Source organism: Blastococcus sp. TF02-09, assembly GCF_003319105.1.
Taxonomy (GTDB): Bacteria; Actinomycetota; Actinomycetes; order Mycobacteriales; family Geodermatophilaceae; genus Blastococcus.
Map to the genome: position 1 here is coordinate 1 of NZ_QOHH01000009.1, position 111,975 is coordinate 111,975.

At 74.0% G+C, this 111,975-nt stretch carries 111 protein-coding genes, 1 rRNA gene and 2 pseudogenes (1 of these 114 only partly in view); 68 read left to right on the forward strand and 46 right to left on the reverse strand.

What is annotated here, in order from left to right; translation table 11 throughout:
- The first annotated feature begins 3 nt into the window (after positions 1-3).
- Positions 4-120 (forward strand): 5S ribosomal RNA (rrf, locus tag DQ239_RS14085).
- Between the two features lie 260 nt (positions 121-380).
- Here the strand turns inward: rrf and DQ239_RS14090 are convergent.
- Both DQ239_RS14090 and DQ239_RS14095 read right to left on the reverse strand, forming a co-directional pair.
- Positions 381-1,040, reverse strand: coding sequence for a DUF2461 domain-containing protein (locus tag DQ239_RS14090; protein WP_113835063.1), 660 nt, complete (start codon positions 1,038-1,040; stop codon positions 381-383).
- Positions 1,037-1,624 (reverse strand): GNAT family N-acetyltransferase, encoded by a 588-nt coding sequence (locus tag DQ239_RS14095; protein ID WP_113835064.1) that lies wholly within the window; start codon positions 1,622-1,624, stop codon positions 1,037-1,039. The genes DQ239_RS14090 and DQ239_RS14095 overlap by 4 nt, the downstream gene beginning before the upstream one ends.
- Positions 1,625-1,695: 71 nt before the next feature.
- On the opposite strand from DQ239_RS14095, the gene DQ239_RS14100 reads away from it, so the two are divergent.
- Positions 1,696-2,898, forward strand: a complete 1,203-nt coding sequence (locus DQ239_RS14100) for a crosslink repair DNA glycosylase YcaQ family protein (protein ID WP_233489234.1) — start codon at positions 1,696-1,698, stop codon at positions 2,896-2,898.
- Here DQ239_RS14100 and DQ239_RS14105 read toward each other — a convergent pair.
- Positions 2,873-3,370, reverse strand: a complete 498-nt coding sequence (locus DQ239_RS14105; RefSeq protein ID WP_147252125.1) for a hypothetical protein — start codon at positions 3,368-3,370, stop codon at positions 2,873-2,875. The genes DQ239_RS14100 and DQ239_RS14105 overlap by 26 nt on opposite strands.
- A 182-nt stretch (positions 3,371-3,552) precedes the next feature.
- Positions 3,553-3,876: pseudogene (locus tag DQ239_RS21185) on the reverse strand (YkvA family protein); the annotation flags it as partial.
- 3 nt (positions 3,877-3,879) lie between these two features.
- Here DQ239_RS21185 and thyX point away from each other — a divergent pair.
- The 5 genes from thyX (at position 3,880) to DQ239_RS14135 (ending at position 8,647) form a co-directional block, all read left to right on the forward strand.
- Entirely contained in the window at positions 3,880-4,632 is a 753-nt protein-coding gene (thyX, locus tag DQ239_RS14115) for an FAD-dependent thymidylate synthase (RefSeq protein ID WP_113835068.1), read from the forward strand.
- Positions 4,633-4,696: 64 nt separating this feature from the next.
- Positions 4,697-5,503, forward strand: coding sequence for a thymidylate synthase (locus DQ239_RS14120; RefSeq protein ID WP_113835069.1), 807 nt, complete (start codon positions 4,697-4,699; stop codon positions 5,501-5,503).
- A 13-nt stretch (positions 5,504-5,516) separates the two neighbouring features.
- Entirely contained in the window at positions 5,517-6,044 is a 528-nt protein-coding gene (locus DQ239_RS14125) for a dihydrofolate reductase (RefSeq protein WP_113835070.1), read from the forward strand.
- 9 nt (positions 6,045-6,053) lie between these two features.
- Positions 6,054-6,950: a 4-hydroxy-tetrahydrodipicolinate synthase gene (dapA, locus tag DQ239_RS14130; protein ID WP_113835071.1), complete on the forward strand. Its 897-nt coding sequence runs from the start codon at positions 6,054-6,056 to the stop codon at positions 6,948-6,950.
- A complete protein-coding gene (locus tag DQ239_RS14135) occupies positions 6,947-8,647 on the forward strand; it encodes a ribonuclease J (RefSeq protein ID WP_113835072.1) in 1,701 nt (566 codons plus the stop codon). The genes dapA and DQ239_RS14135 overlap by 4 nt, the downstream gene beginning before the upstream one ends.
- 40 nt (positions 8,648-8,687) lie before the next feature.
- Here the strand turns inward: DQ239_RS14135 and DQ239_RS14140 are convergent, their stop codons facing one another.
- Positions 8,688-9,734: an aminotransferase class V-fold PLP-dependent enzyme gene (locus tag DQ239_RS14140; RefSeq protein ID WP_113835073.1), complete on the reverse strand. Its 1,047-nt coding sequence runs from the start codon at positions 9,732-9,734 to the stop codon at positions 8,688-8,690.
- Positions 9,731-11,683 (reverse strand): prolyl oligopeptidase family serine peptidase, encoded by a 1,953-nt coding sequence (locus DQ239_RS14145; protein ID WP_113835074.1) that lies wholly within the window; start codon positions 11,681-11,683, stop codon positions 9,731-9,733. Before DQ239_RS14145 ends, DQ239_RS14140 begins: the two co-directional genes overlap by 4 nt.
- 89 nt (positions 11,684-11,772) lie before the next feature.
- On the opposite strand from DQ239_RS14145, the gene DQ239_RS14150 reads away from it, so the two are divergent.
- The 6 genes from DQ239_RS14150 to DQ239_RS14175 all read left to right on the forward strand — a co-directional run bounded on the left by DQ239_RS14150 (position 11,773) and on the right by DQ239_RS14175 (position 18,007).
- Positions 11,773-14,271: a DNA translocase FtsK gene (locus tag DQ239_RS14150; RefSeq protein WP_113835075.1), complete on the forward strand. Its 2,499-nt coding sequence runs from the start codon at positions 11,773-11,775 to the stop codon at positions 14,269-14,271.
- 55 nt (positions 14,272-14,326) lie between these two features.
- Complete coding sequence (locus tag DQ239_RS14155; RefSeq protein ID WP_113835076.1) at positions 14,327-15,760, forward strand: MiaB/RimO family radical SAM methylthiotransferase; 1,434 nt, start codon at positions 14,327-14,329, stop codon at positions 15,758-15,760.
- Between the two features lie 4 nt (positions 15,761-15,764).
- Positions 15,765-16,439, forward strand: a complete 675-nt coding sequence (gene pgsA / locus DQ239_RS14160; RefSeq protein ID WP_113835077.1) for a CDP-diacylglycerol--glycerol-3-phosphate 3-phosphatidyltransferase — start codon at positions 15,765-15,767, stop codon at positions 16,437-16,439.
- Positions 16,439-16,909 (forward strand): nicotinamide-nucleotide amidohydrolase family protein, encoded by a 471-nt coding sequence (locus DQ239_RS14165; RefSeq protein WP_113835078.1) that lies wholly within the window; start codon positions 16,439-16,441, stop codon positions 16,907-16,909. The genes pgsA and DQ239_RS14165 overlap by 1 nt, the downstream gene beginning before the upstream one ends.
- A gap of 155 nt (positions 16,910-17,064) precedes the next feature.
- Entirely contained in the window at positions 17,065-17,481 is a 417-nt protein-coding gene (locus DQ239_RS14170) for a helix-turn-helix transcriptional regulator (protein WP_113835079.1), read from the forward strand.
- A 28-nt stretch (positions 17,482-17,509) separates the two neighbouring features.
- Positions 17,510-18,007 (forward strand): helix-turn-helix domain-containing protein, encoded by a 498-nt coding sequence (locus DQ239_RS14175; protein ID WP_233489235.1) that lies wholly within the window; start codon positions 17,510-17,512, stop codon positions 18,005-18,007.
- A gap of 12 nt (positions 18,008-18,019) precedes the next feature.
- Here DQ239_RS14175 and DQ239_RS14180 read toward each other — a convergent pair whose 3' ends face one another.
- Together DQ239_RS14180 and DQ239_RS14185 are read right to left on the reverse strand one after the other, a co-directional pair.
- Positions 18,020-18,487, reverse strand: coding sequence for a GNAT family N-acetyltransferase (locus tag DQ239_RS14180; protein WP_113835080.1), 468 nt, complete (start codon positions 18,485-18,487; stop codon positions 18,020-18,022).
- Positions 18,484-19,497: a PfkB family carbohydrate kinase gene (locus tag DQ239_RS14185; RefSeq protein ID WP_113835081.1), complete on the reverse strand. Its 1,014-nt coding sequence runs from the start codon at positions 19,495-19,497 to the stop codon at positions 18,484-18,486. The genes DQ239_RS14180 and DQ239_RS14185 overlap by 4 nt, the downstream gene beginning before the upstream one ends.
- 143 nt (positions 19,498-19,640) lie before the next feature.
- Here DQ239_RS14185 and DQ239_RS14190 point away from each other — a divergent pair, with 143 nt between their 5' ends.
- A complete protein-coding gene (locus DQ239_RS14190; RefSeq protein ID WP_113835082.1) occupies positions 19,641-20,483 on the forward strand; it encodes a PspA/IM30 family protein in 843 nt (280 codons plus the stop codon).
- A 73-nt stretch (positions 20,484-20,556) separates the two neighbouring features.
- On the opposite strand, the gene DQ239_RS14195 is transcribed toward DQ239_RS14190, so the two are convergent.
- The gene (locus DQ239_RS14195) at positions 20,557-21,414 is read right to left on the reverse strand and encodes a DNA-formamidopyrimidine glycosylase family protein (protein ID WP_113835083.1); all 858 of its coding nucleotides are present in this window, start codon (positions 21,412-21,414) and stop codon (positions 20,557-20,559) included.
- 160 nt (positions 21,415-21,574) lie between these two features.
- Here DQ239_RS14195 and DQ239_RS14200 point away from each other — a divergent pair, with 160 nt between their 5' ends.
- Positions 21,575-22,282, forward strand: a complete 708-nt coding sequence (locus tag DQ239_RS14200) for an aminoglycoside 3'-phosphotransferase (protein ID WP_199583026.1) — start codon at positions 21,575-21,577, stop codon at positions 22,280-22,282.
- A 15-nt stretch (positions 22,283-22,297) separates the two neighbouring features.
- Here DQ239_RS14200 and DQ239_RS14205 read toward each other — a convergent pair whose 3' ends face one another.
- Positions 22,298-26,899, reverse strand: coding sequence for an ATP-dependent helicase (locus DQ239_RS14205; protein ID WP_113835085.1), 4,602 nt, complete (start codon positions 26,897-26,899; stop codon positions 22,298-22,300).
- Between the two features lie 121 nt (positions 26,900-27,020).
- On the opposite strand from DQ239_RS14205, the gene DQ239_RS14210 reads away from it, so the two are divergent.
- The 5 genes from DQ239_RS14210 (at position 27,021) to DQ239_RS14230 (ending at position 31,764) form a co-directional block, all read left to right on the forward strand.
- Entirely contained in the window at positions 27,021-28,310 is a 1,290-nt protein-coding gene (locus tag DQ239_RS14210; RefSeq protein ID WP_113835086.1) for an MFS transporter, read from the forward strand.
- 44 nt (positions 28,311-28,354) lie between these two features.
- The gene (locus DQ239_RS14215; protein WP_113835087.1) at positions 28,355-28,549 is read left to right on the forward strand and encodes a DUF3046 domain-containing protein; all 195 of its coding nucleotides are present in this window, start codon (positions 28,355-28,357) and stop codon (positions 28,547-28,549) included.
- 162 nt (positions 28,550-28,711) lie between these two features.
- Positions 28,712-29,752, forward strand: coding sequence for a recombinase RecA (recA, locus tag DQ239_RS14220; RefSeq protein WP_113835088.1), 1,041 nt, complete (start codon positions 28,712-28,714; stop codon positions 29,750-29,752).
- A gap of 109 nt (positions 29,753-29,861) precedes the next feature.
- Complete coding sequence (locus DQ239_RS14225; protein ID WP_113835089.1) at positions 29,862-30,389, forward strand: regulatory protein RecX; 528 nt, start codon at positions 29,862-29,864, stop codon at positions 30,387-30,389.
- A 181-nt stretch (positions 30,390-30,570) separates the two neighbouring features.
- Positions 30,571-31,764, forward strand: a complete 1,194-nt coding sequence (locus DQ239_RS14230; RefSeq protein ID WP_113835090.1) for a hypothetical protein — start codon at positions 30,571-30,573, stop codon at positions 31,762-31,764.
- A gap of 40 nt (positions 31,765-31,804) precedes the next feature.
- Here the strand turns inward: DQ239_RS14230 and ctaD are convergent, their stop codons facing one another.
- The 9 genes from ctaD to DQ239_RS14275 all read right to left on the reverse strand — a co-directional run bounded on the left by ctaD (position 31,805) and on the right by DQ239_RS14275 (position 39,633).
- Entirely contained in the window at positions 31,805-33,565 is a 1,761-nt protein-coding gene (gene ctaD, locus DQ239_RS14235; protein WP_113835211.1) for a cytochrome c oxidase subunit I, read from the reverse strand.
- 170 nt (positions 33,566-33,735) lie between these two features.
- The gene (locus DQ239_RS14240; RefSeq protein WP_233489236.1) at positions 33,736-34,236 is read right to left on the reverse strand and encodes a hypothetical protein; all 501 of its coding nucleotides are present in this window, start codon (positions 34,234-34,236) and stop codon (positions 33,736-33,738) included.
- A gap of 68 nt (positions 34,237-34,304) precedes the next feature.
- Positions 34,305-35,147, reverse strand: coding sequence for a phosphatase PAP2 family protein (locus tag DQ239_RS14245; protein WP_113835091.1), 843 nt, complete (start codon positions 35,145-35,147; stop codon positions 34,305-34,307).
- A gap of 161 nt (positions 35,148-35,308) precedes the next feature.
- The gene (locus DQ239_RS14250; protein WP_113835092.1) at positions 35,309-36,226 is read right to left on the reverse strand and encodes an amino acid ABC transporter permease; all 918 of its coding nucleotides are present in this window, start codon (positions 36,224-36,226) and stop codon (positions 35,309-35,311) included.
- Positions 36,223-36,876 carry an amino acid ABC transporter permease gene (locus DQ239_RS14255; RefSeq protein WP_113835093.1) on the reverse strand — a complete coding sequence of 218 codons (654 nt, stop codon included), beginning with the start codon at positions 36,874-36,876 and terminating at the stop codon, positions 36,223-36,225. The genes DQ239_RS14250 and DQ239_RS14255 overlap by 4 nt, the downstream gene beginning before the upstream one ends.
- A 93-nt stretch (positions 36,877-36,969) precedes the next feature.
- Positions 36,970-37,857 carry a glutamate ABC transporter substrate-binding protein gene (locus DQ239_RS14260; protein ID WP_113835094.1) on the reverse strand — a complete coding sequence of 296 codons (888 nt, stop codon included), beginning with the start codon at positions 37,855-37,857 and terminating at the stop codon, positions 36,970-36,972.
- A 32-nt stretch (positions 37,858-37,889) separates the two neighbouring features.
- Positions 37,890-38,645, reverse strand: a complete 756-nt coding sequence (locus tag DQ239_RS14265; protein ID WP_147252126.1) for an amino acid ABC transporter ATP-binding protein — start codon at positions 38,643-38,645, stop codon at positions 37,890-37,892.
- A 110-nt stretch (positions 38,646-38,755) separates the two neighbouring features.
- Positions 38,756-39,010: a helix-turn-helix transcriptional regulator gene (locus DQ239_RS21190; protein ID WP_255411236.1), complete on the reverse strand. Its 255-nt coding sequence runs from the start codon at positions 39,008-39,010 to the stop codon at positions 38,756-38,758.
- A complete protein-coding gene (locus DQ239_RS14275) occupies positions 39,007-39,633 on the reverse strand; it encodes a DUF2975 domain-containing protein (protein ID WP_158544841.1) in 627 nt (208 codons plus the stop codon). Before DQ239_RS14275 ends, DQ239_RS21190 begins: the two co-directional genes overlap by 4 nt.
- Positions 39,634-39,705: 72 nt before the next feature.
- Here DQ239_RS14275 and miaB point away from each other — a divergent pair, with 72 nt between their 5' ends.
- Positions 39,706-41,181: a tRNA (N6-isopentenyl adenosine(37)-C2)-methylthiotransferase MiaB gene (gene miaB / locus DQ239_RS14280; RefSeq protein WP_113835097.1), complete on the forward strand. Its 1,476-nt coding sequence runs from the start codon at positions 39,706-39,708 to the stop codon at positions 41,179-41,181.
- Between the two features lie 53 nt (positions 41,182-41,234).
- Here the strand turns inward: miaB and DQ239_RS14285 are convergent, their stop codons facing one another.
- Positions 41,235-42,875 (reverse strand): DUF349 domain-containing protein, encoded by a 1,641-nt coding sequence (locus DQ239_RS14285; RefSeq protein ID WP_113835098.1) that lies wholly within the window; start codon positions 42,873-42,875, stop codon positions 41,235-41,237.
- A gap of 40 nt (positions 42,876-42,915) precedes the next feature.
- Here DQ239_RS14285 and DQ239_RS14290 point away from each other — a divergent pair, with 40 nt between their 5' ends.
- The 3 genes from DQ239_RS14290 to dapF are packed head-to-tail and all read left to right on the forward strand — an operon-like array spanning position 42,916 to position 45,427.
- The gene (locus DQ239_RS14290; RefSeq protein ID WP_113835099.1) at positions 42,916-43,641 is read left to right on the forward strand and encodes a hypothetical protein; all 726 of its coding nucleotides are present in this window, start codon (positions 42,916-42,918) and stop codon (positions 43,639-43,641) included.
- Positions 43,638-44,558: a tRNA (adenosine(37)-N6)-dimethylallyltransferase MiaA gene (gene miaA / locus DQ239_RS14295; protein ID WP_113835100.1), complete on the forward strand. Its 921-nt coding sequence runs from the start codon at positions 43,638-43,640 to the stop codon at positions 44,556-44,558. Before DQ239_RS14290 ends, miaA begins: the two co-directional genes overlap by 4 nt.
- Entirely contained in the window at positions 44,555-45,427 is an 873-nt protein-coding gene (gene dapF / locus DQ239_RS14300; protein ID WP_113835101.1) for a diaminopimelate epimerase, read from the forward strand. Before miaA ends, dapF begins: the two co-directional genes overlap by 4 nt.
- 3 nt (positions 45,428-45,430) lie before the next feature.
- Here dapF and DQ239_RS14305 read toward each other — a convergent pair whose 3' ends face one another.
- The gene (locus DQ239_RS14305) at positions 45,431-45,652 is read right to left on the reverse strand and encodes a hypothetical protein (RefSeq protein ID WP_113835102.1); all 222 of its coding nucleotides are present in this window, start codon (positions 45,650-45,652) and stop codon (positions 45,431-45,433) included.
- Between the two features lie 142 nt (positions 45,653-45,794).
- Between DQ239_RS14305 and hflX the strand changes: the two genes are divergently transcribed.
- From hflX to DQ239_RS14320, 3 genes are read left to right on the forward strand one after another with little or no spacing between them, the layout of a single operon-like run.
- Positions 45,795-47,249 carry a GTPase HflX gene (gene hflX / locus DQ239_RS14310; RefSeq protein WP_113835103.1) on the forward strand — a complete coding sequence of 485 codons (1,455 nt, stop codon included), beginning with the start codon at positions 45,795-45,797 and terminating at the stop codon, positions 47,247-47,249.
- Positions 47,250-47,305: 56 nt separating this feature from the next.
- Positions 47,306-48,028, forward strand: a complete 723-nt coding sequence (locus DQ239_RS14315) for a phosphatase PAP2 family protein (protein ID WP_233489237.1) — start codon at positions 47,306-47,308, stop codon at positions 48,026-48,028.
- On the forward strand, positions 48,000-49,067 hold the full coding sequence (locus DQ239_RS14320) for a hypothetical protein (protein ID WP_113835104.1): 1,068 nt from the start codon (positions 48,000-48,002) through the stop codon (positions 49,065-49,067). The genes DQ239_RS14315 and DQ239_RS14320 overlap by 29 nt, the downstream gene beginning before the upstream one ends.
- A 67-nt stretch (positions 49,068-49,134) precedes the next feature.
- On the opposite strand, the gene lexA is transcribed toward DQ239_RS14320, so the two are convergent.
- Positions 49,135-49,818, reverse strand: coding sequence for a transcriptional repressor LexA (gene lexA, locus DQ239_RS14325; RefSeq protein WP_199583037.1), 684 nt, complete (start codon positions 49,816-49,818; stop codon positions 49,135-49,137).
- Positions 49,819-50,104: 286 nt separating this feature from the next.
- Between lexA and DQ239_RS14330 the strand changes: the two genes are divergently transcribed.
- The 4 genes from DQ239_RS14330 to DQ239_RS14345 all read left to right on the forward strand — a co-directional run bounded on the left by DQ239_RS14330 (position 50,105) and on the right by DQ239_RS14345 (position 55,567).
- Complete coding sequence (locus DQ239_RS14330; protein WP_113835106.1) at positions 50,105-50,638, forward strand: LysM peptidoglycan-binding domain-containing protein; 534 nt, start codon at positions 50,105-50,107, stop codon at positions 50,636-50,638.
- 143 nt (positions 50,639-50,781) lie between these two features.
- Complete coding sequence (locus DQ239_RS14335) at positions 50,782-51,603, forward strand: hypothetical protein (RefSeq protein ID WP_113835107.1); 822 nt, start codon at positions 50,782-50,784, stop codon at positions 51,601-51,603.
- 464 nt (positions 51,604-52,067) lie between these two features.
- Positions 52,068-52,556, forward strand: a complete 489-nt coding sequence (nrdR, locus tag DQ239_RS14340) for a transcriptional regulator NrdR (RefSeq protein WP_113835108.1) — start codon at positions 52,068-52,070, stop codon at positions 52,554-52,556.
- Between the two features lie 143 nt (positions 52,557-52,699).
- The gene (locus DQ239_RS14345; protein WP_113835109.1) at positions 52,700-55,567 is read left to right on the forward strand and encodes a vitamin B12-dependent ribonucleotide reductase; all 2,868 of its coding nucleotides are present in this window, start codon (positions 52,700-52,702) and stop codon (positions 55,565-55,567) included.
- A gap of 159 nt (positions 55,568-55,726) precedes the next feature.
- On the opposite strand, the gene DQ239_RS14350 is transcribed toward DQ239_RS14345, so the two are convergent.
- Positions 55,727-56,230 carry a VOC family protein gene (locus DQ239_RS14350; RefSeq protein WP_113835110.1) on the reverse strand — a complete coding sequence of 168 codons (504 nt, stop codon included), beginning with the start codon at positions 56,228-56,230 and terminating at the stop codon, positions 55,727-55,729.
- Positions 56,231-56,482: 252 nt separating this feature from the next.
- Between DQ239_RS14350 and DQ239_RS20385 the strand changes: the two genes are divergently transcribed.
- The 4 genes from DQ239_RS20385 to DQ239_RS14370 are packed head-to-tail and all read left to right on the forward strand — an operon-like array spanning position 56,483 to position 59,065.
- Positions 56,483-56,854, forward strand: a complete 372-nt coding sequence (locus DQ239_RS20385; RefSeq protein ID WP_158544842.1) for an SseB family protein — start codon at positions 56,483-56,485, stop codon at positions 56,852-56,854.
- The gene (locus tag DQ239_RS14360) at positions 56,847-57,170 is read left to right on the forward strand and encodes a hypothetical protein (protein ID WP_147252128.1); all 324 of its coding nucleotides are present in this window, start codon (positions 56,847-56,849) and stop codon (positions 57,168-57,170) included. Before DQ239_RS20385 ends, DQ239_RS14360 begins: the two co-directional genes overlap by 8 nt.
- The gene (locus DQ239_RS14365) at positions 57,167-58,726 is read left to right on the forward strand and encodes a putative T7SS-secreted protein (protein WP_113835113.1); all 1,560 of its coding nucleotides are present in this window, start codon (positions 57,167-57,169) and stop codon (positions 58,724-58,726) included. Before DQ239_RS14360 ends, DQ239_RS14365 begins: the two co-directional genes overlap by 4 nt.
- A gap of 36 nt (positions 58,727-58,762) precedes the next feature.
- Positions 58,763-59,065 (forward strand): hypothetical protein, encoded by a 303-nt coding sequence (locus tag DQ239_RS14370; RefSeq protein ID WP_113835114.1) that lies wholly within the window; start codon positions 58,763-58,765, stop codon positions 59,063-59,065.
- Between the two features lie 43 nt (positions 59,066-59,108).
- Here DQ239_RS14370 and DQ239_RS14375 read toward each other — a convergent pair whose 3' ends face one another.
- The 3 genes from DQ239_RS14375 to DQ239_RS14385 are packed head-to-tail and all read right to left on the reverse strand — an operon-like array spanning position 59,109 to position 62,277.
- Positions 59,109-59,432, reverse strand: coding sequence for a hypothetical protein (locus DQ239_RS14375; protein WP_113835115.1), 324 nt, complete (start codon positions 59,430-59,432; stop codon positions 59,109-59,111).
- A 59-nt stretch (positions 59,433-59,491) separates the two neighbouring features.
- Complete coding sequence (locus tag DQ239_RS14380) at positions 59,492-60,457, reverse strand: zinc-binding dehydrogenase (RefSeq protein ID WP_113835116.1); 966 nt, start codon at positions 60,455-60,457, stop codon at positions 59,492-59,494.
- A gap of 29 nt (positions 60,458-60,486) precedes the next feature.
- A complete protein-coding gene (locus DQ239_RS14385) occupies positions 60,487-62,277 on the reverse strand; it encodes an acyclic terpene utilization AtuA family protein (RefSeq protein WP_113835117.1) in 1,791 nt (596 codons plus the stop codon).
- A gap of 100 nt (positions 62,278-62,377) precedes the next feature.
- On the opposite strand from DQ239_RS14385, the gene DQ239_RS14390 reads away from it, so the two are divergent.
- Complete coding sequence (locus DQ239_RS14390) at positions 62,378-63,631, forward strand: amidohydrolase (protein WP_233489239.1); 1,254 nt, start codon at positions 62,378-62,380, stop codon at positions 63,629-63,631.
- A gap of 88 nt (positions 63,632-63,719) precedes the next feature.
- Here the strand turns inward: DQ239_RS14390 and DQ239_RS14395 are convergent, their stop codons facing one another.
- The gene (locus DQ239_RS14395; protein ID WP_113835118.1) at positions 63,720-64,421 is read right to left on the reverse strand and encodes a hypothetical protein; all 702 of its coding nucleotides are present in this window, start codon (positions 64,419-64,421) and stop codon (positions 63,720-63,722) included.
- Between the two features lie 257 nt (positions 64,422-64,678).
- Here DQ239_RS14395 and DQ239_RS14400 point away from each other — a divergent pair, with 257 nt between their 5' ends.
- Positions 64,679-65,383, forward strand: a complete 705-nt coding sequence (locus tag DQ239_RS14400) for a class I SAM-dependent methyltransferase (RefSeq protein ID WP_113835119.1) — start codon at positions 64,679-64,681, stop codon at positions 65,381-65,383.
- Between the two features lie 2 nt (positions 65,384-65,385).
- Positions 65,386-66,441 carry an NAD-dependent epimerase/dehydratase family protein gene (locus tag DQ239_RS14405; RefSeq protein WP_113835120.1) on the forward strand — a complete coding sequence of 352 codons (1,056 nt, stop codon included), beginning with the start codon at positions 65,386-65,388 and terminating at the stop codon, positions 66,439-66,441.
- 59 nt (positions 66,442-66,500) lie between these two features.
- On the opposite strand, the gene DQ239_RS14410 is transcribed toward DQ239_RS14405, so the two are convergent.
- Entirely contained in the window at positions 66,501-67,868 is a 1,368-nt protein-coding gene (locus DQ239_RS14410) for a hypothetical protein (protein ID WP_147252129.1), read from the reverse strand.
- Positions 67,869-67,942: 74 nt separating this feature from the next.
- On the opposite strand from DQ239_RS14410, the gene DQ239_RS14415 reads away from it, so the two are divergent.
- The 4 genes from DQ239_RS14415 to DQ239_RS14430 are packed head-to-tail and all read left to right on the forward strand — an operon-like array spanning position 67,943 to position 70,987.
- A complete protein-coding gene (locus DQ239_RS14415) occupies positions 67,943-68,617 on the forward strand; it encodes a glycosyltransferase family 2 protein (RefSeq protein ID WP_113835122.1) in 675 nt (224 codons plus the stop codon).
- Positions 68,614-69,288 (forward strand): DUF2064 domain-containing protein, encoded by a 675-nt coding sequence (locus tag DQ239_RS14420; RefSeq protein WP_113835123.1) that lies wholly within the window; start codon positions 68,614-68,616, stop codon positions 69,286-69,288. The genes DQ239_RS14415 and DQ239_RS14420 overlap by 4 nt, the downstream gene beginning before the upstream one ends.
- Positions 69,285-70,517, forward strand: a complete 1,233-nt coding sequence (locus tag DQ239_RS14425; protein WP_113835124.1) for a molybdopterin-dependent oxidoreductase — start codon at positions 69,285-69,287, stop codon at positions 70,515-70,517. The genes DQ239_RS14420 and DQ239_RS14425 overlap by 4 nt, the downstream gene beginning before the upstream one ends.
- Positions 70,514-70,987 (forward strand): hypothetical protein, encoded by a 474-nt coding sequence (locus tag DQ239_RS14430; protein WP_147252130.1) that lies wholly within the window; start codon positions 70,514-70,516, stop codon positions 70,985-70,987. Before DQ239_RS14425 ends, DQ239_RS14430 begins: the two co-directional genes overlap by 4 nt.
- Position 70,988: 1 nt before the next feature.
- Here DQ239_RS14430 and DQ239_RS14435 read toward each other — a convergent pair whose 3' ends face one another.
- The 4 genes from DQ239_RS14435 to DQ239_RS14450 are packed head-to-tail and all read right to left on the reverse strand — an operon-like array spanning position 70,989 to position 75,148.
- Positions 70,989-72,119, reverse strand: a complete 1,131-nt coding sequence (locus DQ239_RS14435) for a phosphotransferase family protein (protein ID WP_233489241.1) — start codon at positions 72,117-72,119, stop codon at positions 70,989-70,991.
- Entirely contained in the window at positions 72,116-72,862 is a 747-nt protein-coding gene (locus DQ239_RS14440; protein ID WP_113835126.1) for an SDR family oxidoreductase, read from the reverse strand. The genes DQ239_RS14435 and DQ239_RS14440 overlap by 4 nt, the downstream gene beginning before the upstream one ends.
- A complete protein-coding gene (locus tag DQ239_RS14445; RefSeq protein WP_113835217.1) occupies positions 72,859-73,677 on the reverse strand; it encodes an SDR family NAD(P)-dependent oxidoreductase in 819 nt (272 codons plus the stop codon). The genes DQ239_RS14440 and DQ239_RS14445 overlap by 4 nt, the downstream gene beginning before the upstream one ends.
- A 10-nt stretch (positions 73,678-73,687) precedes the next feature.
- Positions 73,688-75,148 carry a serine hydrolase domain-containing protein gene (locus tag DQ239_RS14450; protein WP_113835127.1) on the reverse strand — a complete coding sequence of 487 codons (1,461 nt, stop codon included), beginning with the start codon at positions 75,146-75,148 and terminating at the stop codon, positions 73,688-73,690.
- A gap of 204 nt (positions 75,149-75,352) precedes the next feature.
- Here DQ239_RS14450 and DQ239_RS14455 point away from each other — a divergent pair.
- A pseudogene (locus tag DQ239_RS14455) lies at positions 75,353-76,647 on the forward strand (ammonium transporter).
- A gap of 66 nt (positions 76,648-76,713) precedes the next feature.
- Here DQ239_RS14455 and DQ239_RS14460 read toward each other — a convergent pair.
- On the reverse strand, positions 76,714-77,325 hold the full coding sequence (locus DQ239_RS14460; RefSeq protein ID WP_113835128.1) for an XRE family transcriptional regulator: 612 nt from the start codon (positions 77,323-77,325) through the stop codon (positions 76,714-76,716).
- Between the two features lie 139 nt (positions 77,326-77,464).
- Here DQ239_RS14460 and DQ239_RS14465 point away from each other — a divergent pair, with 139 nt between their 5' ends.
- From DQ239_RS14465 to DQ239_RS14480, 4 genes are read left to right on the forward strand one after another with little or no spacing between them, the layout of a single operon-like run.
- A complete protein-coding gene (locus tag DQ239_RS14465) occupies positions 77,465-77,824 on the forward strand; it encodes a DUF861 domain-containing protein (RefSeq protein WP_113835129.1) in 360 nt (119 codons plus the stop codon).
- Positions 77,825-77,829: 5 nt separating this feature from the next.
- Entirely contained in the window at positions 77,830-78,342 is a 513-nt protein-coding gene (locus tag DQ239_RS14470) for a dimethylamine monooxygenase subunit DmmA family protein (RefSeq protein WP_113835130.1), read from the forward strand.
- Positions 78,339-79,313, forward strand: a complete 975-nt coding sequence (locus tag DQ239_RS14475; RefSeq protein ID WP_233489243.1) for a PDR/VanB family oxidoreductase — start codon at positions 78,339-78,341, stop codon at positions 79,311-79,313. Before DQ239_RS14470 ends, DQ239_RS14475 begins: the two co-directional genes overlap by 4 nt.
- On the forward strand, positions 79,310-80,281 hold the full coding sequence (locus tag DQ239_RS14480) for a DUF3445 domain-containing protein (RefSeq protein WP_113835131.1): 972 nt from the start codon (positions 79,310-79,312) through the stop codon (positions 80,279-80,281). Before DQ239_RS14475 ends, DQ239_RS14480 begins: the two co-directional genes overlap by 4 nt.
- A gap of 419 nt (positions 80,282-80,700) precedes the next feature.
- On the opposite strand, the gene DQ239_RS14485 is transcribed toward DQ239_RS14480, so the two are convergent.
- Positions 80,701-80,928, reverse strand: a complete 228-nt coding sequence (locus DQ239_RS14485) for a hypothetical protein (RefSeq protein WP_113835132.1) — start codon at positions 80,926-80,928, stop codon at positions 80,701-80,703.
- A 384-nt stretch (positions 80,929-81,312) separates the two neighbouring features.
- Between DQ239_RS14485 and DQ239_RS14490 the strand changes: the two genes are divergently transcribed.
- Positions 81,313-81,981 (forward strand): HAD-IA family hydrolase, encoded by a 669-nt coding sequence (locus DQ239_RS14490; protein WP_113835133.1) that lies wholly within the window; start codon positions 81,313-81,315, stop codon positions 81,979-81,981.
- A 51-nt stretch (positions 81,982-82,032) separates the two neighbouring features.
- Here DQ239_RS14490 and DQ239_RS14495 read toward each other — a convergent pair whose 3' ends face one another.
- The 3 genes from DQ239_RS14495 to DQ239_RS14505 all read right to left on the reverse strand — a co-directional run bounded on the left by DQ239_RS14495 (position 82,033) and on the right by DQ239_RS14505 (position 84,444).
- A complete protein-coding gene (locus DQ239_RS14495; protein WP_147252131.1) occupies positions 82,033-82,221 on the reverse strand; it encodes a hypothetical protein in 189 nt (62 codons plus the stop codon).
- Between the two features lie 272 nt (positions 82,222-82,493).
- Positions 82,494-82,766, reverse strand: a complete 273-nt coding sequence (locus tag DQ239_RS14500) for a hypothetical protein (RefSeq protein ID WP_147252132.1) — start codon at positions 82,764-82,766, stop codon at positions 82,494-82,496.
- A gap of 91 nt (positions 82,767-82,857) precedes the next feature.
- Positions 82,858-84,444 (reverse strand): HNH endonuclease signature motif containing protein, encoded by a 1,587-nt coding sequence (locus DQ239_RS14505; RefSeq protein ID WP_113835136.1) that lies wholly within the window; start codon positions 84,442-84,444, stop codon positions 82,858-82,860.
- 221 nt (positions 84,445-84,665) lie between these two features.
- Here DQ239_RS14505 and glnT point away from each other — a divergent pair, with 221 nt between their 5' ends.
- From glnT to DQ239_RS14530, 5 genes are read left to right on the forward strand one after another with little or no spacing between them, the layout of a single operon-like run.
- Positions 84,666-86,051, forward strand: coding sequence for a type III glutamate--ammonia ligase (glnT, locus tag DQ239_RS14510; RefSeq protein WP_233489246.1), 1,386 nt, complete (start codon positions 84,666-84,668; stop codon positions 86,049-86,051).
- Between the two features lie 28 nt (positions 86,052-86,079).
- On the forward strand, positions 86,080-86,973 hold the full coding sequence (locus DQ239_RS14515) for a glutamine amidotransferase (RefSeq protein ID WP_113835137.1): 894 nt from the start codon (positions 86,080-86,082) through the stop codon (positions 86,971-86,973).
- The gene (locus DQ239_RS14520) at positions 86,961-87,695 is read left to right on the forward strand and encodes a glutamate synthase (protein WP_113835138.1); all 735 of its coding nucleotides are present in this window, start codon (positions 86,961-86,963) and stop codon (positions 87,693-87,695) included. Before DQ239_RS14515 ends, DQ239_RS14520 begins: the two co-directional genes overlap by 13 nt.
- A gap of 12 nt (positions 87,696-87,707) precedes the next feature.
- Positions 87,708-89,009, forward strand: a complete 1,302-nt coding sequence (locus tag DQ239_RS14525; protein ID WP_113835139.1) for an FMN-binding glutamate synthase family protein — start codon at positions 87,708-87,710, stop codon at positions 89,007-89,009.
- A complete protein-coding gene (locus DQ239_RS14530; RefSeq protein ID WP_113835140.1) occupies positions 89,006-90,190 on the forward strand; it encodes an FAD-binding oxidoreductase in 1,185 nt (394 codons plus the stop codon). Before DQ239_RS14525 ends, DQ239_RS14530 begins: the two co-directional genes overlap by 4 nt.
- A gap of 6 nt (positions 90,191-90,196) precedes the next feature.
- Here DQ239_RS14530 and DQ239_RS20665 read toward each other — a convergent pair whose 3' ends face one another.
- On the reverse strand, positions 90,197-90,367 hold the full coding sequence (locus tag DQ239_RS20665; RefSeq protein ID WP_199583030.1) for a hypothetical protein: 171 nt from the start codon (positions 90,365-90,367) through the stop codon (positions 90,197-90,199).
- Between the two features lie 129 nt (positions 90,368-90,496).
- Positions 90,497-90,661, reverse strand: coding sequence for a hypothetical protein (locus DQ239_RS20390; RefSeq protein WP_158544843.1), 165 nt, complete (start codon positions 90,659-90,661; stop codon positions 90,497-90,499).
- A 248-nt stretch (positions 90,662-90,909) separates the two neighbouring features.
- On the opposite strand from DQ239_RS20390, the gene DQ239_RS14535 reads away from it, so the two are divergent.
- The 3 genes from DQ239_RS14535 to DQ239_RS14545 are packed head-to-tail and all read left to right on the forward strand — an operon-like array spanning position 90,910 to position 92,583.
- Complete coding sequence (locus DQ239_RS14535; protein ID WP_113835141.1) at positions 90,910-91,779, forward strand: lysophospholipid acyltransferase family protein; 870 nt, start codon at positions 90,910-90,912, stop codon at positions 91,777-91,779.
- 58 nt (positions 91,780-91,837) lie between these two features.
- Positions 91,838-92,047, forward strand: coding sequence for a DUF4177 domain-containing protein (locus DQ239_RS14540; protein ID WP_113835142.1), 210 nt, complete (start codon positions 91,838-91,840; stop codon positions 92,045-92,047).
- Positions 92,044-92,583, forward strand: coding sequence for a DUF4334 domain-containing protein (locus DQ239_RS14545; RefSeq protein WP_113835143.1), 540 nt, complete (start codon positions 92,044-92,046; stop codon positions 92,581-92,583). Before DQ239_RS14540 ends, DQ239_RS14545 begins: the two co-directional genes overlap by 4 nt.
- Positions 92,584-92,588: 5 nt before the next feature.
- On the opposite strand, the gene DQ239_RS14550 is transcribed toward DQ239_RS14545, so the two are convergent.
- Complete coding sequence (locus DQ239_RS14550) at positions 92,589-92,936, reverse strand: metalloregulator ArsR/SmtB family transcription factor (protein WP_113835220.1); 348 nt, start codon at positions 92,934-92,936, stop codon at positions 92,589-92,591.
- 115 nt (positions 92,937-93,051) lie between these two features.
- On the opposite strand from DQ239_RS14550, the gene DQ239_RS14555 reads away from it, so the two are divergent.
- Both DQ239_RS14555 and DQ239_RS20395 read left to right on the forward strand, forming a co-directional pair.
- Entirely contained in the window at positions 93,052-93,471 is a 420-nt protein-coding gene (locus DQ239_RS14555) for an ArsI/CadI family heavy metal resistance metalloenzyme (RefSeq protein ID WP_113835144.1), read from the forward strand.
- Positions 93,472-93,547: 76 nt separating this feature from the next.
- Positions 93,548-94,501, forward strand: a complete 954-nt coding sequence (locus DQ239_RS20395) for a hypothetical protein (RefSeq protein ID WP_158544844.1) — start codon at positions 93,548-93,550, stop codon at positions 94,499-94,501.
- A gap of 15 nt (positions 94,502-94,516) precedes the next feature.
- Here the strand turns inward: DQ239_RS20395 and DQ239_RS14565 are convergent, their stop codons facing one another.
- A complete protein-coding gene (locus tag DQ239_RS14565; protein WP_113835145.1) occupies positions 94,517-95,470 on the reverse strand; it encodes a trypsin-like peptidase domain-containing protein in 954 nt (317 codons plus the stop codon).
- 85 nt (positions 95,471-95,555) lie between these two features.
- Positions 95,556-96,071, reverse strand: coding sequence for a DinB family protein (locus DQ239_RS14570; RefSeq protein ID WP_113835146.1), 516 nt, complete (start codon positions 96,069-96,071; stop codon positions 95,556-95,558).
- 107 nt (positions 96,072-96,178) lie between these two features.
- On the opposite strand from DQ239_RS14570, the gene DQ239_RS14575 reads away from it, so the two are divergent.
- Entirely contained in the window at positions 96,179-96,982 is an 804-nt protein-coding gene (locus DQ239_RS14575; RefSeq protein ID WP_113835147.1) for an SDR family oxidoreductase, read from the forward strand.
- Positions 96,983-96,985: 3 nt separating this feature from the next.
- Here the strand turns inward: DQ239_RS14575 and DQ239_RS14580 are convergent, their stop codons facing one another.
- Together DQ239_RS14580 and DQ239_RS14585 are read right to left on the reverse strand one after the other, a co-directional pair.
- The gene (locus DQ239_RS14580) at positions 96,986-97,921 is read right to left on the reverse strand and encodes a GGDEF domain-containing protein (RefSeq protein ID WP_113835148.1); all 936 of its coding nucleotides are present in this window, start codon (positions 97,919-97,921) and stop codon (positions 96,986-96,988) included.
- A gap of 241 nt (positions 97,922-98,162) precedes the next feature.
- Positions 98,163-99,590, reverse strand: a complete 1,428-nt coding sequence (locus DQ239_RS14585; protein ID WP_113835149.1) for an NAD(P)/FAD-dependent oxidoreductase — start codon at positions 99,588-99,590, stop codon at positions 98,163-98,165.
- Positions 99,591-99,704: 114 nt separating this feature from the next.
- On the opposite strand from DQ239_RS14585, the gene DQ239_RS21195 reads away from it, so the two are divergent.
- Positions 99,705-99,830, forward strand: a complete 126-nt coding sequence (locus tag DQ239_RS21195) for a hypothetical protein (RefSeq protein WP_255411237.1) — start codon at positions 99,705-99,707, stop codon at positions 99,828-99,830.
- A gap of 17 nt (positions 99,831-99,847) precedes the next feature.
- On the opposite strand, the gene DQ239_RS14590 is transcribed toward DQ239_RS21195, so the two are convergent.
- Positions 99,848-101,278 (reverse strand): FGGY-family carbohydrate kinase, encoded by a 1,431-nt coding sequence (locus DQ239_RS14590; protein ID WP_113835150.1) that lies wholly within the window; start codon positions 101,276-101,278, stop codon positions 99,848-99,850.
- Between the two features lie 127 nt (positions 101,279-101,405).
- Here DQ239_RS14590 and DQ239_RS14595 point away from each other — a divergent pair, with 127 nt between their 5' ends.
- The 8 genes from DQ239_RS14595 (at position 101,406) to DQ239_RS14630 (ending at position 111,535) form a co-directional block, all read left to right on the forward strand.
- Positions 101,406-102,683, forward strand: a complete 1,278-nt coding sequence (locus DQ239_RS14595) for an ROK family transcriptional regulator (protein ID WP_233489248.1) — start codon at positions 101,406-101,408, stop codon at positions 102,681-102,683.
- A 35-nt stretch (positions 102,684-102,718) separates the two neighbouring features.
- Positions 102,719-103,879 carry a xylose isomerase gene (gene xylA, locus DQ239_RS14600; RefSeq protein ID WP_113835151.1) on the forward strand — a complete coding sequence of 387 codons (1,161 nt, stop codon included), beginning with the start codon at positions 102,719-102,721 and terminating at the stop codon, positions 103,877-103,879.
- A 95-nt stretch (positions 103,880-103,974) separates the two neighbouring features.
- The gene (locus DQ239_RS14605; protein WP_113835152.1) at positions 103,975-105,144 is read left to right on the forward strand and encodes an ROK family protein; all 1,170 of its coding nucleotides are present in this window, start codon (positions 103,975-103,977) and stop codon (positions 105,142-105,144) included.
- Between the two features lie 169 nt (positions 105,145-105,313).
- Positions 105,314-106,897, forward strand: coding sequence for a sugar ABC transporter ATP-binding protein (locus tag DQ239_RS14610; RefSeq protein WP_233489251.1), 1,584 nt, complete (start codon positions 105,314-105,316; stop codon positions 106,895-106,897).
- Entirely contained in the window at positions 106,894-108,072 is a 1,179-nt protein-coding gene (locus DQ239_RS14615) for an ABC transporter permease (protein WP_113835153.1), read from the forward strand. Before DQ239_RS14610 ends, DQ239_RS14615 begins: the two co-directional genes overlap by 4 nt.
- 154 nt (positions 108,073-108,226) lie before the next feature.
- A complete protein-coding gene (locus DQ239_RS14620) occupies positions 108,227-109,282 on the forward strand; it encodes a substrate-binding domain-containing protein (protein ID WP_113835154.1) in 1,056 nt (351 codons plus the stop codon).
- Positions 109,283-109,352: 70 nt separating this feature from the next.
- Complete coding sequence (locus DQ239_RS14625) at positions 109,353-110,528, forward strand: Gfo/Idh/MocA family oxidoreductase (protein WP_113835155.1); 1,176 nt, start codon at positions 109,353-109,355, stop codon at positions 110,526-110,528.
- A complete protein-coding gene (locus DQ239_RS14630; RefSeq protein ID WP_113835156.1) occupies positions 110,528-111,535 on the forward strand; it encodes a sugar phosphate isomerase/epimerase family protein in 1,008 nt (335 codons plus the stop codon). Before DQ239_RS14625 ends, DQ239_RS14630 begins: the two co-directional genes overlap by 1 nt.
- 44 nt (positions 111,536-111,579) lie before the next feature.
- On the opposite strand, the gene DQ239_RS14635 is transcribed toward DQ239_RS14630, so the two are convergent.
- A protein-coding gene (locus tag DQ239_RS14635) for a hypothetical protein (protein WP_113835157.1) crosses the window boundary here: on the reverse strand, positions 111,580-111,975 show its 3' portion. Its footprint extends 51 nt past the window's final position; the window shows 396 of its 447 coding nt (coding positions 52-447); its start codon lies off the right edge, out of view; it ends in the stop codon at positions 111,580-111,582.

The following is a 111,975-nucleotide window of genomic DNA, read 5'->3' on the forward strand; positions in this document are numbered from 1 at the left end:
AGTTACGGCGGTCATGGCGAGAGGGAAACGCCCGGTCCCATTCCGAACCCGGAAGCTAAGCCTCTCAGCGCCGATGGTACTGCCCTGGAGACGGGGTGGGAGAGTAGGACGCCGCCGGACAACCATTCCCCGAAGGGCCCCAGCATCCGTGCTGGGGCCCTTCGGCATTCCCCGGGCCCAAGGTCTCTGCTTTTCCGCGGAAAAGCAGACCCCGACCGCGGCCGGCACCGGTTACCCCGGTGTTGGCCGTCGCTGTCGACCTTCTGCTTTTCCGCGGAAAAGCAGACGTCCCCACCCCGGCGGCCGGGGTGCTGTCTCCGGACTTTCGGTACCGAAAGTCCGGCCCCTCCCCGGGACTTTCGGTACCGAAAATCCGTCGGTCAGCGGCGGGGTTCTTTCGTGGTGGCGCCGACGTTGTCCGCGAGCCACGAGTTGAGCGGCGCTAGGTCGCGCCAGGCGGTGCGCACCCGGTCGAGCACCTCGCGGGTGTGCAGCCAGTCCTCCGGAATCCAGCGCCGGGTGGCGTGCAGCGCCTTGTGCTTGAGGAGCTCGATCCGCTCGTCGTCGGCGGAGTGGCCGGCGGGGACGCGCACCAGGCGCTCTCCCTCGATCTCCCAGCCCGCGGCCTGGAGCCGTTCCACCTCCCGTTCCAGCCGTACGCCCTGGACGGGATCGGCGACGGCGCGGCGGTACCGGGCGACCTGGTCGCTCTCGAGCCGCCAGCTGCCTCCCGACACCATGAGCCCATCGGCGGAGATCTGCACGTACCAGGCGCCGGCGCCGCGTCCCTCGGGCGTGACCACCGCGCCCTGGTGCGTCTTATACGGAGTCTTGTCGTGCGAGAAGCGGACGTCGCGGTACGGCCGGAACACCTTCGCCGTCCCGAACTCGCCGGCCAGCTCCTCGAGCAGCGCGAGCACGGGGGCGCGGACGAACGACTCGTACTCGTCGCGGTGCGCTGTCCAGAAGGTCTTGGTGTTGTCCGCCTCGAGGCCCTCGTAGAAGACCAGCCCCTCGTCCGGGAAGCCCGTGAACGTCATGCCGGCCCCTCCTCGACCAGTCCGGTGTGCCAGCGCAGCTCCCGAAGCGGCGTCGTCCCGGTGTCCAGCGTGCGGGCCCAGCCGTCGGGCTCCCAGCCGGCCGACTCTAAGAACGATGCGGAGACGGTGTCAGCCTGGGGCAGCCAGGTGCGCAGCCGCACGACCCCCTGCGCGCGGACGAGGTCGACCGCGGCCGCCAGCAGCCGGCTGCCGTGACCGCGGCGCCCCCAGCGCGGCTCGACCAGAAGCGTCGAGATCTCCGACGTGGGCCCTGCGGGATCCGGGGACTCCCCGTCGGCGAGCTCCGCCGGCCCGAGGGCGGTGAAGCCGACCACCGTCTCCCGCTCGAGGGCGACCAGCACGAGGTGCGCCGGCGTCGGGGGTGCCTCGACCGCGGTGCGCCACGTCCGGGCGGCGGCGGCCTCGTCCCAGGTGTCCAGCAGTTCGGGAGGCAGCACCGACCGGTACGCGGTGCGCCAGGCGACGGCCTGCACCCGTGCGATGTCTGTCGCCTCTCCGGGGCGGGCCGGCCGCACCGACACCTCGACGGAGCCGGTCAGGCGGGGGAACGGCGTGGGGTCCACGTCCGCGAGCCTAGGCAGGCCCTGGCGGCGCAGATGTCGGTGCCCGCGGGCAGGATCGCACCGTGACCCCCGTGGACCGACTGCCGGCCGGGCTGGCGCGGCGGATCGCGCTCGCCGCCCAGGGCTTCGCCGCTCCGCGGCCCTCGACGCCGGCGGGGTCCCGCCAGCTCCGGGCCGTCGCCCAGCGGCTGGCGGTCGTGCAGATCGACTCGGTCAACGTCCTCTCCCGCGCGCACTACCTGCCGTTCTTCAGCCGGTTGGGCCCCTATCCGCGAGCGGCGCTCGACGGGCTCACGAACGGGCGGGGCGCGCTGTTCGAGTACTGGGCGCACGAGGCGTCCTTCCTCCCGGTACGGCTGCACCCCTACCTCCGCTGGCGCATGTCCGCGGCGGAGAAGGAGGCGTGGGGCTCGATGACCCGGGTGGCCAGGGAGCGGCCCGAGTACGTGGCCGCACTCGTCGAGCGGGTGCGCACCGGTGGCCCGCTGCGCGCCGCCGAGCTGGGGGAGGCCCGTCCCGACCGCCCCGGCAGCATGTGGAACTGGCACGCCGGCAAGGCGGCGCTGGAGTACCTGTTCTTCACCGGCGTGCTGACCGCGCGGGGGCGCACGGCCGGCTTCGAGCGGGTCTACAACCTCACCGAGCGGGTGCTGCCGGCCGCGGTGCTCGCGCAGCCCGTGCCGGACCGTGCGGACGCCGTCCGGGAGCTGGTCCGCACCGCCGCCCGCGCCCTCGGCGTCGGCACGGAGAAGGACCTGCGGGACTACTTCCGGCTCTCGCCGGCGGACGCGCGCACGGCGATCGCGGAGCTGGCCGACGCCGGTGAGCTGCTGGCCGTCGAGGTGGACGGCTGGGGCCGGCCGGCCTGGCTGGACCCGCAGGCCCACCGCCCGCGCTGGATCCGGGCGCGGGCGCTGCTGAGCCCCTTCGACTCGCTGATCTGGGAGCGCCCCCGTGTCGAGCGGATCTTCGGCTTCCGGTACCGGCTGGAGATCTACACGCCGGCGCCCCAGCGGGTGCACGGCTACTACGTGCTGCCCTTCCTGCTGGGCGACCGCCTCGTGGGGCGGGTCGACCTCAAGGCCGACCGGCAGGCGTCGGTGCTGCGCGTGCAGTCCGCCTTCGCCGAGGACGGCGTCGCGCACGAGGAGGTGGCCGCCGAGCTCGCCGACGAGCTGCGGCTGATGGCCGACTGGATGGAGCTCGACGACGTCGTCGTGGGTGAGCGCGGCGACCTCGCCTGCGACCTCAGCCGGGCGGTGGCGTTGCGCTGAGCCCGCCCGACTCCACGCCCAGCCCGCCGAGCAGCACCACGGCGTGGATGCGCAGGTCGGCCGCGTGCTCGTCGTGGGTGCGCTGCACGCCGCCGTCGGCACCGATGCCGCCGACGCCCCGGAACCGCCACCAGACCCGCCAGTCGGCCGGGACGCGGACGGCGAGCCCGGCCATCCCCATCCGGACCGTCAGGTCGACACCGTGCGCGGGGAGCGGCAGGGCGGTCAGGTCGATCTCCGCGCCGGCCATCGCCAGGTCGACGCGCAGCCGCGTGAGGTCGGGGTTGATGGGACGCAGCTCCAGTCCGTTGTGGGTGACCACCCGGCGGATGCTCGTGCTCGTCGCGTCCCCCTCTTTGCGCCGCCACGCGCCGTAGAACCCGGCCGCAGCCACCACCGCCTGGAAGGTGAACCAGCCGACGAGCCAGGGCCGCAGCCGGCGGAGCACGGACGACCAGTTCGGGTTCCTCATGGCCGAAGCCTGCCGTCGCGGGGCCCGCAGGACCAGGGGCGGCGTCCTCAGCCCGGTGGCGGCCCGGCGGGCGGCAGGCCCGCGAGCCGGCTGACGAGCGCCAGCCCCTCGGGCTCGCCCGGCCAGTGCCGGGCGAGCGCGTCGCTGCCGGCGCGCCGGGCCACCGACCGCAGCGTCCAGGCCACCACGACGACGTCGTCGGCGTAGCCGATCACCGGGATGACGTCCGGGACCAGGTCGATCGGCAGCAGCAGGTAGCCCAGCAGCAGCCACAGCCGGACGCGCACCCCGCGGGGGAGCGAACCGTCGGCGGCCAGGCGGCGCACGAGGCGGACGACGTCGGGAAGCAGGCGGAGCGCCGTGCGGGCGGTCAGCTCGTCGGTGCGTGCCCGCCACAGCAGCGCGAGCAGGGCCAGCCAGAGCAGCAGCACCCCACCGGCGACGGCGGCCAGTGCCCGCACCCAGTCCACCGGCCCAGTCTGCCGCCGTCCCGGCCGTACGCTCACGGCGTGCCCGAGATCGTGCCGCTGAAGGTCCAGGTCGTCGCCCAGACGCAGTTCACCCCGCCGGCCGATGTCCCGTGGCAGACCGATGCGGAGGGCGGGCAGGCGCTGGCCGAGTTCGCCGGGCGCGCCTGCTACCAGTCGTGGGACAAGCCCAACCCGGCGACCGCGACGAACGCCGCCTACCTGCGGCACCTCCTCGAGGTGGGTCACCTGTCGGTTCTCGAGCACGGCAGCGTGAGCATGTACCTGACGGGTGTCTCGCGGTCGCTGAGCTCCGAGCTGGTCCGGCACCGGCACTTCTCCTACAGCCAGCTCTCCCCGCGCCACCTGCCCGAGCGGGACGCCGGGATGGTGGAGCCGGCCGCGATCGCCGAGGACCCGGAGCTGCACGCGCTCTTCGTGGCGGCCACCGGGGCGGCGATCGAGGCCCACGACCGGTTGCTGGCCGGGCTGGAGCAGCGGGTCGCGGACCTGCCCAACGCGAGCCTGCGGCGCAAGCAGGCCCGGCAGGCGGCCCGCGCGGTGCTGCCCGCGGCCGCCGAGACCCGGATCCTGGTCACCGGCAACTACCGGGCCTGGCGGCACTTCGTCGCGATGCGGGCCAGCGAGCACGCCGACGTGGAGCTCCGCGGCCTGGCCATCGCCTGCCTGCGCGAGCTGCAGCGGGTGGCCGGCAACGTGTTCGGCGACTTCCGGATCAGCACCCTGGCCGACGGCAGCGAGGTGGCCGCCAGCCCGCTGGTCGGGGAGGGCTGAGCCCCCTGGGGCGGATGCGGCCGGCGCGTGCCGGCTGTCGGTGCTCCGCCGTAGTGTCGGGTGCGTGGCAGCGCCGATCGACACCCAGTACGAGGACCTCCTGCGCCGGATCCTGGAGCAGGGCACGCCGAAGCAGGACCGCACCGGCACCGGCACGGTCAGCCTGTTCGGCGAGCGGCTGCGGTACGACCTGTCCGAGACCTTCCCGCTCGTGACGACGAAGAAGGTGCACTTCAAGTCGATCGCGGTCGAGCTGCTGTGGTTCCTGCGCGGGGACAGCAACGTCGGCTGGCTGCGCGAGCAGGGCGTCACGATCTGGGACGAGTGGGCCTCGCCCGAGGGGGAGCTCGGTCCCGTCTACGGCGTCCAGTGGCGGTCGTGGCCGGCGCCGGACGGGCAGCAGATCGACCAGATCTCCGCCGTCCTGGACACGCTGCGCTCCGACCCCGACTCCCGCCGGATGATCGTCTCCGCGTGGAACGTCGGTGCGCTGCCGGAGATGGCGCTCGCGCCGTGCCACGCGCTGTTCCAGTTCTACGTCGCCGACGGCAAGCTCTCCTGCCAGCTCTACCAGCGCAGCGCCGACATGTTCCTGGGCGTCCCGTTCAACATCGCCAGCTACGCCCTGCTCACCCGCATGGTCGCCGCCCAGGTGGGCCTGGAGCCGGGCGACTTCGTGTGGGTGGGCGGGGACTGCCACATCTACAGCAACCACGTGGCGCAGGTGACCGAGCAGCTCTCCCGCGCGCCGAAGCCGTTCCCCACCCTGGAGCTCGCGCCGGCGCCCTCATTGTTCGACTACACCTACGAGCACTTCGCGCTGCGCGACTACGACCACCACCCCGCCATCCGCGGCGCCGTGGCCGTCTGACCGGCCGCTCCCGATGACCGTCGGCATGGTGTGGGCGCAGGCCCGCGGGGGCGTGATCGGTGCCGACGGCGGCCTGCCCTGGCACCTGCCCGAGGACCTGGCGCTGTTCCGCCGGCTCACCACGGGCTCGACCGTCGTCATGGGCCGGCGCACGTGGGAGTCGCTGCCCGAGCGCTTCCGCCCCCTGCCGGGCCGGCGCAACGTCGTCCTCACCTCCGACCGGGGCTGGTCCGCCGACGGCGCTCATCCCGCCGGGTCGGTCGACGAGGTGCTCGCCGAGCACCCGGACGTCTGGGTCATCGGCGGGGGAGCGGTGTACGCCGCGTTCCTGCCGCACGCCGACCGGCTGGTGGTCACCGACGTCGACGTTGACGTTGACGGCGACACCTGGGCGCCGGTCCTGGACGGGGCCTGGACCCGCACCACCCGGACGCCAGAGCACGGCTGGTCGGAGTCCGCGACGGGGAGGCTGCGCTACGCCGTGTCGGAGTACGAGCGCGCCGCCGCGACCGGGACCGACCAGCGGCGCGCGGCTCGGTAGATTCAGCCCATGACCACCGACCCCGCCCGGCCCTTCGGGCGCGTGCTGACGGCGATGGTCACGCCGCTGGCCGAGGACGGGTCCATCGACCTGGCCGGCGCCCAGGAGCTGGCCGCCCACCTCGTCGACCGCCAGGCGCACGACGGCCTGGTCGTGCTCGGCACGACCGGTGAGGCCCCGACCCTGAGCGACGGCGAGTCGCACGCCGTCCTCGAGGCGGTGATCGACGCGGTCGGTGACCGCGCCGCCGTCGTCGCCGGGGTCGGCACCAACGACACCGCGCACTCGGTCGACCGCGCCCAGGCCGCGGAGCGTCTCGGCGCCCATGGCCTGCTCGTCGTCACCCCCTACTACAACAAGCCCCCGCAAGCCGGGCTGCTGCGGCACTTCACCGCGGTGGCCGACAGCACCGATCTGCCGGTGATGCTGTACGACATCCCACCGCGCTCGGTGGTGCCCATCGAGGTCGAGACCCTCGTGCGGCTGGCCGAGCACCCGCGGATCGTCGCCGTGAAGGACGCCAAGGGCGACTTCGGCGCCATGGCCTGGACCAGGGCACGCAGCGACCTCGCCTTCTACAGCGGCGAGGACATGCTCAACCTGCCCATCCTGGCGATGGGCGGCGTCGGGGTGGTCAGCGTGGTGGGTCATCTCGTCGGTCCCCGGCTCGCGGAGCTGATCGCGGCGGTCGAGGCCGGCGACCTGGCCCGGGCCCGCGCCGTAAACGACAGCCTGCTGCCGGTCTACACCGGCATCTTCCGCACCCAGGGCGCGATCCTGGTCAAGGCGGCGCTCAACGCTCTCGGCCTGCCGGCCGGCCCGCTGCGGCCGCCGCTCGTCGAGGCGACCGACGACCAGCTCGCGCAACTGCGCATCGACCTCGCCGACGGAGGCGTCAAACTGTGAGTGGCCAGGTCACCCAGCCCCATCTCGATCTCAAGGCGCCGCCACCGCTGCCCGAGGGCGGCCTGCGGGTCATGGCGCTGGGCGGGCTGGGCGAGATCGGCCGCAACATGGCGGTGCTCGAGTTCGACGGTCAGCTGCTCGTCATCGACTGCGGCGTCCTCTTCCCCGAGGCCGAGCAGCCCGGCATCGACCTGATCCTGCCCGACTTCGGGGTCATCGAGCACCGGCTCGACGACATCACCGCCGTCGTCCTCACCCACGGGCACGAGGACCACATCGGGGCCATCCCGTACCTGCTGCGGCTGCGCGAGGACATCCCGCTGGTCGGCTCCCGGTTCACCCTGGCGCTGGTCAAGGCCAAGCTCCGCGAGCACCGCATCGACCCGGTGCTGGTCGAGGTGGCCGCCGGCGACGACCACCTGGCCGGGCCGTTCCACTGCGAGTTCATCTCGGTGAACCACTCGATCCCCGACGCCCTCGCCGTCGCGGTGCACACCCCCGCCGGGCTGCTGGTGCACACCGGTGACTTCAAGATGGACCAGCTGCCTCTGGACGGCGTCCTCACCGACCTGGGTGCCTTCGCCCGCCTCGGGGTCTCCGGCATCGACCTGCTGCTGGCCGACTCCACGAACGCCGAGGTGCCCGGCTTCGTCACCCCCGAGCGCAGCATCGGCCCGGTCCTGGACGACGTGTTCGCCCGGGCCACCCAGCGGCTGATCGTCTCCAGCTTCGCCAGCCACGTGCATCGCATCCAGCAGGTGCTCGACTGCGCGCACAAGCACGGGCGCAAGGTGGCCCTGGTGGGCCGCTCGATGGTCCGCAACATGGGGGTGGCCCGCGACCTGGGGCTGCTGCACATGGCGCCGGGCCTCATGGTCTCCCTGGACGACGCCGCGAAGATGCCGGCCGAGCAGGTCGTGCTAGTGAGCACCGGGTCGCAGGGCGAACCGCTCTCCGCCCTGGGCCGCATGGCCCGCGGTGACCACCACCAGGTCACCATCGAGGCCGGCGACACCGTCGTGCTCGCCTCCTCGCTGGTGCCGGGCAACGAGACCGCCGTTTACAAGGTCATCAACGGGCTGTCCCGGCTCGGCGCCACGGTCGTGCACAAGGAGACCGCGCGGGTGCACGTCTCCGGGCACGCGCCCGCCGGCGAGCTGCGCACGCTGCTCAACGTGGCCAAGCCCCGCTACCTGATGCCGGTGCACGGGGAGTGGCGCCACCTGCGCGCCCACGCCAAGCTCGCCGAGGAGACCGGCATGGCGGCCGACCGCGTGCTGCTGGCCGAGGACGGCGTGGTGATCGACCTCGTCGACGGCAAGGCGACGATCGTGGGCAGCGTGCCCATCGGCAACGTCTACGTCGACGGGCTCAACGTCGGCGACGTCGGGGAGGAGTCGCTGCAGGCCCGCCGGATCCTCGGCGACGAGGGCTTCGTGGCGCTGACCGTGGTGGTGGAGCCGTCGACGCGGACGATCGTGCGTCCGGTGCACCTGTCGACCAAGGGCTTCTCCGACGACCCGTCCGCCTTCGACGAGGTCCTGCGCCTGGTCGAGGACAACCTGCGCCGGGCGCTGCAGGACGACGAGGTCGACGCCCACCGGCTGTCGCAGATCATCCGGCGCACCGTCGGCAAGTGGGTGTCGGACACCCACCGTCGCCGCCCGATGATCATCCCGACCGTCCTGGAGGTGTGACGGCCGACCGAGCGCTCGGTGCCGGCCGGACCGCAGGGGATCAGGCCAGCACCCGCCCGCTGAGCACCTCGGCCACCCGGTCGGCGTCCTCGTCGGTGTTGTAGAGGTGGAAGGCCAGCCGCAGCCGCCCGGCGCGCACGCTCGCGCGGACGCCGGCCGCCTCCAGCAGGCCCGCGGCCGCGTCGTCGACGGTGAGGCTGACGATGGCCGAATCGCCCGGTGACAGGCCGACGGCGGCGCGGAACCGGTCCGCCAGCCGGGTGGCGTGGGCGTGCAGCGCCTCGCGGCCGATCTCGCCCGGCAGCTCCAGCGACCGCGCCTGACCCACCCACGAGTGCCACGCGGGGGAGACGTCGAACCGGCGGGCGTCGGGAGCCAGCCGCAGCGGGCCGCCGTAGATGCTGGTCCACGGGTCGGCGCCCGCGTACCAGCCGGCGGCGTGCGGCGTCAGGGTGTCGAGCCGGTCGGGTCGCACGGTGAAGAAGCAGGTGCCGCGCGGTGCCAGCAGCCACTTGTAGCCGCCGCCGACGCTGTAGGCGAACCGGCCGACGTCCACCGGCAGCCAGCCCGCCGCCTGCGTGGTGTCCAGCAGCACGTCCGCCCCGGCGTCCGTCGTCGCCGTCGCCAGCGCGTCGAGGTCGAGCACCCGGCCGTCGGCGGACTGCACGGCGGACACCGCGACCAGGCTGGTCGCCGCGCTGACCTCCTCGATCAGCCGGTCCAGGGGCACCTCCCGGACGCGCACGCCGCGGGGTGCCTGTGCCAGGAACGGGAAGACGATGCTGGTGAACTCGTTCGCGGCCACCAGCACCTCGCTGCCGGCGGGGAGCGAGGACGCGACCAGGCCGGCGAAGACGCTCGCCTGGCTGCCCACCGCCACGCCGGCCGGCGGCACCGACACCAGCGCCGCGTAGGCCGTGCGGGCCGACTCGACGTCGCGGTCGAAGTCCGGCGCCCGGGACCGGCCGGCCGCCCAGCTGTCGAGGGCGGCGTGCAGCGCGGTCAGCGACCTGCGCGGGGGGAGGCCCAGCGACGCCGTGTCGAGGTAGCAGCCCTCGGCGTCGAACTCACCCGGCGCGAGGCTCACCGGTGCACCGCGATCGGCTCGATGTCCTCGTCGGCGGGGAGGTCGAAGCCCCACACCTGGGCGTAGAAGGACAGCTCGCCGTCCAGGGCGGCGCGGATGTTCGCGGCCCGGCGGAACCCGTGCTGCTCGCCGGCGAAGAGCAGGTAGGCGTGCGGCACACCCTTCTCCCGCAGGGCGGCGACGATCGCCTCGGCCTGGTCGGGGGGCACGATCGCGTCCTCGTCGCCCTGGAAGACGGCCAGCGGGGTGTCCAGCGCGTCGACGTGGTTGATCGGCGAGCGCTCGGCGTAGACCTCCGCGCCGGCCGGCCAGGGCGCGACCAGCCCGTCGAGGTAGCGGGACTCGAACTTGTGGGTCTCCGCGGCCAGCGCCCCCAGGTCGGCCACGCCGTAGTGGCTCGCGCCCGCGGTGAAGACGCCCGGCCGCAGCGAGAGCGCGGCCAGGGTCGTGTAGCCGCCGGCCGAGCCGCCACGGATGGCCATCCGCGCGGGGTCGACCCGGCCGGTGGCGGCGAGGTGGCGGGCGCACGCGACGACGTCGTCCAGGTCGACGACGCCCCACCGGCCCTGCAGCGCGTCGCGGTACCGGCGGCCGTAGCCGGTCGAGCCCCGGTAGTCGACGTCGGCGACGCAGAAACCGCGGGAGGTCCAGTACTGGACGGCGAGGTTGAGCACCGGTGAGGCCGCGGACGTCGGCCCGCCGTGGACGACGACGAGCAGCGGCGGGAGGTCGCCCTCGACGGGGGTGACGTCGGGGTTCGCCGGCGGGTAGACCAGGGCGTGGGCGACGTCGATGCCCGTGCCGGCGTCCTCGGTCGCGAACGTGACGTGCTCAGGGCGGGAGAACCACGCCGGGTCCAGGCCCAGGTCGCGCGCCGGGCGCAGCACTGACATCCCCGGCCCGCCCGCCCCCACGCCCCCGTCGACCGGCACGTGCAGCACCACCGGCTCGCTGTCCGGGCCCCCGGCGACGCAGACGACGCCGTCGCCGGCCGCCACCACGTTGCGGAACGACGCGTAGGGCAGGTCGAGCTCCCGCAGGCTCCCGTCGGCCTCGCGGACGGCGAGCCGGTCGGCGCCGTCGCGGCCGTAGGCGAACGCCACCCGGCCGTCGGGTAGCAGGGCGAAGCGGGACTGCCCGAACACCCATTGCGGCCCGGCGATGTCGGCCCCCACGTCCACGACGAGTTCCGGTGCCTCGTGCGGGCGCTTCCGGTACAGCGACCAGAAGTTCGTGCGGTCGCTGAACCACCACAGCGCGAGGTCCTCGCCCCACGTCGGCTGGACGACCGACTCGCCGGACCCGCCGGCGAGCAGGTGCTCGGTGCCGTCGGCGGCCCGGACCACGAGCTGGGCGGCGTCCCAGGGCATGTCGGGGTGGTTCCAGCGGAGGTAGGACAGCGTCACGCCGTCCGGCGCCAGGCGGGGGTCGGAGACGAAGTCCGGGCCGGAGACCAGGACCTCGATGCCCTCCGCGGTGATCCGGACGATCTCGTTGACGACGTCGGCCGCGCCGCCGGAGGCCGGGTGGGTCTCCCGCACCGCCAGCACGCCGTCGGCGGTGACGTGCAGGTCGGCGAACCGTACGCCCGAGGGCACCGCGGGCTCCGGGGTCACCGGCACGGGGGAGTCGCCGCCCGGGTCCAGCCGGTACAGCCGCTGGTCGGTGAACTCGGTGAACCACAGCGTGCCCTCGGCGACGGTCCACGCGCCGCCGCCGTACTCGTGCACGCGGGTGCGGGCGTTCCAGGGGGAGGGCAGGACGTCGGCCACGGTCCCGTCGGCGGAGCGGCGGACGACCACCGTCCGGCCGCCCTCGTCGGGCCGTGACTCCGCCCACCACACGTCGGTGCCGCCGACCACCACCTCACCGATCCGGGCGGCGGCCCGCACCACGAGCTCGGAGGTGATCGGGGTCGGCCAGCTGCCGGACGGGAGCGAGAGGCTCATGCCTGTGACGTTATGAGATCCCGCGCCGGGGCGGGACACGACGCTCTGCCTGCCCCGTCACGGCCGCGGTGCGGATTACCGTTCGACGCATGCCTGCCCGCACCACGTCGACGCGCCGGCCGGCGTCCACGCGCAGCCGCTCGGGATCGACCGCGGCCAGCAAGAAGCGGCCGGCCGCCAAGCGGTCCGGCAACCGTCGGCCGCCCGCGCGCCAGAAGGATGCCGGCTTCAGCCTGTGGCGCGCCGCCAGCGGGACCTGGGGGCTGCTCGCTCGCGGGGCCGGCGGCCTCGCGCGGTCGGTCGCCCGGCCCGAGGAGGCCGAGCCGCTCGCGCCCGAGCACCGCCGCGACGGCGTGGGCCTGGCGGTCCTCGGCCTGGCCGTCGTCCTGGGCGCCGCCGCCTGGAGCAACGGCATCGGCCCCGTCGGCGTCGCCCTGACCGACGGGGTCCGCTGGATCATCGGCGCGCTGGTCATGGTGCTGCCGATCGTGCTGTTCTTCGCCTCCCTCCGGTTGCTGCGCAGCGGGCCCCGGCCCGAGGCGCGGGGCCGGCTGGTGATCGGCTGGGTCTGCGTGACCGCCTCGGTGCTCGGCATCGCCCAGGTGGTGGGGAGCCCTGCCGACCCCGAGCGCGGCCTGCCGGGGTCCGGTGGGCTGATCGGCTGGGCCGTCGGCACGCCGCTGGTCGCCGGCATGGGGCCGGTGGTCCCCGTCGTCCTGCTCGCGCTGCTGGCGTTCTTCGGGCTGCTGGTCATCACCTCCACCCCGGTGCACCAGATCCCCGAGCGCCTGCGCGAGCTCACCGACCGGCTGCTCGGCCGGGATGACTACTACGACGACGACGAGTACGACGACCTCGACCAGTACGACGACGAGGCCGAGACGGCGCCGACCGGCCGGAAGTCGCGGCGCAAGCTCGCCGAGGACCTGCTCGCCACCGGCCCGATCGACCACGGCGCGATGGCAGCGGCCGCCGACGCCACGCTCACCACCGAGCCCGAGCACACCGAGCTGCGCCCGCCGCCCCCTCGGCCGCCGGTGGTGGACCGCACCCTCCCCGAGGAGGAGCTGCCGCCGATCACCGAGCCGGAGCAGCTGTCCATCCAGCCGGTGGAGGGCGACTACGTCCTGCCCTCGCTGTCCATGCTGCGCCCCGGTGACCCGCCGCGGGCCCGCTCGAAGGCCAACGACGTCGCCATCGAGGCGATCACCGGCGTGCTCGAGCAGTTCAACATCGACGCCGCGGTCACCGGCTTCACCCGTGGCCCGACGGTCACCCGGTACGAGGTCGAGCTGGGCCAGGGCGTCAAGGTCGAGAAGATCACCGCGCTGACCCGCAACATGGCCTACGCGGTGGCCAACGACAACATTCGCATCCTCGCCCCGATCCCGGGCAAGTCCGCCGTCGGCATCGAGGTGCCCAACACCGACCGCGAGAAGGTGTCGCTGGGCGACGTCATGCGCTCGGGGGCGGCCAAGCAGGACCCGCACCCGATGCTGGTCGGCCTGGGCAAGGACATCGAGGGCGGGTTCGTCTGCGCCAACCTGGCGAAGATGCCCCACCTGCTGGTCGCCGGTGCCACCGGTGCCGGTAAGTCCAGCTGCGTCAACTCGATCCTGACCTCGCTGCTGCTGCGGGCGACCCCGGACCAGCTCCGGATGATCCTGGTCGACCCGAAGATGGTCGAGCTGACGCCCTACGACGGCATCCCGCACCTGATCACGCCGATCATCACCGACCCGAAGAAGGCCGCCACCGCGCTGGCCTGGCTGGTCGAGGAGATGGAGCAGCGCTACCAGGACATGAAGTCCACGGGGGTGCGGCACATCGACGACTTCAACCGCAAGGTCGAGAAGGGCGAGATCACCGCGCCTCCCGGCAGCGAGCGGGTCTACCGCCCCTACCCGTACATCCTCGCGATCGTCGACGAGCTCGCCGACCTGATGATGGTCGCGCCGCGGGACGTCGAGGAGCACATCGTCCGCATCACGCAGAAGGCGCGTGCGGCCGGCATCCACCTCATCCTCGCCACGCAGCGCCCGTCGGTCGACGTCGTCACCGGCCTGATCAAGGCCAACGTGCCCTCGCGCCTGGCGTTCTCCACCTCGAGCCTCACCGACAGCCGCGTCATCCTCGACCAGCCCGGCGCGGAGAAGCTCATCGGCATGGGTGACGCGCTGTTCATGCCCATCGGCGCGGGCAAGCCCATGCGCGTCCAGGGAGCGTTCGTCACCGACGCCGAGATCGAGGCCGTCGTCGAGTTCGCCAAGCGGCAGGCCGAGCCGGAGTACCGCGAGGAGGTCTTCTCCGCCGGGAACGCCGGGGAGAAGAAGGAGATCGACGAGGACATCGGCGGCGACCTCGACCTGCTGCTGCAGGCGGTCGAGCTGATCGTCACCAGCCAGTTCGGGTCCACCTCGATGCTGCAGCGCAAGCTGCGGGTCGGCTTCGCCAAGGCCGGGCGGCTCATGGACCTCATGGAGAGCCGCGGGATCGTCGGCCCGTCCGAGGGGTCCAAGGCCCGCGACGTGCTCATCAAGCCCGACGAGCTGGAGTCCACGTTGTTCGTCCTCCGCGGCGGCGCCTGACGCGGATCACTCTCAGCATCGGGAGGGGCGCACGATCGACGATTAGGATGGACCGGTGACAGCTGCGCCCCACCCTGCCCGGACGGTGGCGCTGGTGACCCTCGGGTGCGCCCGCAACGAGGTCGACTCCGAGGAGCTGGCCGGCCGGCTGGCCGCCGGTGGCTACGAGCTCGTCGACGACGCGGACGCCGCCGACGCCGTGCTGGTGAACACCTGCGGGTTCATCGAGTCGGCCAAGAAGGACTCCGTCGACGCGATCCTGGCGGCCACCGACGGCGGCGCCCCCGTCGTCGCCGTCGGCTGCATGGCCGAGCGCTACGGCTCCGAGCTCGCCGGGGCGCTGCCCGAGGCCACCGTCCTCGGCTTCGACGACTACGCCGAGATCGGCGATCGCCTCGACGACGTCCTCGCCGGCCGCCCCCTGGTCCCGCACACGCCCCGCGACCGCCGCACCCTCCTGCCGATCAGCCCCGTCCAGCGCAGTGCTGCCCGGACCGCGGTCGACGCCCCGGCGATCCCCGGCCACGACTGGCTGCGCCGCAAACGGCTGGCCCCCGGTCCCACCGCGGCGCTGAAGCTGGCGTCGGGCTGCGACCGCCGCTGCGCCTTCTGCGCGATCCCGACCTTCCGCGGCGCCTTCGTCTCCCGCCCACCGGCCGAGGTGCTCGGCGAAGCGCAGTGGCTGGCCTCCGAAGGTGTCACCGAGCTGGTCCTGGTCAGCGAGAACTCCACCTCCTACGGCAAGGACCTCGGCGACCTCCGCTCCCTGGAGGGTCTGCTGCCCGCGCTGGCCGCCGTCGAGGGCATCGCCCGGGTCCGGGTCGCCTACCTCCAGCCGGCCGAGCTGCGGCCCGGCCTGCTCGAGCTCATCGCGGGCACGCCCGGGGTGGCCCCGTACTTCGACCTGTCCTTCCAGCACTCGTCGCCGTCCCTGCTGCGCCGCATGCGCCGGTTCGGCGGCACCGACGACTTCCTCGCGCTGATCGAGCGCGCCCGCGCGCTCGCCCCGGGTGCGGGGTTCCGCACCAACGTCATCCTCGGGTTCCCGGGGGAGACCGAGCAGGACGTCGCCGAGCTCGAGCGCTTCCTGACCGAGGGCCGCCTGGACGCCGTCGGCGTGTTCGGCTACTCCGACGAGGAGGGCACCGAGGCGATCGGGCTGCCCGGCAAGCTCGACCAGGCCGAGATCGACGCGCGGGTCCGGCGGATCACCGACCTGGTCGAGGAGCTGACCGCGCAGCGCGCCGAGGACCGCATCGGGGAGCACGTCGAGGTGCTGCTCACCGAGGACCTCTCCGCCGACGAGGGCCCGGGGGTGTGGCTGGGCCACGCCGCCCACCAGGACCCCGACGCCGACGGCACCACGACGGTGGTGGGCGTGCCCGCGGGGGCCGGAGCCGGTCAGCTCGTGCCGGCGCTGGTCGTCGGCACCGAGGGCATCGACCTGGTGGCCCGGGCCGTCGTCCCGGCCGTCGGACCCGGTCGGTGACGGCATGAGCGAGGTGCTGCCCGACCCGGCCGCGACGCCGCCGCAGACGGCCCGCCTCGTGAACCTGCCCAACGCGCTGACGGTGCTGCGCCTGGCCGTCGTCCCGGTGTTCGCCTACCTGCTCCTCCACGACGAGGGTTTGGACGACGCCGGGCGCTACTGGGCCACCCTGGTGTTCGCGCTGGCGATCATCACCGACCGGTACGACGGGATGATCGCCCGGCGCACCGGCCAGGTCACCGAGTTCGGCAAGCTGGCCGACCCGATCGCCGACAAGGCGCTGACGGGCACCGCGCTCATCGGGCTGTCCGCGCTGGGGATGCTGCCCTGGTGGGTGACCTGGGTGATCCTCGTCCGCGAGGTCGGGGTCACGGTGCTGCGCTTCTGGGTCATCCGGCACGGCGTCATCGCGGCCAGCCGCGGCGGCAAGGCGAAGACCGTCGCGCAGGCGCTGGCCATCGGGCTCTACATCCTGCCGCTCACCGGGCTGCTGGCCTCCGCGCGGTGGTGGGTGATGGCCCTGGCCCTGGCCCTCACGGTGCTCAGCGGTCTGGACTACGTCGTGCGCGCTCTGCGGCTGCGCCGGACCAGCGCGCGGGCGATGAAGGCCGCCGCCGCCCGTCGCTCGGCTGCCGGGACCGCCGACGCGGCGGGCGAGCGCACCGACACCGCGGCCTGATGCCGGGCCCGCGGACGGCCGCCCTGCACGAGGCCCTGCTCGCCCGGGGCGAGACGGTCGCCGCCGCGGAGTCGCTGACCGCGGGGCTCTTCTGCGCCCTGCTGGCCGAGGTGCCCGGCGCCAGCGCGACGCTGCGCGGAGGAGTCGTCGTCTACGCCACCGACCTCAAGTCCGAGCTCGCCGGTGTGCCCGCCGACCTGCTGGCCGAGCACGGCCCGGTGAGCCGGCCGACCGCGGCCGCCCTGGCCGAGGGCGTCCGGGAGCGGTGCGGGGCGACGTGGGGGGTCGGCCTCACCGGGGTCGCCGGACCCACCCCGGTCGACGGGCACGGGCCCGGCCGCGTCTACGTCGGCGTCTCCGACGGGCAGCGGACCGACGTCGTCGAGCTGGACCTGCCGGGGGATCGCGCGGCGGTGCGCGCGGCGGCCGTGGACGCCGCCGTGGACGCCCTGCTCGACCGGCTCGGCTGACCGAGCTGCGGGAACGCCCGTCGGGGTGAGGGCGTTACGCCCTGAGAGGACGCGAGCCCGGTGGGCCAGCCACCGGACCGAGCGCCGCGTACGGTGAGCGCACGGCGCTCGACGAGGGCGCCGGCCTTCCCCGCTCGCAGGACAGGAGAGTGGCCATGTTGCTGCTGCGTACCCAGCTGGGCAGCACCCTGCGGGGGCACCGGCTGCGTCAGCGCCGGACGCTGCGCGACGTCTCGGGTGCCGCCCGGGTCAGCCTCGGCTACCTGTCCGAGGTCGAGCGAGGGCAGAAGGAAGCGTCCTCCGAGCTGCTGGCGTCGATCTGCGACGCCCTGGACGTCGAGCTGGCCGACCTGCTGGCCGAGGTGAGTCTGGAGCTGCGTGTCGCCGGCGCCGGTGGCGTCCGCGCCCTGGGACAGCCGGTGCCGGCCGAGGCCGCCGACGCCGCCGTCCCGGCCGAGGAGACCGCTGCCGAGGAGACCACGGTGCCCGCGGCGGAGCCCGCCCTGGCCCTCGTCGGAGGTCCGGCCCGCTCGGCCCTGCGCCGCGGCGAAACGGTCTCGCTCGCCGCCTGATGCGCTCGCGCGTCCCCGGGCCGCCGTCGTGAACCCCACGCGGCGCAGCCTGCTCGACGGTGCGGCCCGGGCCTTCGCCGAGCACGGAGTGCGGCGCAGCACCATGCAGTCGATCGCGGCCGCGGCCGGCGTCGCCAAGGCCACGCTGTACAACCACTTCCGGACCAAGGACGACGTCGCCCGCGCGCTGCTGGCTGTCGAGCTGGACCGGCTCAGCGACCTGGCCGGCGCCCGGCCACCCGGCGAGGCGCTCGCGGCCCTCTCCGACGAGCTGGGCGGCCATCCGGTGCTGCGCCGGCTGGCGGAGGTCGAGCCCGACGTCCTGGTGAGGCTGCTGGCCGTCGAGGGCGATCGCTGGGCGGGACTGCGGGACCGGTTGGCCGCCGCGCTGCGCACCGACGCCGACGGCGCCGACCTGGCGGCCCGGTGGCTGGTCGGCGTGGTCGTGCAGCCGGGACGGTCGATCGACCGGCACCGCCAGGCGGCGCGGCTGGCCGCGGTGGTCGGCGTCCCCGTCGACCGCTGAACAGGGTCGGCGTCAGGCCGGAGCGAGCGGCCGGGTCAGCACCACCCGGTCGGCGCCGGGGCCGGCATGGTCCCGGGACAGGTGGGGAGCCGCGCCCAGCGACGTGTGGAACGCGAGAGCCACCTCGTCGTCCGGCCGGGTCACCGCCTGCACGAACCGTGCGCCCGCGCTCCGGGCCAGGTCGTCGAACCACCCGCACAGCCGCCTGCCCAGCGACGACCGCCGCCGGTCCGCCCGCACCGCGACGAGGTGGAGGTAGGCCAGCCGGTCCGCCGTGACGGTGCCGAGGACGTAGCCCACGTCGTCACCGTCGCCGGTCATCGCGACGGCCCCGAAGCCACCGAACTGGTGGAACCACACCGGGTGGTGCAACGCGCGGGTGTCGGTGTCCCAGAACCGGTCGTGCTCATCGAGCAGCCGGGCGCGCACCACGGTGGCCGACAGCTCGGAGAGCCCGACGATCCGCACCTGGCCGGTCACCGCCGGGTCCGTGCGGCCTCGACCTCCGCGCGCGTGGGCGGGTCGGCACCGACCCGGGTGCAGTTCAGGGCGGCGACGAGCGCCGCGTCGTCGACCAGGGCGAGCAGATCGTCGTCGTCGAGGGCCTCGAGGGCCGCCCGGTCGGTGACGCCGGCCGCCAGCAGCCCGCTGAGCAGTCCGGCGGCGAGGGAGTCACCGGCGCCCACGGTGTCGGCCACCTCGACCCGGGGGATGTCGCGGTGCAGGACGGGGCGTCCCGGGCGGGCGACCCGCAGCGGCGAGCCGCCGTCGGTGAGCAGCACCAGCGCCGGCCCCCGCGCCGCCCAGCGCCGGGCGGCGTCGTCCAGGTCGGCGGCGCCGGGCTCCAGCCACGCGAGGTCCTCCGCGCTGACCTTGACGACGTCGGCGTGCGCGAGGAGGCGGTCCAGGCGCGCGATGACCGAGGCCCGGTCGTTGCCGAGCGTGGCGCCCACCGGGCCTTCGGCCAGCGGAGGCCGGATGTTGGGGTCGACGCTCACCAGCACCCGGCCGGCGAGCCGGTCGACCAGCGCGGCGATGGCGTCGCCGCCCGGCCGGGTCCAGCTGGAGATGGAGCCCACGTGCAGGACGGCGGTGGCCTCGGGCACCGAGGTGGCCAGCTCCTCGTCGGTCCACTGCCAGTCCGCCGCCCCCAGGACGTGGAAGCCGTAGTCGGGCGAGCCGTCGGGGCGCAGCCCGACGACGGCCAGGCTCACCGGCTCGGTCGCCTCGACGAACCCGCCCACGTCGACCCCGGCGATCTCCGCGTGCCGGCGCAGGGCGGCGCCCAGCGGACCGGTGCCCAGCCGCGCCACCAGCGCCACCGGGGCGCCCAGCCGGCCGGCGGCCACCGCGACGTTCAGGGCGTTGCCGCCCGGCCGCGCGACGTACTGGGGCGCGGTCCCCTCGGGGCCGGAGCCGGCTTCCGGGACGGGCAGCAGGTCGACGACCAGCTCGCCCAGGACGCACAGGGTGGGGATGGGTGCGGGCACGAACCCACCGTAGGGGCCCGCCCGTGTCCACCGCTCGGATCGGCCCGTTGGCCAGCCCCGGCACTCACCTGGGACGATGGGAACGACGAACACCGCCGCGCCGGCCACCCACCCCCGGCGTCGGTGCCGGAGCAGGAGGAACCATGCCCAACCCGTTCGTGAAGCTGTGGAAGTACCTCACCGCGTCGGCCAATGCGCAGATCGACCAGCGGGCCGACCCGAAGATCCAGATCGCCCAGGCGATCGAGGCCGAGCAGCAGCGCCACCAGTCACTGGCCAACCAGGCCGCCGCGGTGCTCGGCAACCAGCGCCAACTGGAGATGCGGCTGAACCGGCAGCTGGGCGAGGTGGAGAAGCTGCAGTCCTCGGCGCGCCAGGCGCTGACCCTCGCCGACAAGTCCCGCGCCGCCGGTGACGCGGCCAAGGCCGCCGAGTACGAGAACGCCGCCCAGGCCTTCGCCACCCAGCTCGTGGCCGCCGAGCAGGCGATGGAGGACCTCAAGCGCAGCCACGACGAGGCGCTCCAGGCCGCCGAGCAGGCGCGCGGCGCGGTCGAGCAGAGCCGGATGCGGCTGCAGACGACGCTGGCCGAGCGCACCAAGCTGATGAGCCAGCTCGAGCAGGCCAAGATGCAGGAGCACGTGGCGAGCTCGCTCAAGCAGGTCAACGAGCTGTCCGCGCCGGGCAACACGCCGTCCCTGGCCGAGGTCCGCGACAAGATCGAGGCCCGCTACGCCAACGCGCTCGGCCAGGCGGAGCTGGCGCAGAGCTCGGTCGAGGGCCGGATGCTCGAGGTCGAGAAGGCCACCCTGGACGTGGCGGGGGCCTCGCGGCTGGACCAGATCCGCGCCGCCATGGGCGGGGGGACGCCGGCCGTCGAGAGCGGTTCCCCGGCCGCCGCCCTGGAGCAGGGCGCGCCCGCCGGTCAGCAGGAGTCGGCCGAGCAGCGGCAGGCGCAGCCGGTCGAGCGGCCCGAGCCCGCCTGATCCCTGGTTCGTGCACACCGCCGCGGGCGGTCCCCGGTTCTCCGGGGGCCGCCCGCGGCGCGTCCGGGGTGGGTCAGCCGGGGGTCGCCAAGGGCCGCGGCCGGCCGGGCTCGCCGGTGCGGGCCAGCGGGTCGATGGGGGCGTCGGTCGCCTGGCAGCGGGGGCACCAGTAGGTCACCCGCTCCTGCGTGTGCGGTCCCTGGTCGCCTACGAGGATCGGGGTGCCGCAGCGGCGGCACGGCTTGCCCTTGCGCCCGTAGACCCAGTGGTCCTGGCCGCGGCGCAGATCGCCGGTGGTGCTCTGCTCCGGGTGGTCGCGGTTGGCGAGCATCAGGGTGCGCGCGCGGGTGACGAGCGGTTCGAGCCGGTCGTCCACGTCGGCCACTCGGGCCCAGGGGTGCACCCCGCAGAGGAAGAGCGACTCGACCTTGTACAGGTTGCCGGGGCCGCACAGGTTGCGCTGGTCGAGGATGGCGACCCCGATCTGCTCGTCGGGGTGCGAGCGGAGCCGGCGCAGCGCCTCCGCCAGGTCCCAGTCGGGACCGAGGACGTCGGGCCCGAGGTGCCCCACCAGCCGGTGCTCGTCGCTGGTGGGGACGATCTCCACGTCGTGCAGCCGGTAGCCGACGCACTCCCACTCGTCGGTGGCGAGCACCACGCGGACGTCGTAGCCAGGTCCGCCGCGCCAGCGGGCGCCCGGCCGGTAGATGTGCCAGCTGCCGTCCATGCGGTAGTGGGTGCGGAGGGTGCGCTCGTCGGCCAGGCGGATCAGCATGTGCTTGCCGCGCGGGACCACCTCGCGGACGGTGACGCCGGCCAGGTCGAGGGCGGCCAGCTGCGGCAGGCGGAACTCCCCGCGTCGCAGGGTGGCGCCGGCCAGCGCCTGGTTCATGCGCTTGGCCGCCAGCCAGACGGTGTCTCCTTCGGGCACGGCACCATGATCCGCTGCGGAGCGGGTCGGCGCCGATCAGCGGCCCGCGACCTCCGTCTCCCGTGGCAGCATCCCGCAGGCGATCGCGGGGGCCCCGGGCGCGCCGGTGGCGGTGCCGGCAGCCGTCGCTGCCCTCGCCGGTGCGGCTCGGCTGACACCGGTGTGGCGCAACCAGCTCGGCGGCCTCACCTGGCGGCTCGGGGACGGTCCACAGCGGCGGTTCGTGAAGTGGGCGCCGGCCGCTATCGGGCTGGAGCTCGCGAGCGAGGTGGAGCGGCTGCGCTGGGCGGCCCGGTTCACGCCCGTCCCCGTCGTCCTGGAGCACGGCGGGGACGACGACGGCGAGTGGCTGCTCACCGCCGGGCTGCCCGGGCGCAGCGCCGTCGACCCGCGGTGGCTGGCCGAACCCGGGCCGGCCGTGGACGCGATCGGTCTCGGCCTGCGCGCCCTGCACGACGCACTGCCGGTGGTCGGGTGCCCCTTCGACTGGTCGGCGGGAGCCCGGGTCGCAGGGGTACGCCCGGAGGCGATGCGGCGGGAGCGCTTCTGGCCGGAGCACGCCGCGCTGTCGGTGCCCGAGGTGCTCGCCCGGCTGGCCGACGTCCCGGACGTCGACCGGCTGGTGGTCTGCCACGGCGATGCCTGCGCGCCGAACACGCTGGTGGAGGACGACGGCAGCTGGTCGGGGCACGTCGACCTCGGCGCGCTGGGCGTGGCCGATCGCTGGGCCGACCTCGCGGTGGCGGCGTGGAGCACCGGATGGAACTACGGGCCGGGCTGGGAGAGCCGGTTGCTGGCGGCCTACGGCGTGGAGCCCGACCCCGGCCGGATGGCCTACTACCGGCTGCTCTGGGACGCCGATCCGTGAGCGGGCCGGCCCGGGTCAGCCGCGCAGCCGGAGGCCCCGCGGGGTGGCGCTGAAGCCGGCGGCCTGGAGCGCCGCCGACAGGGGCGTGGACTCGTGCACCGACGTGCCGTCGGCCTTCTGCACCACCATGCGGCCCAGCGCCCCGGCGGCGACCGCGGAGGACAGCGCGGTCGCCGCCTCCTTGAGCGTCTGCTCGTCCTCGGTCCACGACAGCAGCGTCTTGCCGCCGCGCTCGACGTAAAGGACCAGCTCGCCGTCGACCAGCACCACCAGGGCCCCAGCCTTGCGCCCCGCGCGGTGCCCGGTGACCTTGCGGGTCGCGCCGGTGCCCTCGCCGAGGTCCACCGCGTCGGTGTCTGCGGCGGCCGCCCGGTCCGGCCACGGCAGCGCGGCGCCGTAGACGTTGGCCGGGTCGGTCGCGGCCAGCACCACGGCGCCACCGGGCAGCCGGTCGGGGGCGGCGAAGCTGCGCAGACGGTCCACCGAGCCCGGTGTCCCGAACTGCGCGGCGCCGAGCGTCTCGACGAAGTAGCCCCGGCGGGCGCGCCCGTTCTCCTCGAAGGCCCGCAGCACCGGGTAGACCGCCGGGAACCCGCCGGCCACCTGCTCGGCCATCACCGCGCCGCGGGTGAGCACGCCGTGCCGCTCGATCAGCGCCTCGGCGCGGGCGGTCGTCCGGCGCGTCGCATTGCCCTCCCGGTCCGGCAGCCGGGACCAGCGGCCGGCCATCGACGGGGGACCGGAGCGGGTCGGCATGGCCGGGCGGCCGAGCCGGGCGCGGCCGCCGCGCGCGCGGTCCAGCCGCACCCGGGGAGGGGCGGGCGTCCGCTTGTGCGTGCCGCCGCCGCCCAGCCGGGTGCGCAGCGGCGCGAGGGTGTCGTTGGTGAGCGCGCCGGCCCACACGAGGTCCCAGACCAGGTCGGCCAGCGCGGTGTCGTCGGTCGCGCCGAGGAGGTCGGACAGGCCGCGGAAGAACAGCGCCTGACCGCCGGACAGCAGGTCGAGCAGGGGGCCGCCGGCCTCCGGCAGCTCCAGCGGCTCGGGCAGCAGGAGGGGGGCGAGGTCGGCCGGCACGAGGCTGATCCAGCCGTCGCCACCGGGGAGCCCGCCGGCGCCGGCCCACAGCACCTCGCCGGCGCTGGTCAGCTCGTCGAGCATGGCAGGGGCGTAGTCGCGCACCCGGGTGGGGAGCACGAGCGACTCCAGCGCACTGGCCGGGACGATCGCGCCGGCCAGCTGCTCGACGACGGCCAGGACCCCGTCGGGACCCCGCAGCCGCCCGCCGACGCCTTGCCACGAGGGCGTGAAGCGGGCCAGGGTGCCGATCGGTACGGGCTCGACCTCCTGCCGGAGCTTGGCCAGGCTGCGTCGCCGGATGGACCGCAGCACCTCGGCGTCGCACCACTCCTGACCGGTGCCGCCGGGCCGGAACTCGCCGGACACGAGCCGGCCGGTGCTGGTGAGCCGCTGCAGCGTCGCGGTCACCACGGCGACGCCCAGGCCCAGCCGGGCCGCCACCTCCTGCGGCTGGAACGGGCCGTGGGTGCGGGCGTACCGGCCGACGAGGTCGCCCAGCGGATCGGCGACCGGCTCGGTGAAGATCTCCGGCACGCCCACCGGCAGGGCGGTGCCCAGCGCGTCGCGGAACCGGCCGGCGTCCTCGATGGCGACGTACCGCTCCTCGCCGGCGATCCGCACCTGCAGCGCCCGGCGGGTGTCCACCAGCTCGGCCAGCCACTCCGCCGGCACCCCGCGGGCGGCGGCCTCGGCGACGGTGAGATCGCCCAGGCCGCGTAGCAGGTCCGAGGCGCCGTCGACGTCGCGGGGGTGCCGCTGCTGGGGGAGCCGCTGCAGCTCGGACTCGACCTCGGCCATTGCGTCGCCGTCGAGCAGCTCGCGCAGCTCGGTACGGCCCAGGAGCTCGGCGAGCAGCCCGGTGTCGAGGGCCAGCGCCTGTGCGCGGCGCTCGGCGAGCGGGGCGTCGCCCTCGTAGAGGAACTGCCCGACGTAGCCGAACAGCAGCGACTGGGCGAACGGCGAGGCCGTCTCGGTCTGGACGTCGGCAACCCGCACCCGGCGGGAACGCACGTCGCGCATCAGCTCGACCAGCCCCGGCACGTCGTAGACGTCCTGCAGCACCTCGCGGGCGGCCTCGAGGGTGATCGGGAAGGAGGCGAACTCGCTGGCGACCGACAGCAGCTGGGCGGCGCGCTGGCGCTGCTGCCACAGCGGCGTGCGGCGGCGGGGGTCGCGGCGGGGGAGGAGCAGCGCGCGGGCGGCGCACTCCCGGAACCGGCTGGCGAACAGCGCGGAGGAGCCCACCTCGGCGGTCACCTCGCGCTCGACGTCGTCCGGGTCGAGCACGGCGAGGTCGGCCTCCGGCGGCTCCCCGGTGGTGTCGGGCAGCCGCAGCACGATGCCGTCGTCGGAGTGCATGGAGGCGACGTCGACCCCGTACCGCTCGCGCAGCCGGGCGGCCAGCACCAGCGCCCACGGCGCGTTGACCTGCGCACCGAAGGGGGAGTGGACGACCAGGCGCCAGTCGCCCAGTTCGTCGCGGAACCGTTCCACCAGCAGGGTGCGGTCGTCGGGGAGGTGACCGGTCGCCGCCTTCTGCTCGGTCAGGTAGGCGAGCAGGTTGGCCGCACCCCACTCGTCCAGACCGGCGGCACGGGCGCGCTCGAGGCCGGCCTCGGGCGTCGCCGTCCCGACCTCGCGCAGGAAGGCGCCGAGCGCCCGGCCCAGCTCCAGCGGCCGGCCGGGGGCGTCCCCGTGCCAGAACGGCATCTTCCCCGGCTGTCCGGGGGCGGGGGTGACGAGCACGCGGTCGTGGGTGATGTCCTCGATCCGCCAGGAGGACGAGCCGAGCAGGAAGACGTCGCCCACGCGGGACTCGTAGACCATCTCCTCGTCCAGCTCGCCGACCCGCCGTCCGCCGGTGCCCTCGCCGCCCACCAGGAAGACGCCGAACAGGCCGCGGTCGGGGATCGTGCCGCCGCTCGTGACGGCCAGCCGCTGGGCTCCGGCACGGGCGGTGAGCGTGTCGGTGACCCGGTCCCACGTCAGGCGGGGGCGGAGCTCGGCGAAGGCGTCGGAGGGGTAGCGCCCGGCCAGCATATCGAGCACGGCGTGCAGCGCGGACTCGGGCAGCGAGCTGAAGGCGGCGGACCGGCGCACCAGGGCGGCGACCTCGTCGACGGTGCGCGGGCGCTCGGACACGATGGCCACGATCTGCTGGGCCAGCACGTCGAGCGGGTTGCGCAGGTACCGGACGGACTCGATGGCCCCGGACTTCATGCGCTCGGCGACCAGCGCGCACTGCACGAGGTCACCGCGGTACTTGGGGAACAGCACGCCCCGGCTGACCGCGCCGACCTGGTGGCCCGCCCGGCCGACGCGCTGCAGCCCGGCGGCGACCGTGGGCGGCGACTCCACCTGCACGACGAGGTCGACCGCGCCCATGTCGATGCCGAGCTCCAGGCTGGAGGTGGCCACGACGGCGGGCAGTCGCCCGGACTTCAGCGCCTCCTCGACGATCGCGCGCTGCTCGCGGGACACCGACCCGTGGTGGGCCGCGGCCACCGGCTGGAAGTCGTCGGGCGTCCCGCCACCCGATCCGGCCTGCGCCATCAGCGCGGCCGCGTTGGTGCCCGGCGGGACCGGCTCCCCGGTCGCGCGCTCGTAGGCGAGCTCGTTGAGCCGGCTGGTCAGTCGCTCGGCCAGGCGCCGGGAGTTGGCGAAGACGATGGTGCTGCGGTGGGCCTCCACCAGGTCCAGCACGCGCTCCTCGACCGCCGGCCAGATGGAGCTGCGCGGCTGGTTGCCGGCGGCCGAGCCCTCCAGCTCGCCGGTGGGCTGGCCCAGCTCGCTCATGTCCTCGACCGGGACGACCACGGAGAGGTCCCACTCCTTGGCCGAGGCCGGCGCCACGACCCGCACCGGCCGGCCGCCGGTGAGGAAGGTCGAGACCTCCTCGATCGGCCGCACGGTGGCCGACAGGCCGATCCGCTGGGCGGGGCGCTCCAGCAGCTCGTCGAGCCGGTCGAGCGTCACGGCCAGGTGCGCGCCGCGCTTGGTGTGGGCAACGGCGTGCACCTCGTCGAGGATCACCGTCTCCACCCCGCGCAGCGCCTCGCGGGCGGCGCTGGTCATCAGCAGGAACAGCGACTCGGGCGTGGTGATCAGGATGTCGGTCGGGCGCTTGGCGAAAGCGCGCCGCTCGTCGGCCGGGGTGTCGCCCGAGCGGATGCCGACGCGGATCTCCGGCCGCGGGAGGCCGAGCCGGGCCGCGGCCTGCCCGATGCCCGTCAGCGGCGCGCGCAGGTTGCGCTCGACGTCGACCGCCAGCGCCTTGAGAGGGGACACGTAGAGGACACGGCACCGGGACTGCTCGTCGACCGGCTGCGTCGTGCTGAGCCGGTCCAGCGACCACAGGAAGGCCGCCAGCGTCTTGCCGGAGCCGGTAGGGGCCACGACGAGGGCGTGCTCGCCGCTGCTGATGGCGTCCCACGCGCCGTCCTGCGCCGCCGTCGGCTGCTGGAAGGCACCGGTGAACCACGCCCGGGTCGGTTCGGAGAACCGGTCGAGCGTCGAGGTGGAGGTCCGGCGTGAGGCCACGGACCCAGTGTCCCCGCGCGGTACGACACTTCGCCGGTCGAGCGGCCCCGACCACCCGACCGGGGATGCGCCGACGGCGAAACCGGTCGGCCCGCAGCCGCCGGTGCGGCAGACTCCGCGCATGCGACCGGCCGGCCCCGCTGCACCGGGCGCCGTCGACCTCCCCGACGCCGCCGCGGTCCAGCGGCGGACCGTGCGCGTGCTCGGTGGCGGGGTGGCGCTCGCCGGTCTCGGCGTGACCGTCGGCATCACCGCGGGCGGCCTGCTGGCGCGCGACGTGGCCGGCACCGACAGCGCAGCCGGTCTCGGTCAGACCGCCGGCGTCCTCGGTGCCGCGGTGCTCGCCGTCCCGCTGGCGCGGATCAGCAGCTCCGCCGGCCGGCGCGCGGGCCTGGCCGCCGGCTACGCGGTCAGCGTCCTGGGTGCGGCCGTCACGGTCGCGGCGGCCGCCGCCTCCTCGCTGCTGCTCCTGGTGGCCGGCCTCTTCCTGTTCGGTGCCGCCACGGCCTGCGGCCTCCAGGCGCGCTACGCGGCAGCCGACCTCGCGGTGCCCGAGCAGCGCGGCCGGGCCCTGTCGATGGTGGTGTGGGCGACCACGGTGGGGTCGGTCCTCGGACCCAACCTGGCCGCCCCGGGCGCGGACCTGGGCGACGCGCTCGGCCTGCCGCCCCTGGCCGGGGCGTTCGTCGTGTCGGCGGCGGTCTTCGCCGTCGTCGGGCTGCTCCTGCTGGCGCTGCTCCGGCCCGATCCCCTGGTGCTCGCCCGGCGGCTGGGCGGCGGTGCCGGTGCGCCCCCGCCGCGGACCGGCACCCGGCCGGCGATGCGCGCGGTGTGGGCGACGCCGGCCGGCCGGCTCGGCCTGACGTCGGTGGTGGTCGCCCACTCGGTGATGGTCGGGGTCATGGTGATGACTCCGGTGCACATGGGCCACGCCGGAGGCGGGGAGGACGCCGTCCTGCGCGTGGTCGGGCTGGTGATCAGCGTGCACGTGGCCGGCATGTACCTGTTCTCCCCGCTGGTCGGTGCGCTGGCCGACCGCGTCGGGGCGCCGTCGGTCGTGGCGCTGGGCGGCGTCCTCCTGCTGGTCGCCACGGCCGTGTCCGGGACCGCCGGGTCGTCGGACTCCGTGCAGCTGGGGATCGGGCTGCTCCTGCTCGGGCTGGGGTGGTCCTGCGGCCTGATCGCCGGCTCCACCCTCGTGACCGCGGCGGTGGACGCCGACCTGCGCCCCACGGCCCAGGGCGGCACCGACCTGCTGATGGGCCTGGGCGCAGCGCTGGCCGGCGCGATCGGCGGACCGCTGCTGGCGTGGGGCGGGTTCGGCCTCGTGTCGGCGGTGTCGGCGGCCCTCGTCCTGCCGCTCGCGGTGCTCTGGGCGTCGGTCGCGCTGTGCCCCGTCCGGCCCGGCTAGCGGTCACCCGCCGCCTCCCCGCCGGGGCGCGCTAGCGTCGGGGAGTGCGCCTGCAGGAGTTCTGGTCCCGGTTGGACGACCAGTTCGGGACGATGCGTGCCCAGAGCGTGGCCCGGGACCACTTCTTCTCCGAGCTCGGCGGCCGCAGCGCGGTCGACGCGATCGAGGCCGGCGTGCCCGTCCGGAAGGTGTGGCTGGCCATCTGCGAGGCCTACGACGTGCCACCGAAGGAGCGCTGAGCCGAGCGGCGTGTCGGCCTGGCAGTCGAACACGTGTTCGGCCTACAGTGGCGTCCACAGGCGACCGGGATCTCCACAACTCCGGTCACGACCCGAGAATTGTCGGTGGCTCGTCCTAGCGTCGGTCCCGACCCGCTTCCCGCGAGACCGAAGGTGACCACCATGGCGACACTCGACCGCGACAAGGCCCTCGACATGGCCCTCGCCCAGATCGACAAGCAGTTCGGCAAGGGCTCGGTCATGCGCCTGGGCGACAGCCCCGAGGTGGCCATGAAGGTCATCCCGACCGGCTCCATCTCCCTCGACATCGCGCTGGGCATCGGCGGTCTCCCGCGCGGCCGCGTCATCGAGGTCTACGGCCCGGAGTCCTCCGGTAAGACGACGGTCGCGCTGCACGCGGTGGCCAACGCCCAGGCCGCCGGCGGCATCGCCGCCTTCGTCGACGCCGAGCACGCGCTCGACCCGGAGTACGCCCGCGCCATCGGCGTGGACACCGACGCCCTGCTGGTCAGCCAGCCGGACACCGGTGAGCAGGCGCTCGAGATCGCCGACATGCTGATCCGCTCCGGCGCGCTCGACATCATCGTCATCGACTCGGTCGCCGCCCTGGTGCCCCGCGCCGAGATCGAGGGCGAGATGGGTGACAGCCACGTCGGTCTGCAGGCCCGCCTGATGAGCCAGGCGCTGCGGAAGATCACCGGCGCCCTGAGCAACTCGGGGACGACGGCGATCTTCATCAACCAGCTGCGCGAGAAGGTGGGTGTCGTCTACGGCTCGCCCGAGGTGACCACCGGTGGTCGCGCGCTGAAGTTCTACTCGTCGGTCCGCCTCGACGTGCGCCGCATCGAGACCCTGAAGCAGGGCACCGACGCGGTCGGCAGCCGGACCCGCATCAAGGTCGTCAAGAACAAGGTGGCCGCACCCTTCAAGCAGGCCGAGCTCGACATCCTCTGGGGTCAGGGCTTCAGCCGCGAGGGCGGGCTCATCGACGTCGGTGTCGAGCAGGGCTTCGTGAAGAAGTCCGGGGCTTGGTACACCTACGACGGCGACCAGCTGGGTCAGGGCAAGGAGAACTCGCGCAACTTCCTGAAGGACAACCCCGACCTCGCAGACGAGCTCGAGAAGAAGATCAAGGAGAAGCTCGGCATCGGGCCGCAGCTGGACTCCCCGGTCGCCGCGGCGGGCGCCCCGGTGGACTTCTGAGCCGCTGGTGACCGAGCGGGCGAGTGGGCGCCGCCGCGGTTCCGGGAGTTCCTGGGGCCCGCGGCGGCGCACCGCCTCGGCCGACGGCGCCGATGCGCCGCCGAAGGAGATGACCGATCCCGAGTCGGTCGCGAGGGACCTCTGCCTGCGGGCCCTGACCGGTGCGCCGAAGACCCGGCAGCAGCTGGCCGATCTCCTGGCCGACCGGAACGTGCCCGACAACGCCGCAGAGGCAGTGCTCGACCGGCTCGGCGAGGTCGGGCTGATCGACGACGAGGCCTTCGCCCGGGCGTGGGTCTCCTCGCGCCAGGCCGGCCGCGGGCTCGCGCGGCGGGCGCTGCGGGCCGAGCTGCGGGCGAAGGGCGTGGACGACGACGTCGCCGCCACGGCCGTGGAGGCGGTCGACGACGACGACGAGCGGGAGACCGCGCGTCGGCTCGTGGACCGGAAGATCCCCAGCATGCGGCGGCTCGACCGCGCGACGGCGACCCGGCGCCTGATGGGGATGCTCGCCCGCAAGGGCTACAGCGGTGGGCTGGCCGCCGGGGTGGTGCGCGAGGCACTGGACGCCGACAGCGCGGAGGACGTCGAGGTCGCCGAGTTCGACGAGCTCGACGAGGACGCCCTGCTGCCGTGAGCCACGGCGAGAGCTAGCCGCAGGGCCCTGCCAGCAGGCGTGACCGCGGGGTGCACGGGCAGGGGCCGACGACCCATTGACCGGAGGATCGACCGCGCGAGAAGGTGCAGGCCGCCCGTCGGGCGCAACCGCGCGTGTCCGATGCGTCGCGCGCGGGCCTCCTGGCTCCCTGGAGATCCTGTTGACACTCGCCACGGACGATCCCGGCACGCGCACCGGCGCCACGGTGACGAGGACCACGGGCCTCGTCGGGCTGGCCGGACTCACGTCGCTCGGCGCCGGGGCGATCCACGCCGCCGCGATCGGGGTTCACAGCGAGCACCGGCCGGCCGTCCTCGCGTTCACCGCCGTCGCCGCCGCCCAGCTGGCGTGGGGTGTTCTGGCGCTCGTCCGCGGCAACCGCCTGGTCGCCGTCGTCGGCCTGCTCGTCGGGGCCGGCGCCCTGGCCGGCTGGGCCCTCGCCAAGGTGAGCGGCATCCCGTTCGTCGCAGGCCTCGACGTCGCCGAGCCGGTCCAGACGGCGGACGGCCTCGCCGCCGGCCTCGCCCTCGCGTCCGTGCTCGCCGTCGGCGCCGCCCTGTGGCCGGAGCACGACGCCCGCCCCCGGCTGCGGGCGCCGCTGCCCCTCCTGGCCGTCGGCGTCGCTGCCCTCACCGTGTTCGGCATGATGACTGCCGGCTCGCACGCCCATGCCGGCGGGGACCACCACGGTTCGGACGGGACGGTCGCCACCGGCCACGAGCACGAGCACGAGGCCGCGGACCACGTCGAGGACGCCTCGGCGGCCACCGTCCCCTACGACCCGACCCAGCCGATCGACCTGAGCGGCGTCGACGGCGTCACCTCCGAGCAGCAGGCCGCGGCCGAGAACGTCATCGCCGTGACCCTCCACGGCCTCCCGCAGTGGGCCGACCCCGCCTACGCCGAGGCCAACGGGTTCCACTCCATCGGCGACGGCTTCACCGGCATCGAGCACCTGATCAACGAGGCCAACATGGACGACGACGTCATCCTCGACCCGGACGTCCCCGAGTCCCTCGTCTACGACACCAGCGGCGGCGGACGCCGGCTGGTGGCGGCGATGTACATGCTCAAGCGGGGCACGCCGCTCGAGGAGGCTCCGGACATCGGCGGCAACCTCATGCAGTGGCACACCCACGACAACCTCTGCTACAACGCCGAGGGCAAGGTCCGGGGGCTCACGGACGCGGACGGCGCGTGCCCGGCGGGTCTGGTCAAGCCGGTCGAGACGCCGATGATCCACGTGTGGCTGGAGTCGCACCCGTGCGGGCCGTTCGCGGCGCTCGAGGGCATCGCCGGCGGCCGCATCCCCGACGGCGAAGAGGTTCTCTGCGACCACGCCCACGGTTCCTGACCGGCGCGGAGACGAGCACCGGGGAGGACCGGGTCCAGTCTCAGGTGGGGTCGGGGTCGTTCGGCCCCTGGCGCGGGCCGGCGCTGACGCCGAGCTCGCTGACCCCGCCGTACGGCTCGTGCCGCTTGCCGGCGTGCGCCTCGGCCTGCAGGCGCTCGACCAGGTGCGGGTAGTGCGCCTCGAACGCGGGGCGCTCGGAGCGGATCCGCGGGATCTCCACGAAGTTGTGCCGTGGCGGCGGGGACGAGGTCGCCCACTCCAGCGAGTTGCCGTGACCCCACGGGTCGTCGCGCAGGGCGAGCTTCCCGTACCTCCACGACCGCACCACGTTGAACAGGAACGGCAGGACCGACGCCCCGAGCACGAAGCTGAAGATCGTCGAGATCATGTTCAGCGTGGTGAAGGTGTCGGTGGCCGCGTAGTCCACGTAGCGGCGCGGCATGCCCTCGTTGCCCAGCCAGTGCTGCACCAGGAACGTGCCGTGGAAGCCCACGAACGTCATCCAGAACTGCAGCTTCCCGAGCCGCTCGTCCATCATCCGGCCGCACATCTTGGGGAACCAGAAGTAGATGCCGGAGTAGGCAGCGAACACCACGGTGCCGAACACCACGTAGTGGAAGTGCGCCACGACGAAGTAGGAGTCGTGGACGTGCCAGTCCAGCGGCGGGGAGGCCAGCAGCACGCCGGTCAGCCCACCCAGCAGGAAGGTGACCATGAAGCCGATGGAGAACAGCATCGGCGTCTCGAAGGTCAGCTGGCCGCGCCACATGGTGCCGATCCAGTTGAAGAACTTCAGCCCAGTGGGCACCGCGATCAGGTAGGTCAGGAACGCGAAGAACGGCAGCAGCACCGCGCCGGTGGCGAACATGTGGTGAGCCCACACGGCCAGGGAGAGGAAGCCGATGGCGAGGGTCGCGCCCACCATGCCCTTGTAGCCAAACAGCGGCTTGCGGGCGAAGACCGGGATGACCTCGGTGACGATGCCGAAGAACGGCAGCGCGATGATGTAGACCTCGGGGTGCCCGAAGAACCAGAACAGGTGCTGCCACAGCATCGCTCCGCCGTTCTCGCGGGAGTAGACGAGGGCGCCGAGGTTCCGGTCGGCCAGCAGCGCCATCAGCGCCGCGGTCAGGACCGGGAAGACCAGCAGGATCAGCAGCGATGTGATCAGGGTGTTCCAGGTGAAGATCGGCATCCGGAACATCGTCATGCCGGGCGCGCGCAGGCAGACGATCGTGGTGATGAAGTTGACGCCACCGAGGATCGTGCCCAGCCCCGAGACGGCCAGACCGCCGATCCACAGGTTGGCGCCCACGCCCGGGGTGTGCACGACGTCGGAGAGCGGCGTGTAGGCCGTCCAGCCGAAGTCCGGCGCCCCGCCCGGGGTGAGGAACGAGGACACCACCATCGTGGAGCCGAACAGGAACAGCCAGAACGACAGCGCGTTCAGCCGCGGGAACGCGACGTCGGGCGCACCGATCTGCAGCGGCATGATCAGGTTGCCGAACGCGAAGAACAGCGGCGTCGCGAACATCAGCAGCATCAGCGTGCCGTGCATCGTGAACAGCTGGTTGTACTGCTCGGGCGACAGGAACTGCAGCTCGGGGCGTCCCAGCTCGGCCCGGATCAGCATGGCCATGAGGCCACCCAGGAGGAAGAAGGCGAACGAGGCCGTCAGGTACATCAGGCCGATGGTCTTGTGGTCGGTGGTCCGCAGCAGGTTGGACAACCGCGAGCCCCGGCTGGGGGTCGCCGCCGGGCTCGGACGGCTGACGATCGGCCGCGGCGCGATGGCGGTCACGAGGCGGACCCCGTCGACGCGCGACCGGACGACCGTCGGGACGCGATGCAGATGCCGGACATGTCGGCCCCCGGAGATCGGTGACGGCGCCGCGTGGTCGGCTGCTCCGAGCGGCACGACCATCGTCGCCCACCCGAGCCGGTTCGGAAACCCGGAGCGGCGCTCCCGCTTCAGCCCGCGGCGCGCCAGGCGCTGAGGTCGACCGCCGCCCCGTCGTGCGCATCGGCGTCCGGGACCAGCCATGCGTCCTCGCGGACCTGTCCACCGGCCAGCCAGCGGGCGGTGTCGAGCGCGAAGGCCGCCCGTGCGTCGGCCGACGGGCTGCCGACGTCGCCCACGAACGTCACGTCGGTCACCGCACCGTCGGCGTGCCGCAGCACCACCCGGCACCGGGCCCGGCGGTGGCGCGCCGGGGGCACGGCCTCGCGGACGACGGCGGACTCGGCTCCCGCGGCGGCGGCGAACTCCGGCGCGGCGCTCCGCAGCGCGGTGACGAAGCGCTGGGCGTCGTCGACGGGGGAGTCCCGGGCGATGAGGGAGAGCGCCAGTGCGCCGGCGCTGGCGACCGTCTCGAGGGGCAGCGCGGCGTCGATGGCGGTCCGCGGGACGGGGGGCAGGCTGCGGCGCGGACCGGCGTGGATCGTCTCCATGGTGATGATCAGTCTCGCCACGCCGCGGGGCGCTGTCCGGGGGCGCGCCGACGGTGGGGCGAGTGGGACGGGCGGGTCGCGAGCGACCCTCAGGCGCGGCTGACCAGGGCGGCGGCGTCGTCGGCAGCCGGGCCCGGCAGCCGAGCGCCGGCGGAACCGGCGACCTGCACCACGGCGGCGCCCAGGCACAGCACGCCGACGCCCGCGACCACGTCGAGGAGGTAGTGGTTGCCCGACCCCAGCACCACGAAGAAGGTGCTGAACGGGTAGCCCAGCGCCACCATGCGGACCCAGGTGCGGCGGACCAGCACGACGAGCACGACCCCGCACCACGCGGCCCAGGCGCAGTGCAGCGACGGCATGGCCGCGAACTGGTTGGAGATCGCGTCCGACCCCGGGGTGCCCGAGGCCGGCCACCACCCCCAGGCCGACGTCTGGCTCATGACGTCGACGAAGCCCTCGTCGGGAAGCAGTCGCGGTGGAGCGGTCGGCACCCAGTAGAAGCCGATGAGCGCCAGCGCCGTCGTCACCATGAGGATGCCGCTGGCGGCCCGGTACTGGCCGGGGCGTCGCACGAAGAGCCAGGTCAGCACCGCCGGGGTGACGAGGAAGTGGAGCGTCGCGTAGTGCAGGGCGACCGCTGCCGCGACCACGTCGGTGCGGTGCACCCAGTCGTTGAGGCCGCGCTCCTGGGCCAGGCCCCAGGTGTCCTCGACGGCCAGGATCTCCCGGCCGTTGGCGTACGCGCGGGCGACGACGTCCCCGACGCTGTTGCGCACCAGTGAGTAGACGCCGTACAGGACGGCGAGCAGGAGGACCTCCACCCACCACAGCGGGCGGGCGAACGACCGGAGCAGGAGCCCGCGACCGGCGGCGTCCGCGGTGGAGGACGCCCCGTCACCCGCACCGGTCGGCGCCACGGATGCGGTCACGTCCCACTCTTCTCGTCGGCGGAGGCTCCTTGCCTACTGCATCGGACGGGAGGGGCCCCTCCTTGAGCGCTCCGCGACGGGAAAATCGTCGCCCGACCGGCCGGGGGCGGGCAGCCCGCCACCGTCGAGCGACGGCGAGCCCCCCGGGTGGCCAAGAGGTGTCAGGCGCCTCCGCCGACGGGCGCACCGCCGACGGGTACCAGGCCCGTGTTCTCCGCGGTCTCCTCGGCCGCGCGGCCCGCGCGACCCTGGCGCCGCTCGATGTACTGCGCCAGCCGCCCGAGTGCGTAGTTGATGGCGATGTAGATGAGCGCGACGACGAAGAAGGTCTGGATCGGGTTGCCGAGGTTGCGCTGGATGCTCTCGCCCTGGCTCAGCAGCTCGTCGTAGTTGGCGATGAAGGTGACCAGCGAGGTGTCCTTGAGCACGACGATGAGCTGGCTGATGATTGCCGGCAGCATGGTGCGGAAGGCCTGGGGGAGCAGCACGATCCGCATCGTCTGCCAGGTGGTGAGCCCGGTGGCCAGCGCCGCCTCCCGCTGACCGCGGGGAAGGGACGCGACGCCGGCGCGCACGATCTCGGCGAAGATCACCATGTTGTAGACGGTGAGGCCGAGGACCAGGCCCCAGAAGACCTGCCCGCCGGGCAGGTTGCGCATGTCGAGCCCGATGTCGGGCAGCACCCGGACGCCGATGAAGACCAGGACGACCACGGGCAGCCCGCGGAAGATCTCGATCAGCCCGATGAGCGGGATCCGGCCGGCCCGGCCGAGCGAGAGCCGCGCGACGGCGATGAGCGTGCCGAGGACGATGGACAGCACCATGGCCACCGCCGCAGCCTTGAGCGTGTTGACGACGCCGGTGCCGATCAGCCGCCAGACGGAGTCGAAGACCTCGTTGCCGGGGTCGATGAGCGGACCCCACTTCTCCATCGTGAACTGGCCCTGCTCGTCCAGCCGCCGGTAGACGAGGTACGCCAGGCCGAGGAGGACCAGGGCCGCCACGACGGTGCCGATGAGCGTCCGGCGCCGGGCCCGCGGCCCCTGCGCGTCGTAGAGGACGGTCTGCTGCTGGCTCATCGGGCGATCGCCACCTTCCGCTCGAGGACCTGCAGCAGGGCGCCGGCGGTGAGCGTGATGATCAGGTAGCCGACGGCCACGCCGCCGACGAAGATCGGGAAGGTCGCGTAGCCGAGGGCACTGGTCAGCCGCTGCCCGGTGCTCCACAGGTCGCCGCCCACGCCGAAGGCGCCGGCGACCGCGGAGTTCTTCATCATGGCGATGAGGACGCTGCCCAGCGGCGGGACGACGGTGCGCAGCGCCTGCGGGATCACCACGAAGCGCAGCCCCTGGGTGAAGTTCAGCCCGAGGGAGCGGGCCGCCTCGGCCTGGCCGGCCGGGACGGAGTTGATGCCCGAGCGGACCGCCTCGCAGACGAAGGCCGAGGTGTAGAGCACCAGGCCCAGCACGCCGAAGAAGAAGAACGAGCGGTTGATGCCGAGCTCGGGGAGCCCGAAGGCGCAGAAGAACAGCACGACGGTCAGCGGGGTGTTGCGGAACGTCGTCACCCAGAACGTGCCGAACGCACGCAGCGGCGGGATGGGGGACACCCGGCAGGCGGCGATGAGCACGCCCAGGGGAACGGACCCGGCCAGCGCGTACAGGATGATCTCGAGCGAGGTCAGGAAACCGTCGACGAAGAGGTCGATGTTGTCGAAGACAGGACTCACTGGCTCTCCCTCGGCGCCGGCGGTGGTGGGTCAGGACGGGGCTCCGCGGCCGGCCGGCGAGGAGTGCCGGCCGGCCGCGGGGTGCTCAGGCGGTCAGGCGCACGGGGCGGGCTCGGGCAGCTCGGGGGTCTCGGTGCCCTCGACCTGGCCGGCGGTGGACTCCCACGCCTCGATGTAGGCGTCCTCGTTCTCCTGCAGCGTGTCGTTGATGAACTCGCAGAAGGCGACGTCGCCCTTGGTGATGCCGATGCCGTAGGGCTCCTCGGTGAACTGCTCGCCGACCAGCTTGAAGGCACCGTCGGACTCCGAGACGAAGCCCAGCAGGATCACGTTGTCGGTGGTCACGGCGTCGACCTGGCCGTTGCGCAGCGAGTCGGCGCACTGCGAGTACTCGTCGAACAGGGTCAGCTGGTCGGGGCTGGCCAGGTACTCGGCGATCTGCTCGGCCGGGGTGGAGCCGGTGACGGAGCAGACCTTCGCGTCGGGGTTCTCCCGCAGCGACTCGGGGCCGGTGATGTCGTCGTTGTCCTCGGCGACCATGATCTGCTGTCCGGCCAGGTAGTACGGGCCGGCGAAGGAGATCCGCTCCTTGCGGGTGTCGTTGATCGTGTAGGTCGCGACGACCATGTCGACCTCGTCGCCCTCGATGACGTCCTCGCGGACCGCCGATGGGGTCGGCACGAACTCGATGTCGTCCTCGGCGATGCCCAGGGCCCCGGCGATGATCTTGGCGACCTCGACGTCGAAGCCCTCGATCTCGCCCTCGAGGTTCTCCAGCCCGAAGCCGGGCTGGTCGAACTTCGTGCCGATGCGGATCGTGCCGGCCTCGGCGAGCTCGGCCATCGTGGTGCCGGCCTCGAACTCGGGGGCGTCGGCGACCTCGGGCGCGGACGAGGAGGAGTCGTCGTCGCTGCCGCAGGCCGCGGCGGTCAGGGCGACGACGGACAGGGTCGCCACCAGGGCGGTACGGCGGAACTTCATGGGTCGGTCCTCTCGCTGGGTGGGTCGGTCGGTCAGTGGGTGAGGATCTTGGAGAGGAAGTCCTTGGCCCGGTCGGACTCCGGGCGGGTGAAGAAGGTCTCCGGGTCGGCCGTCTCGACGACGCGGCCGCCGTCCATGAAGACGACGCGGTTGGCCGCCCGGCGGGCGAAGCCCATTTCGTGGGTGACGACGACCATGGTCATGCCGTCCTTCGCGAGGCCGACCATGACGTCGAGGACCTCGTTGATCATCTCGGGGTCCAGCGCGGAGGTGGGCTCGTCGAAGAGCATCACCTTGGGCTCCATGGCCAGGGCGCGGGCGATCGCGACGCGCTGCTGCTGACCGCCGGAGAGCTGCGCGGGGTACTTGTCGGCCTGGCTGGCCACGCCCACGCGCTCGAGCAGCTCGCGGGCCCGGGACTCCGCCTCGGCCTTGGACTTCTTGCGCACCTTGACCGGCCCCAACACGACGTTCTCCAGGACGGTCTTGTGGGCGAAGAGGTTGAAGCTCTGGAACACCATGCCGACGTCGGCGCGCAGCCGGGCGAGCTCCTTGCCCTCCTCGGGCAGGAGGGCGCCGTCGATGGTGATCTGGCCCTTGTCGATGGGCTCGAGCCGGTTGATGGCACGGCACAGCGTGGACTTGCCCGACCCCGAGGGGCCGATGACCACGACGACTTCGCCGCGGTCGATCTCCAGGTCGATGTCCTGCAGGACGTGCAGTTCGCCGAACCACTTGTTGACGCCGGACAGGCGGACGAGAGGCTCTCCGTTCGGGCGGCTGGTCACCCCGGCGACACTAAGGGGGGAAGGTGCCGGATCCCGCACCGTGGGATCACGAAGCCGTAACGAAGGCCGATCTTTCCCCCGCGCGGGTCACCCGCGGCCCGGTGGCCCGGTCAGCCCGGCGGCGGCACGGAGAACAGATCGCCGGGCTGGCAGTCGAGGGCGTCGCACAGCGCGGTCAGCGTGCTGAAGCGGACGGCGCGGGCGCGGTCGTTCTTCAGGACCGAGAGGTTGACGACCGACACGCCCACCCGTTCGGACAGCTCCACGAGCGTCATGCCGCGCGCCTCCAGGAGCCGGTCGAGGTGGCAGGCGACCCGCGACGGGCTGTCCTCCTCGGGGAGGGCGGCGGCCGGACGGCGGCTCACACCGTCCCCTCGAGCTCGTCCTCCAGTGCCCGGCCGCGGCGGAACGCCTCCGCGGCGCCCACCAAGGCGAGCGCCACCCCGACCGGGACGAACGACAGGGTCGCCTCGAACGCGAGGAACGGGCCGTCGGGGCCGACGAGGTCCAGGTGGTCGAGCACGGCGCTGGTGCCCACCGCCTCCACCACCGGTACCACCAGGCCGCCGACCAGGACCGCAGCGGCGAGACCGGCCAGCCGGCCCGGGTTGCGCCGGTCGAACGGGCGCCCGTCGTGGATGGCCGAGAGCACCCGTCCCAGCAACCAGGCGCCGACGGCCACCGAGAGGAGGGTGAGGACGTCCGGCAGCCCGGTGAGCACCCGGAGCCCCGCCGGCAGCTCGAGCGCGGTGAGCCGGAACTCGTTGCTCACGTCCGCGACGACGACGTCCTCCGGCAGGCCGGCCACGTCCGGGCTCCCGCTCCCGGCCGGCTCGGCCAGGGTGACCGGGACCGAGCCGCTCGACTCGCCGAGCTGCTCGAACGGCAGCGCGACGGCCAGGAGGAGCGCCACGACGGCGGCTACCAGCAGCACCGCCGAGACGAGGCTCGTGCCGGTACGGCCGGGGAAGCGGAGCTGGGGCTGCATGGCGGGGACCATATCGACAGTCGATAGCAATGACAATCGATATGCTCGTGGCGACGTACCCTTCCTGCTGTCATGGAGAGCGCAGCGCAGAGCCCCGAGCGCACCTACCGGGTGCGCACCTACGGGTGCCAGATGAACGTGCACGACTCCGAGCGGCTGTCCGGGCTGCTCGAGCAGGCGGGCTACCGGCCGGCACCCGAGGGTGACGACGCCGACGTCGTCGTCCTCAACACCTGCGCGGTGCGGGAGAACGCCGACAACCGGCTGTACGGCAACCTGGGCCACCTGCGCCCGGTGAAGGACGCCCGCCCCGGCATGCAGATCGCCGTCGGCGGGTGCCTGGCGCAGAAGGACCGCGGGGAGATCGTCCGTCGCGCTCCGTGGGTCGACGTCGTCTTCGGCACGCACAACGTCGGGTCGCTGCCGGCGCTGCTCGACCGCGCCCGGCACAACGCCGAGGCCCAGGTGGAGATCGTGGAGTCCCTCGAGGTCTTCCCCTCGACGCTCCCGGCGAAGCGCGACTCGGCCTACTCGGGCTGGGTCTCCATCAGCGTGGGCTGCAACAACACCTGCACGTTCTGCATCGTCCCGGCGCTGCGCGGCAAGGAGAAGGACCGCCGCCCCGGCGAGATCCTGGCCGAGGTGCAGGCGCTGGTCGACCAGGGCGTGCTCGAGGTGACGCTGCTCGGCCAGAACGTGAACGCCTACGGCGTGGAGTTCCGCGAGCGGGGCGCCTTCGCCGACCTGCTGCGGACGGCGGGGCGGATCGACGGCCTGGAGCGGATCCGCTTCACCAGCCCGCACCCGCGGGAGTTCACCGACGACGTCATCGAGGCGATGGCCGAGACGCCGGCGGTCTGCCACCAGCTGCACATGCCGTTGCAGAGCGGGTCCGACGACGTGCTGCGCCGGATGCGCCGCGGCTACCGGCAGGATCGCTACCTCGGCATCATCGACCGCGTCCGCGCCGCCATGCCCGATGCCGCGATCACCACCGACATCATCGTGGGCTTCCCCGGCGAGACCGAGGGCGACTTCGAGCAGACCCTCGAGGTGGTCCGGCAGGCCCGCTTCGCCAGCGCCTTCACCTTCCAGTACTCCAAGCGCCCCGGGACGCCGGCCGCCGAGATGGCCGACCAGCTGCCCAAGGAGGTCGTCCAGGAGCGCTACCTGCGGCTGACCGCGCTCCAGGAGGAGATCAGCTGGGCCGAGAACCGCGCGCAGCTCGGCCGTCGCGTCGAGCTGCTCGTCGCAGCGGGGGAGGGCAGCAAGGACGCCGCGACGGGCCGGCTCTCCGGTCGCGCCCGCGACGGCCGGCTGGTGCACTTCACGGCTGCCGACGGCGTCCGGCCCGGTGACGTCGTCGAGACGGTGGTGACCGACGCCAAGCCGCACTTCCTCGTCGCCGACGGCGCGCTGCTGTCCCACCGGCGCACCCGCGCGGGCGACGCGAGCGAGGCCGGCACCCGCCCGATGACGGCCGGCGTCTCGCTGGGCATGCCGCGGATCGGCGTCCCCGACCCGCTCCCGGCGGTCACCAGCTGCTGACCGACGCAGCAGGGCCCCCGTCCGGTCGGACGGGGGCTCTGCTGGCGTCCTGACTACCGGCGGGCGGACTTCTCCGCCTCGGCCAGCCACTCCCGGCGGGTGGCGAGGTTGGCCTGCGCCTCGTCGATCCGGCGCCGGTCACCGGCGGCCTCGGCCTTGGCCAGCTGCTCCTCGGCCTTGGTCACCGCGGCCCGCATGGAGGTGACCATGGGGTTCTCCGCAGCGGCGCGGGGACGGCCGGCGTCGGCGGCGCCCCGGACCTTCTGCTCGACGGCCTGCATGCGGTCCTCGAGCTGGCGCATGACCCCGCGCGGCACGTGCCCGATGGCGTCGTAGCGCTCCTGGATCTTGCGCAGCGCGTTCTGCGCCCCGCGGAGGTCCTTGGACGGATCGATCCGCTCGGCCTCGACCAGCAGCTCCTCCTTGCGCTGCTGGTTGGCGAGCTCCTCGTCGGTGCGCGCCTTGTCCGACTCGGTGCGCGCGGTGAAGAAGACGTCCTGCGCGGCGCGGAACTGCTTCCACAGGTCGTCGTCGCCGTCCCGGCCGGTGCGCGGCACCGCCTTCCAGCGGTCCATGAGGGAGCGCATCGCGGCGCTGGTCGGGCCCCACTCGGTGGAGGTCGACAGCCGCTGCGCCTCCCGGATCAGCTCCTGCTTGGCGGCGCGGGCCTCACCGCGCTGCGCGTCGAGCTGGGCGAAGTGCGCCCCACGACGGCGGCCGAAGGCATCCCGCGCCGCGGCGAACCGCGTCCACAGCACCTCGTCGGTCTTGCGGTCGATCCCGCGGATCGTCTTCCACTCCTCGACGATCGCCTTGAGCCGGTCGCCGGCGGCCTTCCACGCCGTGGACTCCTCGGCGATCGTCTCGGCCTCGGCGGCCAGCGCCTCCTTGCGCGCCACCTGGGCGGCACGCGCGGCGGCCTTCTCGGCGCGGGACTCCGCGGCGGCGGAGTCGGCCGTGCCCACCATGGCGCGCGCCCGGGCGGCGAGCCCGTCGAGGTCGCCGACGGCGGCGGCGCTCGGGATGGACTCGGCCAGCGCCTGCGCCTTGCCCTTGATCTCCGCGGGGTTGCCGGTGTGCGCCTTCAGCCGGGCCTCGAGCAGGGTGACCTCGGTGGCCAGGTCGTCGAATCGGCGGGCGTAGTGCGCCAGGCCCGCCACGGGGTCGCCGGCCTGCCAGGAGCCGACGGCCCGCTCGCCGTCGGAGGTGCGGACGTAGACGGTGCCGTCCTCGTCGACGCGGCCCCATCGCGAGGGGTCGGCGACCGCCTCGGCCGAGGGCGCCATCGACGCGGGGGAGGGCACCGCTGGAGCGGGGGTCGGCGTCGCGGGGTCGGCCGCACCGGCGGCGGGCGGTGTCTCGGCGTCGGCTAGCGCGGCGGCGGATGGCAGGTCGGCGGCGTTCTCGGGCGCCGGCGCCGGGACGGCGGCCTCCGGGGCGGCCGCCTCGAGGATCTCGGCCGCCGGGACGGCCACCTCGGGAGCCGTTCCCTCGGCAGCGGCCTCGCCGGGGGCCGGTTCCGCCGTCGGGTCGGGGAGGGCGGCCTCGGCCGGCGTCGGCGCGGCGGCCGTCCCGGCGTCGGGCGTCACCGCGTCCGGTCCCTGCTCCACCTTCGGGGTGGCCACGTCGGGGGTCTCCACAATCGGTGGAGCGTCCTGCTGCGCCCCGCTGCCGGGGTTGTCCGTGCTCGACACCCGGGCAGTGTCCCACGTCGCATCGGCGAGACTGCTGGATGTGAGTGCCGTTCCCGGGAGACCGCCGGTCCCGTTCACCCCCGTCGGGGTCACCGTCGCGTTCTGCCCGGCGCCGCCGCTGCTGGTGCCCACCGTCGAGGGTCGGCCGGAGAAGGCCACCGCGGCCCTGCGGCGCGCCTGCGCGGACGCCGTGGCCGCCATGTTGGCGTTCCGACCGGAGGTGGTGGTGGTGGCGGGGACGGGCGCCCCAGCCGGGGTCCGGTTCGGCGATGGCGACGCCGGTGATCTGCGGGGATACGGCGTCGATTTGGAACTCCCCTTCGCCGGCCGGGTGCGCCCCGGCGGACGCCGGCTGCCGCTGGCGCACCTGCTGGGCGCCTGGCTGCTGGACGAGGCGGGTTACGCCGGCACGCGGGTCGGCGTCGGTCCCGAGGACCTGCCCGGGTTCGTGCGGTCCCTGCCCGGGGCGGTGGGCGTCCTGGCGATGGGTGAGGGTTCCGCGCGGCGCAGCGTCAAGGCACCGGGTTACCTCGACCCGGCCGCGGAACCCTTCGACGACGCGGTCGCCGACGCGCTCGGTCGGGGCGACGCGGCGGCTCTCGCGACGCTGGACGACGCCGAGGGGCAGCGGCTGCTGGCCGAGGGGGTGCCGGTCTGGCGCGCGGTCGGTGCGGCGCTGAGCGATCGATCCGTCGTCGGGCGCCTGCATGCCGCGACCGCTCCGTTCGGCGTCGGCTACCTGGTGGCCGACTGGCGAGCGCGATGAGCGAACCGCCGGTGGTGGCCGTGGTCGGGCCGACGGCCACCGGCAAGACCGCGCTCGCCGTGGGGCTGGCGCACCGGCTCGGTGGCGAGGTGGTCAACGCCGACTCGATGCAGCTCTACCGCGGCATGGACATCGGCACGGCCAAGCCCGACGCCGCCGAGCGCGACGGGGTGCCGCACCACCTGCTGGACCTCTGGCACGTGCGCGAACCGGCGTCGGTGGCCGAGTACCGGCAGCGCGCGCGGGCGGAGATCGACCGGCTGCGGGCGGCCGGCGTCGTCCCGCTGCTCGTCGGAGGGTCGGGGCTCTACGTCCGGGCGGTCCTGGACGAGCTGGACTTCCCGGGCACCGACGCCGCCGTGCGGGCGCGCCTGGAGGCGGAGCTCGTGGAGCTCGGGCCCGCGGCGCTGCACGCTCGGCTGGCCGGAGTCGACCCCGCCGCGGCGGCCGCCGTCCTGCCCGGGAACGGACGGCGCATCGTGCGGGCGCTGGAGGTCGTCGAGATCACCGGGGGCCCGTTCCGCGCCACGCTGCCCGAGCCGGTGCCGCACTACCCGGCGGTGCTCCTCGGTCTGGACCGGGACCCCGCCGAGCTCGACGAGCGGATCGCCCGGCGGGTGGACCGGATGTGGGAGCGGGGACTCGTCGCGGAGGTGGAGGCGCTGGCCGCCGACGGTCTGCGCGAGGGCCCCACGGCCTCGCGCGCGCTGGGCTACGCGCAGGTCCTGGCCCAGCTCGACGGCACCCTGACCCCGGACGAGGCCCGGGAGCGGACCGTCGTCACCACCCGCCGCTTCGTCCGCCGCCAGCGGTCCTGGTTCCGTCGGAGCGCGGCCACCACGTGGCTCGACGCCGCCCGGCCCGACCTGCGCGACGCCGCTCTCGCCGTGATCGGCGACCGTACGATCGGCCGGTGACCGCCTCCTCGCGCGTGCTGATCGGGCACGGCACCGAGAACGACTTCGTCGTGCTGCCCGACCCCGACGGGTCGGTGTGGCCCGAGGCGCGCCTGGACCCCGCCCTGGTGCGCCGGCTGTGCGACCGCCGTGCCGGACTCGGTGGCGACGGCGTCCTGCGGCTGGTGCGCAGCGCGCACGTGCCCGACGCCGCGGCGGTCCTGGGCGCCGACCTCGACGCCTGCGAGTGGTTCATGGACCACCGCAACGCCGACGGCTCGTACGCCGAGATGTGCGGCAACGGCATCCGGCTGTTCCTGCACGCGCTGATCGCCGAGGGGCTGCTCGACCGGGCCGCGTGCACCGCCGGCGTCCTGGTGGGCACCCGCGGCGGACCGCGCCGCGTCGGGACGGCCGAGGGCGGCGGCTACTGGGTGGACATGGGTCCCGCACGCGAGTTCGGCCGGGGCTCGGCCGAGGTGGACGGTGTGGACTTCCCCGGGATCGCGGTGTCGATGGGCAACCCGCACCTGGCCGCCCTCACCGACGTCGACGTCGACACCCTGGACCTGACCCGCGAGCCGGTGTTCGACGCCGAGCTGTTCCCCGAGGGCGTCAACGTCGAGCTGGTCAACGTGCTCCAGCCGGGCGCCCACATCCGGCTCCGGGTGTTCGAGCGCGGGGTGGGCGAGACGCGCTCCTGCGGCACCGGCGCCTGCGCTGCGGCCTACGCGGCGCTGACCCACGAGGACCGCACGGAGGGAACCGTCGTCGTCGACGTGCCCGGGGGCCGCCTGTCGGTGCAGATCGACCCCCGGACGACGGTGCTCACCGGCCCCGCGGTGCTCGTGTCGGCCGGATCGCTGTGCCCGGAGTGGCTCGGCGACTGACCCTCAGGGGGAGTCGGGGGTGTCGGCCCGCGTCTCCGGGTCGTCGGTCGGCGCCTCGGGCTTGTCCCCGGGACCCACGTTGCCCGTGCCCCGCGGCTCTCCGGTGCCGGTGTCCTGGTCGGCGCCGCCGAACGGGTTGCGCGGCGGACCGCCGATGCCCTTCGGGTCCCGACCGGGGTCGTCGAGCTCGCTGTTCGAACCCACGCTGCTCGATCCGGTGGTCATCGGTTCCTCCTGGTGTGCGGGATCTCGTCGGGGGAGGCCCTACCCGCGCCCCCGTCCGGGATGCACCGGGGCCCGTCCGGTGTTGTGCCCGGTGATGACAACTCAGGTGCTACCTGCCGCAGACCGTGCCACGCTGGAGACGATGACCACCGCTCAGAACCGCGCCATCCTGGACGACGCCGAGGCCCGCGTCGACAAGGCCGCCGCCGCCCGCCCCGCCGACGACACCACCGTTTCCTACGACCTCGAGGCACGTGGCGCGCTGCGCCGCGTCGCCGGGCTCGGCACCGAGCTGGCCGACGTCACCGAGGTCGAGTACCGGCAGCTGCGCCTCGAGCGCGTCGTGCTGGTCGGGGTGTGGACCGAGGGGACGCAGGCCGACGCGGACCGCTCGCTGGCCGAGCTGGCCGCCCTGGCCGAGACCGCCGGCTCCCAGGTGCTCGAGGCCGTGAGCCAGCGCCGCGACAAGCCGGATGCGGCCACCTACGTCGGGTCGGGCAAGGCCGGCGAGATCCGCGACATCGTGGCCGCGACCGGCGCCGACACCGTGATCTGCGATGGCGAGCTCACCCCCGGCCAGCTCAACCAGCTGGAGAAGGTGCTCAAGGTCAAGGTCGTCGACCGGACGGCGCTGATCCTCGACATCTTCGCCCAGCACGCCACCAGCCGGGAGGGCAAGGCCCAGGTCGAGCTGGCGCAGATGCAGTACATGCTGCCGCGCCTGCGCGGCTGGGGTGAGTCGATGTCCCGGCAGGCCGGTGGCCGCGTGGCCGGCGGTGGGGGCATCGGTACCCGCGGCCCCGGTGAGACCAAGATCGAGACCGACCGCCGGCGGATCCGCGCGCGGGTGAGCAAGCTGCGCCGCGAGATCGCCGGCATGGCGACCGCGCGGGCGACCCAGCGCAACAGCCGCGACCGCAACGCCACGCCGTCCGTGGCGATCGCCGGGTACACCAACGCCGGGAAGTCGAGCCTGCTCAACCAGCTGACCGGCGCCGGGGTGCTCGTGGAGAACGCGCTGTTCGCCACCCTGGACCCGACCGTGCGCCGGGCCCAGGGCCCCGACGGCCGGGAGTACACGCTCACCGACACCGTCGGCTTCGTCCGGCACCTGCCGCACCAGCTTGTCGACGCCTTCCGGTCAACGCTGGAGGAGGTCGCCGCCGCGGACCTGCTGCTGCACGTGGTCGACGGGTCCGACCCCGACCCGCTCGGTCAGATCAACGCCGTCCACGTCGTCCTCCAGGACATCGACGCCTCCTCGGTGCCCGAGGTGATCGTCGTGAACAAGGTCGACGCCATGGACGAGGAGGCCATCCTCACCCTGCGCCAGGCCCTGCCCGGGGCCGTGTGGGTCTCCGCGCGGACCGGTGCCGGCATCGAGGAGCTGCGCGAGCTCGTCGCGGCCCGGCTGCCGCATCCCGACGTCGACGTCGACGTGCTGGTGCCCTACGACCGGGGTGACCTGGTGGCCCGCGTGCACCGGGACGGCGAGGTGCTCGCCGAGGTGCACGAGGCCGGTGGCACCCGGCTGACCGCACGGGTGGACGGCGCGCTGGCCGCCGCGCTCGAGGAGTTCGGCGCCCCGGTCGGCTGACCGGTCCGCCCGGCTCGCCGGATCACAGGCAGGTCACGGACCGGTACGGTGACCCGGTGACGAGCGGCGTGGTGCACGACGCCGGCCCCCGGGGCAGCACCTCGGGGACGCCGGTGGGCCGGCCCTCGTGGTGGGCGGTGCTCGCCGCCCTGGTGGTCGGCGGGCTCGTGACCCTGGACCTGCTCACGTACGGCGCGTCCGAGCGCCTCGACCTGCGGGTCTCCGACGTCGTCGACGGGTGGGGGCTGGCCGACTCGGCGGCGTATCCGCTGGTCTGGGTGGTGACCCAGCTCGGTGGCCGCGTGACCATCCTCGTGGTGCTCGCGGGCCTGGTCGGTTACCTCGCCTGGACCCGCCGGACCCTGCTGCCCCTGGCCCGCGTGCTGGTGGCCCTCGCGCTCCTGACCGGAGCGGTGTACGCGATCAAGTACGGGACGGGGCGGACCGCGCCGCGCTTTCCCGGGAGCTACTTCTTCCACGACGACGGGGCGTCGTTCCCCTCGGGGCACGTCGCCAACGCCGTCCTCATGTGGGGCGTGGCGCGGTGGCAGGCCGTCGAGTACGGGCTGCCCGTCCGGGTGCAGCAGATCGCGTGGTGGCTGGCCGTCGTCGGCCCGGTGCTCACCGGGCTGTCGATGATCGCGTTGAACTTCCACTGGGTCACCGACGCCGTGGTGGGCGCAGCGGTGGGCGTGGTGCTGCTGGGCGTGGTTCACGCACTCGATGCATTGGTTCTGTCACGCTGGGTTCGTGCCCGAGCAGGCCGGCAGACCGCGTAGCGGCGGCGGAGGACGCGCCACCCGGGTCGTTCCCCTCGGCCTGGCCGTCGTCCTCGGCGTCGTGCTGCCCGTCGGCGCCACCGGTGTCGCCGCCGCTGAGGAGCCGGGGGCGCCGGTGGTGCGGTGCTCGATCACCGATCCGGCGCTGGCCGAGATCTCCGGGCTCGTCGACCTCGGTGAGCGGATGCTCGTGATGAACGACGGCGGCGAGCAGGTCGCCGTCACCGTGCTCGACTCCGGGTGCCAGGTGCTCGAGACGCGCACCGCCGACGTCGACCCCTACGACCCCGAGGACCTGGCGCTGGCGGCCGACGGCACCCTCTGGTTGGCCGACGCCGGCGACAACAACGCCTCCCGGGCGACCGTCGCGCTCATCGCGCTGCGTCCGGACGGCTCCGCCGCGGTGCACCGGCTCAGCTACCCCGACGGCGCGCACGACTCCGAAGCGCTCTTGCTGGCCCCGGACGGCACGCCGTACCTCGTGACCAAGGAGGTGCTGGGCTCCAGCGGGGTCTACCGGCCCACCGCCCCGCTGTCGGCCGGGACGACGGTGCCGATGGAGCGCGTGGCGACGGTCAACCTGACGCTCACCGGCACGGCCGGTGGCCCCGTCGGACGGGCCGGCCAGCTGCTGGTGACCGGGGGAGCGGTGGCCGGCGACGGGCACGCACTGGCGCTGCGCACCTACACCGACGCCTACGTGTGGCCGCTGGTGGGCTCCGACGTGGTCGGCGCCCTGGCCGGGACGCCGGCGCGCACGGCGCTGCCCGAGTCACCGCAGGGGGAGGCGATCAGCTTCACCGGGGACAACCGGCAGCTCGTCGTCGCCAGTGAGGGGGTGCCCGGAGACGTGGTCGTGGTGCCCCTGCCGGCCGGGGCAGCTGCGGCGGCCACCGGGACGACGGACGGTCCGGTGCCCAGCCTGAGCGACCTCACCAGCTCCGAGCGGTCGCCGATCACCTCGGCGCTGATCGCCGCCGCCGTGGCGACCGTCGTGGTGTGGGTGGGTTCGCTGTTCCGCCGCCGCCCGAAGGCCTGAACGGAATCTGACCCGAACTGCCTGGGGTCCTGCCCGGCTGGGCGGGACCCCAGGCAGCGCTCAGGTCCTAGACCCGGCGCAGCACCGAGACGACCCGGCCGAGCACGGTCGCGTCGTCGCCGGGGATCGGCTCGTAGGCCGGGTTGTGCGGCAGCAGCCACACGTGGCCGTCCCGGCGCTTGTAGGTCTTGACCGTCGCCTCGCCGTCGATCATCGCGGCGACGATCTCGCCGTTCTCCGCGGTGGGCTGCTGGCGCACGACCACCCAGTCACCGTCGCAGATGGCGGCCTCCACCATCGAGTCACCGACGACCTTGAGCATGAACAGCGTGCCCTCGCCGACCAGCTCGCGGGGGAGGGGGAAGACCTCCTCGACCGCCTGCTCGGCGAGCACCGGCCCACCGGCGGCGATCCGGCCGACCAGGGGCACGTAGGTCGGCGCGGCAGCCGGCTCGTCGGTGCCGGCCACCTGCTCCGCGAGGGGCGCCGCGGGGCTCGAGGTGTCGCCCGGGAGCCGGACGTCGAGCGCGCGGGGGCGGTTCGGGTCGCGCCGCAGCCAGCCCTTCTTCTGCAGCACGGAGAGCTGGTGGGCCACCGACGAGGCGGAGGACAGGCCGACGGCCTCGCCGATCTCGCGCACCGACGGCGGATAGCCGCGCCGGTCGATGGAGTCGCGGATGACCTCCAGGACCCGGCGCTGGCGCTGGGTCAGCCCGTCGCCGTCGGTGCCGCGGTCGGGGAAGGAGCGCACGGAGGCCGTGCCGCCCTCCGGTTCCGTCGCCGTGCTGCGCGTCCGCCGGCCGCCCGACGTCCCGCTGGTCTCCGCCACGTCTCCTCCTCGCGGGCCGCCGGTGCAGCCCTGCTGGTCGCGTCCTCCGAACCGTAGCGCTGATCACCTCACCTTTCAAACACGTGTTCGAAGCCCGTCATCGTGTCGGCTCGCTTCTGTCGGCGGTCTCCGGTAGACATCGCACAGACGTTCGAATCGAACAGCCGTTCGAAGGCCCGGGCATCGGTGCAGGTCGGGAGGAGTGGTCATGGGTGGAGTGGCGCAAGCCGTGGTGGAGTTCGACGAAGCGGTACAGGCCCCGTGGCGGCCGCCGTTGGCAGGAGGGTCCGGGCAGCGGCGCGCCCTGCGTGCGGTGCCGGACCTGCCGGAGGTCGCAGCGGGCCGTCGGCGGACGACGGGCACCCCGGTGCGCCGGCCCGTCCCGGCGGGCACCACGACCCCGCGCCGCCCCGTGGCTCCGGGCAGGGGCGTCGACGTGCGGCCCGCGCCGGGTCTCCGGCTGACGCGGCGGGCGCGCCGGCTCGGGGCGGTCGTCGGCCTGACCGTCGGCGTCGCGCTCGGCTCGTGGGTGGGGTCGGCCGTCGCGGGGGGTGACGAGAGCGGGTTGCGGCTGGTGGGGGAGAGCAGCGTCGTGGTCCAGCCGGGCGACTCGCTCTGGTCCATCGCTGCCGCCGTCGCCGGCGACGGGGACGACGTCCGTGAGGTCGTCGCCGAGATCCGCGAGCTGAACGAACTGTCCGACGCCGTCGTCGTGCCGGGGCAGCTCCTCCTCCTGCCGTGACCAGGGAGGAGAGCCCGGGTGACGGGTCCGGCGACAGGGCAACACCTCTCCAACCTGGGGTGCCGACTTCGTCAATGATCCGCAGAGGCGTCTTCACCCGTAGTCGCTGGTCGAACGCATACGGTCGTCGTGTGTCAGGTGCCATGGACAGCCGCGCCGCTGTGTTCACCAGCTCTCCCCAGTCCGTCGAGGTCTACCAGGCCGGGACGTGGTGGCGGGGCGAGCTCCTGGGCTGGCGGCACGACGCCTCGGGTGCCTGCCAGATGTGGGTGCGGGTGGTCGCCGGTGGCGTCGAGGAGACGGCGTGGATCGACCTCGCCGCCCTGCGGCTGCCCGAGGCGCCGGTCGATCCGGCTACCGCGCCCAGCCGGATCGACTCCCGGGTCAAGCAGGAACTCCCGCCGGCCCAGGCGATCTCCGCGCTGCGCGGCCGCCCGCTCACCGCCGACGCGACCGCCACCGCTGCGCTGCCGATGATCCGCGACGAGATCGCGGCGCCCGCGGCTCCGGCGATGGGTGCCGCCGCCGTGGCGCCCACGGTCTCCGTGCCGCGGCCCGGCGGACGCCGGCGGGCGCCCGAGGACGTCGACATCCAGGTGGTGGCCGCGGCCGAGGTCGCGGTCCCGCCGGGCCGGCACCGCGCCCCCCGTGACGAGGGCCGGCACCGCGCCGACGACACCGAGGTCTTCGCTGTCATCACCGACGAGGCCGACCGGGGCGGTGCGGCGGTCGAAGAGTCGACCGGGGCCGTGGGCTCGCGTCGTGCGGTCCGGTCGCACGCCGGCACCGGACGGTCGATGCCCCTGGCGCGCACGGCCCGGCCCGAGGAGTCTCACGGGCGCGCGGAGGTCTGCGCCGGGCGGACCGAGGCCGAGTCTGACCTGCTCACCCGTCCCATGCGGCTGGGCGACCTCACGCCGGGCTCCCGTCGCCCGACGGTGGGCGGCTCGGTCGTCGGGGCCTGACGCCCCGGCTCGCTCTGTTGTTCGGTCACTCGGCCGGCCGCTGGCCGCCGGCCGCGACCGCTGACGCGGTGGGCTCACCACGGCCCCGGCCAGCCGGTCGTCGCCCCTCGGGGCCGTGCGGGGTCCGGGCTGCCGGGTCGCCCCGGGAGGGTCGACCGCGGTCGGCGCTCGGCACCACCGGCGTCCCCTCTACACCTCCGGAGGGCTCGTCCGGGCGTGTGGTGTGACGGCTGGGATGCCGTGTTCCTGCGGGTGACGGCCGGGTCAGGGTGGAACACGCCGGTCGGCGGATGTCTTGCACATCTAGTGGGCCCAGGCTTAGGGTTCCACTAGATCTAGTAGTTACAGAGATGTAAGCCTTGTCCACAGGCCAGTCCTCAGGTTCTCCCCGCGGCGTCCACCGGATGTCCCCAGGGGGTCCACAGGAGGCCCGGACGAGGTGCCGCTGAGGGAGGTGGACCGCGATGCGATGCCCGTTCTGCCACAACCCCGACAGCCGGGTGATTGACTCGCGGGAGGCCGACGAGGGGGCGACCACGCGTCGTCGCCGTTCGTGTCCGCAGTGCGGGCGGCGGTTCACCACCGTCGAGGAGGCCGTCCTCGCCGTCGTGAAGCGCAGCGGCGTCAGCGAGCCGTTCAACCGCTCCAAGGTCGTCGCCGGTGTCCGCCGCGCCTGTCAGGGCCGGCCGGTCGACGAGGACCAGCTGGCCCTGCTCGCCCAGCAGGTCGAGGACACGATCCGCGCCAGCGGCGCGGCGGAGGTACCCGCTCACGAGGTGGGTCTCGCCATCCTCGGCCCGCTCCGGGAGCTCGACGAGGTCGCCTACCTGCGCTTCGCCAGCGTCTACCGCTCCTTCACCTCGGTGGCCGACTTCGAGAAGGAGATCGCCGAGCTGAAGGCCCGCCCCGCGGGTGCGGCCACCTCCTCCGCCGGTCCCTCCGACGGCTCCTGAGAACTGTCACCACCTACCGCTAGACACACCTCGAGCACTTCGATCGCGGCTCTTCCCCAGCCCCCGATCCGTCACCGCGCGGCTCCACGGCGCGCACCCAGCACCACACCGAGCACCACACGACCACGGGAGAGCTCCACACCATGACCGAGACCGACGACCGCTTGGCCGGCACGCGCGCGCGGCGCACCCCGAAGGCGCCCAGCCGCAAGGGCCTGAAGATCAAGCGGGTCTTCACCACCGCCGGTGTGCACCCCTACGACGAGGTGACGTGGGAGCGCCGCGACGTCGTCATGACCAACTGGCGGGACGGCTCGATCAACTTCGAGCAGCGCGGTGTCGAGTTCCCGGCCGAGTGGAGCATCAACGCCACCAACATCGTCACCACGAAGTATTTCCGTGGCGCCGTCGGCAGCGCGCAGCGCGAGAGCAGCCTCCGCCAGCTGATCGACCGGGTGGTGCTCACCTACGGTGCGGCCGGTCGCGAGCACGGCTACTTCGCCTCCGAGGGCGACGCCGAGATCTTCGAGCACGAGCTGACCTGGATGCTCATGCACCAGTACTTCAGCTTCAACTCGCCCGTGTGGTTCAACGTCGGCACGAGCGCGCCGCAGCAGGTCAGCGCCTGCTTCATCCTCGCCGTCGACGACGAGATGGACTCGATCCTGAACTGGTACCGCGAGGAGGGCCTGATCTTCAAGGGCGGCTCCGGTGCCGGCCTCAACCTCTCCCGCATCCGCTCCTCCAAGGAGCTGCTCTCCTCCGGTGGCACCGCCTCCGGCCCGGTCTCCTTCATGCGGGGCGCCGACGCCTCCGCCGGGACCATCAAGTCCGGTGGCGCGACCCGTCGCGCCGCGAAGATGGTCGTCCTCGACATCGACCACCCCGACATCGAGGAGTTCATCGAGACCAAGGCGCGCGAGGAGGACAAGATCCGCGCGCTGCGGGACGCCGGCTACGACATGGACCTGGGCGGCAAGGACATCACCAGCGTCCAGTACCAGAACGCCAACAACTCCGTCCGCGTCTCCGACGAGTTCATGCGCGCGGTGGAGGAGGGCGACGAGTTCGGTCTGCGCGCCCGCCTCGACGGCTCGGTCATCGAGACCGTCGACGCCAAGACCCTCTTCCGCAAGGTCACCCAGGCGGCCTGGGAGTGCGCCGACCCGGGCATCCAGTACGACGACACGATCAACGACTGGCACACCAACCCCGAGACGGGCCGGATCAACGCGTCCAACCCCTGCTCGGAGTACATGAGCCTGGACAACAGCTCGTGCAACCTGGCGTCGCTGAACCTCATGAAGTTCCTCAAGGCCGACGGCACGTTCGACGCGAAGAACTTCGTGAAGGCCGTCGAGCTGGTCATCACCGCGATGGACATCTCCATCTGCTTCGCCGACTTCCCGACCGAGCCGATCGGTGAGACGACCCGCGCCTACCGCCAGCTGGGCATCGGCTACGCCAACCTGGGCGCGCTGCTCATGGCGACCGGCCACGCCTACGACTCGCGCGGTGGCCAGACCCTCGCCGCGGCCATCACCTCGCTGATGACCGGCACCGCCTACCGCCGCTCGGCCGAGCTGGCCGGGATCGTCGGCGCCTACGACGGGTTCGCCCGCAACGCCGACGCCCACGCCCGCGTCATGCGCAAGCACGCCGCGGCCAACGACGCCATCCGTCCGGTCGGCGCCGACGACGCCGACGTGCTGAAGGCCGCCACCCAGCAGTGGCAGGACTGCCTGGAGATCGGCGCCGACAACGGCTGGCGCAACGCGCAGGCCTCGGTGCTGGCCCCGACCGGCACCATCGGCTTCATGATGGACTGCGACACGACCGGCATCGAGCCGGACTTCTCGCTGGTCAAGTTCAAGAAGCTGGTCGGCGGCGGCTCGATGCAGATCGTCAACCAGACGGTGCCGCGGGCGCTGCGCAGCCTGGGCTACCAGGAGGAGCAGATCGAGGCGATCGTCGAGTACATCGCCGAGCACGGCCACGTGGTCGACGCCCCGAGCCTGCGCCCCGAGCACTACGAGGTCTTCGACTGCGCCATGGGCGAGCGGGCCATCTCCCCGATGGGCCACGTCCGCATGATGGCCGCGGTGCAGCCGTTCATCTCCGGCGCGATCAGCAAGACGGTCAACATGCCGGAGACGGCCACCGTCGAAGAGGTCGAGAAGATCTACTTCGAGGGCTGGAAGATGGGCCTCAAGGCGCTGGCCATCTACCGCGACAACTGCAAGGTCGGTCAGCCGCTGTCCGACGCCAAGGCCAAGAAGGCCGAGGTCGTGGTCGAGGAGGCGGCTGCTCCGTCGGCGCTCTCGCACCCGGTCCGGAAGCGGCTGCCGAAGAAGCGGACGAGCGTCACCACCTCGTTCAGCGTCGCGGGCGCCGAGGGCTACATGACCGCGGGCATGTACGAGGACGGCAGCCTCGGTGAGGTGTTCCTCAAGCTCGGCAAGCAGGGCTCGACCCTGGCCGGTGTCATGGACGCCTTCTCGATCGGCATCTCGCTCGCGCTGCAGCACGGTGTGCCGCTGGAGACCTACATCTCCAAGTTCACCAACATGCGCTTCGAGCCGGCCGGCATGACCGACGACCCGGACATCCGGATCGCCCAGTCGGTGATGGACTACATCTTCCGTCGCCTGGCCCTGGACCACCTGCCCGTCGACAAGCGCGCGGGCCTCGGCATCTTCACCGCCGAGGAGCGGGCCGCGCAGGTCTCCGGGTACGGCACGTCCGCGTCGACGGCCACGGTCGTCGAGGAGGAGGTCGACCTGGAGCAGCTGCGTGGCTCCGCGCCGATCGAGACCACCAAGGTCGAGGAGAAGGTCACCCCCGAGGGCCCGAAGTCGGTCAAGGAGGCGCACTCGTCGGCCGAGCTGCTCGAGCTGGTCACCGGCACCGCCACCGACGCGCCGCTGTGCATGACCTGCGGCACGAAGATGCGTCCCGCCGGCAGCTGCTACGTCTGCGAGGGCTGCGGCTCCACCAGCGGCTGCAGCTGATGTAGCCGGCCGGGAACGGCCTCTGTCCCAAGCGGTTCCCACAGTCCGACGGCCCGGTCCTCCCACGGAGGACCGGGCCGTTCGGCGTCCGGTGGTCGGACCGTGAACCGGGCGTCAGGCCGGGCGGCCGAGCAGTTCCCGCGGCGGGGCGCCCGGCGCTCAGAGCACGTGGTGGCCGTACATCTCGCCCAGCGGATCGGCGATCAGCTCGATGCGAGCTCCGTCCGGGTCGCGGAAGTAGACCGAGACGCCGCTGTGGACGACGTGCTCCACGCCCGCCTCGGTCAGCCGCTCGACCAGGGCCTCCCAGCGCTCCGGCTCCACGCTGATCGCCATGTGGTGCAGCCCGCCGAACACCTCCGCGTACGGGCCGACGTCCAGCCCCGGGAAGTCGAAGAAGGCGAGGAGGTTGCCGTTCCCGATGTCGAAGAAGAAGTGCGACGACCCGGGGTAGTCGCGGTTCTCGATGAGCTCGGTGAGCGGGAAGCCGAGCAGGTCCTGGTAGAAGCGCACGGTCCGCTCGACGTCGCCGCTGATCAGCGCGGTGTGGTGCAGCCCGCGGGCGGTGGAGGCGGGACGCTCGCCGGCGGGCTTGAGGTGCTCGGCGCGGATGCGGGCGCGCTCGGCCTCGAGGGCGGCGGGGTCGGGAGTGGTCGTGGTCATCGGGGTCGCCTCTCGGGTCGGACGGGGACCGGCCTCCCGACTATGCACCCGGCGCCGGGTTGCAGAGGAGCGGTGCACGTCGGGCTGGTCGGGTGCCGGGCCGGCTCACACGCGCCGCCGCGTCCGGTCGAACGAGGCGCTCCACCCACCGCCGGGCGGTGCCACGCCTCCGGCGCTCCAGAGGACGCCCGTGCGGGCGGACTTACCGGGCCGGTGTCGCGGCCGTCGTCCTCCATGGGTGACACTCCGCGGGTGACTGCTCTCGGGGACGCAGTGCGCTCTGTCGACGCCGCGGATCGGCCGCAGCGCATCCTCGAGTCGTTGCTCGAGGCGACGGTGTTCCTGGAGGCTCCGCAGCGGCCGGGCGTGATGACCGTGCAGACCCCAGCGGGCACGCTGACGCCCGTCTTCAGCGACCTGCAGCTGCTCGCGGAGCAGCGCGGCCCGGTGCCGTGGTTCTCCACGACCGGCGCCGATCTGCTCGCCCAGGCCCCGGACATCGACCTCCTGCTGGACCCGGGCAGCGCGCACTCCGTGGTGCTGCGCACGAGTCGGCTGAAGCGCGCCGTCCGCGTCGACCACGCGGGAGGCGACCGGATCGAGCTGGGGGGTGGACGTGGCTGATCTCGTCGTCGATCTCGACGGGCTCGCGCGCACCGGCCGGCGACTGGACGACGCGCTCGGTGTCGCGCGTCAGGTGCACGACCGTGGCGCTGGCGTGGCCGCGGAGGTCGGTGATTTCGGCAGCCCGGTCCTGCGGAACGCGGTACACGACTTTCTCGACGAGTGGTCCTACGGCTGTGGGCTGATCGCCGACGACGCGCAGGTCCTCGTGGAGATGCTGCAGCAGGCCGTGACGACCTACCGGGCCGCGGACGAGGCGGCGGCAGCAGCCGTGCCGCCGGCCCCCGTCGTCGTCCTCGGTGGGACGGCGCAGTGAGCGGACTGCACGCCGCTGCCCGGCCCGAGGAGCTGGTACCCGGCGACGAGGCGGGACTGGAGTCCCTCGCGAGCGTCCTGCGCCGCTACGGCGACGGCTGCACGCAGGCGGTGCAGACGCTGCGCGCCATCGACGACGGCGCCTGGGTGGGGGAGGCGGCCGACGCCTTCCGGGCGGCGGTGGACGAACTCCCGGGCAAGCTGGACCGGGCGGCGACCGCCTTCGGGGAGGCCGTCCGGGTCGTGCGGATGTACGTCGAGGACCTGCGGCGGGCGCGGACGCAGGCGCAGCGCGCCATCGACCTGTACGCCCATGCCGAGCAGCTGACCGGCCGCTGGGAGCAGCACCGGACCGACTACCGGGCGGCGGTCGCGCAGCACCGGACGCACCGGGCCGAGCCCGGCTTCGACCCCGCCGACGTGGGCATGGCGGCCCCGGCGGGCTCCGACCCCGGTGCGGCGGACCGGGCACAGGCCGAGCGCCTGCTCCGCGACGCCCGCGCCGACGTCGAGGACTCCGCCGAGCACGCCGCCCGCGCGCTGCGGGACGCCGCCGAGCTGGCGCCGGACGAGCCGGGGCTGCTGAGCAAGGCCGTGGGGCAGGTCGGGCAGTTCCTCGCCGGCGCCGGCGAGGCGCTCTACGGGCTGGCCGAGTTCGCGTTCAAGCTGTCCCCGGCCTACCTGCTCATCGACCCGGAGGGCTTCGTCGAGAACGCCACCGGGCTGGCCGAGGGCCTCTGGTACGGCATCCAGCACCCCAGGGAGTTCGGCAAGGCCCTGCTGGACTGGGACACCTGGGCCGAGAACCCCGCACGTGCCCTCGGGCACCTGGTCCCCGACCTGCTGCTGGCCCTCGCCACGGGCGGGGCCGGCACGGCTGCCGTACGCACCGCACGCGCCGGCCGGGTGCTCGACGACCTCGCCGGCAGCGGACAGGCGCTGCGCCGGATGGTCGACGCGCCGGCGGAGCTGCGTGCGAGCTGGGCGGAGCGGTTCGGCGACCCGGGACGCGACGTCCTCGCGGTGCAGGGCAAGACCCCCTACGGGGGCGTCGACGAGTGGGCGACCGGGTGGGCGGAGCCGGGCCTGCGGTTCAACAGCGGCTGGCCGGGGCCGAGCCAGTTCGTGGCGCCCCACCACCTGGCCGACGACGTCGGCCGGGACGCCGGCCGCTACTACGAGGGTCTGCAGGTGCAGTCGTTCAGCCCCGACGGCAGTCCGGCGACGTACCGGCCGCAGCTCAAGACCTACGAGGTCGTCGAGCCCATGCCCCTGGGCGTGTCCGTGGCCCGGCACAACCCGCAGTTCGGTCCCGGAGGTCTGCCGCAGTACTACGTCCCTGACAACCTGGGCCAGCTCCTGGACGACGGGTTCATCCGCCCGGCCGGGGAGGTCACCATGAACGGGACGGTCGCCACCATCCAGCCACCGGGCGTCCCGGGCGTCGACGCCATGGCGCCACGCACGCTCGGCGAGAACGTGCTCAACGGCGTCGGTGGAGCCGCAGCAGGAACGGGCGCCCAGACGCTGGACCGGCTGGAAGGCGCCTCCCGATGAGCGAGCGCGGCAGGATCGACCGGAAAGGGTCAACCGATGAGTGAGCAGGCCAGGATCGACCTCGGGGAACCGCAGGACCCCTACCGGCCCTACACCCACCTGGTCCCGCTCGTGGAGGACCTGGTGCGGCGGGGGAACCGCCTGACGATCACCGGGAAGCGGGGCGAGGCCTTCGTCAGCACCCAGGGCGGGTACAACGCCTACCTCGCCGAGCCGCTCGACATGGCGTACCTCCGCGCCACCTACGACCTCGGCGGCTATAGCTACGACGCCGCCACCGACCGCCTCACCGACGGGCGCAACTGGGTCAGCGTCTACGGCAGCGACAGCGGCCGGTAGCGACCACCGCCCGGCGGAGGCCGAGGTCGACGCCCACTCCTCGTCAGCGCAGCAGGCGGAGGCTGCCGGAGTCCCACGGCCGGGCGCGCTCGGCGAGGAGCGCGGCCGCGTCGTCGTCGATCGTGGTGGTGCCCAGCTGCACGACGACGTCCCGGTGGCCGAGGTCGTGCAGCCCCCTCGCGACCCGGCACAGGGCCTCAGCCGCGAAGCCGTCGAGGTGCCCGCGGGAGCGGATGACCCCGGTGACCCGGTCCGTCCGGGCGGTGAACAGCGGAGGTCGCGATCGTCCGCTCTCGGTCGCATCCGGTTCCGTCGCGGCGCGGTGCTCGCTCGTGCCGGAGTGGTCGTGGGCCCCGTCTTGACGCACCCCGTCACGGTGACCGACGGAGGCTGCTCCTCCCCAGGGCACTAGGTCCCGACGTCCCGTCAGGGGATCAGGACGACGCGGCCGACCGCTCTGCGGCTCTCGATGTACTCGTGCGCGGCCGCGGCGGCCGAGAGCGGGAAAGTGCGGTCGACCAGGACGGTGAGCCGGCCCGCGGCGACGTCGTCCACCAGCTCCTGCACCATCGCCCGGACGCGTGGCGTGGTGATCTCACCGCCCAGGTAGACGCCGGTCAGCGACTGGTTCTGCAGCCCCAGCACGCCGGCGTTGAACGGGGTCAGGTCCCGGCCGGCGTTGCCGACGGTGATGGCGCGGCCCCGGCGGCCGAGGCAGGCGACGGACTTCTGCAGCGTCGCCCCGCCGACGGAGTCCACGACGAGGTCGACCCCACGGCCGCCGTCGGAGAGGGCCCGGACCTCCTCCACCCACCCCTTCCGGGAGTAGTCGACGGCGTGGTCCAACCCGAGCTCGGCGAGCGGCTCGAGCCGGGCCAGCGACGACGCGGTCGCGATGACCCGCGCCCCGGCCCGCTCGGCGAGCTGGATGGCGGCGACGCCGACGCCACCCGCACCGGCCTGGATCAGCACGGTCTCGCGCTCGCGCAGCCGGCCGAACTCGAACAGGCAGTCGTGCGCGGTGCCGAAGGCGACGGGCACGCAGGCGGCCGCGACGATGTCGGCGCCCTCGGGGACCGTCCAGGTGGTGCGCGCGGGCACGGCGAACAGCTCGGCGTGCGAGCCGTGGCCGGTGGTCGCGACCACCCGGTCGCCGACGGCCCGGTCGGTCACGTCGTCGGCGACCGCGACGATCGTCCCGGCCGCCTGGTATCCGACGACGTGCGGCTGGGAGAGCAGCGGACCACCGAGCCGGTTGAGGGTGTCCCCGCCCTCGACGGAGACGGCCTCCACCCGGATCAGCACCATCCCCGGGCCGACGTCCGGATCCGGGACCTCCTCGTACTGCAGGACGCCGGGGGGACCGTTGCGGTAGTAGACGGCGGCCTGCATGGGGCGCTCCCGGGGTCGAGTGGTCTGGGTCACCGGAACGTCGGCGCGCCGTCCGGCCATTCCGGCGGGGCCGGCACGGACTTCGAGCGCAGGTACTCGCCGACGGACTTCCCGATCTGGTCCACCCGCAGGTTCGACGAGCCGCCGGTGCCCAGCAGGCCCTGCAGCACGACGTGCACCGCGCGCAGGTGCGGGAACTCGTGCCGCACCACGGGCAGGTCCGCGGCCTCCGGCAGGAGCGCCCGCAGCCCGTCGGTGGACAGCGTCGTCCGCAGCCACTCCCAGTGCGCGGGGTCGCTCACCCAGATGCCGACGTTGGAGTTGCCGCCCTTGTCGCCGGCCCGGGCGTGCGCCGGCTCGCCGAGGGGCACCCACCGCCCATCCGCGACCGGGGCGCCCGCAGGCTCCGGGTGGCGGGGCTGCGCGACCTCCTCGTCGGTCGCCGTCCGGGACGGCGTCGGCGCGTCGAGCACCGTGCCGTCGTCCAGCACCGCCCGGTGCACCAGCACCTCGGCGGGCAGCAGCGCCGGCCAGTAGTCGATCCGCGGCCACGGCTCGCGGGCCGCCTGCGCGTGCCCGTCGTGGTGGAACCCGGGGAAGCCCTGCAGGTACAGGCTGCCGACGGCCGCGGGGAAGCCGCGCAGCTGCTCCCGCTCGCGGGCGGTGGCGATGACCCGGATGGGCACCGTCGCCTCCCACTGGGTGGCCGGGTCCGGTGCCGCGGTGCCCAGCGCGGTCACGTCCAGCTCGTCGACGACGTCGTCCAGCAGCAGCCCCAGCTGCTCCCGCAGGAGAGCCACCTTCTCGGGCACGTGCGGCGAGGTGCAGAACAGCATCGCGGAGATCTCGTAGCCGATCGGGGCGAAGACGGCGACCTTCGCGGTGGCCGGTGGGGGAGACCCGGTCACCGGGCCGATCGCCACGCGGTCCGGGCCGACCTGGGTCAGCCGGACCGTCTCGAGGTGCACCGTGGCGTCCGGGTTCAGGTAGCGCGGGCCCTGGATCTCGTACACCAGCTGGGCGGTCACCGTGTCGACGGTGACCATCCCGCCGTCCCGGGCGTGCTTGGTGATGACGCTGCTGCCGTCGGAGGCGACCTCGGCGATCGGGAAACCCGGCCGGGCCATACCGGGCACGGTCAGGAACCCGGAGAAGTTGCCGCCGGTGGCGTGCGCGCCGCACTCGATGACGTGGCCGGCGGTGACCGCGCCGGCCAGGGCGTCCCAGTCGTCCGGCGTCCACCCGTGCCACCAGGCGGCCGGCCCGACGGTGAGCGAGGCGTCGGTGACCCGGCCGGTGACGACGACGTCGGCGCCGGCCCGCAGCGCCTCGGCGATCCCGAAGCCGCCGAGGTGGGCGTTGGCCGCGATCGGTTGCACGCCCCAGTCCTTGAGCGGGGCGGAGGTATCCAGGTTCTCCATCGCGAACCCCTCGGCGTGGAACTCGTCGAGCCGCCCGAGCAGGTTGTCGCCCTCCACGTGCGCCACCCGCAGCGCGACCCCGGCCTTGGCGACCAGGGCGCGCACCGCGGCGGCCATCCCGGCCGGGTCGAACCCACCGGCGTTGGTGACCACCTTGATTCCGCGCTCGGCGATCACCGCGAGGTGCGGTGCCAGCTGGCGGAGGAAGGAGGGCGCGTAGCCGCCGCGCTCGGGGTTCTGCCGGTGCGCGGTCGCCATCCCGGCGAGCGTTACCTCGGCCAGGTAGTCGCCCATGAGGACGTCGACCGGATCGCCCGCCAGCGCCTCCTCGATGGCACTGGCCCGGTCACCGAGGTAGCCGGAGAAGTTGCCGATGCGGATCGGGGCGCGATCGGACATGCCTCGGACCGTAGCGAACCAGCGTCCCGGCGCGGTGACGCACGCAACACCGCGGGATACGGTCGCCTCCCAGCCGACGCCCACCCGAGGAGCCTCCGACGTGAGCCCTGCCGACGACCTCGCCGACCTGGCGACCATCTACCGGGACCTGCACGCGCACCCGGAACTCGCCTTCGCCGAGCACCGCACCGCCGGCATCGTCGCGGAGCGGCTCGAGGCACTCGGCTACGAGACCACCACCGGGGTCGGGGGCACCGGCGTCGTCGGCGTCCTGCGGAACGGGCCCGGTCCCACGGCGCTGCTGCGCGCCGACATGGACGGGCTCCCGGTGCTCGAGGAGACCGGCCTGGACTACCGCAGCACCGCCACGGGCATCGGTGCCGACGGCGTCGAGACGCCGGTGATGCACGCCTGCGGGCACGACGTGCACGTCACCTGCCTGCTCGGCGCCGCCGCGACCCTCGCCGCCGAACGGGACACCTGGAGCGGCACGGTGCAGCTGGTGTTCCAGCCCGCCGAGGAGGTCGGCGGCGGCGCCCAGTCGATGATCGACGACGGCCTGTTCGACCGCTTCGGCCGTCCCGACGTGGTGCTCGGCCAGCACGTCGGACCGCTGCCCGCCGGCCTGCTCGGCCTGCGCCGGGGCCCGGCGTTCGCCGGCGCGGACATGCTGCACATCGTGCTGCACGGCCGCGGGGGACACGGTTCCCGGCCCGAGACGTGCGTGGACCCCGTCGTCATGGCCGCGGCCACCGTGCTGCGGTTGCAGACCGTGGTCTCCCGCGAGGTGGCCGGTGGCGAGTCCGCCGTGGTGACCGTCGGCTCCCTGCACTCCGGCAACGCCGGCAACGTGATCCCGGAGCGGGCGGAGATGCGGGTCAGCGTGCGCTCGTACGACCCCGACGTCCGCGAGCGGCTGATGACCTCGATCGAGCGGATCGTGCGCGCGGAGGCAGCCGCCTCCGGGGCGCCGCAGGAGCCGGAGGTGACGCTCAAGGAGTCGTTCCCGGTGCTGATCAACGACCACGACGCCGGTGCGCGCACCATCGCGGGCTGGGACCGCGACCTCGGCGCCGGGCTGACGATCGACCCGGGCGCGGTCACCGGCAGCGAGGACGTCGGCATGCTCGCCACCGCGGCCGGCGTGCCGCTGGTCTACTGGCTGCTGGGGGGCGCCGACCCTGCGGCGTTCGCCGGCGTCAGCGACCGCGAGGGGCTGCAGCGCGTGGTCCGCGACCTGCCGTCGAACCACTCGGCGCAGTTCGCCCCGGTCATCGAGCCGACCCTGGGCACCGGCGTCAAGGCGCTGGTCTCGGCCGCCCGGACGTGGCTCCCCGTGGAGGGGCGCGGCTAGGTCCCTCCCCGGGAACGCGAGGAGGGGTGGAGCCCCGTGGCTCCACCCCTCCCGTGCGTGCGGCCTCAAGGCCGCCGGTCCTGCTCGATCAGGCGGTCGGCACCTCGATGGTGGCGACGCCGATCAGGAAGTCGCCCGCGAACGCGTCGACCATGAAGGTCTGGTTCAGGAGCTCGGCGGCCTCGGCGCTGAGCAGCACCTCGGTGCCCTGCAGGGTGGCGACGCCGCCCTCGATGGCCGGCGGGTTCAGGGTGCTGCCGTCCAGGTCGAACAGCGGCGCGCTGGGCACGGCCAGCTGGCCGTTGACCGAGACGTTGCCGAACAGACGCGAGGGGGTGCCCGGGTCGATGGTGAAGTCGGTCAGCTGGACCGTGGTGCCACCGGCGGCCAGGCTCAGGCCGCTGCCCTCGTGCAACACGGTGCCCTGCACGTAGGGCTTGTAGCCGGTCTCCTTGTCGAACACCGTCACGGTGCCACCGGTGATCGGGAAGCTCACCGAGCCGTCGGCCAGGGTGGCGCCGCCGATGGTGCCCGGGGTCACGCCGAGGGTGCCGAGGGCGTCGACGAAGGCCTGGTCCAGGGCGACGGAGGTGCTGCCGCCCTCGGCCGGGATGGCGGGGAGCGAGGCGACCGGCTCCGGGCGGGCGTACTCGGCGCTCGAGGACGACGACGAGGACGCGCTCGACGAGCCGGCGTCGGAGTCGTCGCTGCCGCAGGCGCTGAGGCCGAGGGCCGCGCTGAGGGCGACGCCGGCGACCAGGAGCTTCGCGGGGCGGGAAGAGGCGTTCATGGGAACTCCTTGCGTGGATCGGTCGATGTCACGAGGTCTTCGAACCGGTGCGGGAAATCGGATTGCACCCGACCGAAACTTTTCCGCCGGCGGTTGTCGCCGGTCGGGGGCGGGCACCCGGACCGGGACCGACGACGTCAGGAGTGATGGGTGCCAGCGAGGGACGACATGAACCGGAGCGGCGAGCGCGCACGAACGCCGCTCGTGAGCCGAAACCGAAGCGTCGTCCTCAGGCCCCTGCACCCGGCTGCCGGCCGATGAGCCTCGCGATCGTCGAGTCGGCCCCGACCGACCTGTACGACACCGCGCTGCGGTCGGCCGCACGCCCGGAGGAGCGGTGGCACTGGTTCGCCCGGTACGAGGGCGGTGCGCGGCACTCCCTCGCGGATGCGCTGGGCCAGTGGGTGGGGCGCGCCGACGACGCCGACCGCGACCTGCTGGCCCGCGCCTGGGGCACCGTCCTCGACGCCGGCTGCGGTCCCGGCCGCCTGGTCGCCGAGCTCGCCGCCCAGGGCCGCCAGGCCGTCGGCATCGACACCTCCCGGGTGGCCGTCGCGCTGACCCGGGCCCTCGGGGCCACGGCCGTGCGCCGGTCGGTCTTCCAGCCGGTGCCGGGGGAGGGGAGCTGGGACACGGTGCTGCTGGCCGACGGCAACATCGGCATCGGCGGTGACCCGGCCGCCCTGCTGACCCGGTGCCGCGACCTCCTCGCGCCCGGTGGGCGGGTCCTCGCCGAGCTCGACCGTCCGGGCACCGGACTGCGCGCGGCCCGGGTCCGCCTCGAGCGCGGCGCCGAGCGGGGCACCTGGTTCCCGTGGGCGCACGTCGGGGTCGACGCCGTCGCCACTCCGGCCGCCGCGGCCGGGCTGGAGGTGACCGCGACCTGGGAGCGGGACGGTCGCTGGTTCGCCGCCCTGACCGCCCCGGCGCGGCCGGTGGCCCGCCTGGGCCGGGCGTCCTGACCGTGCGCGTCCTGGTCACCGGCGGCGCCGGGTTCATCGGCTCGCACGTGGTCGAGGCGTTCGTCGCCGCCGGCCACGAGGTGCGGGTGCTCGACGCGCTGCTGCCGGCGGTGCACCCCGCCGGCACCGTGCCCCGCCTGCCCGCGGGGGTCGAGTTCCTCCACGGCGACGTCCGCGACGCCGCCATGGTCGACCGCGCGCTCCGCGGGGTGGACGCCGTCTGCCACCAGGCCGCGATGGTCGGCCTCGGGGTCGACGTCCAGGACATGCCCGAGTACGCCGGCATCAACGGCCTGGGCACCGCGGTGCTGCTGGCCGGCATGGCGCGCGCCGACGTCGGCCGGCTGGTGCTGGCCAGCTCGATGGTCGTCTACGGCGAGGGCCGCTACGAGTGCCCGGTCGACGGCGTCGTCCCCGCCGCCGCGCGACGCCGCGCGGACCTCGACGCCGGCCGCTTCGAGCCCCCCTGCCCCCGGTGCGGCCGCCCGCTGGCGTGGCGCACGGTGCCGGAGGAGGCGCCGCTCGACCCGCGCAACACCTACGCGGCGACGAAGCTGGACCAGGAGCACCTCTCCGCGGCCTGGGCCTCCTCGACCGGCGGCGGAGCGATCGCCCTGCGGTACCACAACGTCTACGGCCCCCACATGCCGCGGGACACCCCGTACTCCGGCGTGGCGGCCATCTTCCGCAGCGCGCTGGAGGGCGGGCGGGCACCCCGGGTCTTCGAGGACGGCGGCCAGCAGCGGGACTTCGTGCACGTCACCGACGTCGCGCGGGCCAACCTCGCGGCGCTGTCCGCCGATCCTCCAGACGCCGCTCTGCGCGCCTACAACGTCGCCTCGGGCTCGCCGCACACCGTGGGCGACATGGCCCGCGCGCTGGCCGACGCGTTCGGTGGCCCGGATCCCGAGGTCACCGGCGAGTACCGGATCGGCGACGTGCGACACGTCGTCGCCAGCCCCGAGCGCGCCGCCGAGGAGCTGGGGTTCCGGGCGGAGGTCTCCTTCGCCGACGGGATGCGCGCCTTCGCGACCGACCCGCTGCGCCCCGCCCCCTGAGCGGACTTCCGGTACCGGAAGTCCCTCCGGACTTTCGGTACAGAAAGTCCGGGAGAGGGTCACCAGGGGGTGCGGACGGTCACCTCCACGGCGACGGCCAGCAGCGCCGAGAGCGTCAGCCAGAACCGGTGCGAGCGGGCCGGCAGCGAGGCCGTCGCCGGCAGCAGCCAGACCACGAAGGGCAGCCAGATCCGCTCCGTCTCGCCGAGGACGAAGCCGGACAGGTCGCTGACGAGGATCCCGGCCAGGGCCGCCAGCGGCAGCAGCGCCGTCCGGCCGCGGATGCCGGCCAGCCCGGCGACGACCGCCGGCCCGGCGGCCAGGGCGCCGGCGGCCAGGTCGCCGACCAGGAACCAGCTCGACTGCTCCTCCCGGTCGGCGTAGGCGGCGCCGTCGCGCACCCGCTGGGCGACCACCTCCAGGCCGTCGAACCACCAGTAGCCGCCCACGGTGACCACCGCGACGACCAGCGCCACCCCCACGCCGCCCACGGCGAGCACCCGCAGCACTCCGGACCAGCCCAGCCGCGACCACTGCACCAGCACCGCGGTGAGCGCCAGCAGCCCCGCGGCGGCCAGCCCGAAGGACAGGTAGAGGCTTCCGCCCAGCAGCAGCCCGCCGGCCAGCGCCCGCACGTTCCCGGCCCGCGACGGCGCCCGCGCGGCGGCGAGCGCGAGCAGGGCCACGCCCCACGCGGTGACCCCGGCGAAGAGCGCGTCGGCGCTGGTGGCGATCCAGACCGCGCCCGGGAGGAGGACGGCGAACGGCGCCACGGTGCGCGCGGCGGCCTCGTCGGCGACCGTGCGGACGGCGACCAGCACGGCCGGGACGGCCAGCGCGCCCCCGGCGATGCACAGCGCCGCCGCCCACCCGGGGCCGCCGAGGCCGATCCGGTCGAGGAGCACGAAGGCCAGTAGCGCGCCCGGCGGGTGCCCGGACACGTGGGTGACCCAGGGGTCGGCGGAACCGACGGGGACGGAGTCGACGTAGGTGGACAGAAACGTGCCCAGGTCGCCGACCCGGCCGACGTCGGCCACGTACTCGTGCTCGGTGGCCATGGGGGCCGCGAGCGCGTCCCACCCGCCGTTCACCGCCAGGGCGACCGCCCACCCGGCGGCCCCGGCGGTACCGGCGGCGAGCAGCGCCGGCCAGCGCAGCCGCCGGGCCAGCTCCGGGCCCCACAGGACGACGGCGGCGGCGAGCGCCAGCGGAAGCAGCACCCGGGCGGACAGCACGACGTCGACGGGGCCAACGACCACGTACCCCTCGCGCAGGTGCAGGTCGCCGCCCCTCCGGGTGATCTCCCGCCCCCACAGCCAGACGGCCAGCACCCCGGCGGCGACCGCTCCGACGGCCAGACCGCGCACGGCACGGCCCGGAGCAGAGGTCGCCGGCGCTCGATCGGCCTGGGGAGGGGCGGAGGTCACCCGCCGGAGAGTAGGTGGCCGGAGCCGGGGGTGCCCGGAACGAACCGATCCGCTATCAGGTACGAACGCTCCTCGTGGCCGACTTCCCGCACCCCCCGACGGTCGACGTCGTCCTGCCCTGCCTGGACGAGGCCGGCTCGCTGCCGTGGGTGCTCTCGCGGCTGCCAGCGGGCTACCGGGCGATCGTCGCGGACAACGGCTCGACCGACGGCTCGGCGGAGATCGCGGCGGAGCACGGTGCCACCGTGGTCGACGTGCCGCAGCGCGGATTCGGTGCCGCCGCGCACGCCGGCCTGCTCGCCGCCACCGCCGACGTCGTGTGCTTCTGCGACGCCGACGGCTCCATGGACCCCCTCCAGCTGCCGCGCGTCGCCGACCCGGTGCTGGTCGGGGACGCCGACCTCGTGCTCGGCCGACGGCGTCCCGCCCGCGGTGCGTGGCCGGTGCACGCCCGCGTCGCGAACATCGCGCTGGCGCGCATGCTGCGCCGGCGCACCGGGCTGCGGCTGCACGACCTCGGCCCGATGCGCGCCGCCCGCCGCGAGGCGCTGGTCGGGCTCGGGCTCACCGACCGGCGGTTCGGCTACCCGCTGGAGATGGTGACCGCCGCGGCCGACGCCGGCTGGCGCGTCCGCGAGGTCGACGTCGACTACTCCCTCCGCACGGAGGGCTCGAAGTCCAAGGTGACCGGCACCGTCCTGGGCACCGCCCGCACGATCCGCGACATGCGCGGGGTGCTGGCCCGGTGACCGGTTCCCTCCGCACGCAGGTCCTGGTCATCACGAAGGCGCCGGTGCCCGGCCGGAGCAAGACCCGGCTCAGCCCGCCGTGCAGCCCCGAGCAGGCAGCCGGCATCGCCGCCGCCGCGGTGGGCGACACCCTCGACGCGGTGCGCGCGGCCCCGGTCTCCCGGCGGGTCGTGGCGCTCGACGGCGCTCCGGGCGGCCTGGACCTCGACGGCTTCACCGTGGTGCCCCAGGTCGAGGGCGACCTGGGCACCCGGCTGGCCGCCGCGTTCGCCGACGCCACGGCCCGCACCGCCCCGCCGACCCTGCTCATCGGCATGGACACCCCCCAGGTGACCGCCGAGCTGCTGGCCCGGTGCGCGGAGCGGCTCGAGTTCGGGGGGCCCGGCACGGCCGTCCTCGGCACCGCCCCGGACGGCGGCTGGTGGGCCCTCGGCCTGCACGCCGCCGACGACGCCGCGGTGCTGGCCGACGTCCCCATGTCGCGCGACGACACCGCCGTCCGCACCCGGGAGGCGCTGGAGGCGCTCGGGCTGCTGGTGCTCGACCTGCCCGAGCTGACCGACATCGACCACTTCCCCGACGCCCTGGCCGTCGCCGCGCAGTGCCCGCCGGACAGCCGCACCGCCCGCGTCGTCGCCTCCGTCGCCGCGGCCATGGAGGCCCCGGCGTGAGCAGCGCGCTGGACCGGCTGCTCGGTGCCCGCGTGCCCGGGCCGCCCGAGGCGCTGCGCCGGGGGCCGTTCCGCGCCGGGGCGTTTCGCAGCCCGCTGCACTCCGAGCGCCGGTCGGCCCGCGTCGGCCTGTGGCTCGGCATCGCCTTCACCGTCTGCTTCGCCACCGGGCTGATCAGCCACCTGATCCAGAACCCGCCCGGCTGGTTCGTCTGGCCGGCGTCCCCGGCCTGGCTCTACCGGTTCACCCAGGGGCTGCACGTGGCGACCGGCCTCGCGGCGATCCCGCTGCTGCTGGTCAAGCTCTGGGCGGTCTACCCGAAGCTCTTCGAGTGGCCGCCCGCCGGCTCGGTCTCGCGGGTGGTCAGCCGGCTGTCGATCCTCGTGCTGGTCGGGGCGGCATCGATGCAGCTGGTCACCGGCGTCATCAACACCGCGCAGTGGTACCCCTTCGGCTTCTTCTTCACGACGGCGCACTACTGGACCGGCTGGATCGCGATCGGTGCCGTCGCGGTGCACGTCGGCGCGAAGGCCCCCGAGATCCGCCGCGGGCTGGCCCGCCGGGGCACCCCGGGCGCCGTCGCCGGCCTGACCGCCGCGCAGGCCGCCGAGCGGGCGGCCGTCGACGAGGCGGCAGAGACGAACGCGGTGCCGCGGCGGGCCTTCGTGCTGGCCACCGGCCTGGGCGTCGGCGCGGTCACCCTCACCACCGTGGGCCAGACCTTCTCCCCGCTCGGCCAGGTGTCGGTGCTCGCCCCCCGGCAGCCCGGCGTCGGCCCGCAGGCGCTGCCGGTCCGGCAGGCCGCCCGCGCCGCCGGGGTCACCGACGTCGGCGCGGGGTACCGGCTGGTCGTCGAGGGCCCGAACCGGCTGGAGCTCACGCTGGACGAGCTGGCCCGGTTCCCCCAGCGCACCGAGCGACTGCCGATCGCCTGCGTCGAGGGCTGGAGCGCCGAGGGGACCTGGACCGGCGTCCGGCTCGGCGACCTGCTCGAGGAGGCGGGGCTGGCCCGGGACACCGAGGTCGTCGTCGAGTCGCTGCAGGAGGGCGGGCTGTACCGGCGCTCGACCGTGGCGCCGCCGCACGCCCGCAGCCGGCGCACCCTGCTGGCCACCGGGCTGAACGGCTCGCCGCTGGACCCCGACCACGGCTACCCGGTCCGGCTGATCGCGCCGAACCGCCCGGGTGTGATGCAGACGAAGTGGGTCACCCGGGTGACGCCGGCATGAGCCCCTCCGACCCCTACGCCTCCGACCCGGCCCGACCGGCGACGTCGGCGCGCGGCCCGTGGTGGCGCTGGCTCTTCCTGCTGCCCGGCCTGGTGGCGGTCGGCTACGGCGGCTACGGCTTGTTGACCGCCGGCGAGCGGGTGCCGCTGCCCGCCTGGGCGACCTGGTTCGTGGGCAGCGCGCTGCTCCACGACCTGGTGATCGCACCGCTGTGGATCGCGCTGGGCTGGCTGGCGGCGAAGGTGCTCCCACGGCCGGCCCGCCCGGCCGCCGTCGTCGGTGTCGCGGTGGCCGGGGTGCTCAGCCTGATCGCGCTGCCCTACGTCCTGGGCCCGGGTGCCCGGCCGGGCAACGACTCGTTCCTGCCGCACGACATCGGCCGCAACGTGCTGCTCATCGACCTGGCGGTGCTGCTCGCCGCCGCGGTGTGGGGCACCGTGGCGACCGTCCGCGCCCGCCGGGCCGGCTGACTCAGGCGCCGCTGCCGACCGGTGCGGCGGCGCGCTCCGGGCTCATCCGCCGGGTCCGCGCGATGATCCGGCGGCAGCGCAGCTCCAGGACGACGACGGCGACGCCGAACAGCCGGAACTGCCGGTTCGTCGTCTGCTTCGCCAGGTAGCGGGCGTAGACCTGCTGGGCGATGACGGCCACCCGGAACAGCCCGAACACCTCGTACCAGGCCCACTCTCGAGCGGTCACCGACGTGCCGGTCCGCGCGCAGTAGTAGGCGACCACCTGCTCGCGGGTGAGCATCCCGGGCAGGTGCGTCGGCTGCCTGCGGAACGCCTGCATGAGCCGGCCGTCGTCGGCCTGCACCCAGTAACCGAGCGCGCCGGCGAGGTCCATCAGCGGATCACCGACGGTGGCCAGCTCCCAGTCCAGCAGACCGACCGGGCGGGTGGGGTCGGCCGGGTCGAGGACGACGTTGTCGAAGCGGAAGTCGTTGTGCACCAGGGTGTGCGGCCGGTCGGCGGGCTGGTTCTCCTCCAGCCACGCCATCACCGACCCGAACGTGCCGACGTTCCAGGTGCGGGCGCGCCGGTAGCGCTGCGACCAGCCCTCGACCTGGCGGCGGACGTAGCCCGGCCCCTTGCCGAGGTCGGCCAGGCCGGTGCCCGCGAGGTCCACCTGGTGCAGCCCGACGAGCAGGTCCAGCACGTTGCGGCACAGCGCGGCGACCTGGTCGCGGTCCAGCTCCACCCCGGGCGGCAGCTCCGTGCGCGGGATGGGGCCGACCAGCCGCTGCATCACGTAGAACGGCGTGCCGATGACGCCGGCGTCCGTGCACAGCGCGACGGTGCGGGGCACGTAGGGGAGGACCCGGCCGAGCTCGGTCTGGATGCGGTGCTCGCGCGCCATGTCGTGCGCGCTCCCGGCGTGGGTGCCCTTCGGCGGCCGCCGCAGGATCAGGTCGCCGTCGGGGTAGCGCAGCAGGTAGGTCAGGTTGGAGACGCCGCCGGAGAACTGCCGCACCTCGGGCACGGCGGTCAGGTCCACTCCGGCGTCCCGCGCGTGCGCGGCCAGCCAGCCGGCCATCGCCGCGACGTCGAAGGCGTCCTCGGACCGGACGTCCCGGGCGCCCCCGGAGTCCGGCGCCGTCACGTCAGCTTCCGGACGACCGACAGCGGCAGCACGCGCATGAGGGCGCCGATCGGCACCCACGGCCAGGCCGGGACGTAGGCCTTGGGACGGCGCTTCTCGATGGCCGCGACCATGCTGCGCACGCCGGTCGGGGTGTCGACCATGAAGCGCACCTTCTGCTCGACGTGCGCGTTCATCTCCGACCGGATGTAGCCGGGGTAGACCACCGACACGTCCAGGCCGGGGATGCGCTCGGAGCGCAGCCCCTCGGCGAGCGCCGCGACGCCGGCCTTGGTCGCGGCGTAGGTGGTCATCGCCTTGCGCATGCCGCGCAGGGCCGACATCGAGGAGATCAGCACCAGGTGGCCGCGCTGCTGGCGCCGGAAGATCTCCAGCGCCGCCTCGGTCTGGGCCAGGGCGCCGACGAAGTTGGTCATGGCCGTGGCCCGGTTCGCGTCCGCGCGCCCGGTGCCCAGGGCGGCACCCTTGCCGATGCCGGCGTTGACGACGACCCGGTCGATGGTGCCGAAGGAGTCGGCGAACCGGCCGAACACCGCAGGGACGGCGTCGGGGTCGGTGACGTCGAGCGCCGCGGTCTCGACCCGGCGGCCGGTGCGCGCGGTGATCTCGGCGGCCAGGGCGTCCAGCCGGTCGGTGCGCCGGGCGCACAGGGCGAGGTCGTACCCCAGGTCGGCGAACTGGCGGGCCATCTCCTCGCCGAGGCCGGCGCTGGCGCCGGTGATCAGGACGACGCCGCGGCTCACGCGGACACCCCGTCCTGCTGCTCGGCGCCGTGGATGCGGGCGCCCATGCGCAGCATCTGCCGGTCGTAGAGCGGCCGGGCGAGCCGCTTGGTCCAGTAGGCGATCCGCGCGTTGCGGTCGGGGAGGACGAGGAAGCGCCCGGCGTCGACGGCGCGCACCACCCGCTCGGCGATCTGCTCCGCGCCGAGCTTCGAGCCCTCGATGAGCCGGGTGGCGACCGTCTCCATCATCGGGTCGTCGCCGCCGAGGGAGGCGGCGAGGTTGGTGCGGAAGAACGACGGGCAGACGACCGAGACGCCGATGCCCCACGGGGCCAGTTCCCAGCGCAGGCTCTCGGACAGCGCGACGACGGCGGCCTTGCCGGCGTCGTAGGAGGTCATCGCCGGCGGGTGCACCAGCCCGGCCGCCGACGCGACGTTGACGATCCGGCCCGCGCCCTGCTCCTTGAACAGCGGGACGAAGGTCCGGCAGCCGGTCACCGCGCCGAGGACGTTGACGTCCAGCACCCGGCGCCAGTGGTCGGCGCCCAGCCTGTCGATCCGCCCGCCGGCGGCGATGCCGGCGTTGTTCACCAGCACGTCCAGCCCGCCGAGGTCCGTGCGCACCCGGTCGAGGGCGGCGGCCCAGTCCTCCGGGGAGGTGATGTCGAGGCGCTGGTACACCGCGCCGGCGGGCACCGTGGCGTCGGGCGCCAGGTCGGTCACCAGTACGCGGTCCCCGCGGGCGGCGAACCGCTCCGCGAGCGCGGCCCCCAGCCCGGAGGCGCCACCGGTCACCAGCACCCGGCGCGGGCCGGGTCGTGCGTCGTCGTCCATGGCGGACACGCTAGGGAGCGTTCCCGCTGGTCCCCGCACCGGGGAGGTCGGCCTCCGGTCCGCGGGCCGTGGCTCCGCGCCGGCGCAGGAAGTCGGCCATCGGCCGCAGCGTCACCCCGGCCAGCCGGACGGAGGCCACGGCGCCGTCGGCGTCCCGCTCCAGGTGCACGTCCTCGCCGGCGGCACCGAAGCCGGGCTGGGCGGCGACGCGCAGCGTGCGGTCGTCGACGACCTGCAGCTCCTCGATGCCCAGCAGCGGGTCCGGCGCCGTGGGGCGGACCAGCACCAGCCGCCCGCCGAGCTCGACGACGTCGACCATGCCCCACAGGCCGGCGAACCGGCCGGTGAACGTGTGCAGCGGCGGGGCGTCCGCCGGCGGGGGCGGCACGACGGCGCGGGGCGAGAGCGCGACGTCGACCAGCTTCACGAGGCCGTGCGCGAGCTCCTGGGCGGGGCCGTCGATCGCGTTGGTCAGCACGCTGACGACCAGTCCGGCCGCCGGGTCGGCGACGGTCAGGGTGAGGTGGCCGGGCCAGCCGCCGCTGTGCCCGACCAGCTGGCGCTCGCCCACGGTGCTGAGCTCCACGCCCAGCCCGTAGCGCCCGATCTCGGTGCCGTAGGCGGTGACCACCGACTCGAGCCGCTGCATCAGCCGCCGGGCGTCGTCGGAGAGCAGCCGTCCGTCGCCCAGGACCAGCGCCGCCTCGGCGAACGCGCTGAGCTCCTCGGCCGTGGACCAGAACCCGGTGGCCGGTGCGTACGCGCCCGTGCCGCGGTGCCCGAGGACCAGGCGGGTCTGCTCGCCGGGCAGCAGCCCGGTGTGGCCGGCGGCGTACTCGTCCGCTCGCGCAGGGTCGTGGTCGGCGCCGGTGCGGGTCAGGCCGAGCGGATCGAGGACGGCGGTGCGGACGTGCTCGGCGAACGGGGTGCCGGTGACCGACTCGACGGCCAGCCCGAGCAGCGCGAAGCCGACGTTCGAGTACTTGAAGTGCTCGTTGCGGGCGTGCACGACCCCGCCGTCGCGCACCTCGGCGAGCAGCGCCGCGCGGTCGGGGAACGCGGTCTCCAGCTGCCAGAAGTCGGCGTGCGCGCCGTCGCGGGTGACGCCGGACTGGTGGCCCAGCAGCTCGCGCACCGGCACCCGCGCGACCGGCGAGCCGGCGTCCGCGAGCTCCGGCACGTAGCTGCCGATCGGGTCGTCGAGCCGCATCCGGCCGGCGTCCACCAGCTGCAGGACGGCGGTGGCGGTGAACGTCTTGGAGTGCGACGCGACGTGGAAGAGGTGCGCGGGGGTGAGCGGGGCACCGGTGCCGGCGTCGGCGACCCCGACCGCGGCGGAGAGCACCAGCTCGCCGGCCGAGCGGACGGCCACCTGCACGCCGGGCACCCGCCGGTGCGCCGCCTGCGTCTCCAGCCACGTGCGCAGGTAGGGAGTGGCGTTCCGGATGGTCGCGGTGGGGTCGGTCGTCACGGAGCGAGCGTGGCACGCGGGCCGGATGCCACCGACGCGCCGGGGGCGGGCCGATGTCACCTGAACGTCACGCGGATGGACAGCCGGGGCAACAGAGGATGCGTCTACTGCCGCAGGACAGCGACCACTCTCAGTAGACGAAGGGCTCCCGTGGACGTCGGCAGCACTGCATTCATCCTCGCCGCGACGATGGCCGTCGCGCTCATGATCCCCGGCCTCGCGCTGTTCTACGGCGGCATGGTCTCCTCCCGCGGCATCCTCAACATGATCATGATGGTGTTCGGCGCCGTCGCGGTCGTGGGCGTGCTGTGGACCCTGTTCGGCTTCTCCGCCGTCTTCGGCGACTCCTACGGCGGCGTCGGGCTGCTCGGGGACGTCACCGAGTACGCCGGCCTCGGCTCGCTGGTCGCCGGCGACGAGGAGGCGGCGCTGCCACCGGCGCTGGTCGCGGTGTTCCAGGCGCTGTTCGCGGTGATCACCACCGCGCTCATCGCCGGGGCCGTCTCCGACCGGGTGCGCTTCGGCCCGTGGCTGCTGTTCGCCGGGCTCTGGGCGGCGCTGGTCTACTTCCCGATCGCGCACTGGGTGTTCGCGTTCGACTCCGCCGACGGCAGCGTCACCGGGGGCTGGATCGCCAACCGGCTCGCGGCGGTCGACTTCGCCGGTGGCACCGCGGTGCACATCAACGCGGGCATCGGCGCGCTCGCCCTGGTCCTCGTCGTCGGCAAGCGGACCGGCTGGCCGCGCCAGGCCCGGCCCACCAACCTGCCGCTGGTGGCGCTGGGCGCGGGCATCCTGTGGTTCGGCTGGTTCGGCTTCAACGGCGGCTCCGCGCTGGCCGCGGGCAACAGCGCCTCGGTGGTCATGCTCAACACCTTCAACGCCACCTGCGCGGCGATCCTCGCCTGGCTGGTCGTCGAGAAGCTGCGCGACGGACACGCCACGACGCTGGGCGGGATGTCCGGCGCCATCGCGGGCCTGGTCGCCATCACCCCCGCCTGTGGCGCGGTGAGCCCGCTCGGCGCCCTCGCCGTGGGGCCATCGCCGGCGCGATCTGCCCGCTGGCGATCTCGCTGAAGTACCGCTTCGGCTACGACGACTCCCTCGACGTCGTCGGCGTCCACCTGGTCGGCGGCATCGTCGGCACCCTGCTCGTCGGGCTCTTCGGAACCGCTGCGGCGCCCAGCGGCCGTGACGGCCTGTTCTACGGCGGCGGTCTCGAGCTGCTCGGCGTGCAGGCGGTGGCTGCCGCCGCGGTGATCGGCTACGGCTTCGTCGTCACGCTGGTCATCGCGCTGGCGGTGCACAAGACGCTGGGGCTGCGCCTGTCGCCGGAGGCGGAGGCGAAGGGCATCGACCTGGACCAGCACGCGGAGGCCGCCTACGACCTCGAGGGGACGGTGCACACGCCGGGCACCGCCCCGACGCCGCAGGCGGTCATCGCCTCGGCCGAGCGGCTGGTGGCCTCGTCGGCCGGGGAGAACCGACCGACTCCCTGAGCGACGTGGGACGACGAGGGGCCGGCACCGCAGGGTGCCGGCCCCTCCTGTCGTGCGCGGCCTGCGTCAGGCCAGGTGGGCGTAGGCGGTGACGGCGAGGAAGCGGATCGGCAGCTCGACCAGCTCGGCCGGGCCGTGCGAACCCTCCCCGTCGAAGACCAGCGAGTCGCCCGGGCGCATCTCGTAGCGCGCCTGCCCGTGCCCGTAGACCATCACGCCGTCGAGCATGTACAGGAACTCGGTGCCCGGGTGCTGGAACAGCGGGAAGACCTCGCTGGCCTCGGTGAGGGTGACCAGCAGCGGCTCGAGCCGCTTGTGCTCGCCGCGCAGCGCCCCGAGCAGCTGGTAGAGGTGGCCGACGTTGCTGCCCCGCCGCGCGATCTGCGCGCCGTGGCCGGCGGGGGTGTGCACGGCCTCGCGCTCGGCGTCCAGGCCGCGGAAGAGCGCGGTGACGGGGACGGCGAGCGCCTCGGCCAGGCGGGCGAGGCTGGACAGGCTGCACGAGGTCTGCGCGTTCTCGATCTTCGACAGCATCGCCTTGCTCATGCCGGTCAGCCGCGCCAGCTCGGCCAGCGAGATGCCTTTGGCAAGCCGCAGCTCGCGGACGCGCATCGCGATGACGTCCTCGAGATGACCGCTCGGGGTCTCCTCCCGGGGGGTGCTGTCGGGCTCCGGCATGGCCTCCACGGGGCGAGCATAGGTGCGGTGAGGCGCTGCGAACGGCGATGCCGCGAGAACGTAACGGCCGGGTAACCCGTCCGGGGGTCCACCGTCCTTACCGTCTGTCCACCACCAGTGGACGACCTGGAGAGCGGACATGACCACCAGCGCGACCCGTATCGGACACGTCAGCGGAGCCTTCCGCGACCTCCCGCGGATGGAGGACCCGGGCACCCGCGCCTTCATCGGCGACGCCCTCGCCAACCCCGGCGGGGCCGGGATCTGCGGCGGCTTCTTCGAGCTGTTCGCCGGCGCGCCGCTGGACTACGAGTACACCTACGACGAGATGAAGGTCGTCGTCGAGGGCGAGTTCCACCTGACCGACCTCGACAGCGGCCAGCAGGTCGTGGCCGGGCCGAAAGACGTGCTGTTCTTCCCGAAGGGCTCGCGGATCCGCTTCGAGACACCGGACCGGGCGCTGGGTTTCTACACCGGCCACCGCTCGTTCGCCCCCTGACCGCGGTGGGCGCAGAGCACACCAGCGTGCCGCGCTGGGGCAGCGAGTGGCCGGCACCCGACCCGTCGGCCCGCACCGTGCTGCTGGTCGGCTTCGGTGCCCGGGGGTGCGCGATCACCGCCGCGTGGGCCGCCGACGTCCCGGCCGGCCGTCCGGTCGAGGTGCTGGCTGCCGACGACGCGGACGAGTCGGTGCTCGCCGTCCTCACCGCCCGGATCGCCGGGGCGCGGGTGGGGTGGCGGCTGATGCTGGCCGGACCGGAGGACGACGTGCTGGCCGCCCGCGCCGTGGCGCTGCGGGCCGGGGTGCTGGACGCGGAGATCCGCTGCGCGGTGACGAGCACCGACCGCAAGCGGGTGTACTGCCCGCACTGCCGCGCCACGACGACCACGACGGCGCCCGTGGCGGGGGAGACCCCGTGCGAGGGCTGCGCTCGCCGGCTGCACGTCTACGCGCACGTCTCGCGCCGCGCCGGTGCGTACCTGGGTTTCATGGCCGACGCCGAGGAGGTGGCGTGACCGCGACGCTGACGGCGCCGGGCGCGCTGCGCGCCGACGACGGCCGGCTCGTGCTCGAGGTCGCGGGGGTCGTCGACGAGGTGCCGGGCACTCGCACCCTCGTGCTGCGCCGTCCCGGGGGTGGGCTGCTGCCTGCCCACCCGCCCGGGAGCCACGTCGTCCTCGACTGCGGCGACCGGCGCAACGCCTACTCGCTGACCGGTGACGGCTCGCCGTGCGAGGAGTACCGGGTGTCGGTGCTGCTCTGCCCGGACGGGGAGGGCGGCTCGGCGTTCGTGCACCGCCTCGCGGTGGGCGACATCGTCAGCGCCTCGCGGCCGCGGAGCGCGTTCGCGCCGGTGTCGACGGCGCGGCACCACCTGCTCGTCGCCGGCGGCATCGGGATCACGCCGATGCTGTCGCACGCCCGCGCTGCGGTGCGGTGGCGGCGCTCGTTCGAGCTGCTCTACAGGCACCGGCCGGGTGCGGGCGCGCACCTGGACGAGCTGCGCGGGCTGTGCGGCGACCGGCTGACCGCGTACACGTCGACGCCGGAGATGCTGGCGGCGGTGCGGGCGGCGCTGGCCGACCGGCCGCTGGGCACCCACGTGTACGTGTGCGGGCCGACGCCGCTGATCGGCTTCGTCGAGGAGACCGCCGCGGAGCTCGGCTGGCCGGGGGAGCGGGTGCACGCCGAGCGGTTCTCCGCCGACCTGGATGCGGGGGAGCCGTTCACCGCTGTGCTGGCCCGGTCGGGCAGTCGGGTGCCGGTGCCGTCGGGCACCAGCCTGCTGACGGCGCTCGAGCAGGCTGGCGTCGCGGTGCCCAACCTGTGCCGGCAGGGCGTCTGCGGCGAGTGCCGCGTGCCGGTGCGCAGCGGCCGGCCGCTGCACCGCGACCTGTACCTGTCCGAGACCGAGCGCGCCGCCGGCGACGCGGTCATGTGCTGCGTCTCCCGCAGCGTCGACGACGAGCTGGAGCTGGACCTGTGACCACTGCACTCTCCGCCCGGGTGGCCCGCTTCCCGTTCCCCTTCGCCACCGACAGCTACCGGTACTTGACCAACGTCGAGCCCGCGCGGACGCCGGTGACGACGGCGGCCGGCGGTTGGGGCGCCGGGGTGCTGGACGTGGACGACGACTACGCCGTGGAACTGGCGGAGCGTGCCGCGGTGCTGGCCGCCGACCCGACCCGCTGCCAGGAGCTGCCGCACATGCGGGTGGCGTCGTGGGACGCGCTGACCACGCTGCTGCCCGAGCTGGCCGCTGCGTGCCCCGGCGAGACGTCTCTGGAGCGGGACGGCGACCGGTGGACGTGGCGCAACGACCTGCTGGGCACCGCGCGGACCTTCACGGTGGGCGACGACGACTCGCTGCCGGAGGGCCCGCTGGCGTTCCTCGGCAGCCAGATCCAGGACGACGTGGTGCTGCTCGACCAGCGCGAGGGCGCGCTGTGGGCCGACGCCGGGCTGGTGACGTTCGCGGCCGACTGGTCGATGGGCTTCGACGTCGGCATGCGGTTCCTGGAGGTGCACGGGCCGGTGCCGCGGGTGCACGAGGCCGGGGTGGTGCAGCGGGCGGAGCGGTTCCTCATGCGGCTGCAGCCGGGGGAGGAGTACCGGCGGACCAACTGGACGATGACGGTCGACCGGCGGCTGGACACCTCGACGGAGACCTACGCGGAGTGGGGCCGCGACCGGCGGCTGGTGGTAGGCGACCCGGCGCTGCCCGACCGGCTGCACCTGCGGGTGGAGGTGCAGCACCTGATCCGGCTCGGCGTCTCGAACGCCATCTGCTTCCTGGTGCGGACCCATCTGCTGTCGCTGCGCGAGCTGGCGACCGTGCCGGAGTGGCGGCAGCGATTCGGTGCCGTCCTCGCCGAGCTGCCCGACGACATGGCCGACTACAAGGGCCTGACCCGCTTCCGCGCCGCCGCGGTCGACTGGCTCACCGCGGGCTGATCGGGCGCACGAGGCTGATGGATCGGGGCTGCTCTACTGCGCGTCTCGCCCTGACGGGGGCTTCAGGGAATCGCCCCGGGCTGGGCGCGAGACGGTCCCGCTCGCAGCTGCCGAGACATCCGTCTGATCCGGTAGCCGACCACGGCGGTATTGACGACGAGCATCGTCAGCCAGAGGAGCCGCCAGTAGCTCGAGTCCTTCAGTGCCGCGATGAGCAGCGCAGTTGTCGAGACGAGCAACCACGCGATCTCCCCTGCCAGCGACAGTTGATCTCTCCGTCGGGTCATGCACAGAAGATGGCGGAGCCTGGGCGGCGTTGCACGGAGGTGTCACTCGGCGGGGCTCCCGCGCCGCGGAGTAGCTGTCGCTGAGTGGGCCGCTCAGGGGGCAGCTGGGCCGGCCCGCCCCGAAGGAGGCTTTCAATGACGCCCGCTGGCGGCATCCCCGGAAGGCAGGAGCTCCTCAATGGCCCAGTCGATCTGCGCGGCCGGCACTCCCCACTCCAGTGTGGCCGTGGGGGTGATGAGCCGGACGACCTGGATGCCTGGCATGACAGACCAAGCCTCACGCAGTCCCGTCGTCCGGGGTGCGTCGCGGTTGATGGTCAGGACGTCGATGGTGATGGGTGCACGTCGGAGGAAGCGCACCCCGCCGATCGTCCCTCGGAACTCCAACCGTCCCGGTGCGAGCGTTCCGACGCCGTGACGCCAGCGCGGCCCCAGCCCCGCTTGGTGGCCGTCCACTACCCGAAGCCCAACCTCTGCTCGATGTGTCGCAGCGAGCTTGCGAGAACGGCCCATAAGGGTGAAACCCTTCGTGATCATGACGCCGGTTCGGCCGGGAGGCCCTGCATGCGGCTGACCTTCGCACGCGGGCTCCTTGGCTCTGAGTTGCCTCGCGGAGACCACAGTTCCGCCCTCAGTGAGCCGCTCAGAGACAGGCGTTGGCTCGCCCCAAGGGCGCCACCTGCGCCTGGTACTTCGGCTCGATACGGGAGTGTTTCCGGCTCGGGGGGGCGCTAGCCTGCCGCCGTGTACCGAGCGGTCCTGCTGGACGTCTACGGGACCCTGGTACACGAAGACAATGCGGTGCTCGGGCCCATCTGCGAGCGAATCGGCAAATGGGCTCGGGTCTCGACGCCCGTGGTGGCTGAGCTGTGGTGGCGACTCTTCAGGCAGGCCACGGAGGAGTCACACGGTGAGGCTTTCCGTCTGCAAGCCGACTTGAGCAGAGACACACTCGCCGCGACCTTGCGGCACTTCGAGGTGGCCGCTGACGCTGATCGGCTGTGTGCAGCCCAGTTCGAGTTCTGGCGGCGACCTCCGATCTTCTCGGACGGCCTCGCTTTCCTGCACCGGGTCGGCGTACCTATCTGCCTGGTGTCCAACATCGATCGCGACGACCTCCACGCTGCCATGGGACACCTCGATGTCGAGGTCGCCGCCGTCGTCACGAGCGAGGACGCACGGGCCTACAAGCCCCGGCCGGAGCCCTTCGAACTCGCCTTGAAGGCACTCGGCGTGACGACAAGTGATGTGCTCCATGTGGGCGACTCGCTCACAGCCGACGTAGCCGGCGCCGAGGCGCTGGGCATCAGATCAGCGTGGATCAACCGGTCCGGACGCCCGCTCCCTGCGGGACCTGCGCCAACCCACACCGCCCACGACCTCACCGAACTCCTGTCGATCCTGCAGGGCTGATGCCCAGACCGGGAGTGCTCCGTTCGAAAGCGGACCGCTCTGGGACATCCGCTAGCGGCGACCAGGCCCGCGCCACCAGCCCCAGACCATGACAGAAACGCCGACGAGCGCGAGACATCCGAAGAACAAGGAGACCGCCCGATCGCGTCCTTCGGAAGCGAGGCCCTGGTACAGGATGAACAAGCCGGCGGTCACGCCGATGACCACAAGCGCAGCGAGGCGAGCAGGCATCGGCTTCATGATCGCCAACGTACGGGTGGACTCGGAGCCGCACCGTGGCATGTCGCATGTTCACGCGCTCCGGTGTTCCGACACGGGCCGTGAGCGACCCGGGTGCCACGGACGCCCTGCTTCTTCCTCCCGCCCTGGTGTGGACGCTGCTAGCCATGACCCCCAATGCACCCGCACCGGAAGGGCAGGGCTCGTGAGCAACAACCTCGTCCGGTCAGCCGGAGTGACCGTACAGAACCTGACACCGCACGGCCCTAGCGGCGCCCGCCGTGGAAGCAGGTCTACGGCACGGGCAGCGACTGCGGCGGATCGTCGTACTCGCCGAGCGCGTACCGCATGCGTTGGTTCAGGTCGGCGAGTGCCTGCCGAAACTCCCGTTCCGTCCCGCCCTCGGCCATCAGCCCCAGCGAGGCGAAACGTCGGGACAGTCGATCCACGAGATCGGCGTCCAATTGGGACACCATCGCCAGAGCTTCCAGGGTCGCGAGCACGCCGATGAGAGCCTGCGCGTCGCGGCGAAGAACCGGTCGGGCGCAGACCGAAACAGGGTCCATGCGCACGAGCATGCGGATCGGTCGACAACCTGACCAGTGACGCTTCCACCACCGCTCACGACGCTCCGACCCGGTGACACGACCCGCTCCGTCAAAACGGGGGCGGGTCCTCGAGCGTTGCGCGATGGGGTGGTTCGTCCGCGTGCACCCGCCAGCCGGGTGGGCGGGTGGTGCGGGTGACGCCGCCGGGGGTGGTCACCGTGAGCACGCCGTCGGTGGTCATCGAGTAGCGCCAGCCGCGGGCGTGGGTCTTGAGCCGGTGGTGTCGGCGGCACAGGCAGCAGAGGTTCCCGCAGTCGGTCGGGCCGCCATCGTCGTGCGCGGTGACGTGGTCGAGGTCGGCCCAGGCAGCCCGGCCGCTGCAGCCGGGATGCCGGCACGTGCGGTCGCGGGTCCGGACGAAGCGTTCCTGCGCCGGGCTGTGGCGGTAGCGGTCGACCCGCGCCGGTCGACCGAGCACCGGGCACCCGCAGTCGCCGTCGGGATGTGCCCGGCACCCGCGGCGGACCAGCCGCTCCAGCTCGGGTCGGGTGACCGTGGCGCGCAGGGCCCCGGTCGCCGGGTCCACGAGCGCGATGCCGAGGGTTCCACCGGTCGGCGCCTGCAGCCCACCGGGGCAGAGGGAGTCGAGCTGGGTGAGCAGGTCACGGAGCTGGCCGGCGGTGATCGGGTGGCCGTCCACCTCGCCGGGCTCGACGGGAGTGGGCAGCGCGCCCGCCGGCAGCACCTCCGCCGCGTGGTCGCAGCCGGGCCCGGCCAGCGTCGGCAGCGGCGCGATGACCGTGACGTGCGCACTGACCGTGGACTCCCCACGACCCCCGGGCCGCAGCACGGCGTCGGCCACGAAGGCGGCGCGCAGCATGCCGAGCGGGCGCAGGTCACCAGCGAGCTTGGCAGCACGCGCTCGCGCGTCGGCGGCAGCCTTGATGGCCGCCGCCTCGGGCGCCGGCAGGAAGATGCGCACCTCGGCCATGCCATCCTCGCACCCGTGCACCGTGACGTCCGCGGAGCGCGCGGCCCCCTTGCGGCGGCGCTCGCTGGCGGACGGGTCGCGGCGGATCAGTTCGCGGCGGAGGAACTTCCGCAACCGCCTCACCGACATCTCGGCGGCCACGAGCAAGCCTGCGGCTTCCACCTCGGCGACCAGGCGGGGGTCGGTGTTCCGCGCCGGCCAGCCGAGCTCCGCGGCGAAGGCACGCGCGCGCGGCCGGTCGATCAGCCCGTCCGCCAGTGCGGCCCAGGCGGCCGGCAGCTTCTCGACGAGCGTGTGGGAGTGCTCGGCCAGCACCGTCGCGCCGGTGCGCGCGCAGTTGAGCACCAGCGCCAGCTCGTCGGGGAAGAACTCGCTCACCCCGGGCAGCGGGTCGTCCGCCCCGTCGCGCGCCCACTCCGGTGCGGCGGCCCCCGGCAGACCGTGGCGCCGGTCGGCAGCGTCGGAGCGGTCGTCGGCCAGGGCGACCACCAGCTGCGCCTTGTAGGCGGCCAGCGCGCTCTCGGCCCGGACGACGCGCTGCAGCTCCCGCGTCTTCTCCGCCGCGGTCAGCCGGCCGACGTCCACCAGGTCACCGAGCCGGACCGGCCGGAAGCGGAACCCGTCGTCGACCTCCTCGGCGATCGCGCGGGTCAGGCGGGTGGGCACCACCGTGACCGCGACCCCGACGCCACCGCTTCCCGACACACCACGAAGCTAGCGCCGGGGTACGACAGTTTTGGCTGGTCAACGGCTCGTGGAGCCAGGAACAAGGGGCAGTGCCGGACGTCGGAGCCAACCCGGCGAACGCCGCGCGGGACGAGAGGCAACACGAACTCCGCGCCGCGGTAACGCCGGCGAAACGGGAGCCGCGTCTACTCGCAGGCGACAGAGGTTCACGTCAGTGAACAGCTACTCCGGAGGTCCCCGTGTCGCTCACCGCCGCCCGTCCCGACGCCCCGCCGGTCCCCGAGCAGCTGCCCCGCGTGCCGCTCGACGCCGCGGACCGGCCCACGCCCGACCTGGCGACCAGAGCCCGCGCCGACGGCATCGAGTTCGTCCTCGCCCTCTTCGTCGACCTCACCGGCAAGCCGTGCGCCAAGCTCGTCCCGATCGAGGCGGTCGAGGAGCTGCAGACCGACGGCGTCGGCTTCGCGGGCTACGCAGTCGGCGCGATGGGCCAGGAGCCGCGCGACCCCGACCTCATGGCCATCCCCGACCCGTCGTCCTACATGCCGGTGCCGTTCCTGCGACCAGGCCTCGCGATCGTGCACTGCGATCCGCACGTCCAGGGCGCGCCGTGGCCCTACGCCCCGCGGGTCATCCTCCGCGAGCAGCTCGCCCGGGCCGCCGAGCTGGGCCTGGAGCTCAAGGTCGGCGCCGAGGTCGAGTACTTCCTCGTCGAGCGCGGCCCCGACGGCGCCCTCCGCCCGGCGGACGCGAAGGACACCGCCGAGCGCCCCTGCTACGACGCCCGCGGCCTCACCCGCATGTACGAGCACCTCACCGCCGTCTCCAAGGCGATCAACTCCCTCGGTTGGGGCAACTACGCCAACGACCACGAGGACGGCAACGGGCAGTTCGAGCAGAACTTCGCCTACGCCGACGCCCTGACCACCGCCGACCGCGTCGTCACCCTCCGGTACCTGCTCTCGGTCATGGCCGAGGAGCGCGGCATGACCGCGACCTTCATGCCCAAGCCGTTCACCGACCGCACCGGCAGCGGCCTGCACATGCACCTGTCCCTGTGGCGCGACGGCGCCCCGGCCTTCCCGGACGCCGACGACGCCCGCGGTCTGGGCCTGAGCCCCCTGGCCTACTCCTTCGTCGCCGGCCTGCTCGACCACGCCTGCGGGCTTCAGGCGGTGCTCGCGCCGACGGTCAACTCGTACAAGCGCACCGGCGCCACCTCCACCCGCTCGGGCGCCACCTGGTCCCCGCGCCAGGCGACCTACGGCGGCAACGACCGCACCCACCTGCTGCGCATCCCCGACGGCAACCGGGTCGAGCTGCGCGGCGGTGACGGCTCGGCCAACCCCTACCTCGCCGCGGCCGCCGCGCTCGCCGCGGGCCTCGACGGCATCCGCCGCAACCTCGACCCCGGCGACCCGGGCGCGACCCGCAGCGAGCCGCTGCCGCCGACCCTCCTGCACGCCGTCGAGCAGCTCGAGGCCGACCCGGTCGTCACCGGTGCGCTCGACGCCGCCGGTCCCGGTGTGTGCCAGTACTTCGCCGGCCTCAAGCGCGACGAGTTCTTCGAATGGCACGGCCAGGTCTCCTCCTGGGAGGTCGACCGCTACGTGACCGCGTTCTGACCCCTAGTCGAAAGGAATCCACCCACCCATGTGCGGGATCGTCGGGCTCCACCTTCGGGAGCCCTCCCTGTACCCCCGGCTCGGCGAGCTGCTGACCGGGATGCTGTGCCAGGTCACCGAGCGCGGCCCCGACTCCGCCGGCGTCGCCGTCTACGGCGACCCCCGCTGGTCACCGCCCGGGCACGCCTCGGTCTCCCTCCTCCCCGGGACGGCGACGCCCGACCAGGTGGCGACGGCGCTGCGCGAGCGCGTCCCCGACGTCGCGGTCGTCGACGCCGGCCAGACGCTGGTCGTCCACGCACCGGTCGACGTCGACACGCTCGTGGATGCGGTCCGCACCGCGCTGCCGGAGCTCCTGGTCATCGGCTCGGGCGAGGAGGTCGCCGTCCTCAAGGGCGTCGGCCACCCGCAGCTGCTGGCCGCCGAGTTCGGGCTGGCGCAGGCGCAGGGCTGGCAGGGGGTGGCGCACACCCGGATGGCCACCGAGTCCGCCGTCACCCCGGCGCACTGCCACCCGTTCTCCGTCGGCACCGACCAGTGCCTCGTGCACAACGGCTCGTTCGCCAACCACGCGACGATCCGACGCGAGCTCGCAGCCGGCGGCGCCGTCTTCGACTCCGACAACGACTCCGAGGTCGGCGCCCGCTTCGTCGCCGCCCAGCTCGCCGCCGGCTACGACCTGGAGAAGTCGCTGAAGCTGCTCTGCGAGCGGTTCGACGGCTTCTACACGCTGCTGGTCTCCACCAAGGACAGCTTCGCGATCGTCCGCGACGCCATCGCCTGCAAGCCCGCCGTCGTCGCCGAGACCCCGGAGTGGGTCGCGATGGCGTCCGAGTACCGCGCCCTCGCCGGCCTGCCCGGCGTCGAGCGCGCCCGCATCTTCGAACCCGAGCCGGAGGAGGTCTACGCATGGCAGCGCTGAGCACGCCGTTGGACGTGCAGGAGCCCAGCAGCACGACGGAGGCGGTGGTCGATCTCTCGATCGCCGACGTCCGGCAGCTGAACGGCGCGCTGCACGCGCCCGACGTCGCGGAGAAGGCGCCGTCCTGGCGGGTGACGAACCCGGACGGGCGGCACGGCATCGCCGTCGGCCTCGACGCCGAGGTGACCGTGGAGATCGACGGGCACGTCGGCTACTACTGCGCCGGCATGAACAAGAGCGCCACCGTCACCGTCCACGGCAACGCCGGGGTCGGGGTGGCCGAGAACATGATGAGCGGCACGGTGCGGGTGCGCGGCAACGCCAGCCAGTCCGCCGGTGCCACCGCCCACGGCGGGCTGCTCGTGGTGGAGGGCTCGGCCGCCGCGCGGTGCGGCATCTCCATGAAGGGCGTGGACATCGTCGTCGGCGGCGACGTCGGGCACATGAGCGCGTTCATGGGCCAGGCCGGCCGGCTGGTCGTCTGCGGCGACGCCGGGGACGCGCTCGGCGACTCGCTCTACGAGGCCCGCATCTACGTGCAAGGCTCGGTGAAGTCCCTCGGTGCCGACTGCGTCGAGAAGGAGATGCGCGGCGAGCACCTCGCCGAGCTCGCCGAGCTCCTCGCCGCCGCCGGCATGGCGTGCGACCCGGCCGGCTTCCGCCGCTACGGCTCGGCCCGGCAGCTCTACAACTTCCACGTCGACAACGCCTCGGCGTACTGAGGAGCGACCTCCATGCTGCGCGAATCCGCCACCTTCGACCGCGCCACCATCGCCGACATCCAGCGCGCGGCCGAGACCGGCATCTACGACATCCGCGGCGGCGGGGCCAAGCGCCGCGTCCCGCACTTCGACGACCTGCTGTTCCTCGGCGCGAGCATGTCCCGCTACCCGCTCGAGGGCTACCGCGAGCGGTGCGACACCGACGTCGTCCTCGGCGACCGCAACGCCACCTACCCGCTGCACCTCTCCACCCCGGTCACCATCGCCGGGATGAGCTTCGGCGCGCTCTCCGGCCGGGCCAAGGAGGCGCTCGGCCGCGGCGCCAGCGAGGTGGGCACGAGCACCACCACCGGCGACGGCGGGATGACGCCGGAGGAGCGCGGCCAGTCCAAGCACCTCGTCTACCAGTACCTGCCGTCGCGCTACGGGATGAACCCCGACCACCTGCGCATGGCCGACGCCATCGAGATCGTGCTCGGCCAGGGCGCCAAGCCCGGTGGCGGCGGGATGCTGCTGGGCCAGAAGATCACCGAGCGGGTCGCCGGCATGCGCACCCTGCCGATGGGTGTCGACCAGCGCAGCGCCTGCCGGCACCCCGACTGGACCGGCCCGGACGACCTGGAGATCAAGATCCGGGAGCTGCGGGAGATCACCGACTGGGAGAAGCCGGTCTACGTCAAGATCGGCGCCAGCCGCACCTACTTCGACGTCAAGCTCGCGGCCAAGGCCGGCGCCGACGTCATCGTCCTCGACGGCATGCAGGGCGGCACCGCCGCGACCCAGGACGTGTTCATCGAGCACGTCGGCATCCCGACACTGGCCGCGCTGCCCCAGGCGGTGCAGGCGCTGCAGGAGGAGGGGCTGCACCGGAAGGTCCAGCTGGTCGTCTCCGGCGGCGTCCGCAACGGCGCCGACCTCGCCAAGTGCATGGCCCTGGGTGCCGACGCCGTGGCCATCGGCACCGCGGCGCTGGTCGCGCTCGGCGACAACGCCCCGCACCTGGACGAGGAGTACCGGAAGCTCGGCTCGGCGGCCGGGTTCTACGACGACTGGCAGGCCGGCCGGGACCCCGCGGGCATCACCACCCAGGACCCCGAGCTCGCCGACCGGCTCGACCCGGTCGTCGGCGGCCGGCGGCTGGCCAACTTCATCCGGGTCATGACCATGGAGGCGCAGGTCATCGCCCGCGCCTGCGGCAAGGCCCACCTGCACTCGCTGGAGCCCGAGGACCTCGTCGCCCTCACCATCGAGGCGGCCGCCATGGCGCGGGTGCCGCTGGCCGGCACGTCGTGGATCCCTGGGCAGGCGCTGTGAGCAGCGCCGACGTCGTCGTCGTCGGCGGCGGGCTGGAGGGGGTGGCCACCGCCTGGGCGCTCGCGCAGCGCGGCGTCACCGACGTACTGGTCTGCGAGCGCGACACCGTCGGCTCCGGCGGCACCGGCAAGTCCAGCGGAGTGGTGCGCTGCCACTACGGCGTCTCGTCCCTGGCGGCCATGGCCAACGCCGGGCTCGCGGTCTTCGAGCAGGCCGAGGAGCTGCTGGGGGAGGACGTCGGCTTCGTGCCGACCGGCTACGTCGTCGGCGTCGGCCCGGAGAACGTCGACGCCCTGCGCGCGAGCCTGGCCAACCAGCGCGCGCTGGGCGTGCAGACCGGCGAGATCGACCGGGACGAGGTCGCGCGGCTGTGGCCGGCGGCCGACCTCGACGACTTCGCCGCCTTCGGCTGGGAACCCCGCGGCGGCTACGGCGACGCCTACCGGACCGCCCAGGCCTTCGCCGCCGCCGCCCGCCGTGCCGGGGTGCGCATCCGGCAGGGGACGGCGGTCACCGAGGTGCTGGTCGAGGGCGGCCGGGCGGCGGGGGTCCGGCTGGCCGACGGCTCGACCGTCGCGGCCGGCACCGTCGTCGTGGCGGCCGGCCCCTGGTCGGTGGGACTGCTCGCGCCGCTGGGCATCGACCTGCCGGTCCGGGTGCACCGCGAGGCGATCGTGCTCCTCGACCCGGGCACCGACCTCGGCCCGGTGCCGGTCTTCTCCGACCTCGTCTCGCTGCAGTACATCCGGGCCGAGGGGGGCGGGCAGCTGCTGTTCGGCAACAGCGACCTCTCGGTGCCCGAGCCCGCCGACCCGGACGGCTACCTCAACCGGGCCACCGACGACTTCCTGGAGATGGCCGTCGGCAAGATCTCGCACCGCTTCCCGGGGCTGGAGCACGCCTCGGTCAGCGGCACCTACGCCGGCTGCTACGACGTGACGCCGGACTTCAATCCGGTCATCTCCGAGACGCCGGTCGAGGGGCTGGTGGTCGCGGCCGGGTTCAGCGGGCACGGCTTCAAGATCTCGCCCGCGGTCGGCCGGCTGGTCGCCGATCTCGTGGTCGACGGGAAGAGCTCGGACCCCGACGTCCCGGAGTCGGACTTCCGGCTCGCCCGGTTCGCCGAGGGGCACCTGCTCACCAGCCCGTTCCCCTACGTCGGAGCGGGGGAGATGCGCTGACCGCGCTCACCAGCGGCGGGGCAGTTCCTCCCGGCCGCGCCGGGACCAGCCGAGCGCGAGGGTGGCGCCGGCCAGCAGCAGCGCGAGGACGGTCAGCCAGAACAGCCCCTTGACGACCGCGCCCAGGATGCTGAGCGCGAGCCAGATCACCAGCAGCCAGCCGAGCAGACGCAGCACGGGGTCTCCAGGGGTCGCGGGGAGTTCCAGCCTATGCCCGGGTGGCACCGTGCGGGGGTCGTGTGCGTGCGGGGTGGTTCCCACCGGGGAAGCCGGCTGCCGGACCGACCGGGGGAGCACCCCGGGCACTCACCGCGTGCCCGGGCTGCCTCCGGTCCGGAGGGTCGGCCGCGCCGTGACGACGACCGGCCCGCCGCAGTTCCAGCAGTTCGGTTCGACCCCGTTGCGTTGCATGTCGCGCCCGCCCACTTCGCACGGCGGGCAGTTCCAGCAGACCTCGATCCGGTGGTCCACGGATCGCTCCTCGAGTGCATCTGGTGCTGGGGTCCCGGGTGCTCGGGCCCGCGGCCTCCACTACCCACGGCGCGCCGTCGACTCACCCGCGAACGGGGATGACGACCGGTCACCTCCCACGGACGCCGCGCCCGAGGTGCCGACGGAGCCCTGAGCAGGCACTGTGTCCCACGCCACGTCACCATCCGGGCGCGTGGCCGTTGTCCCGCACGGAACAGCCGTCGTCCTTCAGCAGCGAGGGAACAAGCATGGCCGAGAACCAGCAGAACCTGCTCCAGCGACTCATCAGCTGGCGCGTGAGCGCCGCGATGGAGCCGCACCCGCCCAACGAGACGGTGATGCGGCTCCAGCAGCCGCTCGTCGACCTGCTGGAGAAGTACTACTTCCGGCTCGAGGTCGAGGGGTGGGAGCGGGTGCCCGACCGCACCTGCCTGGTGGTCGGCGTCCACTCCGGTGCCGCGCTGACCATGGACGCCTGGAGCCTGGTCAGCGCCTGGCACAAGCACTTCGAGGGCAAGCGGTTCCTGCACGGGACCGCGCACGACGTCCTCATGGCCGCACCGGGGCTGGGCGACTACTTCCGGTCCGTCGGCGTCATCGCGGCGAACCGGACGAGCGTCTCCGCGGCGCTCGACCAGGGTGAGGACGTCGTCGTCTGGCCCGGGGGCGAGGTCGACTCCATGCGCAGCTGGTTCAAGCGCGACGTCGCGACCCTGGCCGGCCGCCGCGGGTTCGTGAAGCAGGCCATCCGCTCCGGCGTCCCGATCCTGCCGGTGGCCACGGTCGGCGGGCACGACACGGTGTTCGTGCTGTCCGAGGGCAAGTGGCTGGCCAACGGGCTGGACCGGCTCCTCGGCCTGAAGAAGACGCTGCGCGGCGCCAACCTGCCGATCATCGCCGGGTTCCCGTTCCCGATCGCGGTCGAGATCCTGCCGGCGCACGTCCCGCTGCCGGCCAAGATCCGCACCGAGCTGCTCGAGCCGATCGAGGTCGACGACGACCCCGAGCGCGCCGACGACGAGGCCTACGTGCAGAAGATCTACGACCAGGTCGAGGCGGAGATCCAGGCCGGCATGGACCGGCTGGCCGCCCGGCGGAGCCTGCCGGTGCTGGGCTGATCCCTCGACGCGGGACGCCGGCCCGGGCAGTCTGGGCGCTTCTCCGAGGAGGTAGGCCATGGCGGCACGGTTCGAGTACAAGGTCGACGAGATCCGCGAGGGGATGCTCGGCGGGAAGATGAGCGGCGACAAGCTGGAGAAGGTGCTCAACGACCGCGCCGCCGACGGCTGGCAGCTCAAGGCCATCACCGCGGTCGAGGTCAAGGGGCGCATCGGCCCGGGTGGGGTCGAGGGCGTGCTGGTGACCTTCGAGCGTCCGCTGGTGTGAGCCCGGAGTCCCTGGATCCGGGGCGGCTCGCGGGCGGGCTCCCGCGCGGCGAGGCGCTGGCCCTGTTCGACGCCGCCCCGCCGGTGGCGGTCGGGGAGATGCTCGGCCGGTGGCGGGGGAGCGGCCTGCCCAGCGGGTCGCCGCTGGACGGGCTGCTCGAGGCCTACGGCTGGTACGGCAAGGAGTTCCGCGACGCCGAGACGGTGCACCCGCTGCTGTTCGGCACCCGCTCCGGCCCGCGTCCGGTCGACCCGGCCCTGGTGCCGATGGCGCTGCTCCGCGACCGCCCCGGCCTGGCGCACTCCCGGCCGGCCCGGACCGCCTTCCGGCTGCTCCGACCGCTGGTGACGACGTCGAAGCCGCGGGCCCGGCTGCGCGCGATCGAGCACCGGGGCGTGCCGACCGCGGCGATGGTCTACGACGCGCTGCCGATCGTCGACGTGTTCCGCCGGCTGTCCGACGACGTCCGGCTCGGGCTCATGGACCTGCGCGGCCTGCCCGAGCCGTTCTTCTTCCTGCTCACCCGGGAGCGCTGACCCGCTCAGAGGGCGAGGGTGCTCCGGAGCATCTCGAGTGCTGCCGGGACGACCGCGTACCAGACGTTGCGCCCCCGCTTCTCGCTCGTGGCGAGCCCCGCATCGACGAGGACCTTGAGGTGGTGGGAGACGGTCGGTTGGCTCTTGCCGACCGGCTCGACCAGGTCGCACGCGCACACCGACCCGCCCTCGGCCGTGGCGAGGAGGGACACGAGCCGCAGGCGCACCGGATCCGCCAACGCGGCGAACTGCCGGGAGAGCGTGACCGCGTCGGCCTCGCCCAGGACCTCGGCGGCCAGCGGTGCGCAGCACGCCTCGGCCGCGGGCTGCTCCAGCACGGGCAGGGCGCGCATCGTCGTCACCGGACCCTCCGACCTCTCCGACATGACGTATTGACAGCCGTCGATGCTACCTGCAACGTCTGAATATCGACAACCGTCGATACGTTTTGACCAGGAGGAATCCCCGATGTCCCGTGTGCAGCTCGCTCTGCGCGTCGCCGACCTGGAGGCCGCCGTCGGCTTCTACTCGCGCCTCTTCGACACCGCCCCGACCAAGCGCCGGCCCGGGTACGCCAACTTCGCCATCGCCGAGCCGCCGCTGAAGCTGGTGCTGCTCGAGGGCGAGGCCGGGGAGCCCACCCGCATGGACCACCTCGGCGTCGAGGTGGCGTCCACCGACCTGGTCGCCGCGGCCGCGGACCGGCTCGCCGAGGCGGGGCTGGCCACGCGCGTGGAGGACGGGACCACCTGCTGCTACGCCGTCCAGGACAAGGTGTGGGTGACCGGCCCGGGCGGCGAGCCGTGGGAGGTCTACACCGTGACCGCCGACGCCCACCCCGACCTCGAGGGAATGACGACGGTCGAGCGGGCCCCCGCCTGCTGCTGACGCCGGCGAGTGCTACGAACTCGTGGTGATCACGCGCTGATCGCCACGGGTTCGTCGCAGTCGGGGAGGTGCCGTCGTGGACCTGGAGCAGGTGGCCGACGAGCTGTACGAGGTGCCGCCCGAGGAGTTCGTCGCGCTGCGGACGACCCGCCAGGACGAGGCCAAGGCCGAGGGCGACAAGGCGCTGGCCAAGGAGATCGGCGCGCTGCCCAAGCCCTCGGCCGCCGCCTGGGCCTGCAACCTGCTGGTCCGCGAGCACCGCACGGAGATCGAGGACCTCGTCGAGCTCGGTGACCTGCTGCGCGCGGCCCAGGAAAACCTGGCCGGGGACCAGCTGCGCGCCCTCGACGTCCAGCGGCGCCAGCTGGTCACCGCCCTGACCCGGCAGGCCCGGGGCCTGGCCGCCGGGCGCGGGCACCCGGTGAGCACGGCGGTCGCCACCCAGGTCGAGGAGACCCTGCGCGCGGCCATGGCCGATCCCGACGCCGGGCAGGCGCTGCTCACCGGCCGGCTCACCTCGCCGATGTCCTACAGCGGCCTGGGGACGACGGTGTCCAAGCCCGACCTCCGGTTGGTGCACCCCGCGCCCCGCCACACCCGCACGACCGAGCGCAGCGAGAAGCCGGCACGGACGCGCGCTCCGGCGAAGCAGGCGGGGGAGTCCGCCGCCGACCGCCGGGCTCGCGAGCAGGAGGAGCGCCGGCGCGCGGCGGAGGAGAAGCGCCGGCGCGAGCTGGCCGAGGCCCGCGCCGTGGAGCAGGAGGCCACCGCCGCCGCGGACGAGGCCGCCGCCCTCCTCGAGGAGCAGCGGCAGCGGACCGAGGAGCTCGCCGCCCGCCGGTCGGAGCTGCAGGCGCGGGTGGACGAGCTCGCCGACCAGCTCGCCGAGGCGGAACGGGAGGTGGCCGACGCCGCCGCCGCGCTCAAGCGCGAGGAACGCCGGCGCGCGGCCGCCGAGCGGGAGGCGGCCGACGCGGCGGAGGCGCGGGACCGCGCCGCCGCGCACGTCGCGTCCCTCGGCGGGGACTGACGCCGAGGAGCGCGCTCAGCCGGAGAGCTCGCCCGGGACCGCGATCACGTCCACCATGGCGCCGTTGCGGAACACCGTCATCGGCAGCGGCTGCCCGATCGCCTCGGTGAACAGCAGCCGCTGGAGGCTCTGCGCGTCCGCGACCGGCCGACGCCCGGCCTCCAGAACCAGGTCACCGCGCCGGAGCCCGGACCGGTCGGCCGGCGCGCCGGGGACGACGTCGACGATCCGCAGCCCGCGCCGCCGGCCGGTCCGGGCGGCGAGCTCGGCGGGCAGGGGTGCGGGCGTGCTGACCACGCCGAGGTAGGCACGGCGGACGCGGCCGTCGGCGACGAGCGCCGCCAGGATCCGGCGGCTCGTGGTGTTGATCGGCACCGCGAGGCCCAGGCCCCACCCGGCGACGGCGGTGTTGATGCCGACCACGCGCGAGGAGGAGTCGGCCAGTGCGCCCCCGGAGTTGCCCGGGTTGAGCGCGGCGTCGGTCTGGATGACGTCCTCCACGACGCGCGCCGTCCGCCCGTCGCGCGTCGGCAGCGACCGGCCCAGTCCGCTGACCACGCCGGCGGTGACCGAGCCGGCCAGCCCCAGCGGGTTGCCCACCGCCACGACCAGCTGCCCCACCCGCAGCGACGCGGCGTCCCCGAGCTCGGCCGGCGGCGGCGTGGCGCCCCGGGCCCGCACCACCGCCAGGTCGGACAGCGGGTCGGCCCCGACGACGTCGACGCCGATCTCGGTGCCGTCGGCGAAGACCGCGCGGCCGCTCCGGGCCCGCGCCACGACGTGCGCGTTGGTCAGTAGCAGGCCGGCGTCGTCGACGACGACGGCGGATCCGGCTCCCGAGCGCCCGTCGGCGCCTTCCACCTCGAGGGCGGCCACGTGCGGGGTGAGGTCGGCGGCGACCGTGGTGACGATGCGGGAGTAGGCGTCCAGCGCGGTCTCCGGCGCGAGCGCCTCGGGTTCGGAGGTCATGGCACGCTCCTGATTACGGGATTACGCGCACCAGTGAACGCCTCGTCCCGGCCCTGGGACAGCGATCACGCCGAGGGCGAACAGGTCAGCCCATGGTCTTCTGGCCGTCGAGGGACTCGCGGAGGATGTCGGCGTGACCGGAGTGCTGCGCGGTCTCGACCGCGATGTGCAGGAAGGTCCGCCGTACCGACCGGCGCGCCCCGGGCTCGAACCACGGCGCCTCGGGGAGCGGCCAGGACGCGTCCAGGTCGAGGGTGCCCACGAGCTCGTCGGTGCGGGCGGCCACCTCGTCGTAGCGGGCCAGCACGCCCGCCAGCGTCTCGTCCGGCAGGAGCCGGAAGGCGTCCGCCCAGGCCGCGTACCCGGCCTCGTCCTGCGGCGGCGCGACGGCAAAGGGCCCCTCGACGGCGAACCGCGCCCAGTTCCCCTCGGTGTGCGCCACGTGCTTGATCAGGCCGCGCAGCGTCAGCTCGCTCACCGTCGTGCGCTGCCGCGCCTGCTCGTCGGTGAGCCCCTGGACGGTGACGCGCAGGAAGTGCCGATGCGTCCGCAGCAGCTCCAGCAGGTCGGCCCGTTCGCCGGTGAGGGTGGTCGTGGTCATGGCTGCCTCCCGTCGTCGATGGCCCGACGCTAGGCCGGGGGTACGACGATTCCGAGGGGTTCCGGCGCCGGCCTGCGGCGCGGGCGGGGCCGCCCTAGCGTCGCACCATGGCCGACTCGCAGCGCGTCGCGATCGTCACCGGTTCGGAGTCGGGCATCGGGCGGTCGGTCGCCGTCGCCCTCGCGGAGCAGGGGTGCGACGTCGGCATCACCTGGTACCGGTCCGAGGAGGACGCGGAGGAGACCGCCCGGCAGGTGCGGGCGCTGGGCCGGCGCGCCGAGGTCCGCCACCTCGACCTGACCCGGCTCCCCGAGGCCGCCGATGTCGTCGACGACCTCGCCGAGACCCTGGGCGGCGTCGACGTCCTGGTCAACGACGCCGGCACCGGGCACCGGACCCCGCTGCTCGAGCTCGACCTCGCCACCTGGCGCGAGGTGCTGGCCACCGACCTCGACGGCGCCTTCCTCTGCCTCCAACGGGCGGCCCGCCGGATGGTCGCCGCCGGCCGGGGCGGGCGGATCGTGAACATCACCAGCGTCCACGAGCACGCCCCCCGGGTCGGTGCCGCGGCGTACTGCGCGGCCAAGGGCGGCCTCGGGCTGCTCACCAAGGTCGCCGCGCTGGAGCTCGCCGAGCACGGCATCACGGTCAACTCCGTCGCGCCCGGGGAGATCGCGACGGCGATGACCGGCCAGGAGGACGAGGACCCGACCGCGCCCGGCCACGAGCGGCCGGGCGTGCCGCTCCGGCGCCCGGGCTCGGCCCGGGAGGTCGCCGCCGTCGTGGCGTTCCTGGCCTCGCCCGCGGCCGGCTACGTCACCGGCGCGTCCTGGCCGGTGGACGGCGGCATGCTCGAGATGGGCCCGATGGCCGGCTCGCACCTGGAGAGCGACGACTGGCGCCGCGGCTGAGCGTCAGCGGGTTCGGCGGCCGGCGGCCTTGCGCTGGTAGAGGTCCTCGTCGGCGCGGGCCAGCACGCTGCCGAGCGTGTCCCCGGGCTGCACGGTGGCCATGCCCGCCGTCCAGCGGAACGGGTGGGTCTCCTCGAGCTGGGCGAGGAGTTCCGCGGCGCCGTCGCCGTCGGTGGCCGGCAGGCACAGCACGAACTCGTCACCGCCGTAGCGTCCGAGCAGGTCGGCGTGCCGCAGGCGGGTGGTCCAGCCGGTCGCGAGGTCGCGCAGCAGGGCGTCACCGGCTCCGTGGCCCTCCCGGTCGTTGACCTGCTTGAAGTCGTCCAGGTCCAGGAGTGCGATGACCAACGGCTCCCCGGTGCGCACCGCCCGGGACAGGTGCCGCGACGCCTCGATCTCCCAGGCCCGGCGGTTGGCCACCTGGGTCAGCGGGTCGGTGTCGGCGGCGTCGTGCAGCCTCCGGGCCAGGCGGCCCTGGGCCTCGGCCAGCGCCAGGACGGTGACGGTCAGGACCACCCAGGCCTGGAGGAAACCCGAGGGCTCGGCAGCGGCGGCGCCGGCACTGCACACGACCACGAGGAAGACCGCGTGCGCGCGCGCCGCCGGCAGCGGGAGCACGTGGGCGGCGTAGAGCGCGACGGCGAGGAGTGCGGGGCCGAGCGCCACGATGCCCACGGCGGTGGCCGAGCGCCAGGCGAGGACGGCGACGAGCACCGACATCACGGCCACGGCCGTGTGCACCAGCGCCGGCTCCAGCGGCCGGCGGTGCGCGGCGAGCGCGACGCCCCCGGCGATCCCGACGACGCCGAGGCCCCAGAGCAGGCCCACCGGGGTGTCGGCGTCCATCGGCCAGGTGGCGCCCGCGAAGCACAGGGTTCCGCTGACGAGGTAGAGGACGGCGAGCAGCGTCGCGGCCGGGCCTCGCCGATGGCCGTACATGCCGATCACCTCGAGATCTCGGGCCACACCCGGTGCCCGGGGCCCCGGCGTGTTCTCACCGGGGAGCAGGGGCGGGCGCGGTCGGGGCGATTCTGCACGTTCCAACGACCCGGGCCCGTACCGGATGCGGGCGCGCTCCCGTCAGAAGACGGCAACCGTCGCCGGCCCGGAGGAGGACCGGGTCACGGACAGGTCAGACCGACGTCCGACCGACGTCCGACCGACGTCCGACGCCGGAGGCTCAGGCCGAGTCGCGCTGGGTGACGTCCACGTCGTCCGCGGCCGGGTTCTTGGGACCGCCGGTCTTGGTGACCTCCCACCCGGCGCCGAGCTGCTCGAGCGCCAGACGGCCGTAGACCTGCTGCTGGGTGGCCACCCGCTGCGAGCGGCCCCGGCCCAGGAAGCTGATCAGCCAGTGGAACACCGTGGTGAACCGGCTCTTGAAGCCGACGATGTACATGAGGTGGACGACCAGCCACAGCACCCAGGCGATGAAGCCCTCGAACTTGAACCGTCCGATGTCGGCGACCGCGGAGAACCGCGAGATCGTCGCCATCGAGCCCTTGTCCTTGTACCTGAAGGGGGGCTTCGGCTCCTTGCCGTCGAGCCGGCGCTTGATCGCGTCGGCGGCGTAGCGGCCGCCCTGGATGGCCACCTGCGCCACACCCGGCAGCTTGTCCAGCGCCATCATGTCGCCGACGACGTGCACCTCCGGGTGGCCCGGCAGCGTGAGGTCGGGCTGCACCTGGATGCGGCCGGCCCGGTCGACCTCGGCGCCGGACTGCTCGCCGAGGATCCGGCCCAGGTCGGAGGCCTGGACCCCCGCCGCCCAGATCTTGGTGGCGGCGTTGATCCGGCGGACCTGGCCGTCGGCGTCCTTCACGTCGAGGCCGTCGGCGTCGACGTCGGTCACCATCGCGCCCAGCTGCACCTCGACGCCGATGCGGTTGAGGTGCCGGCGGGCGCGGTCGCCCAGCTTCTCGCCGAAGGACGGCAGCACGATCGGCGCCGCGTCCAGCAGGACGATGCGCGCCTGGGTGGGGTCGATGGTCCGGAAGTCCCGCTTCAGCGTGCGCCGGGCGAGCTCGGCGATCTGGCCGGCCATCTCCACCCCGGTCGGGCCGGCGCCGACGACGACGAAGGTCATCAGGCGGTCGATCTCGGCCTGGTCGGTCGCGAGCTCGGCGAGCTCGAAGGCGCCGAAGATCCGGCCGCGCAGCTCGAGCGCGTCGTCGATGCTCTTCATGCCGGGGGCGAACTCGGCGAACTGGTCGTTGCCGAAGTAGGACTGCCCGGCACCGGCGGCGACGATCAGCTCGTCGTAGGGGTGCACGGTGGTGCGGCCGAGGACGGTCGAGGTGACCGTGCGCGCGGCCAGGTCGACGCCGGTGACCTCACCCAGGACCACGCGAGTGTTGTCCTGGTGCTTGAGGATCTCGCGGGTGGCCGGGGCGATCTCGCCCTCGGAGAGGATGCCCGTGGCCACCTGGTAGAGCAGCGGCTGGAACAGGTGGTTGGCGGTCTTGCCGATCAGCGTCACGTCGACGGGAGCGCGCCGGAGCGCCTTCGCCGCGAACAGCCCGCCGAAACCGGACCCGATGATGACGACGCGCGGCCGGCCGCCGTCGGTCCCGCGTCCGTCGGAGGTACGCGTCGCTGGTGTCGTCATGCTCACGATTCTCCCATTCCGGGCCTCGTCGGTCCCTCGGGACTCCGGGCGATACCTGCCACAGTCCTGCGCTCCCGGCTGGCTGGTGCCGGAACGGTCCGGTGGACCGCACGGATGTCCACCGAGCTCGCCCTCCACCTGCCCGGGATGGGCCTCGGGAAACCGGTTCCGCCGCTGGAGACGCTGGCCGGCGAGGTCGGCTCGCGGCTCGGGGAGGAGCCGGTGGCCTGCGAAGGCTGAGGAGCGAGGGGGTCCTCCTACTGGCCGTCGGTGCGGCCGCGCACCTCGGCGTAGCGCTCGCGCACCGCGGGAGCCGGCGGCGCCTCGAACGTCTGCAGCCCGGGCTGCGCCCACTCCGGCGGGGTGGCTGCGCCGGACAGCGCCCACGCGGCCTGGCGTGCGGCGCCGTCGGCCACGTACTCACCGGGTGGCGGCACGAGCACCGGGTGCCCGAGGACGCCCGGGGCCAGCTGCTGCACGGCGGGGGAGCGGGCGGCACCGCCCACCAGGAGCACCCGCTCGATCCGGACGCCCTGCGCCGCGACCGCGTCGATGCCGTCGGCCAGCCCGCACAGCAGTCCCTCGACGGCCGCCCGCGCGAGGTGCGCCGGGGTGGCGGTGCGCAGCGTCAGCCCGTGCACGGCTCCGGTGGCGTGCGGCAGGTTCGGGGTCCGCTCGCCCTCCAGGTAGGGGACCAGCACCAGCCCGCCGGCGCCCGAGGGGGCGGACAGCGCGAGGTCGGAGAGGGTGGCGTGGTCCACGCCGAGCATCCGCGCCGCGGCGTCCAGGACCCGGGCGGCGTTGAGGGTGGCCACCAGCGGCAGGTGGTGGCCGGTGGCATCGGCGAACCCGGCGACCGTGCCGGTCACGTCGGCGACGGCGGTCGGGGTGACGGCCGAGACGACACCGGAGGTCCCGATGGAGACGACGACGTCGCCCGGGCGGGCGGCCAGGCCGAGCGCGGCCGCCGCGTTGTCGCCGGTACCGGGGCCGAGCACCGCCCCGGAGCCCGCGAGCGCACCCACCTGCTCGGCGGGACCGGCGACCCGGGGCACGGCGGGGCGGCGGCCGCGCATCGCCCGCTCGAGGAGGTCGAGGCGGTACTCCCCGCTGCGGGCCGACCAGTAGGCGGTGCCACTGGCGTCCCCGCGGTCGGTGGTCAGCGTGCCCAGCGCGCGGCCCTCGGAGAGCCGCCAGGTCAGCCAGTCGTGGGGGAGGCAGACCGCGGCGGTGCGGTCGGCGTGGTCGGGTTCGGCGTCGGCCAGCCAGCGCAGCTTGCTCGCGGTGAACGAGGCGACCGGCACCAGGCCCACGGCGTCCGCCCACGCCTGCCGGCCGGCCGCCTCGTCGCCGTCGCCCAGCTCGAGGACGAGGTCGTGCGCGGCGGCCGCCGAGCGGACGTCGTTCCACAGCAGCGCGTCGCGGACGACCTCGCCGTCCTCGTCCAGGCAGACCATGCCGTGCTGCTGACCGCCGACGGCGAGCGCGGCGACGTCGTCCAGACCGCCGGCCTCGGCCGCGGCGCGGGTGAACGCCTCCTCCCACGCGCTCGGCGGCACCTCGGTGCCGGGCGGGTGCGGCGCCCGGCCGCTGCGCACCAGCGCCCCGGTGTCGGCGTCGCGGACGACCACCTTGCAGGCCTGGGTGGAGGTGTCGACTCCTGCGACGAGGCGCCGGGCGCCGGTCATCGGGGCCGCCGGGGGGAGGTCACGCGGCGGACTGTAGCGCCGGTGACCTTGACCACACAGGGGTCCGGCCCTAATTTGTTGACCCGACCGACGAATTATCTCTACCGAGCCGACAGGAGGCCGGGTCGTGACCGTGGCGCGTCCCCCGGCCGACGGCGCCGTCGCCCGCGAGGCGCCCGCCGACCAGTCCGCCGTCCGCCGCGGGAACCTCGGCCGGGTGCTGCGCCTGCTGCGCGACGAGGGTCCGCGCTCGCGGGCGCGGATCGCCGAGGAGACCGGCCTGAACAAGGCCACCGTCTCCAGCCTGGTCGCCGAGCTCGCCGAGCGCGGCCTGGTCACCGACGGCGACGTCGACCGGGGCGGGTCCGTCGGCCGGCCGGGGCTGCTCGTCCAGCTCGACGGGCGGGCGGTCTGCGCCATCGGGGTCGAGCTGAACGTCGACTTCGTCGCGATCCTGGTGCTCGACCTGCGCGGCGACGTCCTGCTCCAGCACCGGATGGCCCTCGACGTCCCCGCGCTCGGGGCGGAGGGCACGCTCGACGAGGTCGCCCGGCTCGTGCAGCAGGCGCGGGCCGCGACGGCCCACGCCGTCCCGGTCGGGCTGACCGTCGCCGTCCCGGGGCTGGTGCGCAGCGTCGACGGCGTCGTCACCTTCGCGCCGAACCTCGGGTGGCGCGACGTCCCCGTGCTCGCGGGCCTCACTGCCCGTCTCGCCCCGGACCACCCGGTGCGCGTCGAGAACGACGCAAACCTGTCGGCCATCGCGGAGTGGGCCAGCGGGCCGGAGGCGCGGACGCCCAACCTCGTCTACCTGACCGGTGAGGTCGGTGTCGGTGGGGGAGTGATCGTCGACGGGCGGCTGCTGCGCGGAACCGCCGGGTTCGCGGGGGAGGTCGGCCACAACCCGCTGGGCGATCCCTCGGTCGTCTGCGGCTGCGGCCGTCGGGGGTGCTGGGAGACCGCCGTCGGCCTGGGCGCCTTGCTGCGGGCCGCCGCCGACCCGGGCGACCCGGTGCGCGATTCGAGCCGGGACCTCGAGACGCGCCTGGCCGAGATCGCCGCACGGGCCGACGCCGGCGACCGCCGGACCCTCGACGCGCTCGCGGAGGTGGGCGCCGCGCTGGGCACCGGGGCCGCCGTGCTGATCAACGTCGTCGACCCGGAGGTCGTGCTGCTGGGCGGCTACTTCGCCGTCCTGGGCCGTTTCCTCGTGGAGCCGATGACCGAGGCGCTCCGCCGGCGGGTGTTCGCCGCCGACCGCGCCGGCGCGCGGGTCGTGCTCTCCACCCTCGGGTTCACCGCCGCGGTCCGCGGTGGCGCACACGTCGCCCTGGAGTCGGTCTTCGACGACCCCGCCCTCGTGCCGGTCGGCGGCCCCCGCGCCCCCGAGCCGTCGCACCCCTGACCTCGACCCGACCCACTCCCGGACGGAGAACCCGCATGACGCAGTACACCCCGACCAAGGACGACAGGTTCAGCTTCGGTCTCTGGACCGTCGGCTGGCAGGGCGTCGACGTGTTCGGCGGCGCGGTGCGCCCGCCCCTCGACCCGGTGGAGGCCGTGCACCGGCTGGCCGAGCTGGGTGCCGCCGCCGTCACCTTCCACGACGACGACCTCGTGCCCGACGACGCGACCCGGGACGCCACTCTGAAGCGCTTCCGGGCGGCCCTGGACGAGACCGGCATGGGCGTGGAGATGGCCACCACCAACCTGTTCGGTGCGCCGGTGTTCCGGGACGGCGGCTTCACGGCCAACGACCGCGCCGTCCGCCGGTACGCGATCGCGAAGGTGCTCCGCAACATCGACCTCGCCGCCGAGCTGGGCGCGCGCACCTACGTGCTGTGGGGTGGCCGCGAGGGCGCGGAGTCCGGTGGCAGCAAGGACGTCGCCGCGGCGCTGGACCGCTACAAGGAGGCTCTGGACCTGCTCTGCGGCTACGTCCGCGACCAGGGCTACGACCTCCGCTTCGCGCTGGAGCCCAAGCCCAACGAGCCGCGCGGCGACATCCTGCTGCCCACCATCGGGCACGCGCTGGCGTTCATCGACGAGCTGGACGAGCCCTCCCGCGTCGGGCTCAACCCCGAGGTCGGGCACGAGGAGATGGCCGGGCTGAACTTCGCGCAGGGCATCGCCCAGGCGCTGTGGCACGACAAGCTGTTCCACATCGACCTCAACGGCCAGCACGGCCCGCGCTTCGACCAGGACCTGCGGTTCGGGGCGGGCAACCTGCGCGGCGCCTTCTGGACCGTCGACACGATGCTCGGCTCCGGCACGGGGAAGGCCTACGACGGCTACGTCCACTTCGACTACAAGCCGCCGCGGACCGAGGACATCGAGGGCGTCTGGGAGACCGCGCGGGCCTGCATGCGCAACTACCTGATCCTGCGCGACAAGGTGCAGGCATTCCGCGCCGATCCGGAGGTCGCCGCGGCCCTGGAGGCGGCCCGCGTCGGCGAGCTCGCCGTCCCGACCCTGGCCGCGGGCGAGTCCCTCGAGGCGCTCCGCGAGGAGCCGCACGACCCGGTCGCCCTGGGCGAGCGCGGCCTGGAGTTCGAGCGGCTGGACCAGCTCGCGATGGAGCACCTGCTCGGCGTCCGCTGACCCGGGGGGCCGGGGCCGCGCCCCGGCCCCCCGAGCGGTGCCCCGATCGGGCGCGGAGGGCCTGCGCGCCCGCCGCGCCGTGCCACTATGGCCGCGTGGCGTCCACCTCCGCGTCGGCCGGCGCACTGCTGCGGCACGTGCGCACCGGGCGTGCGCGGAGCCGGGCGGACCTCGTGGCGCTCACCGGGGCCTCCCGCAACACCGTCAGCGCGCGGGTGGACCAGCTCATCGCCGCCAGCCTGCTCGAGGAAGGCGGCCGGGGCGGGAGCACCGGTGGCCGGCCTCCGACCCTGCTGCGCTTCAACAGCCGCGCGGGGTGCGTCCTGGCCGTCGACCTCGGGGCGAGCAGCGTCGACGTCGCCGTCACCGACCTCTCGGCGCAGATCCTCGCCACCGTCGGGCACCCGATCGACATCGCCGTCGGGCCGCAGGCGGTGCTGGCCGAGGTCGACCGGCTGGCGCAGAAGGTGCTGGCCGAGGCCGGGCTGACCCCCGGCGACGTCTGTGCCGTGGGCGTCGGCGTGCCCGGTCCCGTCGAGTTCTCGACCGGCCGGCCGTCGTACCCGCCGATCATGCCGGGCTGGCACGACTACCCGATCCCGAGCGCGTTCGGCCGGTACGCGTGCCCGGTCTACGTCGACAACGACGTCAACGTCATGGCCCTGGGCGAGATCGGTGTCGCCGGGTCGGTGCAGGACCTGCTCGTGGTCAAGGTGGGCACCGGGATCGGCTGCGGCGTCATCGTCGACGGCCGGGTCTACCGCGGGGCGCAGGGCAGCGCCGGGGACATCGGGCACATCTACGTCGGCCGGCCCGACGGCCGCACGGTGACCTGCCGCTGCGGGCAGGAGAACTGCCTGGAGGCCATCGCCGGCGGGCAGGCGCTCCTCCGTGACGCCCGGGCCGCGGGGCTCCCCGTCGAGACCGTCCGGGACGTCGTCCACCTCGCCACCCACGGCGACGGCGCGGCCCTGGAGCTGGTCCGAGACGCCGGCCGCACCATCGGCACGGTGCTCGCGGCGCTGGTCAACTTCTTCAACCCGCACCGGATCGTCATGACCGGTGGGGTGGCGCAGGCCGGCGTGCCGCTGCTCGCGGGCATCCGCGAGGCGGTCTACGCGCGCTCGATGCCGCTGGCGGCGCGGGCCCTCGAGATCACGGTCAGCGAGGCGCCCGATCTGTCCGGCCGCATCGGCGCGGCCCGCATGGCGATCGAGGAGTTCCTGGACGAGGACTCCGTCGCCGTGCTCACCGCCGAGCGCTGACCCGAGCGGTCCCTTCCCGCCCCGCATTCGCGGCGGCGGTGCCCGTGCTGCCTCCGGTCTCGATCCGGTAACCGGGACGGCCGGCCCTTGACCGCGTGTGACCGCACTCATATGTTGCTGCCTCAACCGACTAATGATCAGCGGTGAGCAAAAGTCTGGAGCACGCAGCGTGAGCGAACCGGATCGACCGGCCGCGGGGAACGCCCCGCTGCTGGAGATGCACGGCATCGTCAAGACGTTCCCGGGGGTGCGCGCGCTCGACGGCGTCGACCTCGACGTGCGGGCCGGTGAGGTGCACTGCCTGCTCGGCCAGAACGGCGCCGGGAAGTCGACGCTGATCAAGGTCCTGGCCGGAGCGCACCAGCCCGACGCCGGCCGGATCGCCTGGCGCGGCGAGGACGTCGCCCTGGGCAGCCCGCAGGCGGCCATGACCCTGGGCATCGCGACGATCTACCAGGAGCTCGACCTGGTCTCCGGCCTCACGGTGGCCGACAACATCTTCCTGGGCCGCGAGCAGTCGCGGTTCGGCCTCACCCGCCCGGCCGCCGCCAACCGGGCGGCCACGCAGCTGCTCACCCGGCTCGGGCACCCCGAGATCCGGCCCACCGCCGAGGTCGGCTCGCTCTCGGCCGCCGCGCAGCAGATGGTCAGCATCGCCCGCGCGCTGTCCCAGGACGCCAAGCTCATCGTCATGGACGAGCCGTCCGCCGTCCTGGACAACGAGGAGGTGGAGCGGCTCTTCGCCGTCGTCCGCGACCTCACCGCCCACGACGTCGCCGTCGTCTACATCTCCCACCGGCTGGAGGAGATCCGCCAGATCGGTGACCGGATCACCGTCCTCAAGGACGGCCGCACCGTCGCCACCGGGCTGCCCGCCCGGGAGACCGCCACGCGCGAGGTCATCACGCTGATGACCGGCCGCGACATCGAGTACGTGTTCCCCGAGCGGACCGCGGGGGTGTCCGCCGGGGAGGCGCCGCTCCTGGAGGTCGAGGGTCTCGGCCTGCGCGGCAGCTTCGCCGACGTCTCCTTCACCGTCCGCCCCGGCGAGATCCTCGGCCTGGCCGGGCTGGTCGGAGCGGGGCGCTCGGAGGTCCTGGAGACGGTCTTCGGGGCCCGCCGGGCGACCGCCGGCACCGTCCGGGTGGGCGGCCGGCGGCTGCGCCCCGGGGACGTCGGCAGCTCGGTCGCGGCCGGCATCGGGCTCGCGCCGGAGGAGCGCAAGAGCCAGGCGCTGCTGCTCGGTGACTCCGTCTACCGCAACATCAGCATCTCCAGCCTGGCCCGCTTCGTCCGCGCCGGCTTCCTCGCCCGGGGCGCCGAGCGGTCGGCCGCACAGGAGCAGGTCCGCGCCCTCGACGTCCGCCCCGCCGACGTCGACCGCGAGGTGCGCACGCTGTCCGGCGGCAACCAGCAGAAGGTCGTCCTGGCCCGCTGGCTGCTGCGGGAGTGCCGGGTGCTGCTGCTCGACGAGCCCACCCGGGCTGTCGACGTCGGAGCCCGCTCGGAGATCTACGCGCTGGTGCGCGACCTGGCCGACCGCGGGGTCGCCGTGGTCGTGGTCTCCAGCGAGATCCCCGAGGTCCTGGGGCTGGCCGACCGCGTGCTGGTGCTCGCCGACGGCGCGGTCGTCGCCGAGGAACGGGCCGACGCACTCGACGAGCACCGGGTGCTCGACCTCGTCATGGAGGGGACCGGTCACCGGGGCGCCCCGCTCACCGCAACGACGCAGCACGAAGGGGACGTGGCATGAGCAGCAGCACCACCGCGACGACCGGAGGCGTGGCCGACGTGTCCGCCACGCCGGCCGGCAACGCGCGGGACACCGGCAGGGGGTCGGGCCTCATGTCCGGGCCGGTGGGCCGCAACCTCGGCCTCGTCGTCGCCCTGGCCATCCTCTGCGTGGTCGGCCTGATCACCGCGGGCGACCGGTTCGCCGACGCCGACAACGTGCTCACCATCCTGCGCGGAGCCGCGGTCCTCGGGGTGGTCAGCGTCGGGATGACCTTCGTGATCATCGGCGGCGGCATCGACCTCTCGGTCGGCGCGCTGGTCGCGCTGGCCTCTGTCTGGGCCACCACGCTGGCCACCCAGCAGCTGGCCGAGGACATCCACTGGATCGTCCTGGTGTTCACCGCGGTCGTGGTCGGCAGCGTGGCCGGCCTGATCAACGGGGTGGTGATCGCCTACGGCAAGCTCGCCGCCTTCATCGCGACCCTGGCCATGCTCACCGCGGCCCGCGGACTGGCCGAGATCATCGCCAACCGGCGGACGCAGATCGTCCGGGACGGCGCGTTCCTCGACTTCTTCTCCGGCGACGTCCTCGGCGTCCCCACCCTGGTGATCGTCTGGGCCCTGGTGGCGGCCGCCGGCTGGGTGGTGCTCAACCGGACGACGTTCGGCCGGCGCACGTTCGCCGTCGGCGGCAACGCCGAGGCCGCCCGGCTGGCCGGCATCCGGGTCCAGCGGCACACCGTGAAGCTGTACGTGCTCTCCGGCGTCACCTGCGGCATCGCCGCGGTGATGATCATGGGCCGGACGACGACCGGCAGCTCCACCCACGGCACGCTGCTCGAGCTGGAGGCCATCGCGGCGGTCGTCATCGGCGGCACGCTGCTGATCGGCGGCCGGGGCACCATCGTCGGCACCGTCCTCGGCGTCCTCATCTTCCAGACGCTGGACAACATCTTCACGCTCAACAACCTGTCCAGCTCGGCTCAGGCCGTCGCCCAGGGCGTGATCATCGTGCTCGCCGTCCTGCTCCAGCAGCGGGTGGCCACCGGCGGCTTCCGGTTCCGCCGGTCCGACGGCGGGGCCGCGTCGTCCGGCGGTGGCGTCGTCCAGGGCGCCCCCGCGGGCGCGGTCTCCGGCGGCACCAGCGAGCCCGGCGGCCCCGGAGGCGCCCGGCCCGGCGCGCTCACGACCTGACCGGGGTGCGGCGACCTCTCACCGCCGCACCCCGGCCGGAACCACCCCGGCGGGCTCCCGCCCGCCGGACCCAGCCCCATCGCTCCCACCCACCACGCACCCCGACGACCTGGCGGTCCAGCCAGGGAGGCGACACACCCCCGAGGAGATCTCCATGTCTGCAGCGAGGCAGCGACCCTTCCGCCGGATGACCTACACCGCGGTCGCCCTGATGAGCGCCGGCGCCCTGGTGGCCGGCTGCACCAGCAACGAGCCGGAGAGCTCGGGCGACGGCGGTGGCGGCAACGCCGCGGCCAGCGACAACGACGAAGAGGGCGACAACGTCGTCATCGGCTTCTCGGCTCCCGCGGCCGACCACGGCTGGATGGCTGGCATCACCGAGGCCGCCCGCGCGGTCGACGACGAGTACGACGACGTCGAGCTGCGGGTCGCCGAGGGCACCAACGACGTCGGCACCCAGATCAGCCAGGTCGAGACCTTCATCAACGACGGCGTCGACGCCATCGTCCTGCTGCCGTTCGACGGCGACGCCCTGACGCAGGTGGCGCTCCAGGCGATGGAGGCCGGCATCCCGGTCATCAACGTCGACCGCGAGTTCAACAGCCCGTTCGCCGCCCGCGCCACGATCCTCGGCGACAACTACGGCATGGGCGTCTCGGCCGGTACCTACATCTGCGAGCAGCTCGGCGACCAGCCCGACGCCGTCGTCGCCGAGATCGCCGGCATCGACTCGCTGCCCCTGACCCAGGACCGCAGCCGGGGCTTCGCCGACGCGCTGGGCGACTGCGGCCTCGAGGTGAGCAACCGCGTCGCGGCCGAGTTCACCGTCGAGTCCGGTGAGGCCGAGGCGGCCAACCTGCTCCAGGCCGCTCCGCAGATCGACGCCATCTGGAACCACGACGACGACCAGGGCGTCGGCGTCCTGGCCGCCATCGAGAACGCCGGCCGCGACGAGTTCTTCATGGTTGGCGGGGCCGGTTCGGCCAACGCGATGCGGGAGATCCAGTCCGGCGACTCGGTCCTCCAGGCCACCGTCATCTACCCGTCGACCCAGGCGGCCGACGGCGTGAAGCTGGCCCGGCTGATCGCCCAGGGCAAGAGCCTGTCGGACCTGGCCTCGCAGGGGGTCCCGCGGACGACGGTGCTCGACGCCCCCGTGGTCACGAGTGACAACGTCGACGACTACATCGACGCCGCGTTCGAGTCCTGACCGACCGATCCGGGGCCGCCGGGTGGGTGCACCTCATCACCCGGCGGCTCCGAGCCCTCCTGGAGTTCTCATGACCCGCACGCTCGGCGTCGGCCTGATCGGCTACGCCTTCATGGGCGCGGCCCATTCCCAGGCCTGGCGCACCGCCCCGCACTTCTTCGATCTGCCGCTGCGTCCGGAGCTGACCGTGCTCGCCGGACGCGACCGGGCCGCCGTCACGCAGGCCGCTGCCCGGCTGGGCTGGTCGAGCACCGAGACCGACTGGCGCCGGGTGGTCGAGCGCGAGGACGTCGACCTGGTCGACGTCTGCACGCCCGGCGACACCCACGCCGAGATCGCCATCGCCGCGCTGGAGGCCGGCAAGCACGTGTTGTGCGAGAAGCCGCTGGCCAACACGGTCGCGGAGGCCGAGGCGATGGCCGAGGCCGCGGCCAAGGCGGCGGCCCGCGGGGTGCGGTCGATGGTCGGGTTCACCTACCGCCGGGTGCCGGCCATCGGGCTGGCCCGGCAGCTGGTCGCCGAGGGCCGGCTCGGGCAGATCCGGCACGTCCGGGCTCAGTACCTGCAGGACTGGATCGCCGACCCGACCGCCCCGATGTCGTGGCGGCTGGACAAGGACAAGGCCGGCTCGGGTGCGCTGGGCGACATCGGGGCGCACATCGTGGACCTGACCCAGCACATCACCGGCCAGACGCTCACCGGCGTGAGCGCCCTGCTGGAGACCTTCGTGCGTGAGCGTCCGCTGCCGGCGGCGGCCGGGTCGCTGGCCGGGGTGGCGGGGGAGGGCACCGGTGCGGTCACCGTGGATGACGCGGCGGTGTTCCTCGGCCGGTTCTCGGGCGGTGCGCTGGCCAGCTTCGAGGCCACCCGGTTCGCGCTGGGCCGCAAGAACGCGATCCGGATCGAGATCAACGGGTCCCGGGGCAGCCTGGCGTTCGACTTCGAGGACATGAACGTCCTGCACTTCTTCGACGGCGACGAGCCCGACGAGACCGCCGGCTTCCGCCGGATCGTGGTCACCGAGCCCGGGCACCCCTACGTCGGCGCGTGGTGGCCGGCCGGGCACGGGCTGGGCTACGAGCACGGCTTCACCCACCAGGTCGTCGACCTGATCACCGCCATCGCGGAGAACACCGACCCTGCGCCGTCGTTCGCCGACGGCCTGCAGGTGCAGCGGGTGCTCGACGCCGTCGAGCGCAGCGCCGCCGACAGCTCCCGCTGGACCGAGATCCCTGGAGAGATCTGATGCCCCGTCCCGTCACGCTGTTCACCGGCCAGTGGGCCGACCTGCCGTTCGAGGAGGTGGCCCGGCTCGCGTCGGGGTGGGGCTACGACGGCCTGGAGATCGCCTGCTGGGGCGACCACCTCGACGTCGAGCGCGCCGCGACCGACGACACCTACGTGCAGGAGAAGCTCGACCTGCTCAAGCGGTATGACCTGCAGGTGTTCGCGATCTCCAACCACCTCAACGGGCAGGCGGTCTGCGACGACCCGATCGACGAGCGGCACCGCGGCATGGTGCACCCGCGGGTGTGGGGCGACGGCGACCCCGAAGGTGTCCGGCAGCGGGCGGCGGAGGAGATGAAGCTGACCGCGCGGGCGGCGCGCAAGCTCGGCGTCGACGTCGTCGTCGGGTTCACCGGCTCGAAGATCTGGAAGACCGTGGCGATGTTCCCGCCGGTGCCCGAGTCGATGATCGACGACGGCTACCGCGACTTCGCCGACCGGTGGAACCCCATCCTCGACGTCTTCGACGAGGTCGGCGTGAAGTTCGCCCACGAGGTGCACCCGAGCGAGATCGCCTACGACTACTGGACGACCGTGCGCACCATGGAGGCCATCGGGCACCGGGAGGCGTTCGGGCTGAACTGGGACCCGTCGCACTTCGTGTGGCAGGACCTGGACCCGGTGTCGTTCATCTGGGACTTCAAGGACCGGATCTACCACGTCGACTGCAAGGACGCGAAGCGCCAGGTCGGCAACGGGCGCAACGGCCGGATGGGCTCCCACCTGCCCTGGGCCGACCCGCGGCGCGGCTGGGACTTCGTCTCCACCGGCCACGGCGACGTCCCGTGGGAGGCCTGCTTCCGGATGCTCAACACCATCGGCTACGACGGGCCCATCTCCGTCGAATGGGAGGACGCCGGCATGGACCGCCTCGTCGGCGCCCCCGAAGCGCTCGCGTTCGTGCGCCGGCTCGCCTTCGACCCACCGGCCGCCGCCTTCGACGCCGCCTTCGCCAGCGGCAACTGACGCCGGGGGGTCCGCCGGGTCCTGCCCGGCGGACCCCCCTCGGCTCAGCGACGCCGGCGGCCCGCGGCCAGCACGGTGAGCACGAGGAGCACCGCGATGGCGGCGATCTCGACCCAGAAGGTCTCCTGCCACCACGGCGCGACGTCGGACTCGACGAAGTCGAACATCCCCGGCTCCAGGCCGAGCACGCCGTAGGTCGACTGCAGCAGCGCGCCCAGGGAGCCGGCGGCGAACAGCAGCCCGAGCAGTGCGGCCCACACGAGCAGCCGTCGCGGCGTGATCAGCAGGAGCAGCGCCCCTCCGAACCCCACCACCGCCTGCAGCAGGAACGCCGGGCCGATCACGTCGATGCTGTCGTAGCCGTCCTGCCACAGGTGCAGGTGGATGGCGGCGATCGCGGCGAGCAGCGCGGCACCGGCGACGCGCAGCACCCAGAGGAC

Excerpts from the sequence above, each read along its gene's own strand:
- DQ239_RS14525 (WP_113835139.1), top strand. The coding sequence starts at position 87,708 with ATGCTGCGCGAATCCGCCACCTTCGACCGCGCCACCATCGCCGACATC.
- DQ239_RS14515 (WP_113835137.1), top strand. The coding sequence starts at position 86,080 with ATGTGCGGGATCGTCGGGCTCCACCTTCGGGAGCCCTCCCTGTACCCC.
- DQ239_RS14170 (WP_113835079.1), top strand. The coding sequence starts at position 17,065 with ATGTTGCTGCTGCGTACCCAGCTGGGCAGCACCCTGCGGGGGCACCGG.
- DQ239_RS14395 (WP_113835118.1), bottom strand. The coding sequence starts at position 64,421 with ATGAACGCCTCTTCCCGCCCCGCGAAGCTCCTGGTCGCCGGCGTCGCC.
- DQ239_RS14145 (WP_113835074.1), bottom strand. The coding sequence starts at position 11,683 with ATGAGCCTCTCGCTCCCGTCCGGCAGCTGGCCGACCCCGATCACCTCC.
- DQ239_RS14335 (WP_113835107.1), top strand. The coding sequence starts at position 50,782 with ATGGACAGCCGCGCCGCTGTGTTCACCAGCTCTCCCCAGTCCGTCGAG.
- DQ239_RS14090 (WP_113835063.1), bottom strand. The coding sequence starts at position 1,040 with ATGACGTTCACGGGCTTCCCGGACGAGGGGCTGGTCTTCTACGAGGGC.
- DQ239_RS14615 (WP_113835153.1), top strand. The coding sequence starts at position 106,894 with ATGAGCAGCAGCACCACCGCGACGACCGGAGGCGTGGCCGACGTGTCC.
- DQ239_RS14345 (WP_113835109.1), top strand. The coding sequence starts at position 52,700 with ATGACCGAGACCGACGACCGCTTGGCCGGCACGCGCGCGCGGCGCACC.
- DQ239_RS14535 (WP_113835141.1), top strand. The coding sequence starts at position 90,910 with ATGGCCGAGAACCAGCAGAACCTGCTCCAGCGACTCATCAGCTGGCGC.
- DQ239_RS21195 (WP_255411237.1), top strand. The coding sequence starts at position 99,705 with ATGTCCACCGAGCTCGCCCTCCACCTGCCCGGGATGGGCCTCGGGAAA.
- miaA (WP_113835100.1), top strand. The coding sequence starts at position 43,638 with ATGAGCGAACCGCCGGTGGTGGCCGTGGTCGGGCCGACGGCCACCGGC.
- DQ239_RS14570 (WP_113835146.1), bottom strand. The coding sequence starts at position 96,071 with ATGACCACGACCACCCTCACCGGCGAACGGGCCGACCTGCTGGAGCTG.
- DQ239_RS14555 (WP_113835144.1), top strand. The coding sequence starts at position 93,052 with ATGTCCCGTGTGCAGCTCGCTCTGCGCGTCGCCGACCTGGAGGCCGCC.
- DQ239_RS14445 (WP_113835217.1), bottom strand. The coding sequence starts at position 73,677 with ATGGACGACGACGCACGACCCGGCCCGCGCCGGGTGCTGGTGACCGGT.
- DQ239_RS14210 (WP_113835086.1), top strand. The coding sequence starts at position 27,021 with ATGCGACCGGCCGGCCCCGCTGCACCGGGCGCCGTCGACCTCCCCGAC.
- DQ239_RS14105 (WP_147252125.1), bottom strand. The coding sequence starts at position 3,370 with ATGAGGAACCCGAACTGGTCGTCCGTGCTCCGCCGGCTGCGGCCCTGG.
- DQ239_RS14565 (WP_113835145.1), bottom strand. The coding sequence starts at position 95,470 with ATGACCTCCGAACCCGAGGCGCTCGCGCCGGAGACCGCGCTGGACGCC.
- DQ239_RS14465 (WP_113835129.1), top strand. The coding sequence starts at position 77,465 with ATGACCACCAGCGCGACCCGTATCGGACACGTCAGCGGAGCCTTCCGC.
- DQ239_RS14275 (WP_158544841.1), bottom strand. The coding sequence starts at position 39,633 with ATGCAGCCCCAGCTCCGCTTCCCCGGCCGTACCGGCACGAGCCTCGTC.
- DQ239_RS14305 (WP_113835102.1), bottom strand. The coding sequence starts at position 45,652 with ATGACCACCGGATCGAGCAGCGTGGGTTCGAACAGCGAGCTCGACGAC.
- DQ239_RS14550 (WP_113835220.1), bottom strand. The coding sequence starts at position 92,936 with ATGCGCGCCCTGCCCGTGCTGGAGCAGCCCGCGGCCGAGGCGTGCTGC.
- DQ239_RS14225 (WP_113835089.1), top strand. The coding sequence starts at position 29,862 with ATGACCGATCCCGAGTCGGTCGCGAGGGACCTCTGCCTGCGGGCCCTG.
- DQ239_RS14580 (WP_113835148.1), bottom strand. The coding sequence starts at position 97,921 with ATGTACGGCCATCGGCGAGGCCCGGCCGCGACGCTGCTCGCCGTCCTC.
- dapA (WP_113835071.1), top strand. The coding sequence starts at position 6,054 with ATGACCACCGACCCCGCCCGGCCCTTCGGGCGCGTGCTGACGGCGATG.
- DQ239_RS14520 (WP_113835138.1), top strand. The coding sequence starts at position 86,961 with ATGGCAGCGCTGAGCACGCCGTTGGACGTGCAGGAGCCCAGCAGCACG.
- xylA (WP_113835151.1), top strand. The coding sequence starts at position 102,719 with ATGACGCAGTACACCCCGACCAAGGACGACAGGTTCAGCTTCGGTCTC.
- DQ239_RS14380 (WP_113835116.1), bottom strand. The coding sequence starts at position 60,457 with ATGCAGGCCGCCGTCTACTACCGCAACGGTCCCCCCGGCGTCCTGCAG.
- DQ239_RS14495 (WP_147252131.1), bottom strand. The coding sequence starts at position 82,221 with ATGAAGCCGATGCCTGCTCGCCTCGCTGCGCTTGTGGTCATCGGCGTG.
- pgsA (WP_113835077.1), top strand. The coding sequence starts at position 15,765 with ATGAGCGAGGTGCTGCCCGACCCGGCCGCGACGCCGCCGCAGACGGCC.
- DQ239_RS14500 (WP_147252132.1), bottom strand. The coding sequence starts at position 82,766 with ATGGACCCTGTTTCGGTCTGCGCCCGACCGGTTCTTCGCCGCGACGCG.
- DQ239_RS14430 (WP_147252130.1), top strand. The coding sequence starts at position 70,514 with ATGAGCCCCTCCGACCCCTACGCCTCCGACCCGGCCCGACCGGCGACG.
- DQ239_RS14460 (WP_113835128.1), bottom strand. The coding sequence starts at position 77,325 with ATGCCGGAGCCCGACAGCACCCCCCGGGAGGAGACCCCGAGCGGTCAT.
- DQ239_RS14125 (WP_113835070.1), top strand. The coding sequence starts at position 5,517 with ATGACCGTCGGCATGGTGTGGGCGCAGGCCCGCGGGGGCGTGATCGGT.
- DQ239_RS14385 (WP_113835117.1), bottom strand. The coding sequence starts at position 62,277 with ATGTCCGATCGCGCCCCGATCCGCATCGGCAACTTCTCCGGCTACCTC.
- DQ239_RS14630 (WP_113835156.1), top strand. The coding sequence starts at position 110,528 with ATGCCCCGTCCCGTCACGCTGTTCACCGGCCAGTGGGCCGACCTGCCG.
- DQ239_RS14250 (WP_113835092.1), bottom strand. The coding sequence starts at position 36,226 with ATGAGCCAGCAGCAGACCGTCCTCTACGACGCGCAGGGGCCGCGGGCC.
- DQ239_RS14400 (WP_113835119.1), top strand. The coding sequence starts at position 64,679 with ATGAGCCTCGCGATCGTCGAGTCGGCCCCGACCGACCTGTACGACACC.
- DQ239_RS14150 (WP_113835075.1), top strand. The coding sequence starts at position 11,773 with ATGCCTGCCCGCACCACGTCGACGCGCCGGCCGGCGTCCACGCGCAGC.
- DQ239_RS14165 (WP_113835078.1), top strand. The coding sequence starts at position 16,439 with ATGCCGGGCCCGCGGACGGCCGCCCTGCACGAGGCCCTGCTCGCCCGG.
- DQ239_RS14625 (WP_113835155.1), top strand. The coding sequence starts at position 109,353 with ATGACCCGCACGCTCGGCGTCGGCCTGATCGGCTACGCCTTCATGGGC.
- DQ239_RS14190 (WP_113835082.1), top strand. The coding sequence starts at position 19,641 with ATGCCCAACCCGTTCGTGAAGCTGTGGAAGTACCTCACCGCGTCGGCC.
- DQ239_RS14585 (WP_113835149.1), bottom strand. The coding sequence starts at position 99,590 with ATGACGACACCAGCGACGCGTACCTCCGACGGACGCGGGACCGACGGC.
- DQ239_RS14540 (WP_113835142.1), top strand. The coding sequence starts at position 91,838 with ATGGCGGCACGGTTCGAGTACAAGGTCGACGAGATCCGCGAGGGGATG.
- miaB (WP_113835097.1), top strand. The coding sequence starts at position 39,706 with ATGGAGAGCGCAGCGCAGAGCCCCGAGCGCACCTACCGGGTGCGCACC.
- DQ239_RS14590 (WP_113835150.1), bottom strand. The coding sequence starts at position 101,278 with ATGACCGGCGCCCGGCGCCTCGTCGCAGGAGTCGACACCTCCACCCAG.
- recA (WP_113835088.1), top strand. The coding sequence starts at position 28,712 with ATGGCGACACTCGACCGCGACAAGGCCCTCGACATGGCCCTCGCCCAG.
- DQ239_RS14620 (WP_113835154.1), top strand. The coding sequence starts at position 108,227 with ATGTCTGCAGCGAGGCAGCGACCCTTCCGCCGGATGACCTACACCGCG.
- nrdR (WP_113835108.1), top strand. The coding sequence starts at position 52,068 with ATGCGATGCCCGTTCTGCCACAACCCCGACAGCCGGGTGATTGACTCG.
- DQ239_RS14370 (WP_113835114.1), top strand. The coding sequence starts at position 58,763 with ATGAGTGAGCAGGCCAGGATCGACCTCGGGGAACCGCAGGACCCCTAC.
- DQ239_RS14350 (WP_113835110.1), bottom strand. The coding sequence starts at position 56,230 with ATGACCACGACCACTCCCGACCCCGCCGCCCTCGAGGCCGAGCGCGCC.
- hflX (WP_113835103.1), top strand. The coding sequence starts at position 45,795 with ATGACCACCGCTCAGAACCGCGCCATCCTGGACGACGCCGAGGCCCGC.
- DQ239_RS14575 (WP_113835147.1), top strand. The coding sequence starts at position 96,179 with ATGGCCGACTCGCAGCGCGTCGCGATCGTCACCGGTTCGGAGTCGGGC.
- DQ239_RS14330 (WP_113835106.1), top strand. The coding sequence starts at position 50,105 with ATGGGTGGAGTGGCGCAAGCCGTGGTGGAGTTCGACGAAGCGGTACAG.
- DQ239_RS14260 (WP_113835094.1), bottom strand. The coding sequence starts at position 37,857 with ATGAAGTTCCGCCGTACCGCCCTGGTGGCGACCCTGTCCGTCGTCGCC.